The sequence below is a fragment of the Staphylococcus simulans genome (assembly GCF_003043455.1).
GTDB lineage: Bacteria > Bacillota > Bacilli > Staphylococcales > Staphylococcaceae > Staphylococcus > Staphylococcus simulans_A.
Map to the genome: position 1 here is coordinate 1 of NZ_PZGG01000001.1, position 97,123 is coordinate 97,123.

98 protein-coding genes and 1 riboswitch are annotated in these 97,123 nt (G+C 36.6%); of the genes, 61 read left to right on the top strand and 37 right to left on the bottom strand.

The window, feature by feature from the left end:
• Positions 1–3: 3 nt before the first annotated feature.
• The 3 genes from BU038_RS00005 to BU038_RS00015 form a co-directional block, all read right to left on the bottom strand.
• Positions 4–426 (bottom strand): GNAT family N-acetyltransferase, encoded by a 423-nt coding sequence (locus tag BU038_RS00005; RefSeq protein ID WP_107604255.1) that lies wholly within the window; start codon positions 424–426, stop codon positions 4–6.
• 96 nt (positions 427–522) lie between these two features.
• A complete protein-coding gene (locus BU038_RS00010) occupies positions 523–993 on the bottom strand; it encodes a DUF2538 family protein (protein WP_107604256.1) in 471 nt (156 codons plus the stop codon).
• Positions 994–1,011: 18 nt separating this feature from the next.
• Entirely contained in the window at positions 1,012–2,274 is a 1,263-nt protein-coding gene (locus BU038_RS00015; RefSeq protein WP_107604257.1) for an LCP family protein, read from the bottom strand.
• 407 nt (positions 2,275–2,681) lie between these two features.
• Between BU038_RS00015 and BU038_RS00020 the strand changes: the two genes are divergently transcribed.
• The 7 genes from BU038_RS00020 to lacG all read left to right on the top strand — a co-directional run bounded on the left by BU038_RS00020 (position 2,682) and on the right by lacG (position 11,497).
• Positions 2,682–4,334, top strand: coding sequence for a phospho-sugar mutase (locus tag BU038_RS00020; RefSeq protein WP_107604258.1), 1,653 nt, complete (start codon positions 2,682–2,684; stop codon positions 4,332–4,334).
• Positions 4,335–4,387: 53 nt separating this feature from the next.
• Positions 4,388–5,545, top strand: a complete 1,158-nt coding sequence (locus tag BU038_RS00025) for a serine hydrolase domain-containing protein (protein ID WP_107604259.1) — start codon at positions 4,388–4,390, stop codon at positions 5,543–5,545.
• Between the two features lie 82 nt (positions 5,546–5,627).
• Positions 5,628–6,791 (top strand): serine hydrolase domain-containing protein, encoded by a 1,164-nt coding sequence (locus BU038_RS00030; protein WP_107604260.1) that lies wholly within the window; start codon positions 5,628–5,630, stop codon positions 6,789–6,791.
• 185 nt (positions 6,792–6,976) lie between these two features.
• Positions 6,977–7,591, top strand: a complete 615-nt coding sequence (locus BU038_RS00035) for a PepSY domain-containing protein (RefSeq protein WP_107604261.1) — start codon at positions 6,977–6,979, stop codon at positions 7,589–7,591.
• Positions 7,592–7,915: 324 nt separating this feature from the next.
• Positions 7,916–8,245: a PTS lactose/cellobiose transporter subunit IIA gene (locus BU038_RS00040; RefSeq protein WP_002480473.1), complete on the top strand. Its 330-nt coding sequence runs from the start codon at positions 7,916–7,918 to the stop codon at positions 8,243–8,245.
• A 15-nt stretch (positions 8,246–8,260) separates the two neighbouring features.
• Positions 8,261–9,940 (top strand): PTS lactose transporter subunit IIBC, encoded by a 1,680-nt coding sequence (locus tag BU038_RS00045; RefSeq protein ID WP_107604262.1) that lies wholly within the window; start codon positions 8,261–8,263, stop codon positions 9,938–9,940.
• A gap of 150 nt (positions 9,941–10,090) precedes the next feature.
• Positions 10,091–11,497, top strand: coding sequence for a 6-phospho-beta-galactosidase (gene lacG / locus BU038_RS00050; RefSeq protein WP_107604263.1), 1,407 nt, complete (start codon positions 10,091–10,093; stop codon positions 11,495–11,497).
• A 78-nt stretch (positions 11,498–11,575) separates the two neighbouring features.
• Here the strand turns inward: lacG and arsC are convergent, their stop codons facing one another.
• The 14 genes from arsC to BU038_RS00120 all read right to left on the bottom strand — a co-directional run bounded on the left by arsC (position 11,576) and on the right by BU038_RS00120 (position 23,235).
• Positions 11,576–11,977 (bottom strand): arsenate reductase (thioredoxin), encoded by a 402-nt coding sequence (gene arsC / locus BU038_RS00055; protein WP_107604264.1) that lies wholly within the window; start codon positions 11,975–11,977, stop codon positions 11,576–11,578.
• Between the two features lie 15 nt (positions 11,978–11,992).
• Complete coding sequence (arsB, locus tag BU038_RS00060) at positions 11,993–13,282, bottom strand: arsenite efflux transporter membrane subunit ArsB (protein ID WP_107604265.1); 1,290 nt, start codon at positions 13,280–13,282, stop codon at positions 11,993–11,995.
• Positions 13,279–13,599, bottom strand: a complete 321-nt coding sequence (locus BU038_RS00065) for an ArsR/SmtB family transcription factor (RefSeq protein ID WP_107604266.1) — start codon at positions 13,597–13,599, stop codon at positions 13,279–13,281. Before BU038_RS00065 ends, arsB begins: the two co-directional genes overlap by 4 nt.
• Positions 13,600–13,710: 111 nt before the next feature.
• Positions 13,711–14,646 (bottom strand): tagatose-bisphosphate aldolase, encoded by a 936-nt coding sequence (gene lacD / locus BU038_RS00070; RefSeq protein ID WP_107604267.1) that lies wholly within the window; start codon positions 14,644–14,646, stop codon positions 13,711–13,713.
• Positions 14,643–15,590: a 1-phosphofructokinase family hexose kinase gene (locus BU038_RS00075; protein ID WP_107604268.1), complete on the bottom strand. Its 948-nt coding sequence runs from the start codon at positions 15,588–15,590 to the stop codon at positions 14,643–14,645. The genes lacD and BU038_RS00075 overlap by 4 nt, the downstream gene beginning before the upstream one ends.
• Positions 15,590–16,105, bottom strand: a complete 516-nt coding sequence (gene lacB, locus BU038_RS00080) for a galactose-6-phosphate isomerase subunit LacB (RefSeq protein ID WP_107604269.1) — start codon at positions 16,103–16,105, stop codon at positions 15,590–15,592. The genes BU038_RS00075 and lacB overlap by 1 nt, the downstream gene beginning before the upstream one ends.
• 17 nt (positions 16,106–16,122) lie before the next feature.
• On the bottom strand, positions 16,123–16,554 hold the full coding sequence (locus BU038_RS00085; RefSeq protein ID WP_002480482.1) for an RpiB/LacA/LacB family sugar-phosphate isomerase: 432 nt from the start codon (positions 16,552–16,554) through the stop codon (positions 16,123–16,125).
• Between the two features lie 204 nt (positions 16,555–16,758).
• Positions 16,759–17,508 (bottom strand): DeoR/GlpR family DNA-binding transcription regulator, encoded by a 750-nt coding sequence (locus BU038_RS00090; RefSeq protein WP_107604270.1) that lies wholly within the window; start codon positions 17,506–17,508, stop codon positions 16,759–16,761.
• Between the two features lie 81 nt (positions 17,509–17,589).
• Positions 17,590–18,498 (bottom strand): ribonucleoside hydrolase RihC, encoded by a 909-nt coding sequence (gene rihC, locus BU038_RS00095; protein ID WP_107604271.1) that lies wholly within the window; start codon positions 18,496–18,498, stop codon positions 17,590–17,592.
• A 142-nt stretch (positions 18,499–18,640) separates the two neighbouring features.
• Positions 18,641–18,931, bottom strand: coding sequence for a cytochrome aa3 quinol oxidase subunit IV (qoxD, locus tag BU038_RS00100; RefSeq protein WP_070848692.1), 291 nt, complete (start codon positions 18,929–18,931; stop codon positions 18,641–18,643).
• A complete protein-coding gene (qoxC, locus tag BU038_RS00105; protein ID WP_070864332.1) occupies positions 18,928–19,530 on the bottom strand; it encodes a cytochrome aa3 quinol oxidase subunit III in 603 nt (200 codons plus the stop codon). The genes qoxD and qoxC overlap by 4 nt, the downstream gene beginning before the upstream one ends.
• Complete coding sequence (qoxB, locus tag BU038_RS00110; protein ID WP_107604272.1) at positions 19,523–21,505, bottom strand: cytochrome aa3 quinol oxidase subunit I; 1,983 nt, start codon at positions 21,503–21,505, stop codon at positions 19,523–19,525. The genes qoxC and qoxB overlap by 8 nt, the downstream gene beginning before the upstream one ends.
• Entirely contained in the window at positions 21,505–22,617 is a 1,113-nt protein-coding gene (gene qoxA / locus BU038_RS00115) for a cytochrome aa3 quinol oxidase subunit II (RefSeq protein ID WP_107604273.1), read from the bottom strand. Before qoxA ends, qoxB begins: the two co-directional genes overlap by 1 nt.
• Positions 22,618–22,917: 300 nt before the next feature.
• Positions 22,918–23,235: a DUF5011 domain-containing protein gene (locus BU038_RS00120; RefSeq protein ID WP_107604274.1), complete on the bottom strand. Its 318-nt coding sequence runs from the start codon at positions 23,233–23,235 to the stop codon at positions 22,918–22,920.
• A gap of 541 nt (positions 23,236–23,776) precedes the next feature.
• Here BU038_RS00120 and BU038_RS00125 point away from each other — a divergent pair.
• Together BU038_RS00125 and BU038_RS00130 are read left to right on the top strand one after the other, a co-directional pair.
• Positions 23,777–24,925: a globin domain-containing protein gene (locus BU038_RS00125; protein WP_107604275.1), complete on the top strand. Its 1,149-nt coding sequence runs from the start codon at positions 23,777–23,779 to the stop codon at positions 24,923–24,925.
• Positions 24,926–25,082: 157 nt separating this feature from the next.
• The gene (locus tag BU038_RS00130) at positions 25,083–26,159 is read left to right on the top strand and encodes a M42 family metallopeptidase (protein WP_107604276.1); all 1,077 of its coding nucleotides are present in this window, start codon (positions 25,083–25,085) and stop codon (positions 26,157–26,159) included.
• A 135-nt stretch (positions 26,160–26,294) separates the two neighbouring features.
• Here the strand turns inward: BU038_RS00130 and folD are convergent, their stop codons facing one another.
• Complete coding sequence (gene folD, locus BU038_RS00135) at positions 26,295–27,155, bottom strand: bifunctional methylenetetrahydrofolate dehydrogenase/methenyltetrahydrofolate cyclohydrolase FolD (protein WP_107604277.1); 861 nt, start codon at positions 27,153–27,155, stop codon at positions 26,295–26,297.
• Positions 27,156–27,363: 208 nt separating this feature from the next.
• Between folD and purE the strand changes: the two genes are divergently transcribed.
• From purE to purD, 11 genes are read left to right on the top strand one after another with little or no spacing between them, the layout of a single operon-like run.
• Entirely contained in the window at positions 27,364–27,846 is a 483-nt protein-coding gene (gene purE / locus BU038_RS00140) for a 5-(carboxyamino)imidazole ribonucleotide mutase (protein ID WP_107604278.1), read from the top strand.
• Positions 27,833–28,960 carry a 5-(carboxyamino)imidazole ribonucleotide synthase gene (gene purK / locus BU038_RS00145; protein ID WP_107604279.1) on the top strand — a complete coding sequence of 376 codons (1,128 nt, stop codon included), beginning with the start codon at positions 27,833–27,835 and terminating at the stop codon, positions 28,958–28,960. Before purE ends, purK begins: the two co-directional genes overlap by 14 nt.
• Positions 28,960–29,664, top strand: coding sequence for a phosphoribosylaminoimidazolesuccinocarboxamide synthase (gene purC, locus BU038_RS00150; RefSeq protein WP_107604280.1), 705 nt, complete (start codon positions 28,960–28,962; stop codon positions 29,662–29,664). Before purK ends, purC begins: the two co-directional genes overlap by 1 nt.
• Positions 29,664–29,924: a phosphoribosylformylglycinamidine synthase subunit PurS gene (gene purS / locus BU038_RS00155; protein ID WP_002480497.1), complete on the top strand. Its 261-nt coding sequence runs from the start codon at positions 29,664–29,666 to the stop codon at positions 29,922–29,924. The genes purC and purS overlap by 1 nt, the downstream gene beginning before the upstream one ends.
• Positions 29,924–30,595, top strand: a complete 672-nt coding sequence (gene purQ, locus BU038_RS00160; RefSeq protein ID WP_107604281.1) for a phosphoribosylformylglycinamidine synthase subunit PurQ — start codon at positions 29,924–29,926, stop codon at positions 30,593–30,595. The genes purS and purQ overlap by 1 nt, the downstream gene beginning before the upstream one ends.
• Positions 30,588–32,777: a phosphoribosylformylglycinamidine synthase subunit PurL gene (purL, locus tag BU038_RS00165; protein ID WP_107604282.1), complete on the top strand. Its 2,190-nt coding sequence runs from the start codon at positions 30,588–30,590 to the stop codon at positions 32,775–32,777. The genes purQ and purL overlap by 8 nt, the downstream gene beginning before the upstream one ends.
• Positions 32,756–34,177: an amidophosphoribosyltransferase gene (gene purF, locus BU038_RS00170; RefSeq protein ID WP_107604283.1), complete on the top strand. Its 1,422-nt coding sequence runs from the start codon at positions 32,756–32,758 to the stop codon at positions 34,175–34,177. Before purL ends, purF begins: the two co-directional genes overlap by 22 nt.
• 4 nt (positions 34,178–34,181) lie before the next feature.
• A complete protein-coding gene (gene purM / locus BU038_RS00175; RefSeq protein WP_107604284.1) occupies positions 34,182–35,222 on the top strand; it encodes a phosphoribosylformylglycinamidine cyclo-ligase in 1,041 nt (346 codons plus the stop codon).
• Positions 35,219–35,785: a phosphoribosylglycinamide formyltransferase gene (gene purN, locus BU038_RS00180; protein ID WP_107604285.1), complete on the top strand. Its 567-nt coding sequence runs from the start codon at positions 35,219–35,221 to the stop codon at positions 35,783–35,785. The genes purM and purN overlap by 4 nt, the downstream gene beginning before the upstream one ends.
• 17 nt (positions 35,786–35,802) lie before the next feature.
• Positions 35,803–37,281, top strand: coding sequence for a bifunctional phosphoribosylaminoimidazolecarboxamide formyltransferase/IMP cyclohydrolase (gene purH, locus BU038_RS00185; protein WP_107604286.1), 1,479 nt, complete (start codon positions 35,803–35,805; stop codon positions 37,279–37,281).
• Positions 37,282–37,305: 24 nt separating this feature from the next.
• On the top strand, positions 37,306–38,553 hold the full coding sequence (purD, locus tag BU038_RS00190) for a phosphoribosylamine--glycine ligase (RefSeq protein WP_107604287.1): 1,248 nt from the start codon (positions 37,306–37,308) through the stop codon (positions 38,551–38,553).
• A gap of 161 nt (positions 38,554–38,714) precedes the next feature.
• Here purD and BU038_RS00195 read toward each other — a convergent pair whose 3' ends face one another.
• From BU038_RS00195 to BU038_RS00210, 4 genes are all read right to left on the bottom strand, one after another.
• A complete protein-coding gene (locus tag BU038_RS00195) occupies positions 38,715–38,939 on the bottom strand; it encodes a hypothetical protein (RefSeq protein ID WP_107604288.1) in 225 nt (74 codons plus the stop codon).
• Positions 38,940–39,174: 235 nt separating this feature from the next.
• Positions 39,175–39,969, bottom strand: a complete 795-nt coding sequence (locus BU038_RS00200; protein ID WP_107604289.1) for an energy-coupling factor transporter transmembrane component T family protein — start codon at positions 39,967–39,969, stop codon at positions 39,175–39,177.
• Entirely contained in the window at positions 39,962–41,371 is a 1,410-nt protein-coding gene (locus BU038_RS00205; RefSeq protein ID WP_107604290.1) for an ABC transporter ATP-binding protein, read from the bottom strand. The genes BU038_RS00200 and BU038_RS00205 overlap by 8 nt, the downstream gene beginning before the upstream one ends.
• 12 nt (positions 41,372–41,383) lie before the next feature.
• Positions 41,384–41,959: an ECF transporter S component gene (locus BU038_RS00210; RefSeq protein ID WP_002480508.1), complete on the bottom strand. Its 576-nt coding sequence runs from the start codon at positions 41,957–41,959 to the stop codon at positions 41,384–41,386.
• Between the two features lie 104 nt (positions 41,960–42,063).
• Positions 42,064–42,166: riboswitch (TPP riboswitch) on the bottom strand.
• 234 nt (positions 42,167–42,400) lie between these two features.
• Here BU038_RS00210 and auxA point away from each other — a divergent pair.
• The 5 genes from auxA (at position 42,401) to ptsP (ending at position 47,728) form a co-directional block, all read left to right on the top strand.
• Positions 42,401–43,714, top strand: coding sequence for a lipoteichoic acid stability factor AuxA (auxA, locus tag BU038_RS00215; protein WP_107604291.1), 1,314 nt, complete (start codon positions 42,401–42,403; stop codon positions 43,712–43,714).
• Positions 43,715–43,824: 110 nt separating this feature from the next.
• Positions 43,825–45,039, top strand: a complete 1,215-nt coding sequence (locus BU038_RS00220) for a class I SAM-dependent rRNA methyltransferase (RefSeq protein ID WP_107604292.1) — start codon at positions 43,825–43,827, stop codon at positions 45,037–45,039.
• Positions 45,029–45,571: a DUF697 domain-containing protein gene (locus tag BU038_RS00225; protein WP_107604293.1), complete on the top strand. Its 543-nt coding sequence runs from the start codon at positions 45,029–45,031 to the stop codon at positions 45,569–45,571. The genes BU038_RS00220 and BU038_RS00225 overlap by 11 nt, the downstream gene beginning before the upstream one ends.
• 167 nt (positions 45,572–45,738) lie before the next feature.
• Complete coding sequence (locus BU038_RS00230) at positions 45,739–46,005, top strand: phosphocarrier protein HPr (RefSeq protein WP_002480512.1); 267 nt, start codon at positions 45,739–45,741, stop codon at positions 46,003–46,005.
• 1 nt (position 46,006) lies between these two features.
• Complete coding sequence (ptsP, locus tag BU038_RS00235) at positions 46,007–47,728, top strand: phosphoenolpyruvate--protein phosphotransferase (RefSeq protein ID WP_107604294.1); 1,722 nt, start codon at positions 46,007–46,009, stop codon at positions 47,726–47,728.
• Between the two features lie 335 nt (positions 47,729–48,063).
• Here the strand turns inward: ptsP and BU038_RS00240 are convergent, their stop codons facing one another.
• A complete protein-coding gene (locus tag BU038_RS00240; RefSeq protein WP_107604295.1) occupies positions 48,064–48,300 on the bottom strand; it encodes a glutaredoxin family protein in 237 nt (78 codons plus the stop codon).
• 191 nt (positions 48,301–48,491) lie between these two features.
• Between BU038_RS00240 and BU038_RS00245 the strand changes: the two genes are divergently transcribed.
• The 3 genes from BU038_RS00245 to BU038_RS00255 all read left to right on the top strand — a co-directional run bounded on the left by BU038_RS00245 (position 48,492) and on the right by BU038_RS00255 (position 51,636).
• A complete protein-coding gene (locus tag BU038_RS00245) occupies positions 48,492–49,847 on the top strand; it encodes a cytochrome ubiquinol oxidase subunit I (RefSeq protein ID WP_107604296.1) in 1,356 nt (451 codons plus the stop codon).
• Entirely contained in the window at positions 49,844–50,881 is a 1,038-nt protein-coding gene (locus BU038_RS00250; protein ID WP_107604297.1) for a cytochrome d ubiquinol oxidase subunit II, read from the top strand. The genes BU038_RS00245 and BU038_RS00250 overlap by 4 nt, the downstream gene beginning before the upstream one ends.
• A gap of 95 nt (positions 50,882–50,976) precedes the next feature.
• Positions 50,977–51,636, top strand: coding sequence for a potassium channel family protein (locus BU038_RS00255; protein WP_002480517.1), 660 nt, complete (start codon positions 50,977–50,979; stop codon positions 51,634–51,636).
• Between the two features lie 75 nt (positions 51,637–51,711).
• On the opposite strand, the gene rnjA is transcribed toward BU038_RS00255, so the two are convergent.
• Positions 51,712–53,637, bottom strand: a complete 1,926-nt coding sequence (rnjA, locus tag BU038_RS00260) for a ribonuclease J1 (protein ID WP_107604298.1) — start codon at positions 53,635–53,637, stop codon at positions 51,712–51,714.
• Positions 53,637–53,852, bottom strand: coding sequence for a DNA-dependent RNA polymerase subunit epsilon (locus BU038_RS00265; RefSeq protein ID WP_002480519.1), 216 nt, complete (start codon positions 53,850–53,852; stop codon positions 53,637–53,639). The genes rnjA and BU038_RS00265 overlap by 1 nt, the downstream gene beginning before the upstream one ends.
• Positions 53,853–54,233: 381 nt before the next feature.
• Between BU038_RS00265 and BU038_RS00270 the strand changes: the two genes are divergently transcribed.
• Positions 54,234–54,506, top strand: coding sequence for a hypothetical protein (locus BU038_RS00270; RefSeq protein WP_107604299.1), 273 nt, complete (start codon positions 54,234–54,236; stop codon positions 54,504–54,506).
• A gap of 58 nt (positions 54,507–54,564) precedes the next feature.
• Here BU038_RS00270 and def read toward each other — a convergent pair whose 3' ends face one another.
• Positions 54,565–55,125 (bottom strand): peptide deformylase, encoded by a 561-nt coding sequence (gene def, locus BU038_RS00275; protein WP_107604300.1) that lies wholly within the window; start codon positions 55,123–55,125, stop codon positions 54,565–54,567.
• Between the two features lie 124 nt (positions 55,126–55,249).
• On the opposite strand from def, the gene BU038_RS00280 reads away from it, so the two are divergent.
• From BU038_RS00280 to BU038_RS00340, 13 genes are all read left to right on the top strand, one after another.
• The gene (locus BU038_RS00280) at positions 55,250–55,882 is read left to right on the top strand and encodes a YkyA family protein (protein ID WP_107604301.1); all 633 of its coding nucleotides are present in this window, start codon (positions 55,250–55,252) and stop codon (positions 55,880–55,882) included.
• A 169-nt stretch (positions 55,883–56,051) separates the two neighbouring features.
• The gene (gene pdhA, locus BU038_RS00285) at positions 56,052–57,164 is read left to right on the top strand and encodes a pyruvate dehydrogenase (acetyl-transferring) E1 component subunit alpha (RefSeq protein ID WP_107604302.1); all 1,113 of its coding nucleotides are present in this window, start codon (positions 56,052–56,054) and stop codon (positions 57,162–57,164) included.
• Positions 57,165–57,167: 3 nt separating this feature from the next.
• Positions 57,168–58,145 carry an alpha-ketoacid dehydrogenase subunit beta gene (locus BU038_RS00290; protein WP_107604303.1) on the top strand — a complete coding sequence of 326 codons (978 nt, stop codon included), beginning with the start codon at positions 57,168–57,170 and terminating at the stop codon, positions 58,143–58,145.
• Between the two features lie 343 nt (positions 58,146–58,488).
• Positions 58,489–59,808, top strand: coding sequence for a dihydrolipoamide acetyltransferase family protein (locus tag BU038_RS00295; protein WP_107604304.1), 1,320 nt, complete (start codon positions 58,489–58,491; stop codon positions 59,806–59,808).
• Positions 59,809–59,811: 3 nt separating this feature from the next.
• Positions 59,812–61,218: a dihydrolipoyl dehydrogenase gene (lpdA, locus tag BU038_RS00300; RefSeq protein ID WP_002480526.1), complete on the top strand. Its 1,407-nt coding sequence runs from the start codon at positions 59,812–59,814 to the stop codon at positions 61,216–61,218.
• A 117-nt stretch (positions 61,219–61,335) separates the two neighbouring features.
• Positions 61,336–61,611, top strand: a complete 276-nt coding sequence (locus BU038_RS00305) for a UPF0223 family protein (RefSeq protein WP_107604305.1) — start codon at positions 61,336–61,338, stop codon at positions 61,609–61,611.
• A gap of 123 nt (positions 61,612–61,734) precedes the next feature.
• Positions 61,735–62,274: a helix-turn-helix domain-containing protein gene (locus tag BU038_RS00310; protein WP_107604306.1), complete on the top strand. Its 540-nt coding sequence runs from the start codon at positions 61,735–61,737 to the stop codon at positions 62,272–62,274.
• Between the two features lie 13 nt (positions 62,275–62,287).
• Entirely contained in the window at positions 62,288–63,367 is a 1,080-nt protein-coding gene (locus BU038_RS00315) for an ABC transporter ATP-binding protein (protein ID WP_107604307.1), read from the top strand.
• Positions 63,368–63,370: 3 nt separating this feature from the next.
• The gene (locus BU038_RS00320; RefSeq protein WP_107604308.1) at positions 63,371–64,177 is read left to right on the top strand and encodes an ABC transporter permease; all 807 of its coding nucleotides are present in this window, start codon (positions 63,371–63,373) and stop codon (positions 64,175–64,177) included.
• A complete protein-coding gene (locus BU038_RS00325; protein WP_107604309.1) occupies positions 64,174–64,986 on the top strand; it encodes an ABC transporter permease in 813 nt (270 codons plus the stop codon). The genes BU038_RS00320 and BU038_RS00325 overlap by 4 nt, the downstream gene beginning before the upstream one ends.
• Complete coding sequence (locus tag BU038_RS00330; RefSeq protein ID WP_107604310.1) at positions 64,983–66,056, top strand: ABC transporter substrate-binding protein; 1,074 nt, start codon at positions 64,983–64,985, stop codon at positions 66,054–66,056. Before BU038_RS00325 ends, BU038_RS00330 begins: the two co-directional genes overlap by 4 nt.
• Positions 66,057–66,092: 36 nt before the next feature.
• On the top strand, positions 66,093–67,235 hold the full coding sequence (auxB, locus tag BU038_RS00335) for a lipoteichoic acid stability factor AuxB (RefSeq protein WP_107604311.1): 1,143 nt from the start codon (positions 66,093–66,095) through the stop codon (positions 67,233–67,235).
• Between the two features lie 239 nt (positions 67,236–67,474).
• Entirely contained in the window at positions 67,475–68,101 is a 627-nt protein-coding gene (locus BU038_RS00340) for a DUF4064 domain-containing protein (protein WP_107604312.1), read from the top strand.
• A gap of 81 nt (positions 68,102–68,182) precedes the next feature.
• Here BU038_RS00340 and BU038_RS00345 read toward each other — a convergent pair whose 3' ends face one another.
• Both BU038_RS00345 and BU038_RS00350 read right to left on the bottom strand, forming a co-directional pair.
• Complete coding sequence (locus BU038_RS00345; protein WP_199219672.1) at positions 68,183–69,529, bottom strand: Nramp family divalent metal transporter; 1,347 nt, start codon at positions 69,527–69,529, stop codon at positions 68,183–68,185.
• Between the two features lie 220 nt (positions 69,530–69,749).
• Positions 69,750–70,361 (bottom strand): YktB family protein, encoded by a 612-nt coding sequence (locus tag BU038_RS00350; RefSeq protein ID WP_107604313.1) that lies wholly within the window; start codon positions 70,359–70,361, stop codon positions 69,750–69,752.
• Positions 70,362–70,477: 116 nt separating this feature from the next.
• On the opposite strand from BU038_RS00350, the gene BU038_RS00355 reads away from it, so the two are divergent.
• Positions 70,478–71,296, top strand: coding sequence for an inositol monophosphatase family protein (locus BU038_RS00355; protein WP_107604314.1), 819 nt, complete (start codon positions 70,478–70,480; stop codon positions 71,294–71,296).
• A 163-nt stretch (positions 71,297–71,459) separates the two neighbouring features.
• Here BU038_RS00355 and BU038_RS00360 read toward each other — a convergent pair whose 3' ends face one another.
• A complete protein-coding gene (locus BU038_RS00360) occupies positions 71,460–71,651 on the bottom strand; it encodes a DUF5325 family protein (RefSeq protein ID WP_002480538.1) in 192 nt (63 codons plus the stop codon).
• Positions 71,652–71,745: 94 nt separating this feature from the next.
• Between BU038_RS00360 and typA the strand changes: the two genes are divergently transcribed.
• The gene (gene typA, locus BU038_RS00365; protein WP_107604315.1) at positions 71,746–73,593 is read left to right on the top strand and encodes a translational GTPase TypA; all 1,848 of its coding nucleotides are present in this window, start codon (positions 71,746–71,748) and stop codon (positions 73,591–73,593) included.
• Between the two features lie 87 nt (positions 73,594–73,680).
• Here the strand turns inward: typA and BU038_RS00370 are convergent, their stop codons facing one another.
• Positions 73,681–73,884: a DUF2197 domain-containing protein gene (locus BU038_RS00370; protein ID WP_107604316.1), complete on the bottom strand. Its 204-nt coding sequence runs from the start codon at positions 73,882–73,884 to the stop codon at positions 73,681–73,683.
• 1 nt (position 73,885) lies between these two features.
• Entirely contained in the window at positions 73,886–74,368 is a 483-nt protein-coding gene (locus BU038_RS00375) for a hypothetical protein (RefSeq protein WP_107604317.1), read from the bottom strand.
• A gap of 136 nt (positions 74,369–74,504) precedes the next feature.
• On the opposite strand from BU038_RS00375, the gene BU038_RS00380 reads away from it, so the two are divergent.
• The 3 genes from BU038_RS00380 (at position 74,505) to BU038_RS00390 (ending at position 80,081) form a co-directional block, all read left to right on the top strand.
• The gene (locus BU038_RS00380; protein ID WP_002480542.1) at positions 74,505–74,780 is read left to right on the top strand and encodes a YlaN family protein; all 276 of its coding nucleotides are present in this window, start codon (positions 74,505–74,507) and stop codon (positions 74,778–74,780) included.
• A gap of 236 nt (positions 74,781–75,016) precedes the next feature.
• Positions 75,017–76,237, top strand: a complete 1,221-nt coding sequence (gene ftsW, locus BU038_RS00385) for a cell division peptidoglycan polymerase FtsW (RefSeq protein WP_107604318.1) — start codon at positions 75,017–75,019, stop codon at positions 76,235–76,237.
• Between the two features lie 394 nt (positions 76,238–76,631).
• Complete coding sequence (locus BU038_RS00390; protein WP_107604319.1) at positions 76,632–80,081, top strand: pyruvate carboxylase; 3,450 nt, start codon at positions 76,632–76,634, stop codon at positions 80,079–80,081.
• 160 nt (positions 80,082–80,241) lie between these two features.
• On the opposite strand, the gene BU038_RS00395 is transcribed toward BU038_RS00390, so the two are convergent.
• A complete protein-coding gene (locus tag BU038_RS00395; RefSeq protein WP_107604320.1) occupies positions 80,242–81,168 on the bottom strand; it encodes a COX15/CtaA family protein in 927 nt (308 codons plus the stop codon).
• A 320-nt stretch (positions 81,169–81,488) separates the two neighbouring features.
• Here BU038_RS00395 and cyoE point away from each other — a divergent pair, with 320 nt between their 5' ends.
• The 4 genes from cyoE to BU038_RS00415 all read left to right on the top strand — a co-directional run bounded on the left by cyoE (position 81,489) and on the right by BU038_RS00415 (position 84,508).
• Entirely contained in the window at positions 81,489–82,400 is a 912-nt protein-coding gene (gene cyoE, locus BU038_RS00400) for a heme o synthase (protein WP_107604321.1), read from the top strand.
• Between the two features lie 25 nt (positions 82,401–82,425).
• A complete protein-coding gene (locus BU038_RS00405; RefSeq protein ID WP_002480547.1) occupies positions 82,426–82,887 on the top strand; it encodes a DUF420 domain-containing protein in 462 nt (153 codons plus the stop codon).
• 125 nt (positions 82,888–83,012) lie between these two features.
• Positions 83,013–84,053, top strand: a complete 1,041-nt coding sequence (locus BU038_RS00410) for a CAP domain-containing protein (RefSeq protein ID WP_107604322.1) — start codon at positions 83,013–83,015, stop codon at positions 84,051–84,053.
• A gap of 14 nt (positions 84,054–84,067) precedes the next feature.
• A complete protein-coding gene (locus BU038_RS00415) occupies positions 84,068–84,508 on the top strand; it encodes a YlbF family regulator (RefSeq protein WP_182675995.1) in 441 nt (146 codons plus the stop codon).
• Positions 84,509–84,607: 99 nt separating this feature from the next.
• Here the strand turns inward: BU038_RS00415 and BU038_RS00420 are convergent, their stop codons facing one another.
• Positions 84,608–85,534, bottom strand: a complete 927-nt coding sequence (locus BU038_RS00420) for a glycerophosphodiester phosphodiesterase (RefSeq protein ID WP_107604324.1) — start codon at positions 85,532–85,534, stop codon at positions 84,608–84,610.
• Positions 85,535–85,672: 138 nt separating this feature from the next.
• On the opposite strand from BU038_RS00420, the gene BU038_RS00425 reads away from it, so the two are divergent.
• Entirely contained in the window at positions 85,673–85,927 is a 255-nt protein-coding gene (locus BU038_RS00425) for a DUF2129 domain-containing protein (RefSeq protein WP_107604325.1), read from the top strand.
• Between the two features lie 52 nt (positions 85,928–85,979).
• On the opposite strand, the gene BU038_RS00430 is transcribed toward BU038_RS00425, so the two are convergent.
• On the bottom strand, positions 85,980–86,369 hold the full coding sequence (locus BU038_RS00430) for a DUF7147 family protein (protein WP_107604326.1): 390 nt from the start codon (positions 86,367–86,369) through the stop codon (positions 85,980–85,982).
• Between the two features lie 64 nt (positions 86,370–86,433).
• On the opposite strand from BU038_RS00430, the gene rsmD reads away from it, so the two are divergent.
• Together rsmD and coaD are read left to right on the top strand one after the other, a co-directional pair.
• Positions 86,434–86,985 carry a 16S rRNA (guanine(966)-N(2))-methyltransferase RsmD gene (gene rsmD, locus BU038_RS00435; protein ID WP_107604327.1) on the top strand — a complete coding sequence of 184 codons (552 nt, stop codon included), beginning with the start codon at positions 86,434–86,436 and terminating at the stop codon, positions 86,983–86,985.
• On the top strand, positions 86,978–87,463 hold the full coding sequence (gene coaD / locus BU038_RS00440; protein WP_002480554.1) for a pantetheine-phosphate adenylyltransferase: 486 nt from the start codon (positions 86,978–86,980) through the stop codon (positions 87,461–87,463). Before rsmD ends, coaD begins: the two co-directional genes overlap by 8 nt.
• 85 nt (positions 87,464–87,548) lie before the next feature.
• On the opposite strand, the gene BU038_RS00445 is transcribed toward coaD, so the two are convergent.
• The gene (locus tag BU038_RS00445; protein ID WP_107604328.1) at positions 87,549–88,499 is read right to left on the bottom strand and encodes an ornithine cyclodeaminase family protein; all 951 of its coding nucleotides are present in this window, start codon (positions 88,497–88,499) and stop codon (positions 87,549–87,551) included.
• Between the two features lie 14 nt (positions 88,500–88,513).
• Positions 88,514–89,656 carry a nucleotidyltransferase gene (locus BU038_RS00450; protein ID WP_107604329.1) on the bottom strand — a complete coding sequence of 381 codons (1,143 nt, stop codon included), beginning with the start codon at positions 89,654–89,656 and terminating at the stop codon, positions 88,514–88,516.
• 127 nt (positions 89,657–89,783) lie between these two features.
• Between BU038_RS00450 and BU038_RS00455 the strand changes: the two genes are divergently transcribed.
• The 5 genes from BU038_RS00455 (at position 89,784) to pheT (ending at position 95,246) form a co-directional block, all read left to right on the top strand.
• A complete protein-coding gene (locus tag BU038_RS00455) occupies positions 89,784–90,332 on the top strand; it encodes a YceD family protein (RefSeq protein WP_002480557.1) in 549 nt (182 codons plus the stop codon).
• A 91-nt stretch (positions 90,333–90,423) separates the two neighbouring features.
• Positions 90,424–90,597, top strand: a complete 174-nt coding sequence (rpmF, locus tag BU038_RS00465; RefSeq protein ID WP_107604330.1) for a 50S ribosomal protein L32 — start codon at positions 90,424–90,426, stop codon at positions 90,595–90,597.
• A gap of 104 nt (positions 90,598–90,701) precedes the next feature.
• The gene (locus tag BU038_RS00470) at positions 90,702–91,448 is read left to right on the top strand and encodes a TrmH family RNA methyltransferase (RefSeq protein ID WP_107604331.1); all 747 of its coding nucleotides are present in this window, start codon (positions 90,702–90,704) and stop codon (positions 91,446–91,448) included.
• Between the two features lie 334 nt (positions 91,449–91,782).
• On the top strand, positions 91,783–92,841 hold the full coding sequence (gene pheS / locus BU038_RS00475) for a phenylalanine--tRNA ligase subunit alpha (RefSeq protein ID WP_107604332.1): 1,059 nt from the start codon (positions 91,783–91,785) through the stop codon (positions 92,839–92,841).
• A complete protein-coding gene (pheT, locus tag BU038_RS00480) occupies positions 92,841–95,246 on the top strand; it encodes a phenylalanine--tRNA ligase subunit beta (RefSeq protein WP_107604333.1) in 2,406 nt (801 codons plus the stop codon). The genes pheS and pheT overlap by 1 nt, the downstream gene beginning before the upstream one ends.
• Positions 95,247–95,363: 117 nt before the next feature.
• Here the strand turns inward: pheT and rnhC are convergent, their stop codons facing one another.
• The gene (gene rnhC, locus BU038_RS00485; protein ID WP_107604334.1) at positions 95,364–96,317 is read right to left on the bottom strand and encodes a ribonuclease HIII; all 954 of its coding nucleotides are present in this window, start codon (positions 96,315–96,317) and stop codon (positions 95,364–95,366) included.
• Between the two features lie 270 nt (positions 96,318–96,587).
• Between rnhC and zapA the strand changes: the two genes are divergently transcribed.
• Positions 96,588–96,854 (top strand): cell division protein ZapA, encoded by a 267-nt coding sequence (gene zapA, locus BU038_RS00490; RefSeq protein WP_002480563.1) that lies wholly within the window; start codon positions 96,588–96,590, stop codon positions 96,852–96,854.
• Between the two features lie 9 nt (positions 96,855–96,863).
• The coding region (locus BU038_RS00495; protein WP_142402584.1) for a CvpA family protein at positions 96,864–97,123 on the top strand (260 nt) is incomplete at its 3' end.

Below are 97,123 nucleotides of genomic sequence, written 5' to 3' on the forward strand. Positions count from 1 at the left end.
GAATTATAACGCTTTCGACATGGTTACATGTTCAATATTTTCCTCTAGAAATACGTCGCCCTCGGCTTTATAACCTAATGATTCATAAAAAGCTTGTGCTTGTATTTGACCATTTAAAACAGCTTTTGAAAATCCATCATTTTTCGCAATTGTTTCAATATATTTCATTAAATCGCGACCGATCCCTTGTTTTCTGTAATCTTTCAAAACTGCTACACGTTCCATTTTTGCAACACCATTGTAATCTCTGTATCGTGCTGTGGCAATAGGGCGGTGGTTATCATCATATCCGATAATATGTTTAGATACATCTTCAAATTCATCCAATTCATTTTCTAATGGTACATTTTGTTCATGCACAAAGACTTCTATTCTTACATCAAAGACATCCTGCATTTCTTTTTTGCTTTTTGCGATTTTAAACATATTCATCATCCTCATATTTATTTTTTAGATACGGTATAAGCGTACAAAAAAATCGTTACAGATGCATGTATTCATGCGCTGTAACGATTAATTAATTTATTGAGCATATTTACGTACGATGGCTGTATATTGCCAGAATATACGCATTTGCGCAATGTTCCAGTTATTCATTCCCATAGTGAAGCCTGATGGTTTAAAGATATTAACGTCAGTCACTTCAAGTGCTGCCGCAATTAAATATTGAATGGGAACACTGATGTTTTTCATGGTTTCAGTAATTCCGTTTTCATCATAAACCCAAGAGAAGGGTAGTTCAGATTCGAACACATCGACACGATCAAATATTTCAGGTAGGGCAACGATATAACAAGCACCATCGATAAATGGATTTTCAACACTATCTTTATAGTAAAGCAGTAACGCTTCATAATTCTCCCTATGCGCATGGTTCACATAGAAGAATTCATTTCTGAAATGTGCCATATCTTTACTGTGGATGATTTGTTGCTCTAAAATACCGAACATTCCATTGATATTATTTAATTTCTCATAGGTTTTACGTGGCATACGTTATCGCTCCTCTTTCTAATAAAAGTCTTGACCAGAAGGCGCTTGTTGCTGCGCTGGGTTATTATTCATATTCGGATTTTGATTGTTTCCAGGGTTTTGATTTTGATTAAAGCCGTTATTTTGATTTTGTTGGTTATTCCATTGTTCATTACCCGAATTATCATATTGTTGATTATTATTGGATTGTTCATCTTGAGATTGGTCATCATTTTCTTCATCTTCAGTTGTATCTTTTTGATTATCTCTTAATAAACTATCATCAATCGGTGTTAATGGTATCAATTCGCCATATTGTTTGATAACACGTTCGTTTAAGAATTCATCCTTATCTTTGATTTTAGATAAACCTAAATCTGAACGCAGTAAGTTTGCATATTTCTTAATACTCTTGATATCCGGATTGTAATAATAGATACCGTTAAGCAACTCGTTATCTCCTTCGATTTGAGCTGTTTTAATATCTAAATCAGCTGGAAGGTAAGTCGTAAGTAATTTTTGGATATCTTTGTTTGAAAGGTTATGTTTTGAGTTTTTACCTACAATCTTAATTAAGTTATCAAGTTTGTTTACTTTATCTAACTTTTGCGCTTTTGTTGCGAGGATTTTAATTAAATCCATTTGACGTTGTCCGCGTTTTAAATCGGAATCATGATATCTTGTTCTGGCTACAGCAAGAGCTTGATCCCCGTTCAGTTTATGATAGCCCTTTTTAACTTTAATACGGCCATCATCACCAGTATTAGGCTCGTTTAAATTATATGGAACATCATAGTAAATACCGCCAAGTTCATCAACGGCTTGTACGAAAGCATCCATATCTATACGTACATAGCAATCGACAGGTACATTTAATGTAGCTTCTACTGCATCCATTGAAGCATTCGGTCCACCAAATGCATGGGCATGTGTGATTTTATCAAAATAGCCGACTTTAGGAATATAGCTGATAGTGTCTCGTGGAATACTTAACATTCTGACCTGTTTCTTATCAGGATTGAATGTTGAAAGAATCATTGCGTCTGTGCGTGACTTCTCAGTGGCTTGACCGCCTTCTCGTCTGCCTTTATTATCATCTATTCCTAAAAAAAGTATGGAAATCGGCTCCTTTGCAGGATTGACTTTACCATCACGTAAATTCGATACTCTATTGGAATTATCGCTGAACGATGAATCGATTGCGCTTCTAGAAGTTTTATATAACATCACTGCGAATATAATAGGAATAATGACCAGGACGAGTGAAAGAAGTATTAAAAAATACTTGAAAATTTTATTCATTAGTCTTGCTCCCGGTTTCAATTTTAAGATGTAGCAATCCTAAAAATAGGCAGCTGATGCACACCTCATGGATTGCCGATAAATTTGCTCATTATAACCATATATTTTAATACTAATATGGCTAAATTACAAACTTTGTATCCCACTTATTATTTCACATTCAAGCCTAATAAAAAAGTAAATACAGTAATTTTTTTGGAGCTTTGGTATTTAATCAAAGTAACGTATAGAGTCAACTACAATGTTGACATTTAATTATTACGATATTGTGAGAATATTTAGTCCAGAGATGTATGTCAATCTGAAAAACATAAGTTATAATAAAACTATTGAAGTGAAGTAATAATATCTATTATTGAGGGCTATTGACTTATAGTAGGTTTTAAATTTTAGAGAGGAGCTTAAGTATGAAATTGAATTGGGAAAATAAGATAGAAGAAAGTTTAGTTTCAGAGTTTTATAATGAGCAAACCGAAAGCGTTAAGACTGAAGGATTTACTGATACGCTCGCATTCGGTACTGCTGGTATTAGAGGATTAATTGGTTTAGGACCAGGCCGTTTAAATGCGTTCACAGTACGTAAAGTTGCGGTAGGCTTAGCCAAATATTTGAGTGAACATAAACCTGAATCATTAGTAGTGATTCATTTTGATACACGTTTCTTGTCGGAAGAATTTGCACACGAAATCGCTGCAGTGTTAGCACAATACGATGTGAAAGCTGTAGTAGGCAAACGCTATAATTCTACACCAGAATTATCATTTGCGGTACGTTATTTAGAAGCAGACGCAGGGGTCATGATTACAGCGAGTCACAATCCAAAAGAATATAACGGTATTAAAATTTATGGTGCAGACGGCGGCCAATTGTTGCCTCAACCTTCTGAGATGTTAAGCAGTTATATCAATCAAATTGAAGATCCATTAGATATTGAAGGTGGAGATTTTGAAGAAGGGTTGAACAAAGGCTTGATTACATACTTATCAGAAGATGTCACAGAAGCTTATAAAGCAGAAGTAATTAAATTAGTCGGTTCAATTCCAACACAAACTGAAAAAATTGCGCTCACAAGTTTACATGGTACAAGTTTGCCGATTTTATCGGAAATCTTTGAAAAATTAAATTACAGTAATTTTGTTATTGAAAAAGAACAATCACAACCAGATGGCAGCTTCCCAACTGTTGCTTATGCTAATCCTGAAGAAGAACAAGCATTTACGTATAGTTTACGTTTAGCTGATCAAGAAGATGCACAATTAATTTTAGCGACAGATCCAGATGCTGACCGTTTCGGCATGATTGAACGCTATAATGACGGCACACATCGCTATTTCAACGGAAATGAAATCGGATTGATCTTATTAAAATTACGCTATGATCAATTAACAGCAGAAGGTACAAACCAACCACTATACATGGTGAAATCTATCGTCAGCAGTGCAGCAAGTGATCGCTTAGCACAAGCGTTAGACTTAGAAAGCAACACAGTTTTAACAGGATTCAAATTCATCTCTGAAATCCTTCAAAATAAACAAGATACAAATGAACAACTAGTATTAGGTTATGAAGAAAGTCATGGATATCTTGCAGCACCATTCTCAAGAGATAAAGATGCAATTCAAATGATTCCGTTAGTCGTGAAATATAAAAACGAATTAGCACAACAAGGTAAAACGTTTAAAGATGTTTTAGATGAAGTTTATGCCTTAACAGGTGTTTTCAAAGACAAAACGATTTCACCTAAATTTGAAGGGGCAGCAGGCAGACAAAAAATTAGTGAATTACTGGAAGGTTTCAGAAAAGAACAGCCTAATACATTACTAGGGTTAAACGTAAAACAAATTGAAGATTATCAAACAAAGACAATTACAAATCTAGTCAACCACGAAACAGTGGAAACGAGTTTACCACAAAGCAACTTAATCCGCTTCATTTTAGATGAGGGCTTTATTGCGTTAAGACCTTCAGGTACAGAACCTAAAATTAAAGTGTACTTCTCATTAAATGTTGAAGATTTCGAAGCTGTTGTTACACAATTTGAACAAACATATTTAGATTAATTTAAAGTTAGATAAACAAACAAGAAAGACATATCAAAAAAAAGAGGAAATGAATGAACAGAAAAATAAGAAATGGCATGATTTTTGTCATTGTAGTTACGTTGTTAGTCGGTGTATTTTCGTTTTATTTAAATTGGAAGCATCATCAAAGTTATACCCAGCATCAACTGCCGAAAATAAATGAAACCGCACAGTCAAAAGAAAAAGCAGATTATCATACTGTAATGAAAGATAACGCAGTGGATCCTAAAATTGATGCATATTTAAAAGATAAGGGTTTCAACGGTACAATAACGATCTTTCATAAAGGTCAACTAATTATGGATAAAGCATATGGTTATCAAAATTTTGAAGAACATAAGAAGAATACACCGAATTCTATGTATTTGATTGGTTCTTCTCAAAAATTTACCACAGGGTTATTGTTAAAGAAACTAGAGAGTGAAGGGAAGCTTAATATTAATGATCCGCTAGATAAATATTTACCTTGGTTTAAAACAGAGCACCCCCTTTATTTGAAGGATTTAATGTTGCATCGAAGCGGTTTGAAGAAGTTTACAGGCAGTAATACGGCTCACAGTAATGAAGATGTTGCGAGAGAGTTACAACGTGCAGGCATTCAGCCGGGTAAATATCATAAACATCAATATAATGATGGGAACTACATTATATTGTCTGATGTTATCCAAAAAGTGACACACAAGCCATTTGATCAATACTTTGATGAAACATTAAAAAATCCGAACCAATTATATAGAACTGCTTTCTATAACGAAACAGAATACCAGCCGTTTATGGCACAAGGTTACAATGCTGAAAAACAGCCGACCACTTTGAAATTTATGGATCATTATTACGGTGCAGGGAATTTGTTTATGTCAACGAGAGATATGGCAAAGCTGATTGCAAACTTGCAGGAGAATAAAATTTTATCTCCAAAAGATACACAAGGGTTGCTTTATGAAGTACACACATCGAACTACAATGAACCTTATCGTTATGGTTTTTATAGTTACGATAATGGTAACCGTGTCAATGGTATGTTTTTCGGACATCAAATGACCAGCTATTTTAACAAAGATTACATCGTGGTGATGGGAACGAACTATCAATATCCAAAATATGTTAACGAACACTATATGAAAGATATCTTTGTTAAACAATTACATCAACCAGATCCAACTAAAAAAACGCAGCGTCATTTGATTTAAACCATTTTTTAGTATCAATATTTGAATATAATAAAAAAGCAACTTATCATTTCAAAACGTGACATCAGTGAAGAGGACAACAATGAAGAGAAAACTAATAAAGATAATGATATTTATATTAATAGTCGCGCTGTTAGTCGGTGTGATGACTTACTATTTAAACTGGAAACATATTCAACAATATGGACACCATCATAACTTTTTAAAATCTAAAGAAAATCATCAAGCAGTTCAAGTCGGAAGTTATAAAACTGTAATAGACGAAAAGAATGTGCGATATAAAGCCATTGATGCGTATTTGAAAAAACAAAAATTTAATGGTGATATTGCGATATATTACCAAGGTAAACTCGTGATGGATAAAGGCTATGGTTATCAAGACTTTATCAATCGTAAAAAGACGAATCCTAATTCAATGTATTTGATTGGTTCAGCACAAAAGTTTATGACAGGTATGATGCTTAAAAAGTTAGAGACAAAAGGTAAACTGAACATCAATGATGAGGTGACTCAATATCTGCCTTGGTTTCAAACTAATGAACCTTTGATTTTGCGTGATTTCATGTTGCATCAAAGCGGTATACAAATGTTTCGTCCGAAAACAAATATCCATAGTATAGATGGGGCAGTACACATGTTGCAGGAACAAGGGTTGCAACCGAATATGTTTAGAAAGCATCAATATAATGATGCGAATTATATTGTGTTAGCGCGCGTGATTGAAGCGGTCACTAAAATGTCATATGCAGATTATTTCAATCAAAACTTTGCGCAACCATATGAATTGAATCAAACAGCCTTCTACAACAACACTGCTTATAAACCGTATATGGCTAAAGGCTATAATGAATTGAAAATACCAGAGCTTCCTGCGTACATGGATCAATATTATGGGGCAGGTAACTTGTATATGGCGCCACGAGACATGGGTAAATTTGTCTTAGCACTACAAAATTATAAGATGTTAAACGAAAACGCCACAAATCAACTGCTACATGAAATAAATACGAAAGAGTTTCCGCATGCATATCGTTATGGCTTTTACAGCTATGGGCAAAGTGCACGCGCGAATGGTATCTTTTATGGACAACAATTTACTTGTTACTTCAATAAAGATTATATATTAGTAATGGGTACCAATTATCAAAAACCAGTTGGTAAAAACGAAACATTTATGAAAAAGATTTTTATGGATTATCTGAAGCAACCAGATCCGACAAAAATAAAAAAACAAACAGTAGAATAAAAGTATGAAGTAATAGACTGTCTCACATATGATGAAGTGTATAGTGAGATAGTCTTTATTTGTTTCCAAAAGAATTGTCAAATAAAGAGAAAAGAATATATTTAAATGTATAATAACACAAAATATTGGGAATCATTTAAATAATTCATGGCCTAACGGGTATATAAATACAAGGAGGAATCGATATGCAGAAAAAAATGCTTTCTTTATTAGTCGTTTCCGGTTTAGTCCTTGCTGCATGCGGACAAGGTGGATCAAGCGATGAAAACAAAAATGATTCAGAACAAAAAGCCAATACTGAACAAAAACAAAAAGGTGATACTTCTGGTACAAGCGAGACTGGTAAAAACAGTAACGTTATTAAACTAGGAGATATTAAAACTCAACCTGAAGATGCAGTAAAAACTGCTAAGAAAGAGTATGATGGTGAATTAAAAGAAATCTCATTTGAAAAAGAACAAGGCAAATGGGCATATAAAATCGATTTACAAAAACAAGGTGAAGAAGGAGAAGTTATCATCAACAGTAAAGATGGTAAAGTCATGAATAAATCAACTGAAAAAGAAGATGATTATGACAAAGCAAAATCATTTAAATATGAAGACTTCAAACCTTATGATGAAATCATCAAAAAAGCGAAAGACAACTTCAATGGTGATATCCATGAATGGTCATTATCAAGAGATAGTGACGAAGGTAAATTCGTTTACGATGTAGACTTACAAAAAGGCAACTCTAAACAAGAGTTCAGCTTGGATGCGAAAACAGCTAAAATTTTAAAAAATGAAAAAGATGACTAATCATTAAATATGAAATGGACTACTTAGGTTATTGCCTAGGTAGTCTTTTTTTGTGTCAAAATGTAAGGGAATTCATTCAAATTCTTAAAGCGCTGTCAATTTCATGTAGATTATGTAACTTATTTGTCATAAATCGCTTGAAACAACTATAATTTTTAAAATTTGAATTGACTAGTACGAGTTAAAAAGTTACATTATTATTGTGAACAAAAACGAACAATAACGAACATAAAAGCTGCGATAATTTTTTATATGTTCACGTTGTATCGTTGGCGTTGATAATTGTAAATTACACATTTTAATTCAACCTAAGGGGGAAACACCATGAGCAACAAAGAAGAAAACATGATGATTGGTTTCACAATCGTTGCGATTGCAGGTGATGCACGTCGTGAAGTTATGGCAGCTTTAGCCGCTGCTAAAGAAAACGATTTCGAACAAGCTCGTCAACACATTGTTGAAGCCAACAACTTTATCACAGAAGCACATAAGGAACAAACGCAAATGTTAGCGAAAGAAGCAGCAGGAGAAGCATCTGATATTAGTTTTATCATGGTTCACGGTCAAGACCATTTGATGACTACAATGGCTTTGAGAGACGCAGCAAACTACATGATTGACTTATATGAACAACTCCGTGATTTAAAACACTAATAAGCAGGTGACAGCATGAATAAAATTATTAAAATGATTGAAAAAATGAAACCTTTCTTTGAAAAGATTGCATCTAACCCGTATTTAACTGCAATCCGTGATGGTTTCGTAGCTTTAATGCCAGTCGTTTTATTCTCATCTTTATTTATCTTGGTAGCATATGTACCAAACGTATGGGGATTCCACTGGCCTAAAAATATTGAAGACATCATCATGAAAGTTTATAACTTCACGATGGGTATGTTAGCCGTCTTCATGGCAGGTACTGTAACTAAATCACTTACCGACAACAGAAACTTGAAATTACCTAAAACGAACCAAATCAACGTAATTTCAACTTTCGTAGCTGCAGAAGCTTCGTTATTAATCTTAGCAGTTAAACCAATCAAAGATGGTATCAGCATTGAATTATTAGGTACTAAAGGATTAATCGCAGCATTCTTAGTCGCATTCATCGTGCCGAACATCTATAAATTCTGTATTGGTAGAAACATCACAATCAAAATGCCTCCGCAAGTTCCAGGTAACATTGCGCAAGCATTTAAAGACATGATTCCATTCGCACTTTCAGTAACATTCTTCTGGATCGTTGATATTGTCGTTCGTGCATTATCACACGGTAACACAGCAGAATTGGTAACTACTTTGTTATCTCCATTATTCAGAGCAGCAAACGGTTATTTAGGTTTTGCGATTATCTTTGGTTTCATGGCATTCTTCTGGTTTATCGGGGTTCACGGTCCTTCAGTAGTTGGTCCGGCAGTAATCGCGATTATGTACAACAACCAAGTAGAAAACTTACGTTTATTCAGAGCGGGTGAACATGCACATTACGCATTAACTCAATCAACTCAAGACTTCGTAGCATTAATTGGTGGTACAGGTGCAACTTTATTAGTACCTTACATCTTCATTTTCCTATGTAAGTCCCCTGAATTAAAAGCGGTGGGTAAAGCTTCGGTTATCCCGACTACATTCGCCGTTAACGAACCATTATTATTCGGTGCACCGATCATCTTGAACCCAGTGTTCATGGTTCCATTCATTATCACACCAATTTTAAACTCTTGGATTTTAAAATTCTTCGTAGATAATCTTGGAATGAACGGATTTATGCACTTCTTACCATGGCCAACACCAGGTCCAATCGGTATCTATATGGCGTCTAACTTCTCAGTATTATCATTATTATTAATCGCCATTATCTTAGTATTAGACTTTACAATTTGGTTCCCATTCATCAAAGCTTATGACAAATTAAAACTTGATGAAGAACGTGAAATCGAATTACAAAAAGCTGCAGCTGCTACAGCTGGCGGCGGTACTGCTGCACCAATTGAAGTTGAAGAAAATACTCCAGACTTCAATTCTCGTGAACATACTAACGTATTAGTAGTATGTGCCGGCGGTGGTACAAGTGGTATCTTAGCAAACAGCTTAAACAAATATGCGAAAGAAAATGACATTCCGTTAGAAGCAACAGCTCGTGCTTACGGTCAAGATATGGACTTAATCAAAGACATGGACATCGTTATCTTAGCACCACAAATGGATGCGATGAAAGATGAAATGAGAAAATATACTGATCAATACGGTGCTGTATTAGTACCAACAACTGGTAAACAATACATTGGCTTAACTCGTGATGGAGAAGGCGCAATGAAATTGATTTTCGAAAAAATCAACGAAAAATAAGCATTAATTTAAAGTAAGACACACACTTAGCCCCTTGTCGCACTTACACACGACATCTTAAGTATCTACACAAGCGGCAAGGGGCTCCATTTGTGTGTGATGTAACTAGTAATATTGAAGATATTAATTAACTAAAAAGGAGACAATTTAATGAGTAAATTACCTAAAGACTTTGTATTAGGTGCTGCAACTGCTGCATATCAAGTTGAAGGTTCAAGTACTGTAGATGGTAAAGGTCGTGTATTATGGGATGGTTTCTTAGAAAAACAAGGACGTTTTTCTCCAGACCCAGCAAGTGACTTTTACAATCGTTATGAAGAAGATATCAAATTAGCATCAGAATACGGTATCAAAGCAATTCGTATTTCAATTGCTTGGTCACGTATTATTCCTGATGGTACAGGTGAAGTAAACGAAAAAGGTTTGACATATTATCGCAAAGTATTCGAAACTTGCCATAAATATGGTATCGAACCTTTTGTTACACTTCACCACTTTGATACTCCAGAAACTTTATTTGAAAAAGGTGACTGGTTAAACAAAGATCAAATCGATGCATTCGAACGTTATGCTGAGCTTGTATTTGATGAATATCATGATGTTGTTAAATACTGGATCACAATCAACGAACCAATCGCGTATGTTCAAGGACAATATATTACAGGTGCTTTCCCTCCTGGTGAACAGTACAACACTTTAAAATGTTTACAAGCACAACATAACCAAATCGCTGCACATAGCCGTATTGTAAACTTATTTAAATCAAAAGGTTATGAAGGTGAAATTGGTTTAGTTCACGCATTAACACAATTCTACAGCATCGATGATCAACCATTAAACCAAATCGCTGCTTACAAACATGATATCTTTATGAATGGTTTCATGTTAGATGGAACATTCCTAGGTTACTATACTCCAGCTAAATTAACTGTAGTAAGAGAAATCTTAGGTGAAGAATTCGAACAATTAGATATTCGTGAAGAGGAATTAGAAGAAATTCGTAAAGCTGCACCACAACTTGACTTCTTAGGTATTAACTATTACCAAAGTAACTGGATCAAATACCATAATGAAGAAAGCTATATTCACCATAATGGTACAGGCGATAAAGGAACTTCTGTCTTCCGTGTTAAAGGTATCGGAGAAGTTGTTAAAAATGAAGCAATCCCTACAAATGACTGGGATTGGTACATCTATCCAGAAGGTCTGTATGACATGATGGAACGCATTAAAAACGACTATCCTAATTACAAAAAAATCTACGTTACTGAAAACGGCCTAGGCTATAAAGATGTACTTGAAGATAACGGTGAAGTACATGATGATGAACGTATTGAATATGTAAGACAACACATTGAAGCAATCGAACGTGCATACGCAGACGGTATCAACGTTAAAGGTTACTTCATCTGGTCACTACAAGATATGTTCAGCTGGTCAAACGGCTACAATAAACGTTATGGTTTATTCTATATCGATTTCGAAACTCAAAAACGTTATGTTAAAGACAGTGCGAAATGGTATAAACAATTATCAGACGACATTTATGGAAAGTAAATAAGTAAGGCAAAACACCTCAGGGATTCCTGAGGTGTTTTGTGTTACAACCATAAGTTTTTAAAAGTTGCTCGAAGTTTATCTTTTCGTATCTTTAAATTGTAAAATACGTTGACCAATTTGATCTCTGACTTGTTGGAAAACAGACCAATCTTTGCCGGCAGGGTCTTCAAAACCCCAATGTACTTTTTTGACATGACTCGGAACTGTAGGGCAGTGTGCATCTGCATGATCACATAACGTCACAACAAGTTTTGCTTTGTTTAATAAATCAATATCGATTTTATCAGAAGTTTGGTTGCTGATATCGATATCTACTTCTTTCATAGCTTTAACCGCAAGGGGATTCACACCATGTGCTTCGATTCCCCCAGATAAGACTGTCCATTCATCGCCAAGTATGACTTTTCCAAAACCTTCTGCCATTTGGCTACGACATGCATTGCCTGTACAAATAAAGTAAATAATAGGTTTATCCATATATTTTCCTCTTTTCTAATTAAGTAATATTGAGAGGTATAAACCGATAAGCGTGATAAACAAGACAGGAAGTGTAATTATCACACCCGTTTTAAAGTAAACACCCCAAGAAATTTTGACACCTTTTTGAGATAAAACGTGTAACCATAATAATGTTGCGAGTGAACCGATAGGAGTCATTTTGGGTCCCAAATCTGATCCGATGACATTCGCATAAATTAAACCTTCTTTAATAATGCCTGAAGCGTGCGCTTGGTTGATCGCTATCGCATCTATCATCACTGTAGGCATATTATTCATAATGGCTGATAACACAGCAGATAAGAAGCCCATGCCCATTATGCCGCTCAATAAACCATGTTGTGAGAAACTATCAATGATGTCTCCTAATAAAGCTGTAATGCCTACATTTTTAAGTCCGAAAACAACTAAATACATACCAAGTGAAAATAAGACAATATTCCAAGGTGCACCTTTAATAACTTGCTTAGTGTGAACAGCTTTAGAACCTTTCGCAAGTATTAAGAAAACGAATGCGACTAAACCTGCGATGAATGATACTGGAATATTGAAAGTTTCACTGATGATATAGCCTATTAGCAAGATTGATAGGACAACCCAAGCTATTTTAAATAGTTTATGGTCTTTTATCGCACTATGTGGTGATTTTAATGTTGTATCATCGAATTGTTTTGGAATTGCTTTTCTAAAGTAAAGATAAAGTACAATAATACTTGCCACAAGCGCAAAGAAGTTTGGAAGTATCATATGTTTCATATATTCAATGAATCCAATATTAAAGTAGTCAGCAGAGACGATATTTACTAAGTTACTGACAACCAAAGGTAGGGAAGTTGTATCAGCGATAAAACCGCTTGCGATAATGAATGGAAAAATCACACGTTGATTAAAGTTTAAATGACGTACCATCGCTAGGACGATAGGCGTTAATATTAATGCAGCACCATCATTTGCGAAAAGTGCCGCAACGACAGCACCTAACAACATAATGTAAATAAACATCTTGATTCCATTACCCTTTGATGCTTTTACCATATGTAGTGCAGCCCATTCAAAGAAGCCGATTTCGTCTAAGATTAAAGAAATAATAATTAATGCGACAAAGGTTAACGTCGCATTCCATACAATGTGCGTGACTTCTCCGACATCGCTTAATGTGACCACACCAGTGAGTAACGCAAGCACAGCACCTATAAGCGCTGTAATACCGATATCCAGCCCCTTAGGCTGCCATATCACAAAGATTAAGGTAAGTATAAAAATCGTAATGGCAAAAAAAGTCAATGTAGCTCTACTCCTTTATGAATTTTGTGACATGCACAACTCGGTTGAGATGCACCTATATCATGGAGTTGATCTAAGAGGGAATTATAGGTTTCTGTATTTAAATGATAGTAATGTTTATTACCAACTTGGCGTTTATGAACTAAATGATTGTCAATTAAAGCTTTCATATGATGACTTAGGGTAGGTTGAGTCACTTGAAAGTAAGTCAATAAATCATTAGCACATAGTTCACCGCAAGACAGTAAATTGAGTATTTCTAAGCGAATAGGGCTTGAAATCGCCTTTAAATATGTAGAGAGTGTTTGATAATCCATTGAATCATCCTTTCCTTAATAGATTATCAACTATATAGATAGTTGTCTATATAGAGATTATAAAAAAACCTAGCAACTTTTGGTTGCTAGGCAAGATAGTGATTCAATTTATTATTTAACTGGGTTAGCAGTTTCATCTAATACTTTGTTTAAGCTTTCGATGTTTGCTTTACCTTCAGTACGGAACCATTCTACAACTGCATCGTCGCCTTCTGCGAAGTGGTCAGTTGCACCTCTCCATGTAGCACGGCCACATAATACACCATTGAATGTAGAACCTGATTCTTTAGCGAAGTATAAAGTTTTTTGGAATAAGTCTGCAGATACACCTGCGCTTAAGTAGATGTAAGGTAAGTTAGTTGAAGCAGCTTGTTCTTTGAAAGCTTGAGCAGCTTCTTCTTTAGTGAATAATGCTTTTTCACCGAATCCTTCAACATAGTTCATGTTTACAGGAATTTCTACTTTTAATACGTCTACATTGAAACGAGGTTCAGAGTATTTTTTCATTGCGTCGTTTACTTTGTGTGCTTTTACTTTAGCATATTCTTCAGAACCGCTGTCAGCGTTGTTAGCGTCATAAGAAACGATTTCTAAGAATAATGGTAAACCTTCAGCTACACATTCAGCACCAACACGTTCAACGAAAGCTTCTTTTTGATCGTTGATTGCTTTGTCTTCGTCGATGTCAACGTAAACTAATAATTTAACAGCATCTGCGCCAGCTTCTTTTAAACGTTTAACAGACCATACGTTTAATAAGTCAGGTAAACGTCCTGGTTCTGAAGCATCATAACCAGTTTTTTCATAAGCTAATAATAAACCAGCGTTTTTAGCACGAACTTTAGTTGCTGGAAGACCATATTCAGGGTCTAATAAGATACTTGAAGCGTATGGAGTTAACTCTTCAGAAACATGTACTTTGAATTGTTCTAAATCTTCTGTTTTAGCATCTTCGCCTAATAAGCGTTTTAAAGCACCACGTTGGTCGATTGCTAATGCAGCGATGTAATTTTTGTCGTTTAATAAAGGTTTAATTGATTTTGTCATGATGAATGTTCCACCTTTTCAATAGTTATTTGATTACTGAATTTCTCAAAGTTATTTAAATCAATGTGGCCAGTTCGTGCTTCTAATGCATTTGAAATACCAGCAGCCATAGCGTATGTTGCTGAATCTTGGATAGAAGCATCTTTAGAGATACCATAGCTGAAACCAGCTAAACTGCTGTCTCCAGAACCTACTGGGTTAATCGCAACGACTTTAGGAATATCAACATTATAGACTTGTGCTTCATGACGTAGTAATGCACCATTTTTACCTAATGATAATAAGATATATGGAATGTGCGCTAAGCTTTCGTCTAATAATTGATTAGCTAAGTCGATGTTATCTGAATTGGTAATTGCTTTAATCTCTTCATCATTTGGTTTGATTAAAAGAGGAGGGCAATGTTTTGAATGATTAACAGTATAGTTTAATACTTGGCCTGAAGTATCTAAACAAACTGGTACATTCTGTTCTTTAGCGACTTCTAATAATTTGACGTAATAGTCTTCAGGGAAGCCTTTAGGTAAGCTGCCTGAAATTGTAATTAGGTCAAAGTTAGAAATAATCGTATTGAAGTGTTCTAAGAAGCGGATTTGAATTTCTTCTGGTTGCAATGCACCGCTTTCTAAAATTTCAGTTTGACTATTCTCGCTAGTAACGGCGATACATAAACGAGTTGAAGCTGGAGAAACAGTGAAATCATGTTGGATCTTTGTTTCATCTAAGTTGTTAGTTAACCACTCGCCAAATTTACCGCCGATAATTCCTGTACATGTAACATCAATTCCTAGTTCACTCGCAACACGTGCTACGTTGATGCCTTTACCGCCAGCTGATTTGTAATCTTCGGTTGCACGTTGAACTGAATTGATTTCGAAGTGTTCTAATGGGTAATTGATATCAATTGCAGGATTTAATGTAACGGTTAATAGTTTGAATGTCATTAGTCGTGATATTCTCCGTTATTCCATTTAGTTAGGAAATCATCGAACATTTCTGGAGTGTAATGAACATCTTCAGGTTTTAAAGTTTCATCCATAGCTTTGATGATTGCTTCTTTTTCTGGAGTTGGTTCATATTCTGTTTCTGCAAATGTATCAACGATGTTTTTGATTAAGTCAACACCTGTAACCATACCGCCAGCTGCGATGACATTACAGTTGTATTCGCTTCTTGCTAAACGTGCACTTGTTGCATCACGAACTAATGCAACACGAGTTCCAGGAACTTTAGTCGCACTTGCGCTGATACCTACACCAGTACCACATAATGCAACACCAAAGTCTACTTCACCTGTAGCTACTAAATGACCAATACGTGTACCGTAGATAGGATAGTGTGTACGTACGTAGTCATAAGTACCGACATCAATCACTTCATGTCCGTTATTTTTTAAATAAGTAGCAACTTCTGCTTTAATATTTGTAACAATATGGTCACAACCAATAGCAATTTTCATAATTTAATATCCTCCTATTAACATAAAGAATTCAACATATCTACTCTGATTTGGTGTCGTCCAGCGTCGTAGCCTGCTTTTAAGAATGCTTTTACGCAGTTTAATGCGTTTAATTTACCTACAACTTCGCTACCTAATACGATAACGTTTGTATTATTGTGTCTATGAGTCATTTTTGCTGATTGCTCATCTGAAACCGTTGCTGCAATAATATTTTTTTGTTTGTTAGCAAAGTTGAAAGGTGCAATACCATATTTGTCGATGACGATGGCTTTTGTACCTTCGTGCTCTTGGACATATTTAGTAACCTCAAGTGTAATTTCAGCAATGTTAGTTGCTTTACTGTTTACTGATAAGTCCTCGATTTCGTACTCAGCATCTGCTAAAGATTCTAAAATGAAATCTTTTAATTCTTTTGACTGTGAATCACTATGAATAACAATAGACATAATAAATCCTCCTGTTCGAAAATGTTTGATTTTGTTCTTATCTAGAATATACACTTCAAGGGGTAATTTGTCAATTTGATAGATTGTAAATATTAAGTAAATCTATTGATAAAAGGGAGTTTCTAAAGAAATGAGAGGGGATATTTCAATAATTAGACAAAAAGAAAACGCACACGTTTCGTGTGCGTTAATGTTCGTATTAAATTATAGAATATCAGTGTAGTTTTGATAATTTTCTCTAATAGTCTGTGGAATATCATTATCTGTAATAATCGCATCTAAATGATCGATTTGATAGAAAACAGAGAAAGCACGTGTATTGAATTTTGAGCTGTCTGAAACAAGATATTTCTTTGAGGATTGGTTCAAAATAATTTCATTTGCTTTGCCTTCTTCTTCGTTTGCGGTTGTCGCATCATTATCACTAATACCATTGACACCGATAAACGCTTTATCGATATGTAATGACTCTAACATTGTATTAGCGAGCCGTCCGATAAACGATCCGGTTTTCTTTCGATAACGACCTCCGATTAAAACAATATCCATGTTTTCTAAGGCTTCGTATTGTTGAAAAATATACAGTGAATTAGTAATGATATGTAGACGCATATCTTTAATGAAAGGGAAGATAGCTTCGTTTGTTGTGCTGGATCCGATGAATATCGTATCTTCATTTTGAATCAAACGGCTGGCTTTTTCTGCAATCATACGTTTTTTATCACTGTTCAGCTGTTGCTTTTCTTCATTCGCTAGCTCGTTATAAAAAGTATGAGGTAAGACGGCACCGCCATGAACTCGTACAAGCAAGGCTTTATGTTCAAGCTCTTTTAAATCACGGCGGATGGTCATTGCAGCGACGTCCATATCATTAGATAAATAACTGACACTGACACTTCCGTTTTCTTTCAATATAGATAGTATTTTTTGATGTCGCGCTTCTTTTAAATTCATTATATTTCACAACCTGTATATTTTTTCGATTTCGTCATTATTATAGCATAATAACTTATTAGGAATGTACCTAGTTTAGTATTATTTCGCATAAGAGAGTGCCTCAAAGAATAGTTGTTTAAAGCGGGTTTTATCTACAGCTAATACGACATTTACTGGCTTTTCTTGCACATTGTAATTCACGACAGTTGCACCGCGAGTGAATGTGCCATTTAATTCGATAGCAACAGCTGCATCTGCTGTTTTAAAGTGTTCTGGATGCAGTAGGTAAAGCATTGTATATGCATCGTAAACAGCAATGCCTGTATCGAATTCATCGCCGTGGTAATGGTTAAACATATGATACAACATATGTGTGGTTTGATTAATAGATTTTAACTCGTTAATAGCAGTACTTGATAAACTTGCACCTCTTGCAACATCAAGTCCAACCATAGTAATAGGGAGGCCTGCTTTAAAGACAATATCTGCAGCTTCTGGGTCACAGTAGATATTAAATTCAGCAGCAGGTGTGACATTACCACGTCCAGCACTGCCGCCCATTAAAACAATTGCTTTGATATTGGATTTAACTTCTGGATACGTTTTAAAAAGCAAAGCAATATTTGTTAAGGGACCAATAGGTACAAGGGTAATGGGGTCCTCAGATTCTAATATGGTTTCTCGCATAGCTTCTATAGCACGATTAGAGGCAAGTAATTCTGGTGAAGGTTCTGGAAGCTCATAACCACCCATACCTGTTTCACCATGTACGTGAGAAGCATCAATCGGTGCGTTGATCAAAGGTGCAGCTGCACCACGATGTACTGGGACATCACTGTCGAAGAATGCTTTAAGTTGTAAGGCGTTACGTGTTGTTTTATCTATATTGACATTACCATGTACGGTAGTAATCATTTTCACATCAATCTCAGGATGATTCAGCGCAATGCTGATAGCAGCTGCATCATCAATACCTGGATCAGTATCTATGATAATAGGGGTTGTCATATCTCTTTCTTCCTCCTTTTAATAATAAAATAAGCTACTTATATATTTTATAATCCTTCTGCAAAATAGTCTAAAATTATGTATAAAAAAACTGGCAGGGGAGAACCCCAGCCAGTTTTTGTGCACCATAGAAATAATGATATTACATATGAGCACTGTGTCCGCCGACCATAACCCAGTAAGAACCGATTACAGTAATTAGGGTAATGATAATGGCGAAGATAACTTTGAATAATTGTGTGCGTCCATCTTTACCTTCAGTTAAATGCATGAACATTAATAATTGAAGGGCAGCTTGGATGAAAGCAAATCCAAAGATAATTGTAATCTTAGCATTAAGTGCTAAAGATGTGTAAATCGTCACGTATACTGCTAATAGTGTCAAGACAATTGAGGCAATAAAGCCAACTGTATGTTTTGCTATTGTATTCATCCGCTATACACCATCCCTATCAAGTATACTGCAGTAAAGATGAAGACCCAAACAACATCTAAGAAGTGCCAGTATAAACTTACGATAAATAATTTTGGCGCATTGTCTTTATTAAGTCCACGCATTGCAACTTGGATTAATAGACAAATCACCCAACCGATACCCAACGAAACGTGGACACCGTGTGTTCCTAACAAGATGAAGAAACTTGACCAGTAAGAACCGATTTGTGGTGTTACACCTTGGTGTGCATAGTGTGCGAACTCGTAAATTTCTAAACCTACGAATAAGATACCAAGCAATACTGTGATAATCATCCAGATCATCATTAGTTTTTGCTTTTCTTTTCTCATGTAATAAATTGAAATACCACATGTATATGAACTGATTAATAACGCAAATGTCATTAATAATACTAAAGGCATTTCGAATAAATCAGTTGTTAACTTACCAGCGTAATCACCGCCGTGTTGCATGATAAGCAACGTCGCAAATAGTGTACCGAATAAAGAGAATTCAGCTGTTAGGAAGATCCAGAAGCCAAACTTGTTCAAATTACCTTCATGCGATTGCGCATCAATTGTTTTTGTATCATGCATGACTTTCAGCCTCCCGTTCTTTTTCACGAGCTTCACGAAGTTTTGCTTCAGTAGCAGCTACTTCAGAAGCTGGGATATAGTAACCATGGTCGACTTGGAAACTTCTGTAAATCATTGTACCTAATGTACCGATTAAGCAGATAATCGCTGGTACGATAGTTTCGAATGTTAAGAAGAAGCAACCAACAGTTAAGAAGATAGCCATGAAGAAACCAACTGGTGTGTTGTTCGGCATGTGGATATCTTTATAATTATGGTTGTCTAAGTAATGACGACCTTGTTTTTTCATATCTACAAATGTGTCTAAATCATCCCAGTCTGGAGTGATTGCGAAGTTGTACACTGGTGGAATTGATGAAGCAGTACTCCACTCAAGTGAACGTCCGATACCCCATGAGTCGCCTGAAGCGATACGTGGTGATTTAAGGTGACTGTAAACAATGTTAGCTACTAAGAATAAGAAGCCGATTGACATTAATAGTGCACCGATTGTAGAAATTACGTTTAACATGAACCAACCATCTGATGGCATGTAAGTGTATAAACGACGTGGCATACCGTCTAAACCAAGAATGAATTGTGGCATGAAACAAACGTTGAATCCGATTACGAATAACCAGAAGAATGGTTTGTTCAAGCGTTCATTCAATTTGTAACCCATCATCTTAGGATACCAGAAGATAAGTGCTGCTAAACAAGCGAACACAACACCACAAACTAATGTGTAGTGGAAGTGGGCTACTAAGAAGTACGTATTATGGTACTGATAGTCTGTTGAAGCCATTGCTAACATTACCCCTGTTACCCCACCGATTGTGAACGTTGGGATGAACGCTAATGAGAATAGCATTGGCGATTCGAATGAAATTCGACCTTGGTATAGCGTAGCTAACCAGTTGAATATTTTAACACCGGTAGGCACAGCGATTAACATTGTTGAGATTGAGAAGAATGAGTTGATTAAAGGACCATTACCCATAGTGAAGAAATGGTGAACCCATACTAAGAAACTCAAGAATGCGATTGCTGATGTTGCCCAGATCATACTCTTATGACCGAATAAGTGTTTACGTGCGAACGTTGAAATAACGTCTGAGAAAATACCGAATGCTGGAAGGACAACGATATAAACCTCAGGGTGCCCCCAAACCCAGAAGAAGTTAGCCCAAAGCATTGGCATACCACCATTAGCAACTGTGAAGAATTGAGTACCGAAGATACGGTCAATTGTCATCAATGCTAATGTAACTGTGAATACAGGGAATACTAGGATAATGATCAATGCTGTAACGAAAGTTGTTACTGTGAACATTGGCATTTCCATAAATTTCATAGTTGGTGTTTTCATTCGTAAAATTGTTACGAAGAAGTTAATACCTGTCATTAATGTACCGATACCTGAAAGCTGAATTGCTAATAGGTAATAGTTAACACCAGGACCTGGACTGAACTCACCAGCAAGTGGTGCATAGTTTGTCCAACCTGCAGCAGGTGAGCCACCAATGATGAATGACATGTTGAATAGTAACATTGCTCCGAAGAATAACCAGAAGCTAATGTTGTTCATTACAGGGAATGCAACGTCGCGTGCACCAATTTGTAGAGGTACAACTACGTTCCATAAACCGAAAATGAATGGCATTGCCATGAAGATGATCATGATAACACCGTGTGTTGTAAAGATTTCGTTATAGTGGTTTGATTCCAAGAACGGGTTGTTTGGAATTGTTAATTGCGTACGAATTAAAATTGCATCAATACCACCACGGACGAACATTAATACAGCACAAATCAGATACATTAATCCGATTTTCTTGTGGTCAATTGTTGTAAACCACTCTCTGTAAAGATATTTCCATAACTTAAAGTACGTGATTACTGCGATTACCCCGATAACTAGGAATGGCGCACCAATTTGAGCCATTGTGATCATCCAGTTACCTTGAACGAGTAATTCATGCCATGGGAAATTCATTAATGTTCACCTCCATGATTTTTCTTGTTAAGCTCTTCAGCTTTTTCATCTTTCGCGCCTTTTTGAGCTTTTTCCATTTCGTCCATATTATGAGATTCTTCTTTCTTGAATTCATTATTATATGGTTTGTCGTTAGGTAAGATCATAGCATCCATACCGTGTCTCTTATACATAGCGTTTGTAATTTGAGATTTACGAGCAGGATATTTTGAATCTGGTTTGCTTAATACGCCTTCAGTTACATCATAGAAGTTTGGATCTTTTGGAGTGTAATGGAAACGTTTATAAGCGTAGAAGATGTATTCAGGGTCAGCAGCTGGATCTACGAAGTCCATGTGAGTACCACTGAATGTCAACTCTTCATTCTTAGTTGTAGGTAGTAATTGTTTATCGAAAGTATCTTGAGAAAGTTTAGGTTCTTTCTTAGCTTTTTCTACCCATTTGTTGAATTCTGAGTTGCTTACTGCATGTACTGGGAATGTTTGACGAGCGAAACCTTCACCGTTGAAGTTTGAGTTACGTCCACGGAACGTACCTTCTTGGTCAGCTTCTAATGTCCATTCCATTGTCATTGCAGTCATAGCGTATTTTTGACCGCCAAGTTGTGGAATCCAGAAACTTGTCATTGTATCCATAGATTGTAACTTGAATACAATTGGGCGATCTTTTGGAATCGTAATGTGATTCACTGTTTCAATTTTTTGCTCTGGATAAGCAAAGAACCATTTGAAACCTGCACTTGTTGCATAAACGACGACAGGGTCTTTGTCTTTTGCAGGCGGTGCATCGTACTCATAAAGTGTTTTGACTGTTGGAATAGCCAAAGCAAGTAAGATGATAAATGGTACGGTGAACCAAATAGTTTCTAATAAAGCACTGTGATGTACTTTACCTGATTGTGTTGTATTTGTGTATCGGTATTTATAAGCGAATACTGCGAATAGGACAAATACAACCGCAACAATAACAAGCATAAAGATGATTGAATAAATAATCAGCCATTTTAAACTGCTTGCCATTGGCCCTTTTGGGTTAAGTACTTCCATATGTTCACAACCACTGAGTAAAATCAGTGAGCCGAACAATAGAAGCAAAGACTTAATTTTTGACACTTTATTGACCTCCTAATACTACAATTGTAGGGCTTAACAATAATTTTAGTTTATTATGCAATATTTACAAGTGGGTATCAGCAAATTTTTTAAACAAAAATAAAGAAAGCCTTACAGACACTAGGCCTGACGGGCTTTCACAGATTTGTTAAATTTATGTGTCCATTTTGTGAATACTGACAAAAATGACAGAAAGCACAAAAAAGGGCGCTTTAGTTGAGAACGCTTATCAATTAAGGGATTGAAAGCGCTAGCGCCAAAAAACAAAATAATTATTTTAAAATTGATTTTATCGACAAGTTACTTGACTTCTATGTAGCGTTCAGAAATATCTTTCGCTCCATCTGAATCAATGACTTGATATTCGACTTTATATTTACCGATTTTATTAGTATCAACATGACCATTTACGATAATCTGATCTGTTAAATCTCCGTCTTCTTTATCATAAGCACTGATTCCATTAAGTAAATTGTAATTTTCGCCTTTTTGAATAATCGCATCTTCAACACCTTTAAGTTTCGGTATAGAATTATCTGTAGCTTCAGCATTCAAATTAGGTGTGACTAATGTAGCTGAAACACCAAGTGCTGAAAGTGACTGTAATAGTTTGTTCATTGTTTAGACCTCCGTATTCAATGGCTAATCATTAAAGCGTTATATTAGGTAATTCAATCACGCATAGTCGCGATTAAAATTTGTATTAGACTCAATATATCGTGTTTCACTCTTTATTACATCCTACTAGGGACCTAATCTTTATCACAAGACTCATTTTACAGAATAATTATGAAAATCAGATTAAAATAACGTTAAGTTTTCTCATTTGTCAAATGTTTACTGAGAAAAAGCGGAAATATAATGAACTATATATAGGAGAGGATGTCAAATCTTTGTATAGCTTCAATAATGATGGGTTGTCTGCACTTTATTTCATTAGTTAAACGGGATCTTGAGTCCCGCGCGTGTAATAAAGAGGATTTGAACAAGAATTGTTGTAATGCGTTTTAATTTTGTCATATTGTCTATTTTAAATTGTGAAAAGAATATGAAGAAAGATAAATTAAAATTGTCTATTATGTGAACTAGATTCTTAATTGTTTTAATTTCGTCATATTCGTATTATGATGAAATTGAGTCGAAGAGGGAGTGAAGTTAAATGTTATCTGAAAAAGATATGGATATTATTAAACAAACAGTACCAGTTCTTCAAGAAAAAGGTGTGGAAATTACGTCATTCTTCTACAATAGAATGTTCAATGAACACCCAGAGTTACGCAACATGTTCAACCAAACTAACCAGAAAAAAGGTTTGCAATCCACAGCCTTAGCTCAAACAGTTTTAGCTGCAGCAGCAAATATTGAACAATTAGGTGCAATTATGCCTGTAGTTAAAGAGATTGCTTACAAACACGTTGCATTACAAGTACCTGAATCAGGTTACAAAATTGTTGGTGAAAACTTAATCGCAGCAATTATGCACGTATTAGATTTAAAAGAGGAAGATCCAGTGATTCAAGCTTGGATTAACGCATACTGGGAAATTGCAGATGTATTCATTCAAGTAGAGAAAAACATGTATGCTGAAATGTTATGGGATGGTTTCCAACCATTCACTGTTACAAACATTGAAAATGTCGCTTCAGATATTAAAGCATTTACAGTTTCATCAGATAAATATGATTTACGCAACTTTGAAGCAGGTCAATATATTACAGTTGATGTTTCAAGCGATAAATTACCATATAGAGCAAAACGTCACTATTCAATCGTTGGCGGAGACGAAGACACATTAACTTTTGCAGTTAAACGTGATGTTTCTGAAGATAGTGAAGGTGAAGTTTCAACAATCTTGCATGACGAAGTTAAAGATGGAGATGATATCAACTTAACTGCGCCAGTTGGTGCATTCAGATTGCATAACACTGATAAAGACCAATTATTCTTAGCGTCAGGTATCGGTGTGACACCGTTAGTATCAATGTATGAAAAAGCAATTGAAGTCGGCGCGCCGAACATTCAATTCATTCACAATACAACTGATGTAAATGATGTACCATTTGCACAACGTTTATCTAACGATGCTGCAGAGAATGATAATGTCACTTATGAAATTCATGATCGCAAATCAAATGGTTATATCACACAAGAAGATTTAAAACCATACGTTACAGAAGATACTGAAGTATATGTATGTGGCGGTATTTCATTCTTGAAATCAATCGTCAATGAGTTATATGAATTAGGTTTAGACAAATCTCAAATCCATTTCGAAACATTCATTCCACGTTTAAGTGTAGACGTTTAATTGTTACTCAAAAATTAATCTGTATTAGAGAAGAAGCTGTGCTTTCCGAACTTTCGGAAGGGACAGCTTCTTTTTGTTTGGTTTATATCCGAGGGTAAAAAGTGTTCACGTACATTGAATATTGATATGATTAAAAGAAAAGAAGGGGGACATATTCATGGACAAAACAGTTAAACTACTAAAGGATTTAACAGACGTGAACGGAATTGCCGGTCACGAATACAAAGTAAAACAACTTATGAAAGATTACTTAGAACCTGTTTCAGATGAACTGGTTGAAGATAACTTAGGTGGCATCTTCGGTAAGAAAAAAGCAGGCAACGGTTCTAAAACTTTAATGGTTGCAGGACATTTAGATGAAGTAGGTTTTATGGTTACAAAAATCGACGACAAAGGTTATTTGAAATTTACGCCAGTCGGTGGTTGGTGGAACCAAGTGATGTTATCTCAAAAAGTAACTGTAACGACTGATGAAGATAAAGAAATCAGAGGCATCATAGGTTCTAAACCGCCACATGTCTTAACACCTGAACAACGTAAAACACCAATTGATATTAAAGATATGTTTATCGATGTTGGTGTAGCTTCAAAAGAGGAAGCAGAAAAACTCGGCATTGATATTGGAGATATGGTAACACCATACTCAGAGTTCGAAGTATTAGGTGATGAGAACTACTTAACAGCGAAAGCATTTGATAACCGCTTCGGCTGTGCACTTGCGGTCGACACTTTAAACAACCTTAAAGACGACGCAATCAACGTTAACCTAGTTTCAGGTGCAACAGTCCAAGAAGAAGTCGGCTTACGTGGTGCGAAAGTTGCGGCGAATAAAATCAAACCAGATCTAGCTATCGCTGTAGATGTTGGTATTGCTTACGATACACCAGGTATGGGCGGCGGTGACCATGATGCTGAACTTGGCAAAGGACCATTAGTTGTTTTAATGGATGCAACAGCAATCGGCCATTCTGGATTCAGAAAGCATGTGAAAAAAGTAGCACAAGACAAAGGCATTGAAATCCAATGGGATACAACACCAGGCGGCGGTACAGATGCAGGCAGCATCCATTTAGCACACGAAGGTATCCCTTCAATTGTTGTGGGTGTTCCGCTTCGTTACATGCACTCAAATGTTTCAGTGTTGCATAAACAAGATTACTTAAATGCTGTAGAATTAGTGACAGAAATTGTTAAATCTTTAGACGACGAAACAATTGAACAAATCATTTGGTAAACCATTTTCAGAATGTCTATCTCACACAAGTGACCACAAAACAAAAAAGCGGTCGGTAATTGCTTTAACATTAAAGCAAGCCGACCGCTTTTTCTTTAGGTCCCCCTCAATGTACCTTTACTGAAAGGCAGAGTGTTATTTATCTAAACCTCTGCGCATTTTTTCAGCTAATAACGTATTGTTTAATACCATTGTAATTGTCATTGGACCAACACCGCCTGGAACAGGTGTGATAGCGCCAGCAATTTCTTTTACTTCGTCGTATTCAACGTCACCTTTAAGTTTGCCGTTTTCATCTGGTGTGTTACCCACATCAATGACAACTGCGCCTTCTTTAACGTCGTCTTTTGTAACTAAACCTGGACGACCTACAGCACTGACAATAACATCAGCATTTTTAAGATGTTTGCTCATGTCTTTTGAACGAGAGTGTAAAATTGTAACTGTCGCATTTTGTTGAAGTAATAGTTTTGAAACAGGTTGGCCGACGATATGAGAACGTCCAATGACAACTGCTTCTTTACCTTCTAAATCAATATCTGCATTTTTCAATAATTCCATAATACCTAGTGGTGTACAAGGTACGAATGTTTGTTCATCAATATACAATTTACCGATGTTTGCTGGGTTGAAACCGTCAACGTCTTTTTCAGGGTTGATTGTTTCTAGTACTTTTTGTTCGCTGACTTGTTCTGGAAGAGGTACTTGAACTAAGATACCGCTGACCGTGTCATCGTTGTTTAAACGTTCTAATTCATTTAATACTTCTTCTTCTGAAGCTGTTTCTTCTAAATGAACAATTTCAGAAATCATGCCGATTTTTTCAGCAGCTTTCTTTTTTGATCTTACATAGCTCATGCTTGCGCCATCGTTACCTACAAGAATAACTGATAGTTTCGGCGTATAGCCCTCTTTTTTTAACGCTTCAACTTGATCTTGCAATCCTTGACGATAATCTTTAGCAATTTGTTTGCCATCTAAAATTTTTGCAACCATGTGTAAATTCCTCCTAATAATTTTTCGAACTTTCATAGATGTTTTGAAGTGTAAAACAACAATATAACATTAAAATCCGGAATTTTAATTGAATTTCCGTGAGAAAGTTCGATTTTTGATTGAAAAAGCATGACTTGATTTGTTATGCTATATCTGTAATATACAACTTACTAGATTAAAATTTCAAATAATTGAAAGGGTGTTCAATTTGAAAGTGGCAGTTATTATGGGCAGCTCGTCTGACTGGGATATGATGTCAGAAAGTTGTCAGATGTTAGATCAATTTGGAATCCCGTACGATAAGAAAGTTGTTTCAGCACATCGTACACCAAAACTGATGTTTGATTTTGCGACAGAAGCAAGATTGAACGGTTATGACGTTATTATTGCAGGCGCAGGCGGTGCAGCACACTTGCCGGGTATGGTTGCTTCAATGACGACATTACCAGTCATCGGCGTTCCGATTGAATCTAAGAGTTTGAAAGGTTTAGATTCATTACTTTCAATCGTCCAAATGCCTGGCGGTATTCCGGTTGCAACTACTGCAATTGGTAAAGCAGGTGCGAAAAATGCTGGAATCCTTGCAGCAAGAATCTTAAGTATTCAAAGCGATGAAGTGAGAGAAAAGTTAGAAGCTTATCAACAATCACTAGTAGATAAAGTAGGAGAGATGCAAAGTGAACTTCAGTAAATTAAAGTTTGGATCAACTGTCGGTATTATTGGCGGCGGACAACTTGGCAAAATGATGGCACAATCAGCTCAAAAAATGGGCTTTAGAGTCATCGTCTTAGATCCAGACAAAGAAGCACCGTGTCAATATGTAGCACATGAATTTATTAATGCAGCTTACGATGACCTAGATGCATTAAGACAACTTGGTGAAGCTTCTGATGTTGTAACATATGAATTTGAAAACATTGCTGCAGATCAATTAGAAACACTCACAAAAGAATTTAATGTTCCTCAAGGCTATCAAGCCATCCATTTATTGCAAGACCGTTTAACTGAAAAACAAACATTAGAATCAGCAGGTACGAAAATCGTTCCTTATGCACAAATTACGAATGCTGAAGATTTAGAACATGCTGTTGAAAAATTAGGTTATCCATTTATGGTGAAAACACGTTTCGGCGGTTATGACGGTAAAGGTCAAGTGCTTGTACGTTCAAAAGAAGATTTAGCAGAAGCTGAATCACTAATCGAAGTACAAGAATGTGTAGCAGAAAAATTCTTAGACCTTTATAAAGAAGTATCATTAACTGTAACAATCGGAAATGGCGGTCAAATCGTTTATTTCCCATTACAAGAAAACGAACACCGTCATCAAATCTTATTTAAAACAATCGTGCCTGCACGTTCTGATAAAGAGGCAGAAGCGCGTGCAGAAGTAGATAAGATTAAAGAAAAAGTGCATTTTGTGGGTACTTTTACAGTAGAGTTCTTTATTGATAAAGATAACAACTTATATGTAAACGAAATTGCACCAAGACCTCACAATTCTGGCCATTATTCTATTGAAGCTTGTGACTTCTCACAATTTGATACACACATCCTAGCAGTCACTGGCCAAAAATTACCAGAACGTATTGAAACTTTAAAACCAGCTGTCATGATGAACTTGCTTGGTAAGGATTTAGACTTACTTGAAGATGAGTTCGGTGATCATCCTGAATGGCATGTTCATATTTATGGCAAAGCATCTAGAAAACCAGCACGAAAAATGGGTCACATGACAGTTTTAACTGATGACATTGATAAAACTGAACAAGACATGTTGGCAACCTTTAGAGGAGGAGCAAAATAATGTCATTATTATACGAAGGTAAAGCAAAACGAATTTTCTCAACAGATGAAGACGGCGTATTACGCGTGGAATACAAAGATGAAGTGACTGCCGGCAACGGTGCGAAAAAAGACCATATCGATGGTAAAGGCCGCTTAAATAATAAAATCACTTCTATCTTGTTTGAACACCTTAAAGAAAAAGGCATCAATAGCCACTTTATCAAACAAACGTCTGAGACTGAACAACTTGTTCAATCTGTAGAAATCATTCCGTTAGAAGTGGTCGTACGTAATATTGCGGCAGGTTCTATCACAAGACGCTTAGGTTTTGAAAAAGGCCAAAAATTTGAAACACCACTTGTAGAATTCTTCTATAAAAATGATGATTTGAATGACCCGCTAGTAACAGATGACCATGTGAGATTATTGCACATTGCTACTACTGAAGAAATTGCACAATTGAAAGAAATGGTATTAGGAGTCAATGAAGCGTTAGTTGAATTACTTGATAGTATTAACTTACGTTTAATTGATTTCAAAGTAGAATTCGGCCGTACTAAAGATGGTCAAATTCTCTTAGCAGATGAAATTTCACCAGATACTTGCCGTATTTGGGAAAAAGACAGTGACACTAACTTTGACAAAGACGTATACCGTGAAGACCGCGGTTCAATTATCGAGACTTATCAAACTTTCTTAAATAAACTGGAGGATCTTAAATAATGAAAACTATCGAATTGCACATCACATTACAACCACAGGTATTAGATACACAAGGACAAGCACTTAACCGTGCTGTACATGACTTAGGCTATAACCAAGTGAATGATATCCGTGTAGGTAAATTACTTTACATGACAGTGGACGAAGCAACAGATGAAGCGGTTCATAATATCGTTACAACTTTAAGTGAAAAATTATTTGCGAACACAGTCATTGAAGAGTACAGCTATAAAGTAGTTGACGAAAAGGAGAATGCATAATGAAATTCGCAGTACTTGTATTCCCTGGATCAAACTGTGACAGAGATATGTTGAACGCAGCTTTGAAAACAGGCGTAGACGCAGAGTATGTTGATTATCGTGAGACATCATTAGAAGGATTTGACGGGGTATTAATCCCTGGCGGTTTCTCATTTGGTGACTACTTACGTTCAGGTGCGATGGCAAGTGTTGCACCAGTTATCAAAGAAGTGAAACGTTTTGCAGATGAAGGCAAACCCGTATTAGGTGTATGTAACGGATTCCAAATCTTAACAGAAATTGGTTTATTACCAGGTGCGTTATTACACAACAATTCACATTTATTTGTCAGCCGTAACGAAGCATTAGAAGTTGTGAATAACAACACACCATTCACAAAAGCATATGCTGAAGGTGAAACAGTTGTATATCCTGTTGCACATGGTGAAGGCAGCTATTACTGTACAAAAGACATGTACAAAGCATTAGAAGACAATAACCAAATTATCTTGAAATATAAAGATAATCCGAACGGTTCTTACCATGATATTGCTGGTATTGTTAACGAAAAAGGTAATGTGTGCGGCATGATGCCTCACCCAGAACGTGCATTAGAATCAATTTTAGGAACAGACGATGGCGTGAAATTATTTGAGTCAATGGTAAATAGTTGGAGGGAACAAAATGCCTAAGTTTATTGAACCAAGTATCGAAGAAATTAAATCAGAACATTTATACCGTGATATGGGATTAACAGACGCTGAATATGATAAAGTTGTCGAAATTTTAGGTCGTCAACCAAACTTTACTGAAATCGGTATTTTCTCTGTAATGTGGAGTGAACACTGTTCATACAAACACTCTAAACCATTCTTGAAACAATTCCCGACAACAGGCGAACATGTCTTAATGGGACCTGGTGAAGGTGCTGGTGTTGTTGATATCGGTGACAACCAAGCAGTTGTATTCAAAGTTGAGTCACATAACCACCCATCTGCGATTGAACCTTACCAAGGTGCAGCAACAGGTGTCGGCGGTATTATTCGTGACATCGTATCTATCGGTGCACGTCCGATCAACTTATTAAACAGCTTACGTTTCGGTGAACTAGATGAAATCCAAAACCGTACATTATTACGTGGTGTTGTAGCAGGTATCGGCGGATACGGTAACTGTATCGGTATCCCAACGACTGCCGGTGAAATCGAATTCGATGAACGTTACGACGGCAACCCATTAGTTAACGCAATGTGCGTGGGTATCATTGATCACGACAAAATCCAAAAAGGTACAGCTAAAGGTGCAGGTAACTCAGTTATCTATGTTGGTCTAAAAACAGGCCGTGACGGTATCCATGGTGCAACATTCGCATCTGAAGAATTAAGTGAAGAAAGTGAAAGCAAACGTCCATCAGTACAAATCGGTGACCCATTTGTAGGTAAAAAATTGATGGAAGCAACACTTGAAGCTATCACTTACCCAGAATTAGTCGGTATCCAAGATATGGGTGCTGCTGGTTTAACATCATCTTCTTCAGAAATGGCAGCTAAAGGCGGCAGTGGTTTACACATGCAATTAGAAAAAGTACCTGTGCGTGAAGAAGGTATCTCTCCTTACGAAATGATGCTTTCTGAAACACAAGAACGTATGTTGCTTGTAGTAGAAAAAGGTACAGAACAAAAATTCTTAGACTTATTCGACAGACGTGAGTTAGATAGTGCTGTAATCGGTGAAGTTACAGATACAGATCGTTTCGTATTAACTTATGAAGATGAAGTTTATGCAGACATTCCAGTACAACCGTTAGCAGACGAATCACCTGTATACATTCTAGAAGGTGAAGCAAAAGAATATAACACATCTAAAAATGACTACAGCAATGTAGATGTTAAAGATGTATTCCATAAATTATTAGCACATCCTACAATTACGTCTAAACGTTATTTATACGAACAATATGACCAACAAGTAGGTGCAAACACAGTCATCAAACCTGGTTTACAAGCATCTGTGGTACGTGTTGAAGGTACAAACAAAGCGATTGCTTCTACAATCGATGGGGAAGCACGTTATGTCTTCAACCAACCATATGAAGGCGGTAAAATGGTCGTTGCTGAAGCATACCGCAACTTAATTGCTGTAGGTGCAACACCATTAGCAATGACAGACTGCTTAAACTACGGTTCACCAGAGAAAAAAGAAATCTATCAACAATTAACTGACTCTACAAAAGGTATGGCAGAAGCATGTGAAGTTCTGAAAACACCAGTTGTTTCAGGTAACGTTTCACTTTATAACGAAACTAAAGGCACTTCAATTTTCCCAACACCTGTAGTAGGTATGGTCGGCTTAATTGAAGACATCGACTACTTAAATGATTTCCACCCACATGCTGGAGATAAATTATATGTTGTTGGTGAAACACGTGATGATTTCGGCGGCAGCCAAATTGAAAAATTATTATACAGTAAAGTTAATCATGAATCAGAAGCAATTGATTTATCAAATGAAGTTGAAAAAGGCGAACAAATCAAAGAAGCAATCAGAAGCGGCAAAGCGTCTCATGTACAAACTGTCGGTAAAGGCGGCTTATTGATTTCATTAGCTCGAATCAGTGCACACTACGGTTTAGGTGTAGATGCAACATTAGATGTAACAGATGCACAATTATTCAGTGAATCACAAGGTCGTTACATTGTTGCAGTAAAAGCAGGACAATCATTAGATATTCCTAATGCACAAGAAATCGGAACAATCACTGAGGATGGTAAGTTCAAAGTTACAAACGGTCAAACAACTGTAGAAGAAAACGTGTCGACGTTAAACGAAATTTGGGAAGGAGCAATTCCTCAATGTATGACATCCGCGGATTAAATGAAGAATGTGGAGTCTTTGGAATATGGAATCATCCCCATGCAGCAACTTTAACTTACATGGCGTTGCATAGCTTGCAACACCGTGGCCAAGAAGGTGCTGGTATCGTGTGCTCAAACGGCGAATCGCTGTTTGGGGCACGCGGCATGGGTTTATTAACTGAAGCCATTTCAGACGCGCAACTAGAATCTCTACAAGGATTCCAACATGCGATTGGGCATGTGCGTTACGCGACAACAGGTGCCAGTGAAATTGCCAATGTCCAACCTTTCTTATTCAAACATTCTAAAGGTGATTTAGGACTTGCACATAACGGTAACCTGACGAATGCTGTTCAAATTCGTAAGGCTTTAGAATCTGAAGGCAGCGTCTTCCAAACAACAAGCGATTCAGAAGTATTAGCGCATTTATTAATCAGAGGCAAATCTCCAAGTATTAAATCAAATCAAAAAGCAGCGTTGAATCAAGTTAAAGGTGCATTCAGCTGTGTCATGCTGAACACAAATCAACTTGCTGCGGTTAGAGATAATAATGGTGTACGTCCACTCATGTTAGGTGAAGTTGATGGTGCGTATTGTGTCGCAAGTGAAACATGTGCGTTCCAAGCAATCGGCGCAACATATATCCGTGACATCGAACCAGGTGAATTAATCACATTCAGCGGTGATCACGATATTGATTATGATACGTATACTAACCAAATCCACCATAATATGTGTTCAATGGAATACGTATACTTTGCACGTCCGGATTCAGAGTTCCATAAACACTCTATTTATAACGTGCGTAAAGCATTAGGTAAGAAATTAGCAAGTGAGATGGGTATTGACGCTGATATTGTTATCGGTGTACCGGATTCATCTTTACAAGCAGCAAAAGGTTTCTCTGAATACTCAGGTATTCCGAATGAACAAGGGTTATTGAAAAACCGTTATATCGGCCGTACGTTTATCACACCAGACCAAAGCGTCCGTGAAAAACAAGTGCGTATGAAACATGCGCCGATCAGAGACGTCATTGAAGGCAAACGTGTGATTGTCATTGATGACTCTATTGTGCGTGGTACGACAAGTAAATACATTGTGAAAGCATTAAAATCTGCAGGTGCGAAAGAAGTCCATATGGGTATTTCTTCACCACCATTAATCGATCCATGTTATTACGGTATCGATGTATCTACACATGCAGAATTAATGGCAGCCCAACATAGTGTCGAAGAAATCAGAGACATGATTGGTGCAGATTCACTCACGTATTTATCTGTAGAAGGCATGCATGAAGTATTTAAAGAATTTGACTCTAAAGGCGAGTGTGACGCTTGCTTTACAGGCAATTATCCAATTGAAATTGTAGATCATCAATTACCAGAAGTTAAAGAACTGAAAAGAAGAGGAGTGTAAAGCTGTGGCAGCAGATTCTTATAAAAATGCCGGTGTGGATATTCATGCTGGATATGAAGCAGTTGAGCGAATGAAAAGCCATGTGCAACGTACAATGCGTAAAGAAGTACTAGGTGGACTAGGAGGTTTCGGTGCAGCGTTTGATTTATCACAATTAAACATGCAAAAACCAGTCTTAGTTTCTGGTACAGACGGTGTTGGTACTAAGTTGAAACTTGCGATTGATCATGACAAACATGACACAATCGGTATCGATGCAGTGGCTATGTGTGTCAACGATATTTTAACAACAGGTGCAGAACCGCTTTATTTCCTTGACTATATCGCAACAAACAAAGTTGTGCCTGAAGTTATCGAACAAATTGTTAAAGGTGTCAGCGATGGTTGTGAAGAAACAAACACAGCTTTAATCGGCGGTGAAACTGCTGAAATGGGCGAAATGTATCATGAAGGTGAGTATGATTTAGCTGGTTTCGCAGTTGGTGCCGTTGAAAAAGATGAATATATCGATGGTTCAACAGTTAAACCAGGACAAGTCATTATTGGTTTAGCTTCTAGCGGTATCCACTCTAATGGTTACAGCTTAGTGCGTCATTTAATTAAAGAATCAGGCGTTGATTTAAATGCTGAATTCGATAATGGCCGTACGTACTTAGATACATTCTTAGAACCGACACGTTTATATGTTAAACCTGTCTTAGCTGTGAAAGAACAAGTGAAATTGCATGCGATGACACATATCACAGGCGGCGGTTTCTATGAGAATATCCCACGTGCTTTACCTGAAGGTGTCACTGCTGAAATTGACGTACAATCATTCAAGACGCCTAAAGTATTCGATTGGTTACAACAAGCAGGCAACATTGCAACTGAAGAAATGTACAATATCTTCAATATGGGTATTGGTTTCACATTAGTTGTAGATGAAGCGGATGCGGATAAAACATTAGAAATCTTAAAAGGTCAAAATGTTGAAGCGTTCAAAATCGGTAAAATTGTTGAAGGTAAAGAAGAACCTATCGAGTTAACGGGGGTTAAAGCGTGACTAAAGTAGCTATCTTTGCGTCAGGTTCTGGCAGCAACTTTGAAAATATTGCACAACGTGTTCAAGACGGCAGATTAGACAATATTGAAATTACAGCACTTTATGTCGATCACGACGACGCGTTCGCGATTGAACGTGCAGAGAAATTAAATATTCCAGTCCACGTAACACTTCCTAAAACATTTGATTCTAAAAGTGATTATGAACAACGCTTATTAGAGTTGTTGAAAGAAGAACAAGTGGAGTGGATTGTACTTGCAGGCTATATGCGTTTAATCGGTCCAGATTTATTGAATGCGTATGAAGGCCGTATTTTAAACATTCATCCAGCTTTATTACCGAAATACAAAGGTATTGATGCGATTGGTCAAGCTTTTGAAAGCGGCGATAAGGTCACAGGTTCTACTGTTCATTATGTGGACAGCGGAATGGATACAGGTGAAATCATTGAACAAAGTCAATGCGACATCTATCCAGATGATACAAAAGCACAACTAGAAGAACGTATTAAAAATTTAGAATATGAACTTTATCCTAGAGTCATCGCAAAAATTATTCGATAAGAGGGGCAATTTCTAACATGAAAAAAGTAATTTTAAGTGTATCAGACAAAACTGGCATTGTAGACTTCGCGAAGTCATTAGTTGAATTAGACTATGAGTTGTATTCTACAGGCGGCACAAAGCGTGCATTAGATGAAGCGGGCGTACCTGTGAAATCTGTTTCTGATTTAACGCAATTTGATGAAATTATGGATGGCCGTGTAAAAACTTTACACCCAGCTGTACATGGCGGTATTTTAGCTGATCGCGATAAACCTGAACATTTACAACAATTAAAAGAAAAAGGCATCGATCTTATCGACATGGTTGTCGTTAACCTTTATCCATTTAAAGAAACTGTCGCAAACCCTGACGTAACTGAAATGGATGCGATTGAAAATATCGATATCGGTGGACCGACAATGTTACGTGCAGCTGCGAAAAACTTCAAGCACGTGACAACTGTAGTAGATCCTGCTGACTATGACGCAGTCATTGAACACCTTAAAAACAACACATTAGATGAAGCATTCCGTAAATCATTGATGATTAAAGTATTTGAACATACAAATGATTATGATAATGCGATTGTGAACTTCTTCAAAGAAAACAAAGAACAATTACGTTATGGTGAAAACCCTCAACAAACAGCTTACTTTGTACGCACATCAGATGCGAACAATACAATTGCAGGCGCTAAACAATTACACGGGAAACAATTAAGCTTCAACAACATTAAAGATGCGGATGCAACATTAGCATTAGTTAAAAAGTTCGAAGAGCCAGCTGCAGTTGCAGTTAAACATATGAACCCATGTGGTGTAGGTGTAGGCGAATCTATCGAAGAAGCATACCAAAACGCATATGAAGCAGATAGTCAATCTATCTTCGGCGGTATTGTTGCGGTGAACCGTCCAGTTTCAAAAGAACTTGCTGAAAAATTACATTCAATCTTCTTAGAAGTGGTCATTGCACCTTCATTTACAGACGAAGCACTTGAAGTCTTAACACAAAAGAAAAATATTCGCTTATTAGAAGTAGATATGGCAGTAGACCACGATGAACAAGAATTCGTATCGGTATCTGGCGGCTACTTAGTTCAAGATAAAGATACAAAAACAATTTCACGTGATGACATGAAAGTTGTGACTAAAGTTGAACCGACAGAAGAACAATGGCAAGCAATGGAATTAGGTTGGAAAGTTGTTGCGGCTGTTAAAAGTAACGCAGTCATCTTAAGTAATGACCATCAAACTGTAGGTATCGGTGCGGGTCAAATGAACCGTGTTGGTTCTGCAGAAATCGCAATCGAACGTGCGATTGAAATCAATGACAATGTGGCATTAGTTTCAGATGGTTTCTTCCCAATGGATGACACAGTAGAATTAGCTGCTAAAGCAGGTATTAAAGCAATCATCCAACCAGGTGGTTCTATTAAAGACCAAGATTCTATTGATATGGCAGACAAACACGGCATTGCGATGGTAATGACCGGCGTACGTCACTTCAAACATTAATCATTCAGGAGGAAAATGCTCAAGATGAAAGTATTAGTAATCGGAGGCGGAGGACGTGAACATGTCCTTGCGCACAAATTAAATCAATCTGAACTTGTTGACCAAGTGTATGCAATTCCTGGAAACGCAGCAATGGAAACTGTCGCTGAAGTGCACGGTGAAATTGCTGAAACTGCACATGATGATATTGTAAAATTTGCGGTAGATCATGATGTTGAATGGGCAGTTATCGGTCCAGAACAACCTTTAACTGAAGGATTAGGTGACAAATTACGTGACGCAGGTGTGAAAGTATTCGGTCCCGGTGCGAAAGCAGCACAAATTGAAGGTTCTAAATCATTTGCGAAACGTATCATGGAAAAATATGATATTCCAACTGCTGAGTATGTAGAAGTGAATTCTAAATCTGAAGCTTTAAACTATGTAGAAGATTGTAAGATTCCTGTTGTCTTGAAAAAAGACGGACTTGCAGCAGGTAAAGGTGTAATCATTGCGATGACACGTGAAGAAGCGAAAGATGCAGTCGAAACACTTTATCCTGAAGAACAAGGTAAAATTGTATTCGAAGAATTCTTAGAAGGCGAAGAATACTCTGTGATGACGTTTGTGAATGGCGATTATGCGGTACCTTTCGATACAATCGCGCAAGACCATAAACGTGCATATGATGGCGATAAAGGACCAAATACAGGCGGTATGGGTGCCTATTGTCCAGTACCTCATATTTCAAAAGATGTACTTAAACGTACAAATGATGAAATTGCGCAACCGATTGCGAAAGCGATGCAAGAAGAAGGCTATCCATTCTTCGGTGTCCTTTACATCGGCGCAATCTTAACTGATGAAGGTCCGAAAGTTATCGAGTTTAATGCACGTTTCGGTGATCCTGAAGCACAAGTGCTTTTAACACGTATGGACAGCGACTTAATGCAACATATCTTAGACTTAGCAGCACGCAAACCGATTGAATACAAATGGAAAGACGAAGCTGTTGTAGGCGTGATGTTAGCGTCTAAAGGCTATCCTGGCTCATATGAAAAAGGTGTGAAAGTCAGCGGCTTTGATTTAGATGGCCAAACATTTGTCAGCGGTTTGAAAAAAGAAGGCGACGATTACGTCACTTCTGGCGGTCGTGTTATCTTAGTGATTGGTGAAGGCAAAACTGTTAAAGAAGCCAAAGCCAATGCTTATAAAAAAGCAGATGCCATTGACAGTGAAGGTTTATTCTACCGTCGTGACATCAGTGATAAAGCTATTAAACACGAAGCATAATTTAAAAGAATAGATTCATATAAAAACAGCCGTACATTGTGTATCGGCTGTTTTTGGTATGCAGAAAAATACATAGCTATATTACTGTGAAGTGGTGGATCTTCTACTCATCAATAGATAAGAGGTGTAGAAAATAAAAAAAGCAAGGAAGCAGAACTTCCTTACTCTTCTGGTATTGATTTTGCCATATCAATATAGGCTTGTTTATAGCCCGCAACATAGCGAGAACTACGTCTTTTGAATAATTGGTGGAAACGCCAAGAACGTTTACGTTTTTTAATGTAGTTGTTTAAACGGCGTTTTTTATTTTTGAGTTTTGACATGGTCTCAATTTCTTTGACGGCTTGTTGATAGCCTTTTTCGTATGCATCATTACGTTTTTTCATGAAATTTTGCCCCCAATCTTTCTGTGTGAATCTGATTATTTCAATTATAACATGTATATGACTTTTGACTTAATTAAACGATAATCTTTGTTAAATAAAAATAAGCAGTAAACGGTTGTATCGGTGACCGTTCACTGCTGGGAAAAATATGGATGAATGAAAATGTAAATATTGGTCGGGCTGCAGCTCGACAACCACAGCCCGATAAAAATTTTAAGAACTATAAATGCGTGTGTCAACCACGTACATCAGTAATTCCTGTAATTGGTAAATAATGAGCTAACATTACAGAAATAATTAATATCGCTGCGAATAATAAGATAAATAAGATGTCGCGATAACTAAATGGTGCGTAGTAATAATACGTTCTTTTGCCATCTTTAAATCCTTTTTTCTCCATCGCAACTGAAAGTTGATGTGCTTTTCGTATGTTTTGACTTAATAGTGGAATAATTAAATGTTTCACACGTTTAAAACCACGATAATTTGATTTATCCACCATACGATAGCGCATCTTCAATGATTTACGTAATTGAATGAATGAACTGATAATTAACGGTACCATTCGAATGGCAGCCATAAAGGCATAAGCCACTTTCGGTTTCACACGTAAATGCTGCATCAGGCTATAGAAGATTATCACGATTTGAGACGTAAAGGCCATCACAATACCGAAGAATGTGACGGTATCTGTACGCATAGATAAATGAAGACCTCTAACTAAACTTTCAGTGGTGATATGGATAAAGCCTAATTTGAATAGGGTATGTGTCCCATCACCATAGAAAATCATGAAGAGTGCTGAGATGATACTAAAGATCACAGTATAGAGTACGAATAGGGCAGTGACCTTCAATTTCATACCGCCGAAAATCAGTAAGAATAATAACATTAAAGCGGTTAGGTAGATCATCACATCAAAGTTGTGAATGAAAATCACAAAGAAGAATAAGAAAATACCTAAACCAAGTTTCGTAATAATATTTACTTCATCTACGAAGGTGAAATACTTTTTCCATGCTTCATACATTGGCTTCACCTTCCATTTCAAATAAAACATCTTCACATAACATGTGATCGCGTAATTCAATACGTCTTGTCGGATAACGTTCAATGATATGCGGGTCATGTGTGACCATAATAATCGTTTGACCTTGTGCGACACGTTGTTGGAAGAGATCTAGTAAATTAAAGGTATTGTGACTGTCTAAGCCGAATGTCGGTTCATCCAGTAAGATAATATCTGCACGCGAACTTAAAGCAGTCGCAACACTTAAACGGCGTTTTTGACCCATTGATAATTCGAATGGATGTTGATCACGAACCGCTTCTAAATTCAACAATTCTATCAGCTTTTCAGTTTCAGCTTTAGCACTATCCCCGCTGAAATTGATAAAGATTTCTTCATAGACAGAATTCGTAATAAATTGCAGTTCTGGGTTTTGATAAACCAAATACATATGTTGGGCCGCTTCTTTAATTTTATGAAGCGGTTGCCCATCATAAGACATCTCTCCGCGATATTTAATCAACTGCATCATAGACTCAAGCAATGTCGTTTTACCTGCACCGTTTTTACCTGTGATGGTAATCCATTCACCATCGCCTATTGTGAGTTCAGGTACTTGAATGAGTGTTTTCTTACCGCGGATAACTTCGCCATTTTCATATTTGAAGCGTGATGTTATGTCTTTATTCGGTAATAATTCAGCTTTAGGCGCATGGTCCCAAGCTTTAGGATGCCAAACTCCATATTCAGTCAATAAGTCTTCATGTTGATGTAAAATCACCTGAGGCGTATCATCCGCGATGATTTCCCCGTGATGATTCATTAAAATAACACGATCGACATGTTCCCAAATATGTTCCACTTTATGTTCTACAATTAAGACAGTTTGTTCTTGCCACATGTCTTTAATTTGATTCCATAAATCTTCAGTCGCATCCACATCTAACATAGCAGTCGGTTCATCTAAGAATAATGTATCAGCTTCTTGAAGTACCGTTTCAGCAATCGCAAGTTTTTGTTTCATGCCGCCGCTTAACTGTTGAACCGTTTGTTTCGGTCCGACATCTAAGTCTACCGATTCTAATGCTTGTTGAATTAAAGCATCCATTTCTTTTCTCGGCACTTGTTTATTTTCTAACACAAATGCGAGTTCTTCATAAACCTTCGGCATACAAAATTGTGTATCCGGGTCTTGGAAGATGACACCGCTATTTAAATCGACTTCCAATGCGTCATATTTCATCGGAAGTTCGATTAGGTTCGGCACAATGCCGCTTAATACATTGAGTAAGGTACTTTTACCGCAGCCTGAAGGGCCGAGTAATAAGACCTTTTGTTTATCAGGTATTTCTATATCTAAACCATCAAATATTTTATCTGGTGCATTTGGATATTTCAGTCGTAAATTTTGAGCAAGTAACACGTTTATGTCTCCTTACAAATTGTCATAATCCTTTTTGGAAGCGGGGCGGAATAATTTCGTAACCCCGGTCTGATCCAGAGCTTTGACAAGATAATATGGGAAAATCCCAGCAAGTACAATCCCGCTGATACAACGGAAGAATACATATAAGAATAAGTTCCATCCAGCAACTTCGCCTAAATAACCATAGTAGAAGTCGATAGGGAAAGTGACTAATGCGGCTGCTAAACCAGCAAGTACCGCTACCATTAATTTGCGTGATTTATAACGGAAAATCGCAAAAATAATTTCACACGCTAAACCTTGTAGTAAGCCGTAAACAATTGTTGCTATATCAAAGCGTCCCATCACAATTGTTTCCCCAGCACCAGCAGCAAATTCTGCTAATAGTGCAATACCGGCTTTCGGAATGATTAAGTAAGCAACGACAGCAGCTGCAAACCACATACCGTAAGATAATTCTTCTAAGTGTAAGCCAGTCACTTGCATGGCTTTATACACTAAGTTCCAAATGTTGTAAATGATAGCAAAGATGACTGCGATTAACACAGTTACTAAGATATCTGAAAGCTTAAGTCCTTTAGACATAATGTCAATTCCTCCTATAAAAACAAAAAAACACGCAAACTTGTCTAGCAAGCAGCGTGAAATAAGCATTAGAATATCCTGGTTCTACCCTGAAATTCTAAACCAGTTTATTCTTTACACTTTCCTACGCTAGTCTCAGCTAGATCAGGTTCGAAGGGTTTGAAGCTTTATGCTCCATCTCAGTTCGAAACACCCCTAGTGCATTTCTTTATTAGATTTATACTAAATGTATGCTTTTTCATAGGTTCTGTCAAGGTGGTTTTAGATTTAATCAAAAGAGAACGGGTATGGAAAAGACAAGTTCACATTAAGATTACGTTAAATTGTATATTGGGGATTGAGCATAGCGCTTGAGTCTAATATACTACCATAGAATGATTTACTTTAATTTTTAAAGACACAATGGAATTGTTCATATATAATAACTATGAGGTGAAAAACATGTCGTATATAAAGAAGCACGCTGAAATCATTTATAGTTTGATTATTGGCATTGTTTCACTTTTCATTGGAATCATTGTATTACTCAATCTATCATTTATCCATAAACTTGCTAAGGGAAGCAAGGTTGACATACATATTAATAATGTGTGGGATTTCATCAATGCTTTCTTTGTTGAAATAATACGGATTATGAGTCAATTTATTGGTCATTTCCCAGTAATCAGTGCCATCTTGATTATCTTGTTCGGTGTTGCATTGCTATGGATTGGCTATTTATTATTTATGACTACAAAATATGATTATGATATCTCAATTTTCTTCCTTATAATAGGAATCTTTTTCTTCCTCATCACAATTGTCTTTATGACACAAGTTTACGGTTTCTTTGCGATTGTTTTCGTGGTTCCGTTTATTGTGCATATCGGATACATTGTGTACAAGGATGAGTTGAACAGTGCGCATCAGAAAGAACATTATCTATGGATTATCTGTACGTACGGAATCAGTTATTTAATTTCTCAAATTTCGTTATACGGAAGAATCGAAAGCCATGAAATTGCGTTAATTGATATTTTAAGTGTCAACGCATTCTTCGTTGTCATGTGGTGTTTAGGTCAAATGTCTATTTGGAACTTCTTGTTCCTTAGAAGATCATTACCTTTAACTAAAGCGGAACTTGGCGAAGAAATGTTGTATTCACGTACAGACAAAAACGGAGCAATCAGCCAAACAAAAGAACAACTACGTGAAATTCAAGAGCGTACTCAAGAATTGACACATAGAACACGCAGAAGTATTGATTTAGAAAAAATCAGAAGAAAACGAGATAGTTTCAAAAAAGCAGTTAAAGATAAAGTCAATCTGACAGAAGACGATTTCCCAACTTGGATGCGTCGTCCGAAATGGATTAAACCAGGTATTGTGGAATTGATTTGCGGAGCGATTTTATTCCTATTTACGTTATTAGAATTAAACAACCGTAATGGTTTATTCATGTCAGGTGACTGGGAATTATCACAAACATCTTACGTGATAGAGTGGATTACACTCTTCTTGTTATTACTTGTGATTATCGCTTATATCATTACAACATTGACGCATTTCTTACGCGGTAAGTTATACTATGCACAGTTGTTTATGGTAAGTATTTTATTCTTTAAATTGCTGACAGAGTTTATCAATATTATGATTCACGGATTGTTATTATCCATTTTCATTACACCGATTTTATTTATTATGCTTGTGGCAGTTACGATTGCGTTTATTATTCAACTACGTACACCTGCTAAAGCAAAATCATACAAAAACTGAGGGACTTAGGTTTCCTCAGTTTTTTTATGGATTTAAGACGTTCTTTTTAGAAAGGAAGCGTCTGATACGTTAAGATAAAAGTAACTACACATAGAAGGCGGAATAATAATATGAAGACAGCAGTATTAAATAAAGGAAAAGAACAAAAGTATTTAAATCAATATCCTTTAGTGGATGAAGAAGATATTTATGAACATAGTCATTTAGAAGATGGTGATATTTTTCATATTGTGACTGACGATGGTCGTTACATTGCGACAGCGTATGTTGGACGTCAACATAAAGGTTTAGGTTGGGTGTTAAGTTATGATGCTGAAGCAGAAATCAATCAAGACTTTTTTAAAGAACTATTTGAAGCGGCATTAGATTATCGTCAATATTACTTTGACATTGATGGTACGAATGCATTCAGATTGTTTAATGCAGAAGGTGATGGTGTCGGTGGTTTAACAATCGATTACTATGATCGCCATTTATTAATCCAATGGTACTCAAAAGGGATTTATACGTTCAGAGCTGATATTTTAGAAGCTGTACAAGCTGTCTTTCCGTATACTTCAATTTTCGAGAAAACACGTTTTAAAGACAGTGAAGTAGCTAGTGGATTCGTAACAGGAGATGCACCTGAATTCCCAATTGTCATCGAAGAAAACTTTACGTTCTATAATATTGATTTAGACGATGGACCGATGACAGGAATTTTCTTAGACCAAAAAGAAGTTCGTAAAAAATTACGTGATGTTTATGCGCCTGAACGCAGTGTCTTGAATTTATTCAGTTATACTGGGGCATTCTCTGTCATTGCGGCACAAACAGCATCAGAAACAACAAGTGTTGACCTTGCGAATCGTTCTAGAGGTTTGACAGAGGAGAACTTTGGGGTAAATGGTATAGACCCGAAAACACAATATATTTATGTGATGGATACGTTTGACTTTTATCATTATGCGGCACGACATAATAAGGTTTATGACACGATTGTCATTGATCCGCCAAGTTTTGCGCGTAATAAAAAGAAAGTCTTTACGGTTCAAAAAGACTATCATAAGTTGATTGAAGAAGCTCTACCTATTTTAAGCGATGGAGGTACTTTGATTTTAAGCACAAATTCAAGTGCATTATCTTCTAAGGCGTTTAAAAATATGATTAAGAAAACGTTGGATGCGCAAGATGTAGATTTTGAAATTTTAGAAGCAATGGGGCTTCCAAAAGATTTCAAAACACATCCGCACTATAAACCATCGAAATATTTAAAAGTAGTCTTTGTTCGGGTATCAGAGAAAGTAGAAGAAGTAATAAATGAGGAGGACTATTATGGGGATTAGAGATAAATTTTTAAAAAAATCTACAGATAAAATTGGAAATAAAATGTTGAAAATTGATCCGGTGGTTGGTAAAGGACGTTTACCAAAAAATAAAAAGGATTTAGCGAAAAGACGTGAACGTGCTGAAGAATTAGTAAGAAAGAAAGCATTATTGTCATCTTCAGCAAGTGTTATTCCGATTCCGGGATTAGATTTCGGAGTCGATTTAAAGCTGATGAAAGATATTATAGAAGATATTAATAAAATTTACGGTTTAGATCATAAAGAGGTAAACCGTATGAGTGATGATGTAAAAGAGCGCGTATTAGTTGCTGCATCAATCCAAGGCAGTCAATTTATCGGACGTACTGTTTCAAAAGGTATTTTGAAAATGGTAGTGAAAGATGTGGCTAAACGTACAGCTGCGAAACAAACAAGATGGTTCCCAGTTGTCGGTCAAGCAATCGCTGCATCAATCAGTTATTATTTCATGAAAAAACTAGGTGACGAACACATCGATAAATGTGAAAACGTTGCCAAAAAAATAATGTAAAATCAAGTTGTCAATTAATTTGTGCATATTTTCACAAAAACGCTAAATTCATGGCCCTGTATGGGTTAAACAAATTGAATTTAGCGTCATATTTTGGTAATGTTAAGGTGTAATAATGTTCAGGTGAGTCACTCACCAATTAATGGATGCGAAGGAGAAAGATTATTATGGAACAACAATCATACACTATCATCGACGAAACAGGTATTCACGCTCGTCCAGCTACAATGCTTGTACAAACAGCTTCAAAATTTGATTCAGATATTCAACTTGAATACAACGGTAAAAAAGTCAACTTAAAATCAATTATGGGTGTTATGAGCTTAGGCGTAGGTAAAGATGCTGACATTACTATCTATGCTGACGGAAGCGACGAAGCTGATGCTATTCAAGCTATCACTGACGTTTTATCTAAAGAAGGTTTAACTAACTAATATGACTAAAAATATTAGAGGGATTGCGGCATCTGATGGTGTGGCAATCGCAAAAGCCTATCTATTAGTAGAACCTGATTTATCATTTGATAACGGAACAGTGACTGATACAGAGGCTGAAGTTGCTAAATTTAACGGCGCACTTAACACATCAAAAGTTGAATTGACTAAAATCAGAAATAATGCCGAACAACAATTAGGTGCAGATAAAGCGGCTATCTTCGATGCGCATTTATTAGTGCTTGAAGATCCAGAACTTATCCAACCTATTGAAGAAAAAATTAAAAATGAAAATGTTAATGCTGCTCAAGCGTTAACAGATGTTTCAAATCAATTTATCACAATATTTGAATCAATGGACAATGAATACATGGCAGAACGTGCAGCTGATATCCGCGACGTTTCTAAACGTGTATTAGCACACATCTTAGGTGTGGATTTACCAAATCCAAGTATCATTGATGAAAGTGTCGTTATTATCGGGAATGACTTGACACCTTCAGATACTGCACAATTGAACAAACAATTCGTGCAAGGATTTGTGACAAACATTGGAGGCAGAACATCTCACTCTGCAATTATGAGCCGTTCTTTAGAAATCCCAGCAGTCGTCGGTACTAAAACGATTACTGAGGAAGTTGAAGCAGGTGATATCATTATTGTAGATGGTATGACAGGCGATGTTATTGTTAATCCAAGTGACGAAGTTGTAGCGCAATACCAAGAAAAACGTGATAACTTCTTCAAAGATAAACAAGAATTACAAAAATTACGTGATGCTGAATCTGTTACAGAAGATGGTCATCATGTAGAATTAGCTGCAAACATCGGTACACCAAACGACTTACCTGGTGTAGTTGAAAATGGTGCAGAAGGTATCGGATTATATCGTACTGAGTTCCTATACATGGGTAGAGATCAAATGCCGACTGAAGACGAACAATTTGAGGCATACAAAGCAGTCCTTGAAGCAATGGACGGCAAACGTGTGGTTGTTCGTACATTAGATATCGGCGGAGACAAAGAATTACCTTATTTAGACTTACCTGAAGAAATGAACCCATTCTTAGGTTATCGTGCAATCCGCTTGTGCTTAGCACAACCAGAAATTTTCCGTCCGCAACTACGTGCGTTATTACGTGCTTCAGTTTACGGAAAATTAAACATTATGTTCCCAATGGTTGCGACAATTCAAGAATTCCGTGATGCGAAAGCATTATTAGAAGAAGAACGTCAAAACCTTAAAAACGAAGGTGTCGAAGTTTCAGATGATATTGAAGTTGGTATCATGGTTGAAATTCCATCAACAGCAGCACTTGCTGATGTTTTTGCGAAAGAAGTAGACTTCTTCAGTATCGGAACAAATGACTTAATTCAATATACAATGGCAGCTGACCGTATGTCAGAACGCGTGTCTTATTTATACCAACCTTATAACCCAGCTATTTTACGCTTAGTACAACGTGTTATTGAAGCGTCTCATGCTGAAGGTAAATGGACAGGTATGTGCGGCGAAATGGCCGGAGACCAAACTGCAATTCCATTATTGTTAGGTCTTGGATTAGATGAGTTCTCTATGAGTGCAACGTCAATCCTTAAAGCACGTCGTTTAATCAGAAACTTAAGCGAAGCGCAAATGAAAGACTTAGCAGCAAAAGCAGTGAACTGTGCAACTTCTGAAGAGGTTGTCGCATTAGTTGAAGACTATACGAAACATGCATAATCATTTATAAACATTAATAATAAAACCGTGATGAGATGAATGTCCAATTCATTATCATCACGGTTTTATTGGTGTGCAATTATTTATTGATTATTTGATTTTTATAACAACTTACAACGAATTTAATTGTGAGGTATATACTGTGTATTTTACGAATTTGTGACAAAGATTTAAATTTTGTATAAATATAATGAAAATCTTGATTAGAATAATTGTAAACTAGAATTTGAGCGCGTAACATATAAGCTACTGTGTCTATGAACGCAGGTTACAGCTTAATTGTTTGAACCATAAAGCATAATGGTAAAGTAAAAAAGAGTACATTCAATTTTAAGTCAATCTTTATCGATATCGAGTAATGTATTGATTTTATCTATATCAACTTGATACATAGGTGTGTCATCGATTAAGATAAATGGCGTTGAAAATGCATCAAAATCTATCATTTCATTGCGGTATTGCGAGTTTGAAATGTTTTTCTCAGTGTACGCAACTTGATGATGATCGAGATAATTTTTCACAAACTGACACGGTGGACAGTCGTTTTGTGTATAAATGACTACATTCGGCATGTTTCATCTTCCTTTTCTTTTCATTGATGTGTTTACTGTATTAAAGGAAGAATTAAAAATCAAGCCAACCGCCTATATTTGAATGTTACAAGATATATTGGATTTTGTTTAGACAATTTCCTCCACATTTCATCTAAGACGTTGCGGGCATTAGACAGTAACAAAAATATAGAGAAAAATAGGGTGATATTATGGAAGCAGTAGAACTGAGCAGATTTTTAACTGCCATGACCTTAGCTGTGCATATTATCTTCGCGACTATCGGTGTGGGGATGCCGCTTATGTTCGCAATTGCTGAATTTCTTGGGGTAAAGAGAAATGACGCAAAATATATTACACTAGCTAAGAGATGGGCCAAAGGTTATGCGGTAACCGTTGCGGTAGGGGTTGTAACAGGTACTATTATCGAGTTGCAGCTGTCATTACTTTGGCCGCAATTTATGAAGATTGCAGGACACGTAATTGCACTGCCATTATTCATGGAAGTCTTCGCATTCTTCTTTGAAGCGATTTTCTTAAGTATTTATTTCTACACTTGGGAAAGATTCAAAAGTAAATGGACACATTTAATTATGAGTATTCCAGTGGTATTAGGCGGTACTTTATCTGCCTTCTTCATCACTTCAGTAAACTCATTTATGAACACACCTGAAGGTTTCCAATTGAAAAACGGCAAAATGATACATGTTGATCCGGTTGCAGCGATGTTCAACTCATCATTTGGTGTTAGAGCCTTCCACGTGATTACGACAGCAATTATGACAATGGCCTTTATTTTAGCGGCGATTGCAGCATTTAAATTATTGAAAAACAAATTTGAAAAAGATAGAGAATATCATAAGAAAGCATTGAAACTGACTATGATTGTCGGTTTAGTCTTTACATTAGGATCAATGCTTGCTGGTGATATGTCAGCGAAGTTCTTACACAAAGAACAACCTGAAAAATTAGCAGCATATGAATGGCATTACGATACTGAGAAACGCGCAGATTTAGTTCTGTTTGGTGTACTAGATGAGAAAAATCAAGAAGTTCATGGTGCAATTAAGATACCAGCTTTATTAAGTTTCTTATCTGATAACAATATCAACACAGAAGTAGAAGGATTAAATGAATTCCCTAAAAATGAACAACCACCGTTAATCGTCCATTACTTCTTTGACTTAATGGTAACAAGCGGTATCTTCTGCTTTGTTGTTTCAGGTCTTTACGTCTTAACACGACTTGTTAAGAAATGGCGCAAATTCTCAACGCATAAAATATTACTATATGGCATATTATTGACAGGACCAGCAGCAATGCTTGCGATTGAGTTCGGTTGGTTCTTAACAGAAATGGGCCGCCAACCTTGGATTTTAAGAGGTTACATGAGAGTGTCTGAAGCAGCTACACATGCAGGCGGTTTACCAGGTGTTACCATCGCATTTGGTGTCGTTTACTTTATCATCTTATTCACAGCAACGTATGTATTAATACGTATGTTCAAGAATAACCCGCCATATAAAGATGTGGAAAAATTAGAAGAGAGCCGAGGTGAAGCATCATGAGTATTACAGCATTTGGAATGATTGTTTTGTATCTGTTCTTATTCTTGTATATCGTCATTGCTTCAATTGACTTTGGTGCAGGTATCTTCATTTTACAATCGAAATTAAGAGGTACTGAAAGCACATTAGTACCGATTATCGGTCGCTATCTGAATCCGATTTGGGAAGTTACGAACGTATTCTTAGTATTCTTCACAGTCGGGATTGTCGGATTCTTCCCGGATTTCGCGTACTATTACGGTTCAGTTCTGTTAGTGCCGGGATCTATCGCATTAATCTTACTTACGATTCGCGGTAGTTTCTATGCTTTCCAAAACTATGGACCAGATTCAAAATTCTCTTGGCTCGTCTTGCATAGTGTGTCTGGGTTATTCATCCCAGCAGCGTTAAGTATGGGGCTTGTCATCTCAGAAGGTGGTTATATTCATAAGACTGGCTCAGGTACAGGTGTCGATTTAAAATGGGCTGATTTATTCTTTAGTCCATTCGCGTGGGCGGTTGTATTCTTAGCTTTAGTTTCAGTGATGTATATTTCATCAGGATTCCTTGCATATTATGCACGTAAAGCAGAAAACATGAAAGCCTATAATATTATTCGTATGTGGTTTGTTTTCTGGGGTCCTCCTATGGCTTTAGTGTCATTATTTACTTTCATCACATTACGCAGTCAAAACAAGCAGCACTTCGATGCTGCGGTAAACCAATACTGGTGGCTGTTCTTAATCAGTATATTATGCTTGTTAGCAGCTTGGATTTTATCTATAATGAAAAAATCACCGGGAACAGCATTTATGTTAGTAGTTATCCAAATGGCAACAGCAGTTGCAGGTTATGGCTTAAGTAAATGGCCATATATTCTGTATCCATATATCAACGGAGACATTCATAAAACAGATGACCCGATGGCTTGGGCCTTAACGATTGCGGCAGTTGTCGGATTATTGATGCTTGTTCCATCACTGATTTTCTTAATGAGATTATTCATCTTCAACAAAGATTATGTTGAAGGTAAGAATGATGAAGGTTATTATTAATAATAAGTCTTAGGTGAGGCGAGGCATAATCATAGAATCTCTATGATTGAACAGAGCCTTGTCTCATCTTTATTTTTGCGGAGGTTGTAAGAGAAATGGAAAAAGAATTCGTTGTGATAGGATTAGGTCGTTTCGGCGGCAGTATAGTCCGAGAATTAAACGCGTTAGGCATGGACGTAATGGCAATCGATTTAAGTGAAGCCCGCGTAAATGAATATAGTGAAATCGCGACACATGCGGTAGTTGCGGATACGACAGATGAAGCGGTAATGAAAAGTTTAGGGATTCGTAACTTTGATCAAGTCATCGTGGCAATTGGTGAAAATATTCAAACGAGTACCTTAACGACTCTGATTCTTAAGGAATTAGGGGTTAAAAAAGTTATTGCAAAAGCTCAAAATGATTACCATGCGAAGATTTTAAATAAAATCGGTGCTGATTTAGTTGTCCATCCTGAACGAGATATGGGACGAAGAATTGCGCATAATATTGCGAGTGCCAGTGTCTTGGATTACTTGGAACTTGCGGATGAATATTCAATTGTTGAAGCCAAAGCGAATGAACGTATCGCAGGTCAAACTATTGTAGATTTAGATATCCGTGCAAACTTCGGTATCAACATTATTGCGATTAAACGAGATAAAGATGTTATTATTTCTCCAGATCCGAATATGAATATTGAACTAGGCGATATCTTGATTATGATTGGACACGACAACGACTTAAATCGCTTCGAGAAAAAACTTGTCCACTAACACAACCTTATACAAACCAAAAGCACATTCCGCGTGGAATGTGCTTTTCTTATAGATTACTTTATTTATAGAAGATTAGTCTTGTTTAGACTTTTCATCTTGTTGTTTTGGTTTAGTGTTGCCTTCTTTTTTATGGTGTGGTTTATGGTTTCTTGGTTTGCGTGTTTTCTGACCATTATTTGAAGGGCGTTTGTTTGTCGCATGTTTATGATTTTCTTTACTATTGCGTTGTTTTGATTCTTGGTTTTGATTTGGGTTTGGTTTTTTATTTGTACGTTTAGGTCTAGATGATTTAGGTTTCTTAGTAGGTGTGATTTGTTCACCATTTTCATTAACCTTCATAATCACTGGTAAAATCATTGGTTTACGTGCTGTTTTTTCAAACAAGTATGGTTGTAATGTCTCAATGATAGATGATTTGATTTGATGCCACTGAATGTCTTTGTTTTGGTTTAATTTAGAAATGACCTCAGTTTTGATTTTACGTTGTGCATCGTAAATCAAATGACCTGATTCACGCATATAAACGAAACCACGAGAAATGATGTCTGGACCTGAAAGCAATGTGTTTGTGTTGAAGTCGATACTTACAACGACAATGACTAAACCTTCTTCAGATAATAACTTACGGTCACGGATAACAACGTTACCGATATCACCGATACCGCTTCCGTCGACTAACACATCGCCAGAAGGGATACGTCCAGCTTTACGTGCTGAATCTCTTGTTAGTGCTAAGACATCACCATTATCGAAAATAAAGATGTTATCTTCATCTACACCGCATTCAACACCTGTTTGCGCATGTGCTTTCAACATACGGTATTCACCATGAATCGGCATGAAGTATTTCGGGCGGATTAAGCGTAACATTAATTGTTGATCACCTTGAGATCCGTGTCCTGACGTATGAATGTTTGAAATCTTGCTGTGAATGACATCAGCACCTGCACGATAAAGTGCATTGATTGTGCGGTTGATACTTTTCGTATTACCTGGGATAGGTGATGAACTGAAGACGACTGTATCTTCAGGAATAATTTTAATTTGTTTGTGTGTACCATTTGCAATACGTGATAACGCAGCCATTGGTTCACCTTGAGAACCTGTACATAAAATCAAGAGTTCATGTTTTGGAACAGAATTGATTTTGCTTGGTTCAATAAACGTTTCAGGTGGTGCTTTGATATAACCGAGTTCCATACCGATTTTAATGTTGTTTTCCATTGAACGGCCGAACACTAAAATCTTACGGTTATATTTAATCGCAGCTTCAACGGCTTGTTGAACACGGTAAATGTTTGATGCGAATGTCGCAAAGATAATTCTTCCAGTACATTTACGGAAAATCTTATCAACGTTTTGGCCGACTTCACGTTCGCTTAACGTAAAGTTAGGCACAAGTGAGTTCGTTGAATCAGATAAAAGGGCTAAGACGCCTTCTTCACCGAGTTTCGCCATTTTAGCGATATTTGCTGGTGTACCGACAGGTGTGAAATCAAATTTGAAGTCACCTGTGTGTACAATATTACCTTCAGGTGTTCCAACGATAACACCGTATGCTTCAGGAATACTGTGTGTTGTTAAATAGAATGAAACGTTGAAGTGTTTTGACTTGATGACGGTATCTTCTGTAATTTCATTCAATTCAGCTGTTCTTAATAAATGATGTTCTTCTAATTTGTTTCTGATTAACCCAAGTGCTAAAGGACCGCCATAAATCGGTACGTTAAGTTCTTTTAATAAGAAGGGCACACCGCCGATATGGTCTTCGTGTCCATGGGTAATAAATAGGCCGATAATTTTATCTTTGTTTTGAACAAGATATGAGTAATCTGGGATGACGTAATCGATACCTAATAGATTGTCGTCTGGGAATTTGATTCCCGCATCGATTAGGACGATTTCATCCTTATACTCCACTGCATACGTATTCTTACCGATCTCGCCGAGACCGCCGATTGCGTATACACCGACCTCATTATTTTTGAGTTGTTTCATTATTGGATATGCTCCACTTGATAGTCTGGAGATTTTTGTTCATATTCTAAATGTGCGCCCTCTAATTTAGTAATGAACTCGATATTGTAATTACGGTCTTTCAGATATTTTCTTACTTCTTCTTCTGAATTTCCTTCTACGTAAATCGTTTGTGTGTTCTCACGCACGATTACTTCTGCTCTGTCGTCTTGATAAAATACTTTGTAAATTGCCATAATATTTTGTTTCCTCCTAAAAATATGTTCAGTTGTTTTAATTTATTGTTCATACAAGCCTAGTTTATTCTTTGTCGTTTGTTTCATCATTGTGTTCTTTCTTAAAATAAATACAACATACCAGCTTAACTGCCCAGTATGTTTGCTAGGTTTGTTATAAATGACGTTCTAGTTAGTCATGCATGAAGTTGTCTTCATACATATACAGTTATTATTTATTTTACATGATGTAATTCAATAAATAAAGCGGTTTTACTTAGTAGCAAGGAAAGCAAGCAGAATGTCGATTTAAAAGAGGAACACAAAATAAGTGTGGTAAAATATATAAAAGAGAAAACAAGGCGGGTCTAATAATTCAGAGACTTAAAGTGGGTGAGGAAAATGAGTAAGGCTAAGAGAATCATTGAAGATGTAAAAAGAGAAAAAGAAAGAAGAGACAAACTGTTTCAAGGTATTTTGTTTGAGAAGCGTGGTAAAGAAATTGTGATGTTCTTTGAATATGAAGAAGTCGTCGATAATGTGTCTGACAATCATCACTTTATTCGACATAATCATGATCCAGAGTGGGTGGACAAAAGTATGTTACCTGAGCTTAAAGAGGGTTTAGAAGATTTGAATGTTACGTATCATTGTCGTAAAGATATCTTCATATAAGAAGGGAATAGCAGTATATAAAAAAAGAGGCCGCTTTGTGCGACCTCTCAATTTATGTTTATTCATCAAACAGACGGATAGCATCTTCGTGTGGTTGAAGCGGATTTTCTTTATCGATGTGGTCATAGAACATAATACCGTCTAAATGATCGATTTCATGTTGTACAACAATAGCAATATAGCCTTTAAGTCGTAAGTTGATATCATTACCATCAATGTCTTTTGCTTTGACTGTAATACGATGATGGCGATGCACAAGTCCTGGAATATCTTCATCTACACTTAAGCAACCTTCGCCTGTAGGCAGATAAGCTTCTTGTACACTGTAGCTGACGATTTTAGGATTAATCAACATTAATTCATAAGATTTGCCGTTACCATCATCTGGTAAGTGGACAGCAAGCATACGTTTAGAAATGTTAAGTTGCGGTGCAGCAATACCTACACCTGAACGTAAATTGTATTTACGAGCAATTTCATCATCTTGACTATTCACTAAGAATTCATGCATTTCTTTAATTTTATTACGATCTTCATCTGATAAAGGAAATTTCACTTCTTCGGCTTTTTTACGAAGTGTCGGATGTCCGTCTCTGATTATATCTTTCATAGTAATCATGTCATACACCGTCCTTATTATAAAATATAACAAAAAAGTTCCGGATAGAACAGAAAAGTATTTGCGAAATCGCTTAAAATTAATTAACATCATTATTGAAATCCCCAAGGAGGTAATTTGAAGCATGAAAATTAAAAGCACATTAGGTTTAGTGATTGCATCCTCTCTATTATTAGGTGCTTGTTCAACAGACAGCCATCAGATTAAAGAGTACAACAAGACACTGAAAGAAGCCGTACAAAAAGAAGACGAAGCCGTAAAAGTCGGTGAAAAACTAAATAAACTTACAAATGAGAAAAATGATTTAGCGAAGAAAATCAACGGTAAAGATACACAGAAAGTCGTAAAAACTTCTAAAGATATTGTAAGTAATGTAAATGAACGTAAAGAGGAATTTAAAAAAGAAGAAAAAGCATTCGATGCATCTGAGAAAAAGTTTGAAGAAGCTAAAAAGCGGACAAAGGATATTAGAAACGATAAAAGAAGATCAGGCATAGAAAAAACAAACAAAGCGTTTGAGAAAAACTACAAAGCGCATGATGAATATGCGAAAGCTTACAACAATAGTTTAGACAAAGAAAAAGATTTGTTTGAATACATTGTGAAAACAAATGGTGAAGCAGAACAATCACAAATTGATGAAAAAACAAAAGCAATTGATGATTCTTATAAAGATGTAAATGACAAAATTAAAAAATACAGTAAAACTCGTGACGAGCGCGGAAAACAAATGGAAGCGGCTCAACAAATCAAATAAACAACACTGATACAGTTTTAGTATTTAGACTAGTACAGGTCTTATAACTGTACTTAACACAAGTGATACAGAAGTTTTGTAATTCATTTAACAGTTATACAAAACTATGCTATACTAATTTATGGATGAAATGAATTTTCTATTATACGGGAAAGGTATGGTGAATTGAATGGCTCCGAAGTTACAAGCCCAATTCGACGCTGAGCAAGTATTGAAAGATACTGAAGCACAATTTAAGATGGTCCAAGTATTGGACGAAAATGGTAAAGTAGTGAATGAAGACTTAGTACCTGATTTAACTGATGAGCAATTAGTTGAATTAATGGAAAGAATGGTATGGACTCGTGTCCTAGACCAACGTTCTGTTTCTTTAAACAGACAAGGACGTTTAGGCTTCTACGCACCAACAGCTGGTCAAGAAGCTTCACAACTAGCTTCACAATATGCATTAGAGAAAGAAGACTGGATTCTTCCAGGTTACCGTGATGTTCCACAAATCATTTGGCACGGTTTACCACTTACAGAAGCATTCTTATTCTCAAGAGGACACTTTAAAGGAAACCAATTCCCTGAAGGTGTAAACGCATTCAGTCCTCAAATCATCATCGGTGCGCAGTACATTCAAACTGCCGGTGTTGCATTAGGTCTTAAAAAACGCGGTAAAAAAGCAGTAGCTATCACTTATACAGGTGACGGAGGTTCATCACAAGGTGACTTCTACGAAGGTATCAACTTTGCTTCGGCTTATAAAGTGCCGGCAATCTTTGTAATTCAAAACAACAACTATGCGATTTCGACACCAAGAAGCAAGCAAACAGCTGCAATCACATTAGCTCAAAAAGCAATCGCAGTAGGTATCCCTGGTATCCAAGTTGACGGTATGGACCCATTAGCTGTATATCAAGCAACTAAAGAAGCACGTGATCGTGCAGTTAACGGCGAAGGCCCAACATTAATTGAAACTATGACTTATCGTTATGGTCCACATACAATGGCAGGGGACGACCCAACACGTTACAGAACTTCAGACGAAGATTCTGATTGGGAGAAAAAAGACCCATTAGTTCGTTTCAGAGCATTCTTAGAAGCTAAAGGTTTATGGAATGAAGAAAAAGAAAACGAAGTAATCGAACGTGCTAAAGACGAAATCAAAACTGCAATTAAAGCAGCTGATAAAGTTGAAAAACAAACTGTTACTGACTTAATGGAAATCATGTACGAAGACATGCCTCAAAACTTAAGAGAACAGTATGAAATTTACAAAGAGAAGGAGTCGAAGTAAGCCATGGCACAAATGACAATGGTACAAGCGATTAACAACGCACTTAAAACTGAACTTCAAAACGACGAAAACGTTTTGCTTTTTGGTGAAGACGTTGGTCTTAACGGTGGCGTATTCCGTGTAACGGAAGGTCTGCAAAAAGAATTCGGTGAAGATCGTGTATTCGATACTCCGCTTGCTGAATCAGGTATCGGCGGTTTAGCACTTGGATTAACGGTAGAAGGTTACCGTCCAGTAATGGAAATCCAATTCTTAGGTTTCGTATTCGAAGTATTTGACGCTGTTGCAGGTCAAATTGCACGTACAAGATTCCGTTCAGGTAATACGAAAACTGCACCTGTTACAATCCGTGCGCCATTCGGCGGCGGTGTACACACACCAGAATTACACGCAGATAACTTAGAAGGTATCTTAGCGCAATCACCTGGATTAACAGTAGTTATCCCATCTAACCCATACGATGCAAAAGGTTTATTGATTTCTGCAATCAGAAGCAATGACCCAGTTGTATATTTAGAACACATGAAATTATACCGTTCATTCCGTGAAGAAGTTCCTGAAGAGGAATACACAATTGAACTTGGTAAAGCGAACGTTAAAAAAGAAGGCGATGATATTACAATTATCGCTTACGGTGCAATGGTTCAAGAATCATTAAAAGCAGCGGAAGAACTTGAAAAAGATGGTGTATCAGCGGAAGTTATCGACTTACGTACAGTACAACCGATCGATTTCGACACATTAGTAGCTTCAGTTGAAAAAACTGGCCGTGCAGTAGTAGTTCAAGAAGCACAACGTCAAGCTGGCGTAGGTGCACAAGTTGTAGCTGAACTATCTGAGCGTACAATCCTTTCATTAGAAGCTCCGATTGCACGTGTTGCAGCAGTAGATACTGTTTATCCGTTTACTGAAGCGGAAAATGTTTGGTTACCAAACAAAAACGATATCGTCGAATCTGCAAAAGCTACTTTAAACTTCTAATTGTTTAATAGAGCGTGAGTCGGCATATTTAATCGAAGTTATGGGTAAAGTTGAAGCAAGGCTTCAACTTGCCATAAGTCATACAACCAAATTTGCTCTTGCGATCTTATGTACTTTGCAAGGGCAAATGGTTTGTTATGAAGTAGTAAAAATAAATTGAAGATATATTTCGTTGAAACGAAATCAAGTTTTATGTCAAACTATAAACTAGAACATCAAATTGATTACATTTCAGTAGTTTAATCAAGGCTTATGTACAGACTTGAGTGAAGATGCTTTTGTTTTAATCAATTGTTTTGTGCTGGTTTATGTGACTTAAATTGACTTTTAGGAGGACAAGAACGTGGCATTTGAATTTAAATTACCCGATATTGGTGAAGGTATCCACGAAGGTGAAATTGTTAAGTGGTTTGTAAAAGCTGGAGACGAAATCCAAGAAGACGATATTCTATGTGAAGTACAAAACGACAAATCTGTTGTAGAAATCCCTTCTCCAGTTAACGGTACAATTGAAGAAGTTGTTGTAGAAGAAGGAACTGTAGCAGTAGTTGGCGACACAATTATCAAAATTGATTCTCCAGACGCTGAAGAAATGTCATTCAAAGGCGGACACAGTGATGATTCTGCTAAAGAAGAAGACAACGCAGGTCAAGAAGAAACTAAAGATCAAGCACAATCAGTTTCAGAACAAGATACTTCAAACGTAGCACCAGCTGCTGACGAAGAAGTAGACGAAAACAGAAGAGTTAAAGCAATGCCTTCTGTACGTAAATTTGCTCGTGAAAACGATGTGAATATCAAAGCAGTTCAAGGTTCTGGTAAAAACGGCCGTATCACTAAAGCTGACGTTGAAGCTTACTTAAGCGGAGATGCACCAAGTGCGGAAACTAGCGAAGCTCCAGCAACTGAAGCAGCAGCTTCACAAGAAACAGCTGCAGCACCAGTATCAGCTGAAGGTGAATACCCAGAAACTCGCGAAAAAATCCCTGCAATGCGTAAAGCGATTGCGAAAGCAATGGTTAACTCTAAACACACTGCGCCTCACGTAACATTAATGGACGAAGTGGAAGTTCAAGCATTATGGGATCACCGTAAGAAATTCAAAGAAATTGCTGCGGAACAAGGTACTAAATTAACATTCTTACCATATGTTGTTAAAGCATTAGTATCAGCACTTAAAAAATACCCAGCATTAAACACTGAATTTGATGATGCAAACGGTGAAGTAGTACACAAACACTACTGGAACATCGGTATCGCTGCAGATACAGACCGCGGTTTATTAGTACCGGTTGTTAAACATGCTGATCGTAAATCAATGTTCGAAATCTCTGATGAAATCAACGAACTTGCTGTTAAAGCACGTGACGGTAAATTGACTTCAGACGAAATGAAAGGTGCATCATGCACAATCAGTAACATCGGTTCAGCAGGCGGCCAATGGTTCACACCAGTAATCAACCACCCAGAAGTTGCTATCTTGGGTATCGGTCGTATTGCACAAAAACCTATTGTTAAGGATGGGGAAATTGTTGCAGCACCTGTATTAGCATTATCATTAAGCTTTGACCACAGACAAATTGACGGAGCTACTGGTCAAAACGCAATGAACCACATCAAACGTTTATTAAATAATCCAGAATTATTATTAATGGAGGGGTAAAACATGGTAGTTGGTGATTTTCCAATTGAAACAGATACTATTGTAATCGGAGCAGGTCCTGGCGGTTATGTTGCCGCAATCCGCGCAGCACAATTAGGTCAAAAAGTGACAATCGTTGAGAAAGGCGAATTAGGCGGTGTATGTCTTAACGTAGGATGTATCCCATCTAAAGCGTTATTACACGTATCACATGTATTCCAAGAGTCTAAAAACTCTGAAGATCTAGGTATCATCGCTAAAGACGTTGAACTTAAATTCGAAAAAGTTCAAGAGTTCAAAAAGTCTGTAGTTAACAAATTAACAGGCGGCGTTGAAGGTCTATTAAAAGGAAACAAAATTGAAATTGTCAAAGGTGAAGCTTACTTCCACGACAAAAACAGCTTACGTGTAATGGACGAAAAAAGTGCTCAAACTTACAACTTCAAACATGCGATTATCGCAACTGGTTCTAGACCAATTGAAATTCCTAATTTCAAATTCGGCGAACGCGTAATCGATTCAACTGGTGCGTTAAACTTACAAGAAGCACCTAAGAAATTAGTTGTTGTAGGTGGCGGTTACATCGGTTCTGAATTAGGTACAGCATTTGCGAACTTCGGTACTGAAGTTACTATCTTAGAAGGCGCTAAAGATATCTTAGGCGGTTTCGAAAAACAATTAACACAACCTGTTAAGAAAAAAATGAAAGAAAAAGGTATGGAAATTGTTACTGAAGCAATGGCTAAATCTGCTGAAGAAACAGAAAACGGCGTTAAAGTAACTTACGAAGCAAAAGGCGAAGAAAAAACAATCGACGCTGATTACGTATTAGTTACAGTAGGTCGTCGTCCAAACACTGATGAAATGGGTCTTGAAGAATTAGGTCTTAAATTCGCAGACCGCGGTTTATTAGAAGTAGACGAACAAAGCCGTACATCACTTGATAACATCTATGCTATCGGTGATATCGTTCCTGGTTTACCACTTGCTCACAAAGCAAGCTATGAAGGTAAAGTAGCAGCTGAAGCAATCTCTGGTGAAAAATCAGCAGTAGATTACATCGGTATGCCTGCAGTATGCTTCACTGAACCAGAAATCGCTACAGTAGGTCTTTCTGAAGCACAAGCGAAAGAAGAAGGTTTAGAATATAAAGCTTCTAAATTCCCTTATGCAGCAAACGGCCGTGCGTTATCATTAAACGACACTACTGGTTTCGTTAAATTGATTACACTTAAAGAAGATGACACATTAGTAGGTGCACAAATTGTTGGTGCAGGTGCTTCTGACATCATCTCTGAATTAGGTTTAGCAATTGAAGCTGGTATGAATGCTGAAGATATCGCATTAACAGTACATGCTCACCCAACATTAGGTGAAATGAGCATGGAAGCAGCTGAAAAAGCACTTGGATTACCAATCCACACTATGTAATAACACCCAACATTAGAATAAGCATATAAACTGAAACCGTCGGGCTTTTAAGCTCGGCGGTTTTTTCATCATACATGTTATAATATGGCTGAAATCAAATAGATAGGAGGAATATATATGGAATATCAATATCCTATTGATGTCGATTGGTCTCAAGAAGAAATGGTCGATGTGATTCATTTCTTCAATCGCGTTGAAGATTACTATGAGCGTGAAGTGGATAGAGAAGACTTTATGAATGCATATCGCAACTTTAAAAAGGTCGTTCCAGGCAAAGCAGATGAGAAGAATATCTTAGATGATTTTGAGAAAGGCAGCGGCTACAATAGCTATCGTGCGATCAAACGTATCAAAAATGAAACTGAAACGAAAAAATTTAGTGCAAATGATTAAAATTATATTGTAAATCAGGTACAGTTCTGTTATTTTTAGTAAGCGTTAAACTTAAAGTTTACTAATACTAAACAGAACTGTGCTTTTTTTATGTCATTTTTAAGCAAGAGAGCGAGGTCATTCATGAATATCGGACTGAAGTTACGCAATTTGCGTAAAATCAAACAACTGACACAAGAAGAACTGGCAGAGCGGACGGATTTATCAAAAGGTTATATTTCACAAATCGAAAGCGGACAATCATCACCTAGTATGGAAACCTTTCTACAATTATTAGAAGTACTCGGGACATCACCAGAGACTTTCTTTAAAGAAAAAGAAGCAGAGAAGGTGTTATATCCAAAAGATGAACACACAGTTTATGACGAATATGATGAAGGTTACATTTTGACTTGGCCAATTGCACGTTCGAATGAATTTGAGATGGAACCGTTATTCATTCAATTACATCCGCACACTGCTTATAAAAATTTTAAACCTTCTGATTCAGATACATTTATCTATTGTTTAGAAGGAGAACTGACACTAACACTCGGAGAACACGTTTATCATGCCAAACCAGGAGACGCTCTTTACTTTAAAGCGCATGACAAACACCAGTTATCTAATCAAACTGATACAGAAACAAAAGCCATGATGGTGGTTACTGCATCGTACTTATAGGAGGAAACAAGACATGTCGATATTATCGTTATTAGGAGTGAATAAACAATACGATGGCAAAACCATCTTAGACGAGATTTCTATTGATTTCGAAGAAGGAAAGTTTTATACGTTACTAGGTCCTTCAGGATGTGGTAAAACAACTATTTTAAAAATCATCGCAGGCTTTGAACAAGCAGATTCAGGTGATGTATTATATGGCAATCACAATATCAATGGCATCCCAGCCAATAAACGTCAAGTAAACACGGTCTTTCAAGATTATGCGTTATTTCCACATTTAAATGTATATGAAAATATTGCCTTTGGCTTGAAGTTAAAGAAACTTTCAAATCAAGAGATTAAAACGAAAGTTGCTGAAGCATTGAAACTTGTGAAATTAGAAGGTTATGAACAACGTACGATTGATGAAATGAGCGGCGGACAAAAACAACGTGTGGCTATTGCGCGTGCGATTGTCAATGAACCTAAAATTTTATTATTAGATGAGTCGTTATCTGCTTTAGATTTAAAATTACGTACAGAAATGCAGTATGAGTTACGTGCACTTCAAAAACGTTTAGGCATCACATTTATATTCGTCACACATGACCAAGAAGAAGCACTGGCGTTAAGTGATTACATCGCGGTCATTAAAGCAGGAAAAATCCAACAATTTGATACACCGATCAATATTTATGATGAGCCGGTCAATCGCTTTGTGGCAGACTTTATTGGTGAATCTAATATTATTGAAGGTACGATGGTACGAGATCGCTTAGTTAATATTTATGACAAAGAAATTGAATGTGTGGATATGGGCATCCCAGAAGGTACTAAAATCGAAGTTGTGATTCGACCTGAGGATATTTCGATTACAGATCAAACCCAAGGACTGTTTAAAGCAGAAGTAAAGTCTACTTTGTTTAGAGGTGTGCACTATGAAGTCACTTGTGAAGACCAAGAAGGATATGAATGGATGATTCAAACTACTAAGAAAGCACTAGTAGGAGATATTGTCGGTCTGTATTTTGAACCTGATGCGATTCATATCATGGTGCCAGGTGAAACAGAAGCGGAATTTGATAAACGTATTGAAAGTTATGAGGACTAAAAGATGACAAAATTAAATAAATACTTAATGGTGCCTTATATGATTTGGATGATAGGTTTTATCATTATTCCAGTAATTTTATTAGTGTACTTTTCATTCTTAGATAATCAAGGCCACTTCAGTTTGACGAACTACCAACAGATTTTAAGTATGCGTTATGTCAAAATGATGGGGATTTCTATTTTGTATGCGGCCATTATTACATTAGTAACTTTAATTATCAGTTATCCAGCCGCATATTTTATTCGCCAATCTGTACATCAAAACATGTGGATTTTAATATTAATTATTCCGACGTGGATTAATTTACTTCTCAAGACGTATGCATTTATCGGGATTTTGAGTCATGATGGTATTATCAATCAAATATTAAATGTGATGCATCTTCCTCGTATGGAATTATTATTTACAGCGTCTGCGTTTATTATCGTTGCGAGTTATATTTATATTCCATTTATGATTTTGCCGATTTTCAATAGCATGAAGACCATTCCTGAGAATTTAATTCAAGCGTCTACAGACCTCGGCGCAAACCGCTGGACGACATTTTTGAAAGTGATTTTGCCTTTGACGAAAGAAGGTGTGCTCTCTGGAATTCAAGTCACGTTTATTCCAGCGTTGTCACTATTCATGATTACACGTTTAATTGCGGGTAACAAAGTGATCAACATCGGTACATCTATTGAAGAACAATTCTTAGTGATTCAAAACTATGGCATGGGTTCAACTATTGCGATTGTTTTAATCTTATTTATGGCGTTCGTGTTAGTCATCACGAAATCAGGCAACGAAGGAGGACGCAGATCATGACATGGTATGGCAAAGTCTATCTTTGGTTATTAGTAATTGGTTTATATGTGCCGATTGTCTTTTTAATGGTGTATTCCTTTAATTCAGGCGGTAATATGATTCATTTTGAAGGCTTTACTTTAGAACATTACCAAAGTTTATTCCAAGATGAGCGTTTAATGGCTATTTTATTTAATACGATTGCGGTGGCGTTATTAGCTGCGGCAGTATCGACTGTAATTGGTACATTCGGTGCCATTGCGTTATATCATTTGCGTCAGAAACGTTTGAAATTGACATTTATGACGCTGAATAATGTATTATTAGTCTCTTCTGATGTAGTAATCGGGGCATCATTCCTGATTATGTTTACTGCTATTGGACATTTTACTGGCATGGGTCTTGGTTTTTGGACAGTCTTAATTTCACACATTGCGTTCTGTATTCCGATTGTAGTCATTATTGTGCTGCCGCAACTTTATGATATGAATCAAAATATGTTTGTGGCTGCGAGAGATTTAGGCGCAACAGAATGGCAGATTTTAAACCGTGTGATGATTCCAAACTTGATGCCTGCGATTATGGCTGGTTTCTTTATGGCACTGACATACTCTTTAGATGACTTTACAGTGAGTTTCTTTGTGACAGGTAATGGCTTTAGCGTGTTATCTGTAGAAATTTATGCGATGGCGCGTAAAGGTATCAGTATGGAAATCAATGCGATTTCAACATTAATTTTTGGTGTTATTATTGTGGGTATTATCGGATACTACATGATTCAGCGTTATACGAAACGCCGCTTGTCCTTGAAACGAGGTGTACTGCGATGAAACGATTTTTACAACTCATTATCGGTGCACTAGTGATAGGTGTGATTTGTTTAGGTATCAGTAAATGGTATGGCAGTGAAGCACATCAAGCTTCAGGTAAGAAACTTTATGTATATAACTGGGGTGAATACATTGACCCAGAGTTAATCGATAAGTTTGAGAAAGAAACTGGCATACAAGTGATTTATGAAACATTTGATTCAAATGAAGCGATGGAAGCGAAAATCCGCAATGGCGGTACGCATTATGATGTAGCATTCCCAAGTGAATATACCGTTCAAAAGATGAAAAAGGATGATTTGTTAGTTCCATTAGATCATAGTAAACTGCCGAACATGAAATATTTGGATAAAAATTACATGAATATGGATTATGATAAACATAATCGTTATTCTATACCTTACTTCTTCGGCACAGTGGGTATACTTTATAATAAAGACGCCTATCCTCATGATGATTTTTCAAGTTGGAGAAGTTTATATAATCCGAAGTTTAAAAATGATATCATATTAGTGGATGGTGCGAGGGAAGTGATGGGCTTAAGTTTGAATAAACTCGGCTACAGCTTAAATGAAACGAATCCGAAACGTTTAGATGAAGCAGAAGCGGATTTAGCGCATTTAGCCCCTCAAGTCAAAGGGATTGTCGGTGATGAAGTAACGATGATGTTAGAGCAACATGAAGCGAATATCGCGGTCGTATGGAGCGGTACTGCAGCACCGATTGTCCAAGAGAATCCTGAATTTGACTATGTCGTCCCAAAAGAAGGCTCTAACTTGTGGTTCGATACGATGGTAATCCCAAAGACAGCACAAAATCAAGAAGGTGCTTATCAGTTTATTAATTTCTTGTTAGACCCTAAAAATAGTAAACAAAATACTGAGTGGGTCGGGTATGCGACGCCGAATGAAGCGGCTAAAAAGCAATTACCGAAAGAAATTAGAAATGATCAAAGGTTTTATCCTTCAAAAGAAACACAAAGCAGGCTTGAAGTCTATAAAGATTTGGGTAAAGATGTTTTAAATGATTATAATGAGCATTTTTTGAATTTCAAAATGTCATTACAATAATAATTTGATTAGTAAGTAGAGTAGGGAGTGTTAATGATGTCTGAAGAACCACAATATACACAAATAAAACGTCCAGTCAGCAGAGTGGCAGAAAAAGTCTTAGGCTGGCTGAACTGGATTGGATTATTGTTATTAACAGTAATTACTATGTTTATTGCGCTTGTGTCATTCAGCAACAATACATCAATTCAAAATCTTGAACAGTCAATCAACAATAATGATTTAGCACAACAAGTGCTCGCAAATAACAGTTTAAATACAACACAATTTGTGATTTGGCTTCAAAATGGTATTTGGGCTGTCATTGTTTATTTAATTGTCTGTTTATTAATTTCATTCTTAGCACTCATTTCCATGAATATCCGAGTGTTATCTGGAATTCTCTTCTTAGTTGCATCTATCATTACATTGCCTTTAGTGTTACTACTCGCAACAATCGTCATACCGGTGCTCTTCTTTATCGTCGCAATTATGATGTTTGCGCGTAAAGATAGAATAGAAACAGTTCCACGTTATGGCGGTGGTTATGTACCATATGAAGGCGGTTATGATGATTATGATAGATATGACCGTGAACCTGTCAAACGTCCATATGGTTATCCAGAAGACGAGAGAGAACCACGTTATGAACCTTCATATGAAAAACGTGATGAATATGATGACGAAGAAGATGATGTGAAACAATATGTACCGAAAAAAGACAGAGTACAAGAGACACATCAAACGGAAGATTCAGAAGAACCTGTACAGTCTGAAGAACCTATCACAAGACGTGAAGATGAAAGTGAACCTGAATTCTTATCACGTCAGGCTAAATATAAACAAAAATCAGAAGAGGAAGTCAGAGAACAACAAGAACAAGAAGCCTACGAACGTGAACAAGCGCGTATGCAAGAACCTTCTGATGAGCCTGAAGAAGTGAAATATCGTGATATTGAACCACGTAAAGGTGAAACAGCTGAAGAGAAAGCAGCACGTAAACGTGAGAAAAAAGAAAGAAAACGTCGTGCAAAAGAAGCGCGCAAGAATCGTCCAAGTGCAGTGAACCAGCGACGCATGAACTTTGAAGAACGTCGATCATTCAATCAAGGAAAAACACCGACAACGCAAGAAACTAAAGAAGATGATGTGAAGTCAACTGAAGATACACAAGCGCAAGATTCAGATAAAAAATCATAACTTTAATAAACCGAAAGCAACGACAATCATTGCTTTCGGTTTTTATTTTTGTAAAAAAACAAAAAAATTTCTATTACATAGTTGAAATAAATGAAAAATAAATAGTTTTGTGCATAAAACGAGTACTTTAAGGGTAGTTACGATTATAAGACCCGTTAAGCGGCCTTAAAAAAGCGGATGAAGTCAGCGAAGAAAAAAATGCGGCTCTTCAATTTCGCTTAATCAGGAGGGTATTTACAATGAATAGAAAAGTAGAAAGAATCATTGGATGGATCGGTGTAGGTCTGACAGTGCTCTACATGTTGCTGTTCTTAATCGGTACATTCATGAAGGATGGCATGTTGTCTGACATTCTGTTGAAACAAGGGGATTCCAGTATGTCACCTGAATTCTTGCATCAAACAATGGTCTTCACAACTATCGGTTTATTAGTTGTCGCAATTATCGCAGCAGTTGGTCTTGTATTAAGTAAGAAAAACCGCATTGCTGCAGGTATTATCTTAATTGTTGCGGCATTAGTTGGTTTATACTTCTCAAACTTTATCGCATCTATCTTGTTCTTTATTGTAGCGATTATGTTATTTGTCAGAAGAAGCCAAGCTAAACGTGAAGCAAACAAAGAGTATGACAGAAAACATGGCTATTTCGAAGACATTACGCGTGATAATGAAAACATGAACAAGAATGAAAAAGTCAAACCTGAAGGTAAACAGGTTCAAGACAAAGCGGAACATGACAAATTTGATACAGAAGCAAATCATGAAGCGCATTATGAAGAAAACTCAGATGAAAGCGAATTGGCAAGACAACGTAGAAGGGACGATCATGAACGCCCACGCAGACATGATTTAGACGATTTTAAATAATACTATTAAAAAGCAGCTGCAATCCGTAAAGGGGAAACTTACTGGATGGCAGCTGCTTTATTTTTATTATGTTTCTTTTGTTTATAGTTCTTGGAAAGTTTGGATGATTAAATGGATGTTTAATCCGCTTAGGATTACGATTAACGACCATGAAATAATGTTAATCCATAATTTGTTTTTAAATGGTCCCATCAAGTCTTTGTTGTTTGTCGCAAGTTGAAGCGGAATCAAAGTAAACGGCAATGCTATACTTAAGAATACTTGTGAAAAGACTAAGAGTTGTTCCATCATGCTTTCATTCCCATGGAAGATAATTAAACACACAATCACTGGAATAATAGCGATAGAACGTGTGATTAATCGGTTGACCCAGTTAGGTAATCTCAAGTTGATAAAACCTTCCATCACGATTTGACCGGCTAGGGTACCTGTAATCGTGGAGTTTTGACCTGATGCAAGTAATGCGACTGCGAATAATGTACTCATGAGTCCACCAAGGGAAGCGCCGAGCAACGGTTGTTGTTCTAAAGCTTGGTATAAATCATAGAAGCCGCCAAGATTATCTGCGTTGCCAGTACCAAAGAATAACCCGGCACCAAGCACTAGTAATAAACAGTTAATCACAAATGCGATGGTCAATTGAATGTTGGAATCAATTGTCGCATATTTAATAGCTTGTGCTTTAGATGCTTCATCTTTACGATTATATGTTCTTGATTGAACGATGGATGAGTGTAAATAAAGGTTATGCGGCATGATTGTTGCGCCAACAATACCTAGAGCAATATATAAGGCACCTTGTTGTGTAACGATGTGACTGCTAGGTATAAAACCATTTAATACACTGACAACATCTGGTGAAGCAATATAAACTTCAAAAATGAAGATTGCGAGTACAGTAAAGATTAACGTACCGACGATGGCTTCAATTTTTCTGAAACCGAATTTCATAATGAATAATAAGATAAAGACATCAAGTACAGTGATGATTGCACCGACAAGCAATGGAATTCCGAATAATAGATCAAGCGCAATGGCACTGCCGATAACTTCTGCGATATCAGTGGCAATAATTGCAAGTTCAGCTATGATCCAGAATATAAATGCTAAAGGTTTGTTTAAAAAGCGTTTTGTGACTTGTGCTAAGTCATGACCTGATGCAATACCGAGTCTGACTGTCATACTTTGAAGCAACATGGCAGACAAACTTGAAATTAATATAACGAAAAGCAGAATATAACCGTATTTGGCTCCGCCTTGCATGGAGGTAATCCAGTTACCAGGATCCATATAACCTACCGCAACCAGTAAACCCGGTCCTAAGAAAGAAAGGAATTTCTGCTTGATACTGCTGTTTGAATTGAAACTGACAGTATTGTTGATCTCGTCTAAGCTGTCATTATTATAATTGACCTGTCTTTTAGTCAAGAAGGTCACCCCCACTTCTCTATGTTCTAACAATGGTTTAATAATAAAGTAAAAATAAAATTAGGTCAACCTAATAAAACTGTTTTTTACGTTTATAATTGCAAACAACGAGAAATGGATAAAAAAGAAAAGCTGATTTAAACAAAGTAGTAAAAGGCTAACTTTGTCTAAATCAGCACGATAATTCTGAATGAATAGTTAAATGCTCGGTATTATGCTATTATGGATAGAACTTTAACAATTGCTCAAACGTATCTTCTAGATAGTTGAGGAATGCTTGATCTGACTTTAATTCAGGAGCATCTGGTGTAAGGGTGCGTGCAATAAAGAATTCACCTTTTTTAAGTTGTTTTGCACGTGATAATGCTTGTTCTAAATCTTCAGTAGACAAGTCTTGGATTAATGGTTTATCCATTTTGACATGGTCAACACAAATACGGTAGTCTGCAGGCAAATTTTCAATATCTTTGAAGTGATTTTCAAAGACTTCAATGTAATGTGCTTTATTTTTTGCTTCATGCATAACTCCGAACATCACGAAAACTTGTGTTTCGTATAAACCGATTTGGAAATGCGGCAACATTTTATAACCGCGTTTATTGGTAGAGAAAGCGACCCAAGTATCTTTCGGCGGATTCACTGTACGACGTGCATGTTTTGCGATATGCATAAAGAATTCATCTGCCGTATGGGTGGATAAGAAATCAGCAAAGTGTTCACCCAACTGATGTAATTTTGGTCTGATGTGTTGTTCGATTTCAGACATACGTGCTTCTAATCCAGGTACTTCAAAGACTTTAAAGTCGTTAGAAGAAAAAGTATAGTTAGACATGACAAAGCCTCCTGTTGGTTATGATTGAAGATATTGTAGCATAATTTTAGCTTGATTTAGAGTAAATGAAATTCTGAAATGATTTAGTTATAATATGATTGAAGGGGTGTTCGTAAATGGCAGTATATGATTTTGCAAAAGGACTTGTAATAGAAGCGGGTAATAATATCCGTAAAATGATGCAGCAAGATATCAATATTGAAACGAAATCTAATCCCAATGATTTGGTGACAAATGTTGATAAAGCAACGGAAGATTTTATTTACAATAATATTATGGAGAATTATCCAGATCATCAATTTATTGGTGAAGAAGGACATGGCAGACCGATGTCTGAAGTTGAACAAAAAGGGATTGTTTGGGTTATAGATCCGATTGATGGCACATTGAATTTTGTGCATCAAAAAGAAAATTTTGCGATTTCTATCGGTATTTATAATGATGGTGAGCCTTATGCAGGATTTGTTTATGATGTCATGAATGATTTGCTCTATCATGCAAAAGCAGGAGAGGGTGCGTTTGTAAACGAACATCCAATGAAATCGCTTGAGAATTCAGATTTAAATAAAAGTTTGATTGGAATTAATCCAAATTGGTTAACAAAGCCTGTGATTGGTGTTATATTCAGAAAGGTAGTAGATGAAGCGAGAAGTTGTCGCGCATATGGTTCTGCAGCCTTAGAAATGATTCATGTTGCGCAAGGAAAATTAGGTGCGTATCTAACACCGAGATTGCAACCTTGGGATTATGCCGGTGCGTTAATTATTTTAAATGAAGTAGGCGGTAAAGGTACGGATTTATTAGGTAATCCGCTTTCACTTAATCAACCGCATTCAGTATTAGTCGGTAATTCATCAATTCATGAAGAAATTTTAACGAAACACATATTGCCAGAAAAAGAAACTTTTGAAACTTTACACAAAAGATATCGATAAAAATAAAAGGTCGGGACCATCGAAGCTGTTTAAACAAGTAATTGTTCAAAAGCATCTAGGTACCCAACCTTTTTCTTTTGACTGAAATATATGTGTATTCTTTCTCCTGCAGGGTACTGCAAGGAGTGGAACCCTTTGTGTTAAAAATTCATGTAATGATTGGTCAGAACCAATCGTTTTCGCGATATTTTTTCTTAGTTGTAAAGCCGGCACCAAAAATCGCAATTAGGATAATGGCTGTAATCGCCATAAACCAATAATTTTGAGCACCTAAGCTAAAACTGAACAGCACTAAGAAAATGACTGCTAGAACAGAATAAAGCCAAAAAATAGCTTTTGATTTTTTTTTCTGCATTCAAACCCCACCTTATTATTCTTTGCTCAATAATATGATATAATAAAAAAGTTGCAAATTGAAGTGGGAATTTACTCAAGAAAGGAAATTTAGTATGACAAATTTAAGAGAAGACGTACGTAACATTGCTATTATTGCTCACGTTGACCATGGTAAAACAACATTAGTTGACGAATTATTAAAACAATCTGGTATTTTCCGTGAGAATGAGCATGTTGATGAACGTGCAATGGATTCTAATGATATTGAAAGAGAACGTGGTATTACAATCTTAGCGAAAAATACCGCAGTTAATTATAAAGGCACTAGAATTAATATTTTAGACACACCAGGACACGCTGACTTCGGCGGTGAAGTGGAACGTATCATGAAAATGGTAGACGGTGTTGTATTAGTTGTTGATGCCTACGAAGGTACAATGCCTCAAACACGTTTCGTGTTGAAAAAAGCGTTAGAACAAAACTTGAAACCTGTAGTGGTTGTAAATAAAATCGATAAACCTGCAGCACGTCCTGAAGCGGTTGTAGATGAAGTCTTAGACTTATTTATCGAATTAGATGCAAATGATGACCAATTAGAATTCCCAGTTGTATATGCATCAGCTGTTAATGGTACAGCAAGTTTAGACCCAGATAAACAAGATGAAAACATGCAATCATTGTATGAAACAATCTTAGACTATGTACCAGCACCAGTAGATAACCGCGATGAACCTTTACAATTCCAAATCGCGTTACTTGATTACAATGACTATGTAGGCCGTATCGGTATCGGTCGTGTATTCCGCGGTACAATCAAAGTCGGGGATCAAGTATCATTATTAAAACTAGACGGCAGTGTTAAAAACTTCCGTGTCAGCAAATTATTCGGTTTCTTCGGTTTAAAACGTGAAGAAATTGAAGAAGCACATGCTGGGGATTTAATTGCAGTATCAGGTATGGAAGACATCAACGTAGGGGAAACAGTGACACCACACGATCACCAAGAAGCGTTACCTGTCTTACGTATTGATGAACCAACACTAGAAATGACTTTCCGTGTAAACAACTCACCATTCGCAGGTCGTGAAGGTACGTATGTGACTGCACGTCAAATTCAAGACCGTTTAGATCAACAACTTGAAACAGACGTATCATTAAAAGTTACACCAACTGACCAACCAGATGCTTGGGTGATCGCAGGTCGTGGTGAATTACACTTATCTATCTTAATTGAGAATATGCGCCGTGAAGGCTTTGAATTACAAGTATCTAAACCACAAGTAATTCTTAAAGAAATCGATGGCGTGTTATGCGAACCATTCGAACGTGTTCAATGTGAAGTACCTCAAGAAAACGCAGGTTCAGTTATCGAATCACTTGGACAACGTAAAGGTGAAATGTTAGACATGGTGACTACAGATAACGGTTTAACACGTTTAGTATTCATGGTTCCTGCACGTGGTATGATCGGTTACACAACTGAATTCATGTCAATGACAAGTGGTTATGGTATCATCAACCACACATTCGAAGAATTCCGTCCACGTATTAAAGGTCGTATCGGCGGACGTCGTAATGGTGTATTAGTTTCTATGGACCAAGGTAAAGCAAGCCAATACGCAATTATTGGTTTAGAAGACCGTGGTACAAACTTCATGGAACCAGGTACAGAAGTTTACGAAGGTATGATTGTTGGTGAAAATAACCGTGATAATGACTTAACAGTTAACATCACTAAAACTAAAAACCAAACCAACGTACGTTCAGCTACGAAAGACCAAACTGAAACAATGAAACGTCCACGTATCTTAACACTTGAAGAAGCGTTAGAATTTATCGATGACGATGAATTGTTAGAGGTTACACCTGAAAGTATCCGTATGAGAAAGAAAATTTTAAATAAATCTCAACGTGAAAAAGAAGCAAAACGTATCAAACAATTAATGGCTGAAGATGAGTAATTGTAAGCCTTGAGATAATGAAGAAGTCTGAATCGTAAAGATTCGGGCTTCTTTTTTATGGAGTAAGGACGAAAAAAAGACCATGAATCAATCATCATGGTCTTCTGTTAATATATTGAATTTTTCTTGTACTTTATAAAAGTTATTACGTTGTTTAGGAACATCTAAACGACTTCTGCAATCTTCACACATAAATGTGCGCATAGGATGATTGCGTAGCTGTTTGGCTTCCAATGTATTTTCATCCATGAGTACTTCCGTATCACAAATGATACACTGTACTTTTATCAAATTATACCACCTCGATATACGTCACATGTTTGAATTCATGTGAATACCCTTCTTCAGGTATGTACACGAAGCTGTCTACACCATTGTCATCATATAAACGTTTACCTTCATCTGCGAATTTAAAGAACAGATAAGGCAATAAGCTTAACGGCACCTCGATTGAATCTTCATCGTTTGAAAGACGAATTGCTGTGGCATCGTCATTTGGTTCAGCATTCTTGAAGAAAGGTGTCATGTTAATCACAAATGTGTCTTCAATCATGGCACGTTTTTTATATTTGATTTCAGAGTTCAGGGTTGGAGGATTAGTTTGTCCTTCCAAAATCGCGCGATTCCATTCACGGTTATTTTGGAATTCGACAGGTTTTGTTCCTTCAAAGACGCCTGCTTCTAAATCTTCGATTTTTACTTTACGATCGTCAAAAATCCAAGTCGTACTATCTAAAGTAATTGGAAATTTAACTTTACCCTTAATTTGTATCATGTTATGCGCTCCCCTTTATAATATCTGAGTCTATGATAACATAGAATAGAGTTACTGATTCGAAATTTACTTGCAATTTAGTTTTGAGTAGGCTAAAATTTTTAATATGACAAACAAATGATAGGGGGAGTATGTCATGACGAAATCGAACACAATCAATAACGCGGCATATGACCAATTAAATAAAGATGCAGATCGCATTCTGCAATTAATTAAAGTACAAATGGACAATTTAACATTGCCGCAATGTCCTTTGTATGAAGAAGTATTAGATACACAAATGTTTGGTTTACAAAAAGAAGTAGACTTTGCAGCAAACTTAGGCTTGATCGATATCGAACAAGGTAAAGAAATCATGTTGCGTCTTGAAAAAGAATTGTCTAAACTTCATGAAGCATTCACAAACGTTTAATTTCACAGCATCAGATTAAACCGCACAAAGTGGCTGCAGTTCTGTCAGAAGTTGATAGAATGTGCAGTCATTTTTTTATTTCTTTCAAGTATACAGAAATGCTTGCAACACGACTTCAAAATGTGGTTTTATAAAGATATCGTCAAAGTAAAAACAGAATTTAAGACGTTTAAGTCTTATACAAACTCTAAATTTATTTGAAGCTATTTCAAATATGAGAATTGGATGATTTATAAATGAATAACATAAAATCTTTCTTTCGGTATGTAGGAAAGTATGCAAAATATATCGATTATCCGTTAGTCATTACATATATAATGCTGTGTTTTATCGGTTTGATTATGGTATACAGTGCCAGTATGGTTCCAGCAACTAAGGGAACGTTAACAGGGGGTACACCTGTGTCTGGTACGTACTTCTATACGAGACAATTAATGTATGTTGTAATGAGTTTTGTTATTGTCTTCTTTATGGCATTCTTTATGAATGTTAAATTTTTACAGCAAACACGAGTGCAACAAATTATGATGGCAGGTATTTTCCTGTTACTCTTCTTTACATTATTGATTGGTAAGAATATCAACGGTTCGAAAAGTTGGATCAACTTAGGCTTTATGAACTTACAAGCTTCTGAGTTGTTGAAAATCGCTATTATACTTTATTTGCCGTTTATGATTAATAAAAAGCGTGAACGTGTACTCGCGAATCCCAAATTAATTTTGAACCCGCTCTTATTTATTATCGTATGTATCGGCATGGTCTTTTTACAACGTGATGTTGGACAAACGATGTTAATTATCATTATTTTTATGTCCATTATGCTTTATGCAGGTATTTGGATTAAACCATTACTCAAATGGGGCGGTCTCGCAATTATTGGCGGAAGTATTGCATTAGTTATCGCTGCCGCATTTGGATTATTACCAGCTTACTTAGTTGCACGTTTTAGAATTATGACTGATCCATTCCACTTTGAATCTGGTACAGGTTACCATATTTCGAACTCCTTAATGGCGATTGGGAATGGCGGCTTATTTGGTAAAGGTATCGGCAATAGTGTATTAAAACTTGGTTATCTGCCAGAACCGCATACTGACTTTATTTTTGCGGTGATATGTGAAGAGCTTGGTTTAATCGGCGGCCTATTTGTCATTGGCTTATTGTTCTTTATTGTTTATAGAGCATTCCAATTGGCTTCTGAAACAAGTTCTTATTTCTATAAGCTTGTCTGTGTTGGTATCGCAAGTTATATCGGCAGTCAAACTTTCGTCAACTTAGGTGGTATTTCAGCGTTAATTCCGTTAACAGGGGTGCCATTACCATTTATTAGTTTCGGTGGTTCATCCATGATTAGTTTAAGTATTGCCTTAGGTTTACTCTTAATTACTGCGAAACAAATCAAAATGGATAAACAAAAAGCAAAACAAAAACATATTGATATTCCTAGAAGATATTAAAGGAGAAGGCTGAGAGAAAACTCTCAGTCTTTTTTAGTTCTAAATGAAGCCTTTCTTGAAATACAAACATTTTTGTATAGAGTGGTAAGAAATGTTAAGAATAATGATTAAGCTAAAATGATTGCTTTTAGAAATAGGTATAAATAAAGTTTATGATGTGTTATAAGAAAATATGATATAATACGGATATGCTTATATAAGTCCTATCTATACTGACACAGTCTAACATGCTTTAGAAATATGTTTGTAAGTTACCTAAACTGTATAGATCGGCATGAAGTTTACATATCAGAACAGATACATCTACTAACATTAATGTTCGTGTTTTGGTATACTATTATCTACAACAAAGGTTTAGAAAATTCTAATAATTGATTTTTTGGGGGTTGATCACTTGAAGAAGATTAATAAGTTAATGGTAGCAAACCGCGGTGAAATCGCAATTCGTATTTTCCGTGCAGCCACTGAATTAGATATTACAACAGTCGCAATTTATTCAAATGAAGACAAGGGTTCATTACATAGAAACAAAGCAGATGAATCTTATTTAGTCGGAGAGGATTTAGGTCCAGCTGACAGTTATTTAAATATTGAACGTATTATTGAAGTTGCGAAAAATGCGAATGTTGATGCGATTCATCCAGGTTACGGATTCTTAAGTGAAAATGAAACCTTCGCGAAACGCTGTGAAGAAGAAGGGATTATCTTTATCGGTCCTAAGCTTAAACATTTAGATATGTTCGGTGATAAAGTGAAAGCCCGTGCCACAGCAATTGAAGCTGGTTTGCCAGTTATTCCAGGTACAGACGGACCGATTGAGGATTATCATAAAGCGGCAGATTTTGCGAAAGAAGCAGGTTATCCGTTAATGATTAAAGCCACAAGCGGTGGCGGTGGTAAAGGTATGCGTATTGTGAATGAGGAATCTGAACTTGAAGAAGCCTTTACACGTGCGAAATCTGAAGCGCAAAAATCATTCGGTAACAGTGAAGTTTATATTGAAAAATACATTAATGAACCGAAACATATTGAAGTACAAATCATGGGGGATGAACACGGTAATATCGTTCATCTTTATGAAAGAGATTGTTCTGTACAACGTCGTCACCAAAAAGTGGTTGAAGTTGCACCATCAGTAGGTATGGATGAAGGTTTACGTCAACGTATTTGTGACGCAGCATTACAATTAATGAATAATGTAGGTTATGTCAACGCGGGTACAGTTGAATTCTTAGTTTCTGGCGATGAGTTCTTCTTTATTGAAGTCAACCCACGTGTCCAAGTAGAACATACAATCACTGAAATGATTACAGGAATTGATATTGTGAAAACACAAATTCTTGTGGCAGATGGAGAAGCATTATTTGATGATGAAATCGGTATTCCGCATCAAGATGATATCCATACGTTAGGCTATGCGATTCAATGTCGTATTACAACAGAAGATCCGACAAACGACTTTATGCCAGATACTGGTCACATTATCGCTTATCGCTCTAGCGGTGGCTTTGGTGTACGTTTAGATGCTGGAGACGGCTTCCAAGGTGCAGAAATTTCACCATATTATGATTCATTATTAGTGAAATTGTCTACGCATGCGTTAACGTTTAAACAAACAATTGAAAAAATGGACCGTTCATTACGTGAAATGCGTATTCGTGGTGTAAAAACGAATATCCCATTCTTAATTAACGTAATTCGTAATAAACAGTTCCAAGAAGGCGACTATACAACTAAATTCATCGAAGAAACACCAGAATTATTCGAAATTAATCCAACACAAGACCGTGGTACAAAAACATTAGAATATATCGGTAATGTGACAATCAACGGTTTCCCAAGTGTTGAAAAACGTCAAAAGCCTGATTTTGAACGTCCTCATGTAGAACGTGTACCAAGATCAGAAATCAAACAATTAAGAGGTACAAAACAGCTCTTAGATGAACAAGGGCCTAAAGCTGTAGCGGACTGGTTATTAAAACAAGAAGATGTGTTGATTACAGATACAACATTCCGTGACGCGCATCAATCTTTACTTGCGACACGTGTGCGTACGAAAGATATGTTAGCTATCGCATCACAAACAGCAGAAATCTTACAAGATGCGTTCTCCCTTGAAATGTGGGGCGGTGCGACATTTGATGTTGCTTATAACTTCTTGAAAGAAAATCCATGGGAACGTTTAGAACAAATGCGTAAAGCGATTCCTAATATTTTATTCCAAATGTTATTACGTGCGTCAAACGCAGTAGGTTATAAAAACTACCCAGATAATGTGATTAAGAAATTCGTAAAAGAAAGTGCTGAAGCGGGTGTTGATGTCTTCCGTATCTTCGACTCATTGAACTGGTTAGACCAAATGAAAGTGGCAAATGAAGCGGTTCAAGAAGCGGGTAAAATCTCTGAAGGTACAATTTGTTATACAGGGGATATTTTAGATCCGCAACGTTCTAATATTTATACATTAGATTATTATGTGAATCTTGCGAAAGAATTGGAAAAAGAAGGTTTCCATATTCTTGCGATTAAAGACATGGCTGGTTTGTTAAAACCTAAAGCTGCGTATGAATTAATCGGCGAATTAAAAGCAGCAGTTGATTTACCAATCCACTTGCATACACATGATACAAGCGGTAATGGTATCTTAACGTATAAACAAGCGGCAGATGCAGGCGTGGACGTTATTGATACAGCGGTATCATCAATGAGTGGTTTAACAAGTCAACCAAGTGCGAACTCATTGTATTATGCCTTAAATGGCTTTGGTCGTGATGCCCGTACAGATATCAATGGGCTTGAACGTTTAGGTCAATATTGGGATACAGTGCGTCATTACTACAGTGACTTCGAAAGTGATTTCAAATCACCGAATACAGAAATTTATCAATATGAAATGCCTGGTGGCCAATACTCTAACTTGAACCAACAAGCGAAAAGTTTAGGCTTAGGCAATAGATTCCATGAAGTTAAAGATATGTATCGTCGTGTAAACTTCTTATTTGGAGACATTGTTAAAGTAACACCGTCTTCAAAAGTAGTCGGCGATATGGCGTTATACATGGTACAAAATGATTTAACAGAAGAAGATGTCTTGAAAGATGGTTATAAACTCGACTTCCCTGAATCAGTCGTATCATTCTTTAAAGGTGAAATCGGTCAACCAACAGACGGTTTCAATAAAGAACTTCAAAAAGTGGTATTGAAAGGTCAAACACCTTTAACTGAACGTCCAGGTGAATACCTTGAAGATATAGACTTTGAAGCATTACGTGAAGAACTTCAAGCGAAACAAGAAAAACCTGTCACTGAACAAGATTTAATCAGTTATGCGATTTATCCTAAAGTGTACGAACAGTATATTGCGACAAAAGAACAATTTGGCAATGTATCACTATTAGATACACCGACATTCTTCTTTGGTATGCGTACAGGTGAAACAGTAGAAGTTGAAATTGATAAAGGTAAAACATTGATTATCACATTAGAAGCGATTACTGAACCAGATGATAAAGGTGTCAGAACAATCTTCTTCATCATGAATGGACAAACACGTCAAATTAAAATTCAAGATGAAAATGTGAAAACAAATGCGACAGTTAAACCAAAAGCAGATAAATCAAATCCTAACCATATCGGTGCGCAAATGCCTGGTACAGTATCAGAAGTTAAAGTTGCGGTAGGTGATCATGTAGAAAGCGGACAAGCACTCTTGATTACAGAAGCAATGAAAATGGAGACAACTGTACAAGCACCATTCAATGGTACAGTGAAACAGGTCACTGTCACAAATGGTGAAGGTATTCAAACAGGCGATTTATTAGTGGAATTAGAAAAAGATGAATAATTAATAACAATACCGGAAGCTGAAAATAGATTCAGTTTCCGGTATTTCTATTCTTGAGAAGCCTATTCATATTAAAAATGGTTGAGAAGCTTGAATGAAGAAATAAAAAAAGACAAAAAATAACCGCTGAACAGTGATTTCTGTTCAACGGTTATTTGTATTAATAAGCGTTATTTTTAACTTTTTCAACACGTTTTGTACGAAGCATTAATAAGATGAAGTAGGCGATTAAACCGAATTCAAATGTGATAATTAATGCGTGTAATAAAGCGATGAATAAGTTCACGCTTGTGAAGATTGATAAAGCACCTGTGATAATTTGCAGTACGATTAATAGTAGTGCTGCTGTATAACCGTAACGAATTGTACGGTTTTCGTGATAATGTCTGATAGCATAGTTAAATGCAAGGAAGACACTGATTGTAGCGATAAGTGCTAATAATCTATGCATGAATTGTACCCAGTCTTGTTCTGTATGTGGAATCAAGTCTGCAAATGGTAATGGCCATGAACCGTATGATAATGATGAATCTGTATGACGTACTAGAGCACCTGTGTAAATGCCGACATATAAACAAATCGCCATCGTCCAAGTATAGATTCTAAGTTTTGGATCGATGTGTACTTTGTTCGCTTCGTATTTTTTATCTACATCGAAGATAATTAATGTCAATACGAAAACAGATGAGAAGCTGATTAATGAAATACCAAAGTGCAATGCGAGTACGTAATCATTTTGTTGCCAAAGCACTGCCGCAGCTCCGACTAATGCTTGGATAAGTAAGAAACCGACACTGATAATTGCCAGTGGTTTAACTTCTTTAATATACCCGATGTTCTTCCATGCTGTGATGACCAACCATAATACAACGATTAATGATAAAGCTGATGTTGCTCTGTGACTGAGCTCGATAATTGTACTAATAGGCAGGTTTTGCGGTAATAAAGCACCATGACATAACGGCCATGATGATCCGCAACCATCGGCTGAACCTGTTTTTGTAACAAGTGCGCCACCTAATTGAACCCATGCCATAATAACTGTTGCGAGAACAGCTAACCATTTAAGGTTACGTTTCTTAAACAATTTAAAACACCCCACTGATTAATTGACATAGATAAAGGCAGAGGAAAGGAGGGATTTGAACGAACAAGTATGTCAGCCGAATCCGAATTCCATGCCTCAAGCCTATTTGTCATTTGATAAATTGTAAATATTTATAAACATTATATCAATAATGGCTATAAATTTTAATAGCATGTGGATTGAAAATGTGTCACAAAAATGACGATTTTTTGAAAACTAGCGTTGTCGCTAAAGTGTCACAAATTTGTCTTATTTAGCCTAGTCAACTATTACTTTTTGCTATATCATTGTATTATATGAATATTTTAAGGAGGGGCATTATGGATAAAGGACATACTTTGTCGCAAGCTTCTGGTCGTGTAACCCTTAAAGAACTGAAAGCAATTATTAAAATGGGGCTCGTTCAAGGGAACTTAATTCCTGCCTTCACAGGGGCATGGCTAGCGATTGTATTAACGAATCACTCCTTCCTATCATCTATACCGCAAATTCTGTTAATGATGATCGGTTCAACGCTCATCATGGGGGGCGCATGTGCACTCAATAACTATTATGACCAAGATATTGACAGCATTATGCCAAGCAAACAATCAAGACCGACAGTCAATAACAGAATTTCAAATAAAAATTTATTGATTTTAAGCTTCGGAATGATGGTTTTAGGTGAAATATTATTATTTATCCTTAACATACCATCAGGTGTCATTGGTTTAATGGGCATTATCGGCTACGTATCATTTTATTCAATTTGGTCTAAACGCCACACAACTTGGAATACTGTTGTTGGGAGTTTCCCAGGTGCAGTACCGCCATTAATCGGCTGGACAGCAATTGAAGGCCAACTGAGTTTAACAGCAATCGCGTTGTTCTTAGTGGTATTTTGTTGGCAACCGATCCATTTCTATGCCTTAGCTATTAAACGTCAAGACGAATATTCTTTAGCTAAAGTTCCTATGTTACCATCTGTTAGAGGTTTTAACCGTACACGTGTAGGTATGATTTTATGGTTAATCGCATTATTGCCTTTACCATTATTATTTACTAATTTAGGTACGGTATTCGTTGTATTGGCAACACTTCTGAACTTAGGTTGGATGTATCTTGGCTTAACAAGCTTCAAGAAGAACTTCAATCAAAAGAAATGGGCTACGTTAATGTTTGTTTACTCACTGAACTATTTAGTGCTATTCTTTGCATTAGCAGTCGTAATTTCTTTAATCAATATGATTTAAATAAATTGAAGATAGGATGAGATTTATGAGTCTACCTATATTGCCGACGATAAGTACAAGCTGTATTCAAATTTGTGCGGCGTTAGTTATTGTTGGATGGTACTTGATTAAAAAACGTAAAATTGAAGCGCATAAGAAAGTAATGTTGACAGCAGCGTTCTTCGCATTAACATTCTTTATTATTTATGCGAGTAGAACATTCTTTATCGGGAACACTGCTTTCGGTGGACCTGCATGGTTAAAAGGATATTACCATTTCTTCTTGATTTTCCACATCGCGTTATCAACAGTGGGTGGATTAATGGGATTATTCCAAATCATCACAGCGTTTAAAGACAAATTTAATCTTCACCGCAAGGTTGGACCTTGGGCAGCGATTATTTGGATTTTTACAGCTTTCACAGGTATTATCGTATACATCTTGTTATATGTTATGTACCCAGGTGGAGAAACAACTTCATTATTTAAAGCAACTTTCGGCTTTTAAAATGTAAAACATCGACTGATGACGTTAAATGTTGTCAGTCGATGTTTTTATATAAAGACTATCCTTGCGAGTGTGCGTGTGAAACGTGTACAATGATAATTACTTAACATTGAGGTGGGCGGAGAATGAGGAATTTAATTATTAAAGTTATAGGCGTTTTGCTTCTTATAACTTTTCTTATCTATTTATTTTATTCGCCACGGCTGAAATTTGATGTGTTAGAAAATCCCAACAAGAAAACACCGACAAAAATTGAACAAACACAGAAAAAAGGGCCGGAGACTGAAAACCCAAAACCTAAGTCAGGGATTGGAACGTGGGTCAATAATGACATTAGCGGTTTGACGAAGAAATTTGGTCAAGCTGATCGTGTCTATGCATACGCAAATGACTATAAAAACTATGTCTTTAGAGCGCAAAATCAATATTATATTGTGACGGCTAAAAATAATATCATTAAATCAGTCTACGCGACAGGAACAAAAGCGGATATTGAACCAATCAATATCTCTGAAGATGCTTCAAGTATTTTTGAGAACACCAGTATTAATCCAGAACCCCGTATTAAAGCTGACGGGAAGTCTTATGATATAGAACTTTCTGATGAAGATATGAAAACGCAAATGTTGATTAAATATGGTGACGTTTACGCACAAGTGTATATCGATCAACAAACTAACAAAGTAGTCGGTGTCAGATTCTTAGATGCAGATGCACTGCTTATGTTTAATCCATATCAAATGACACAGACATCAAACGAGAAAACGGTCGAAAATAAACATAAAGATGTCCCATATGAACAAAACGTAAACCAATTGATGACGCTTTATGAAGTCACAAATCAAATCAGAGGTTTAAAAGGACTTAAACCATTCAAAGTAAATAATGATTTAAGTCACATTGCTTCAGTAAACTTATATGAAAGCACAAATAATAAAAATGTCGAATTTACTGAAGGTGCTTTGAAACAACAATTAGATGATCGAAATATAAAATTTGAAGTTGTAGGTCAAAACGTCGGTTATGATTTTAATGATGTGCCGACACTCTTGCATAGTTGGCTGAATTCAGATATTCACCGTTCTCGTTTATTAAATACACAGTATACTGAGATGGGCGGAGATGTCATGGATGGCTACTATACATTAATATTTATTGGAGACTGATGGAAGGTGACAATATGATTAATTCTGAAGTCATTGATGTTTTAGATGGTGTAGATGAAGTCAGTGAAATGATTTTAAACTCAGAGATTTATCAAGAATATATAACAGCACGTCAAGCAATGAACGAAGATGAAACAGCACAAACACATTATCAAACGTTTATGAAATACAAAGAACGCTATGATGAAGTGATGCGCTTCGGTAAATACCATCCAGATTACCAAACAGTGACACGTGCGACACGTAAAAGTAAGCGTGCATATGATATGGTTCCATCTGTGATGGCTTATAAACAAAAAGAAACAGAACTTCAAAATTTAGTGGATGAAGTGATCACTATTATCGCAACTTCTATTTCGGATAATGTAAAAATTGAAGTTGGAAATCCATTCTTTAGAACAGATATGCACGGATGCAGTACTGGCGGCACATGCCAATGTCAAATCCATGCTTAATAAAAAACAATAAGCAACACCCGCTACTATCGGTATGATGACCAAAGTAGCGGGTGTTGCTTTGTATATTAATAATTATAATTTGAGTGATCAATCATATTAATGTTGAACTTGATTTTGACGATATTGGAACGCAAGGTCAGGTCGGTCAGTGACAATAGTATGTGTACCTTTGTTGAAGAGGTCACTCATTAAATCAATACTGTTGACACCATAATAACCTGGAACGATATTACGTGAATTCAACCAATTGATTAAACGTTTTGAAGTAAGTGGTACACCATGATAACTTGTCGGCATTTGGAAAGTGTTGGCTTGTGCTTCAAACATATTGCCGAAGCCGCTGAAGAATTTAACGATGCCTACAGTTACTTCTTCTTGACTCGCGCCGACTGCGACAGTACCTAAAGCTAATTCAGAAAATCTTGCGATTTGTTCCTGATAGAAGCTCGTCACTAATACACGATCTTGTGCATTGTGACGTACAATAGATTTGTATAATAGCTCTGGAGCAATCGTACCTTCATAAGAGTCTGGGCTGTCTTTTAAATCTACATTGATTAATGTGTCAGGATATAATTCTAATAATTCATCAAAGGTTAAGATTTTCGCATCTGGATGATTGCGATAAGGTGTATCGTTATTGATATCTTTAAAATGATAACCTGCATCAAGCTTTTGTAGCTCTTCTAATCGATGCTCACGCACTTTGCCTGAACCGTTTGTAGTACGGTCGACTGTCGCATCATGAAAGACAATCAATTGTTCATCGCTAGTTACACGTACATCAGTTTCGAAACCATCTACTTCATATGATGAAGCAGTATCAAACGCAAGTTTTGTTTGTTCTGGACGTAAAGCCATACCGCCGCGATGTGCGAAAATATAATGAGGTTTACGTGTGAAGAATGCTGGGATGGGTTGAGGTTCTGGTTGTCCTTTAAATTTTGACAATAAGATAAGTCCGCTGAATATACCGGCAGCACCTGCTACACTGTTTCTGATAAGTCTACTTATTTTTACCATGGAATTTCCTCCTTGTATTCTATGAAGCTAACCAAAAGTTATATCTAAGAAGCGTGAGGGCTTAGTGATACAAGGGTTTGGTTATTTCAAATTTAGTTCAGTCGTGATACTATAGATTAAAGTAATGGAGTGATCAAAATGACAGAAATCATACCTAGAACCAGTTTAATTATATACCTTAAACATATGAAGCATGAACGTCATATTAGAAAATACGGTCATATTATTAATAGTAATCGTAACCGTAAATATGTCATCATGTATATCAATGAAAATGATGCCGATCATATTGTCAACCGACTCATGAAATTAAAGTATGTGCGTCACATTGAAGGTTCTCCTTATAAATATTTAAAGAAAACGTATGAAAAAGAAAAATACGAAATCAATTAATAGTTACACTACTGTATCAACAAATATAACCCTTATGACAGGGCATTAAACGTTATTGTAATGGCGGTATCCAATGATATAAGCGTAAGACACCGACTAAATAATTGAAATAGAGTTCTAAATCATGAAAATCGTCTGTAGATTTTACATCTAATTCACTTAACGGTAATTGATAATCTTCAGCGAAGCCGCGAATCATTTCTGATTTTTTATTATCCTCTGGATGAGGATAAGGGAAGGCGTTCAACATGATATACATGGCTTGGAAATAATTGCCTTCAGTCGGCTTCATAATGATTGCCGCAGAACTTAAACCTTTGTCTGAATTTGGACTGTTAAAGAATACAATGCGATTAATACGTTCATGATTGTATTGAATGAGTGTTTTGAACTCAAATAAATCGGTGAGTCCTTCACCGAGTACAATAAAAGATTGTTTCATTTTGGGAATAGCCTCCTTATTACCCAAATTATATTATAGATTAAGAGGGGAAGTGAAGTATTAGATGAGAGTGATATCAGGCCAACATAAAAGTAAACCTCTAGAAAGTCTGGAAGGGCGCAATACACGTCCGACAACAGATAAAGTTAAAGAAAGTATCTTCAATACCTTGCATGATGTATCAGGTATTGGTTTGGATTTGTTTGCGGGAAGCGGTGCTTTAGGCATAGAAGCTTTGTCTCGTGGTATGGACGAGATGATTTTTGTGGATCAAAACTTTAAAGCGGTTAAAGTGATTAAAGCTAATTTAAACAGCCTAGATTTGATGAAGCAGTCAGAAGTCTATAAAAACAATGCCGACCGTGCTTTGAAAGCATTATCAAAACGTGACATTCAATTTGATATAATCTTCTTAGACCCGCCGTATAATAAAGGGTTGATTGATAAAGCATTAGCGCAAATCGAAGAGTTTAACTTATTGAAGAAAAGTGGTATCATCGTTTGTGAGTTTAACCATAAAGAAAACATTGATACGCACTCTTTTGAAGTGATTAAACGTTATCATTATGGCTTAACGGATACTATGTTATTAGAAAAAGGAGAACATGATGGCTGAAACAAAAGCAGTAATACCAGGTAGTTTCGATCCAATTACATATGGGCATTTGGATATTATTGAACGTGTAGCACACCGTTTTGATGAAATCCATATCTGTGTATTGAAAAACCGTAATAAGTCAGGGACTTTTACTGTGGAAGAACGCATCGCTTTAATTGAAGAATCTGTCGCAAATATCCCGAACGTACAAGTGCACCAATTCAATGGTCTGCTTGTAGATTTTTGTGATAAAATCGGCGCAAAAACCATTATTCGTGGACTACGTGCAGTCAGCGACTTTGAATACGAACTGCGTTTAACATCTATGAACAAGAAGTTGAATAGTGATGTCGAAACATTATATATGATGACAAGCACGAACTATTCATTCATCAGTTCTAGCGTAGTTAAAGAAGTAGCGCAATATAAAGCAGATATTTCTGAGTTTGTACCGCCTCCTGTAGAAAAAGCATTAAAAGAAAAATTCGGAAACTAATAAAACACGTTTCAACGTCTATTTGTATCATACAAAAGGTGTTGAAACGTGTTTTTTGTTTAATATTAAATGTTTTATTTTTGGGTTAGTGATCTAATTTTTCATACGCACCGATAGCGACAGCTAAATCAAAGTAAGCGGCACCAACACATTTAAAAACAGTAATCGCATCATTGTCCTTACGGTATGAAGTGCCTTGTTGTGAAAGTGTTTTGAGTTCATCACTGATATCATCGAAGGTAAAGGTTTGGTTTTGATTCGCTTCAATTAATTCTCCAGACTCTTCTTTGGCGCCTTCAAGATCATCTACGACGACACTTTCTGCTTGCGTGAAAATATTTGCGTCTAGTTCTTTCATATCCGGTTGGTAAGAACCGATACCGTTGATATGTGTACCTGGTTGAACATCTTCAGCGTCAAAGACAGGTTGTGTTGAAGGTGTTTGGCAATTAATAATATCTGCTTGTTTGACCAATTCTGATACATCATCTAAAACTTGTACATTTAAATCTGGATAATCATTTAAAATACGTGTTTTAAAGTCTTGTGCTTTTTTAGTTGTGCGGTTATAAAGCAAGACGGTATCAATAGAGCGGACCTCGATATTGCCTAAGAATTGTTCGTAAGCCATACCGCCTGTACCAATCACCCCTAAAGTCGACGCATCTTCGCGACTCATATACTTAGTCGCAATACCGCTCAGTGCACCAGTTCTTAGACGTGTGAGATAACTGCCATCTAACATGGCTTTGGTTTCGCCATTTTTAAGATTGGTAATCACGATTTGTGCTTGTGTTGTTGGTAAATTGTGTTTTGGATTCTCTGGTGTAATAGATGTAATTTTAATCGTGCCGAGTTGTTTGGCTAAGTCAACACAAGGCATATATAACATAGATTTTGCACCATCACCTGTAGGAATCACGGTACGTGGTGCAGTTTTGATTTGATCGAGATTATTAAAACTCTGTTCAATTGCGGTAATCGCATCTTTCATATGATAATGTTCTTTTACTTCTGTTTCTGAATATACTTGCATGTTGATTTACCCCCTTATTGTGACTGTACCCTAATTACAGGTGTATTGAAATCGTCAGCGGTTTGACCAGACAGAGTATTATAGATTTCAGTTGCTTTGATTTCAGGTTCAAAGTATCGGGCAGTTGCTTTGTTGACATTAGTGATATATTGACGTTCTGGAAAATCTTTCTTCAATTGTTTTAAATACGCTTGTCCTTTTTCGTTCATACCCAAGATACGTACAGCATCAATTTCGTTTTGTTTATTCGCTTGTTTAAAGTTTAACAAGCAGTTCATTAACATACGTTGAATACGGGTATACGTATAGCGCTTAGTTTTAAGCAGCTGCATTAATTGTTCAAAGTTGTGTGCAGATGGAATTTTTTCTTTTAAACGGTACTCAAATCCTTCGCTGATTGTATGCATTTCGCGTAGTTCTTCAAGAGAGGCACGTAATAATGTAAATTTCAGATAAGGGAACACTGCATCTAAAGTTAACTGCGGTGATGTATATAAATGCTTAACTGCTTCAGGCACAACAGTTTCAAAGCTAGTATCATTGTTTTTTAGCGCCTTTCTAATAGCGCTGCCGCTTGCGAAAGATTGGTTATCTATCATTTGATTATGATGGTTTGTTTGATGACGTTTCAGTGTCAAAGGTGTGATGTGAGCTGCATAATTGTGTATTGCTTGTACATAAGAGAGACCTAAGATATTATTAGGTGTCTGCAGTAAAGCGGGTTCATCTAATATTTCATGAATGATTCTAGGGTAACTTTTCCCTTCGTGCAGCTTTGTTTGAAATTCTGGGTGTTCTTCGATATGGTTGAGTTGCATGGCAACATGTTCGAAATCTTTGATGCTGCCGGATTCACTACCGAACACGAGTGCATCACAATTCAGATAGTCAGCAACTTTGACACCCATTTCTGCGAAGTATTCTCCAGCAGATAACGCTGCATAAGCAGGAAGCTCGACGACAAGGTCGCAAGCAGAGAGTGCCAATTGTGTGCGTAAAAATTTATTGTAGATTGCGGGCTCTCCGCGCATCACAAATTGACCGCTCATAATAGCAACAGTAAGATCTGCATCAGCGATTTGACGTGCTTGTTCTGCATGGTAGACATGCCCGTTATGGAAGGGGTTATACTCTGTAATCAGTGCAGCGCATTTCATTTGCAATCCGTCCTTTCAGAATTCATTATGATTATTGTATCAAAAAGTCAAGATGTTAAGAAAAAATCTTGACAACTTAACGCTAGAAAGTTAAAATAAATTTTGTGCTTGTTAGAGGTGAAGCCATATGAAATGGTCAATAACGCAATTAAGAAAATATCAAGGTCAGCCTTTTGAATTTGATCAAACAGTAAATTATAATCATTTAATTGATAAATTAGGACTTATAGATTTATCTGATATCCGAGTGAAGGGCAAACTTGATGTCAAATCAAATGAAGTTGTCGCTGATATCCACTTAACTGGTGCGTACACGATGGAAGATGCGCGTACATTGAAACCGGTGGAAGTGCCGATTGATGTCGAAACAACAGAAATATTTGATTTAGAAGGTCATGAGTTTAGTGATAGTGAAGAGGATGATGAACATTATCATCTTGCTACAAACGGAATGATTGATTTACGTGATATCGCAGAAGAGCTTGTCATCATAGAAAAGCCTATCCGAGCAGTGGCTGAAGACAGCAGTTTAGAAGACATGCTGCAGAGCGGTCAAGGTTGGGAAGTTATTGACGAAGACGAATTAGAAGAAAGTGAACAAGCAGAAGAAATCTCTTCTAAGAAAGTCGATCCAAGGCTTCAAAAATTGCAACAATTTTATGATGAAAAGCAATAGAAGTTGATGTACAATAGATAGTATTGTTATTAACATCTTAATCGCACAGTAACAAAGATTTTTGTGTTTGAAATTTAAGGAGGATTAAATCATGGCAGTACCAAAAAGAAGAACATCTAAAACTAGAAAAAATAAACGTCGTACTCACTTTAAATTATCAGTACCAGGTATGACTGAATGCCCTAACTGTGGTGAATACAAATTATCTCACCGCGTTTGTAAAAACTGTGGTTCTTACAACGGTGAAGAAGTCGTTACAAAATAATTGATGAATCATGAGACCCATCGTCTATAACGGTAGGTCTCATTTTTTGTTTATGAGAAACAACATGATAAAATAAGGAAAAATCGTAAATGAGGTAACCAACTATGGAACAAATTACGTCACCGCAAAATGCGAAGGTAAAACAAGCAAATAAATTAAAAAAGAAAAAAGAACGAGATAAAACAGGATTGTTGTTGGTAGAAGGGACACATTTGATTGAAGAAGCGGTTCAAAGCCAGTTAACAGTGAAACAACTTTTTGTTGTTGAACCTGAACGTTTTGATACACAATTAATCGAAGCTGCTGAAGAAGCGTTTCACATTAACTTTAAAGTAGCAGAAAGTTTATCTGGAACTGTGACACCTCAAGGTATCTTTGCGGTCATTGAAAAACCAGAGGTTGCTTCACGTATCGCAGAGGCTAAACAAGTATTGCTGCTTGATCGTATCCAAGACCCAGGTAATCTTGGTACTTTGATTCGTACAGCCGATGCTGCCGCATTAGACTTGATTGTCTTGTCGCCAGGGACTGCAGATGCGTATCAAGATAAAGTATTGCGTTCAAGTCAAGGCAGTGTTTTCCACTTGCCGATTGTCACGCAACCGATTGAAGAATTTATCAATCAATTTGATGGACCAGTATACGGCACTGCATTAGAAGATGCGGTGAATTTTAATGAAGAGGCGTCACAAGAAACGTTTGCACTATTGCTTGGTAACGAAGGCCAGGGTGTCGATCCAGAATTATTAAGTCATACGACGAAACGTTTAACGATCCCGATGTACGGGGCAGCTGAAAGTCTGAATGTAGCGATTGCAGGCAGTATTTTAATCTATAAATTAAAAGGTTGACCGGTCGGAAGGGATTACTTATAATTAAATGTGATTCAGAGTTTGAGCGGATGACTCAAACAAATAAATTAATACTTTGCCTATAAAAAGACGTAAATTATCATAAGCAGACTGTCTAGGGAGAATAACCGTGACTGAAAGTTATTCCAGAATGCGATAATTTTTTTCACCTTTTTGGCAACTTAAAGAAATTTAAGTCGGTTCATCACCGTTATCTATGATAAATCAAGTGTATGCGTATGCATAAATTTGGGTGGTACCACGGAAGACTTCGTCCCATATCTCAGGGATAGAAGTCTTTTTTTATTGGCAATATTATTTAGGAGGGGCAGATATGATTCAAACTGAAGAAATGAATCAGCTTAAATCAGAAGCTTTGACCGATGTGTCACAAGCGTCAGATGAGAAAGCGTTACAAGATGTTAAAGTTAAATACTTAGGTAAAAAAGGTTCTGTTTCAGGTTTAATGAAACAAATGAAAGATTTATCAAATGAAGAAAAACCAAAATTCGGTCAAGCAGTAAACGAAGTGCGTCAAGCGATTGAACAAGCGATTGCTGAACGTAAAAAAGTGCTTGAACAAGAACGTTTAAATAAACAATTAGAAGAAGAAACAATTGATGTGACTTTACCAAGTCGTCAAATCAAACAAGGTGCAGCACATCCATTAACACGTACGATTCAAGAAATTGAAGATTTATTCTTAGGTTTAGGTTATGAAATTGTGAATGGTTATGAAGTAGAACAAGATTACTATAACTTCGAAGCATTAAACTTACCGAAATCACACCCAGCACGTGATATGCAAGATACGTTCTATATCACAGAAGAAACGTTGATGCGTACACATACATCACCTGTACAAGCACGTACACTTGAAAAGCGTAACGGCCAAGGGCCTGTTAAAATTATTTGTCCTGGTAAAGTATATCGTCGTGACTCAGATGATGCGACACACAGTCACCAATTTACACAAATTGAAGGTTTAGTTGTGGCAGAGAATATTAAAATGAGCGACTTAAAAGGTACGCTTGAACTTGTGGCGAAAAAACTATTCGGTGAAGAACGTGAAATTCGTTTACGTCCAAGTTATTTCCCATTCACTGAACCTTCAGTAGAAGTTGACGTCTCTTGTTTCAAATGTGGCGGTAAAGGCTGTAACGTATGTAAAGGTTCAGGCTGGATTGAAATCTTAGGTGCCGGTATGGTACACCCGAATGTTTTAGAAATGGCTGGTTTTGATTCTTCTAAATACACTGGTTTCGCATTCGGTATGGGTCCTGACCGTATCGCAATGTTGAAATACGGTATTGAAGATATCCGTTATTTCTACACAAATGATGTTCGTTTCTTAGATCAATTCAAAGCTGTTGAAGATAGAGGTGAAGCATAATGTTTGTATCAAAAGAATGGTTAGAATCTTTAGTTGCGGTTAATGAGCCGATTCAATCATTAGCTGAACGTATCACACGTACAGGGATTGAAGTCGATGACATCATTGATTACACAGCTGAAATTAAAAAATTAGTCGTAGGTTATGTGGAAAGTAAAACACAACATCCGAACGCAGATAAATTAAATATTTGTAAAGTAGATATCGGTGAAGAAGAACCCGTACAAATCGTATGTGGTGCACCGAATGTCGATGCTGGGCAATACGTGATTGTCGCAACTGTCGGCGGTCGCTTACCTGGCGGTATTAAGATCAAACGTGCGAAATTACGTGGTGAAGTGTCTGAAGGTATGATTTGTTCACTTCAAGAAATCGGGGTCCAAAGTAATGTGGTACCTAAAACATTTGAAGAGGGGATTTATAACTTCCCGAATGAAGTGAAACCAGGCACAGATGCGTTAGAAGCATTATACTTAAATGATCAAGTGATGGAATTCGACTTAACGCCGAACCGTGCAGATGCATTAAGTATGGTAGGTGCTGCGTATGAAACATCAGCACTTTATGGTGCACCGTTAACATTACCAGAAACACAACCTGATACAACTGGAACTTCAGCTTCTGAAGAAATTTCAGTGTCAGTTGAAAATCCAGATAAAACACCATATTACAGTGCACGTGTCGTTAAAAATGTGAAAATTGGTCCATCTCCAATGTGGATGCAAGCACGTTTAATGAAAGCGGGCATTCGTCCGATTAATAACGTCGTTGATATTTCAAACTATGTGTTATTAGAATATGGCCAACCTCTGCATATGTTTGACCAAGATCATATCGGCTCTAACAAAATTGTCGTACGTCAAGCACAAGAAGGCGAAACAATGACAACATTAGATGATACAGAACGTGAATTATTAGCGTCAGATATCGTCATCACAAACGGTAAAGAACCGATTGCGCTTGGTGGTGTGATGGGCGGAGACTTCTCTGAAGTCACTGAACAAACTCAAAATGTCGTGGTTGAAGGTGCAATTTTCGATCCTGTAAGTATTCGTCATACTTCACGTCGCTTAAATTTACGCAGTGAATCATCAAGTCGTTTCGAAAAAGGCATTGCGACTGAATTTGTAGACCAAGCTGTAGACCGTGCTTGTTACTTATTAGAACATTACGCACAAGGTGAAGTCTTATCAGATCGTGTCGCATCAGGTGACTTAGGTGAATTTATTACACCGATTGAAATTACAGTTGATAAAATCAATAACACAATCGGTTCAGAAATGACAGTTGAAGCGATTGTAAAATCACTAAGTCAACTCGGTTTTAAAACTGAAAATAACGACGGCAACTTAACAGTTTATGTTCCTTCACGTCGTAGAGATGTCAAAATTAAAGAAGACTTAATTGAAGAAGTGGCACGTATTTATGGTTACGATGAAATTCCATCAACATTACCAGTTTTCGAACAAGTTACAAGTGGTCAATTGACAGACCGTCAATCTAAAACACGTATTTTAAAACGTACATTAGAAGGTGCAGGTTTAAGTGAAGCGATTACGTATTCATTAGTCGACCGCGCACGTGGTAAAGCATTCTCAGTGAGTGACAAACCAAACATTGAATTGTTAATGCCGATGAGTGAAGCGCACGCGGTGTTACGTCAAAGTTTATTACCTCATTTAATCGATGCGGTTGCTTATAACGTGGCACGTAAAAATACAAATGTCTTCTTATATGAAATCGGTCGTGTCTTCTTTGCGAATGGTAAAGGAGAATTGCCGGATGAAGTTGAATACTTAAGCGGTATTTTAACTGGTGAATATAGCGGCAATCAATGGCAAGGTAAGAAAGAATTAACAGACTTCTATCTTGCGAAAGGTGTCTTAGATGCGATTGCGGAAAAATTAGATATTACATTTGATTATGAAGCAACGCAAATGGATGGTTTACACCCAGGACGTACAGCGAATGTTTTATTAAACGGTGAGATTATCGGCTTTATCGGTGAATTACACCCACAATTAGCTGAAGAAAATGACTTGAAACAACGTACGTATGTCTTTGAATTAAACTACGATAAATTGATGAACGTTTCAGTGGGTTACATCAATTATGAACAAATTCCTAAGTATCCTGGTGTAACTAGAGATATCGCATTAGAAGTAGATACAATAGTTTCAGCTGCTGAACTTGTTAGTACAATCAAAGCACATGGCGGTAAAATCTTCCAAGATGCGCAAGTCTTTGATGTCTACGAAGGCGAACATATGGAAGAAGGTAAAAAATCCGTTGCGATCCGTATCTCTTATTTAGATACAGAAAACACATTAACAGATGAACAAGTGACAGCGGTTCATGATGAAATCGTCAACGCTTTAACTGCAGAAGGTGCAGTCATTCGTTAGTTTGATTACCTAATAATCTTACGATATAAAAAACAAGCTCTTTCTACACAAATAATGTGCAGAAGGAGCTTGTTTCATTTTATTTATATATAAAGTGTAAGCAATCTGTTAAGGTGTTCAGTTGTTAAATTGTTTTTTACGATAGAGGTCTAAGGCTTTCTCTCTGTTTTTAAAGTCAGCTTTTGAAATACTGTCTAATGTCTCTGTACCGTATTGATCAATTAAACCAGCCGCAAATAAATCTACTGCTTTACTTGCTCCTTTTGGAATGATTTTGTTTATTTTTTTGCCCATGTGATCCATATGTTTAACAAAAGCAAAACGAGAAATGATACTTGCAGCTGCGATAGCTAAAGATTTAGATTCACCTTTTGTTTCGAAACAAGTTTTGTCTGGATAAGGCATAGTTGTAAGTGCATAATTTTGATAAACACCGCGTACCGCAAATTGGTCAATTACAATATAATCTAAAGGATAGTTTTGTGCTTCGACGCGATTTACCACGTTTTCAATCGCATGATTATGCAAGACAGCTTTCATTTTAACTTGTGACCAGCCGAGTTGTTTTTGTTCGTTATATCTTTTATTATCTAATGTTTGTAATGAGTGGGGAAGGAATGTCACTAATTGCTCAGCTAATTCGACAATTTTTTTATCTGATAATTTCTTAGAATCATCGACACCTAGTGTTTTGAGTACTTCTGCATGTTCTTTTGATACGTAAGCCGCACAAACGGTAAGCGGACCGAAGTAATCACCGCTGCCTGCTTCATCACTGCCGATACAATTTGATGTGTTAAATGGGTAATCATTGGAATTGATGATTGTTGTTTTCTTTTTCTTTGAAGGTGCCTTAGATGTTTGAGCAGCGTTACCTAGTAATTGTTGTGAGACTGCTTCTGCTTGAGCACCTTGAAACATGACTTTGTTGGAATTATAAATATGAATTGTTGTACCTTGGACTTTTGCGCGTGCGCGTGAGCCTTCGGGAAGATTCGTTGTGTCTGCGTTGATTTTGCTAAGTAATTGTTGAATTTGTTCATCTGATAATTTTAATACGACGTTCGCCATAGGGATGCTCCTTACTTGTAGTAGTATTCTTATTCTACTATATGTGGCTGGCGCAATAAAAGGTTATATATTACAGTCTGTTTACATAACATTGCCAAAAAGCGAACACTACTTACATATTAAATGGCACTCGTGTATAATGGTTCGTGATGAATAAATAGAGTGGTTTTCAACAAATCAGAGTGAAAATCAGTTACGATTAATATAAGAGATACACTCATCAGTTGTCGTGGTGAATGAGTGAAAATAAGCAAGATTGGAGTTATCAAATTGGGCGAATTTAAAAATAGAATCAATGTTACGATTAATAATAAAAATTATACAATAGTCGGCGAAGATAATCCTGAGCATATTCGATATGTTGCGCACTTAGTAGATGAAAAAATTCAAGAATTAGGACGTAAGAGTGCGGGGTTAGATACCACACGTAAAGCAGTATTGACTGCGGTTAACATTATGCATGAAAAGGTGTTATTAGAAGAAGAAAACCGTCGTTTGACACAAGAGTTGAATCGTTTAAAGCATGACGAACAGTAGGGTCTGCCTATGCTGCTAAATTTTTTCATCTTTTTTGTCTTTATTTTGATTGCCGCTATGGGGTTTCGCAGAGGATTTTGGTGGAGTCTGCTTCATTTTATAAGTACAGTCGCTGCTTTTATCTTTGCGGCATTATGGTACGGACCGATTGCGAAGCAGTTAGAATTATATGTTCCGTTTCCTAAAACCAAGGCAGCACAAACACATTATTTTATTCAATATGATGATATTCATCTGCGTTTTGAAAGTATTGTCGCGTTTATCATGAT

Excerpts from the sequence above, each read along its gene's own strand:
- BU038_RS00005 (WP_107604255.1), bottom strand. The coding sequence starts at position 426 with ATGTTTAAAATCGCAAAAAGCAAAAAAGAAATGCAGGATGTCTTTGAT.
- BU038_RS00010 (WP_107604256.1), bottom strand. The coding sequence starts at position 993 with ATGCCACGTAAAACCTATGAGAAATTAAATAATATCAATGGAATGTTC.
- BU038_RS00015 (WP_107604257.1), bottom strand. The coding sequence starts at position 2,274 with ATGAATAAAATTTTCAAGTATTTTTTAATACTTCTTTCACTCGTCCTG.
- BU038_RS00020 (WP_107604258.1), top strand. The coding sequence starts at position 2,682 with ATGAAATTGAATTGGGAAAATAAGATAGAAGAAAGTTTAGTTTCAGAG.
- BU038_RS00025 (WP_107604259.1), top strand. The coding sequence starts at position 4,388 with ATGAACAGAAAAATAAGAAATGGCATGATTTTTGTCATTGTAGTTACG.
- BU038_RS00030 (WP_107604260.1), top strand. The coding sequence starts at position 5,628 with ATGAAGAGAAAACTAATAAAGATAATGATATTTATATTAATAGTCGCG.
- BU038_RS00035 (WP_107604261.1), top strand. The coding sequence starts at position 6,977 with ATGCAGAAAAAAATGCTTTCTTTATTAGTCGTTTCCGGTTTAGTCCTT.
- BU038_RS00040 (WP_002480473.1), top strand. The coding sequence starts at position 7,916 with ATGAGCAACAAAGAAGAAAACATGATGATTGGTTTCACAATCGTTGCG.
- BU038_RS00045 (WP_107604262.1), top strand. The coding sequence starts at position 8,261 with ATGAATAAAATTATTAAAATGATTGAAAAAATGAAACCTTTCTTTGAA.
- lacG (WP_107604263.1), top strand. The coding sequence starts at position 10,091 with ATGAGTAAATTACCTAAAGACTTTGTATTAGGTGCTGCAACTGCTGCA.
- arsC (WP_107604264.1), bottom strand. The coding sequence starts at position 11,977 with ATGGATAAACCTATTATTTACTTTATTTGTACAGGCAATGCATGTCGT.
- BU038_RS00065 (WP_107604266.1), bottom strand. The coding sequence starts at position 13,599 with ATGGATTATCAAACACTCTCTACATATTTAAAGGCGATTTCAAGCCCT.
- lacD (WP_107604267.1), bottom strand. The coding sequence starts at position 14,646 with ATGACAAAATCAATTAAACCTTTATTAAACGACAAAAATTACATCGCT.
- BU038_RS00075 (WP_107604268.1), bottom strand. The coding sequence starts at position 15,590 with ATGACATTCAAACTATTAACCGTTACATTAAATCCTGCAATTGATATC.
- lacB (WP_107604269.1), bottom strand. The coding sequence starts at position 16,105 with ATGAAAATTGCTATTGGTTGTGACCATATTGTTACAAATATTAAAGCA.
- BU038_RS00085 (WP_002480482.1), bottom strand. The coding sequence starts at position 16,554 with ATGTCTATTGTTATTCATAGTGATTCACAGTCAAAAGAATTAAAAGAT.
- BU038_RS00090 (WP_107604270.1), bottom strand. The coding sequence starts at position 17,508 with ATGAATTTAAAAGAAGCGCGACATCAAAAAATACTATCTATATTGAAA.
- rihC (WP_107604271.1), bottom strand. The coding sequence starts at position 18,498 with ATGACAACCCCTATTATCATAGATACTGATCCAGGTATTGATGATGCA.
- qoxD (WP_070848692.1), bottom strand. The coding sequence starts at position 18,931 with ATGAATACAATAGCAAAACATACAGTTGGCTTTATTGCCTCAATTGTC.
- qoxC (WP_070864332.1), bottom strand. The coding sequence starts at position 19,530 with ATGCATGATACAAAAACAATTGATGCGCAATCGCATGAAGGTAATTTG.
- qoxB (WP_107604272.1), bottom strand. The coding sequence starts at position 21,505 with ATGAATTTCCCATGGCATGAATTACTCGTTCAAGGTAACTGGATGATC.
- BU038_RS00120 (WP_107604274.1), bottom strand. The coding sequence starts at position 23,235 with ATGAACAAACTATTACAGTCACTTTCAGCACTTGGTGTTTCAGCTACA.
- BU038_RS00125 (WP_107604275.1), top strand. The coding sequence starts at position 23,777 with ATGTTATCTGAAAAAGATATGGATATTATTAAACAAACAGTACCAGTT.
- BU038_RS00130 (WP_107604276.1), top strand. The coding sequence starts at position 25,083 with ATGGACAAAACAGTTAAACTACTAAAGGATTTAACAGACGTGAACGGA.
- folD (WP_107604277.1), bottom strand. The coding sequence starts at position 27,155 with ATGGTTGCAAAAATTTTAGATGGCAAACAAATTGCTAAAGATTATCGT.
- purC (WP_107604280.1), top strand. The coding sequence starts at position 28,960 with ATGTCATTATTATACGAAGGTAAAGCAAAACGAATTTTCTCAACAGAT.
- purS (WP_002480497.1), top strand. The coding sequence starts at position 29,664 with ATGAAAACTATCGAATTGCACATCACATTACAACCACAGGTATTAGAT.
- purQ (WP_107604281.1), top strand. The coding sequence starts at position 29,924 with ATGAAATTCGCAGTACTTGTATTCCCTGGATCAAACTGTGACAGAGAT.
- purL (WP_107604282.1), top strand. The coding sequence starts at position 30,588 with ATGCCTAAGTTTATTGAACCAAGTATCGAAGAAATTAAATCAGAACAT.
- purF (WP_107604283.1), top strand. The coding sequence starts at position 32,756 with ATGTATGACATCCGCGGATTAAATGAAGAATGTGGAGTCTTTGGAATA.
- purH (WP_107604286.1), top strand. The coding sequence starts at position 35,803 with ATGAAAAAAGTAATTTTAAGTGTATCAGACAAAACTGGCATTGTAGAC.
- purD (WP_107604287.1), top strand. The coding sequence starts at position 37,306 with ATGAAAGTATTAGTAATCGGAGGCGGAGGACGTGAACATGTCCTTGCG.
- BU038_RS00195 (WP_107604288.1), bottom strand. The coding sequence starts at position 38,939 with ATGAAAAAACGTAATGATGCATACGAAAAAGGCTATCAACAAGCCGTC.
- BU038_RS00200 (WP_107604289.1), bottom strand. The coding sequence starts at position 39,969 with ATGTATGAAGCATGGAAAAAGTATTTCACCTTCGTAGATGAAGTAAAT.
- BU038_RS00210 (WP_002480508.1), bottom strand. The coding sequence starts at position 41,959 with ATGTCTAAAGGACTTAAGCTTTCAGATATCTTAGTAACTGTGTTAATC.
- auxA (WP_107604291.1), top strand. The coding sequence starts at position 42,401 with ATGTCGTATATAAAGAAGCACGCTGAAATCATTTATAGTTTGATTATT.
- BU038_RS00220 (WP_107604292.1), top strand. The coding sequence starts at position 43,825 with ATGAAGACAGCAGTATTAAATAAAGGAAAAGAACAAAAGTATTTAAAT.
- BU038_RS00225 (WP_107604293.1), top strand. The coding sequence starts at position 45,029 with ATGGGGATTAGAGATAAATTTTTAAAAAAATCTACAGATAAAATTGGA.
- BU038_RS00230 (WP_002480512.1), top strand. The coding sequence starts at position 45,739 with ATGGAACAACAATCATACACTATCATCGACGAAACAGGTATTCACGCT.
- ptsP (WP_107604294.1), top strand. The coding sequence starts at position 46,007 with ATGACTAAAAATATTAGAGGGATTGCGGCATCTGATGGTGTGGCAATC.
- BU038_RS00240 (WP_107604295.1), bottom strand. The coding sequence starts at position 48,300 with ATGCCGAATGTAGTCATTTATACACAAAACGACTGTCCACCGTGTCAG.
- BU038_RS00245 (WP_107604296.1), top strand. The coding sequence starts at position 48,492 with ATGGAAGCAGTAGAACTGAGCAGATTTTTAACTGCCATGACCTTAGCT.
- BU038_RS00250 (WP_107604297.1), top strand. The coding sequence starts at position 49,844 with ATGAGTATTACAGCATTTGGAATGATTGTTTTGTATCTGTTCTTATTC.
- BU038_RS00255 (WP_002480517.1), top strand. The coding sequence starts at position 50,977 with ATGGAAAAAGAATTCGTTGTGATAGGATTAGGTCGTTTCGGCGGCAGT.
- rnjA (WP_107604298.1), bottom strand. The coding sequence starts at position 53,637 with ATGAAACAACTCAAAAATAATGAGGTCGGTGTATACGCAATCGGCGGT.
- BU038_RS00265 (WP_002480519.1), bottom strand. The coding sequence starts at position 53,852 with ATGGCAATTTACAAAGTATTTTATCAAGACGACAGAGCAGAAGTAATC.
- BU038_RS00270 (WP_107604299.1), top strand. The coding sequence starts at position 54,234 with ATGAGTAAGGCTAAGAGAATCATTGAAGATGTAAAAAGAGAAAAAGAA.
- def (WP_107604300.1), bottom strand. The coding sequence starts at position 55,125 with ATGATTACTATGAAAGATATAATCAGAGACGGACATCCGACACTTCGT.
- BU038_RS00280 (WP_107604301.1), top strand. The coding sequence starts at position 55,250 with ATGAAAATTAAAAGCACATTAGGTTTAGTGATTGCATCCTCTCTATTA.
- pdhA (WP_107604302.1), top strand. The coding sequence starts at position 56,052 with ATGGCTCCGAAGTTACAAGCCCAATTCGACGCTGAGCAAGTATTGAAA.
- BU038_RS00290 (WP_107604303.1), top strand. The coding sequence starts at position 57,168 with ATGGCACAAATGACAATGGTACAAGCGATTAACAACGCACTTAAAACT.
- lpdA (WP_002480526.1), top strand. The coding sequence starts at position 59,812 with ATGGTAGTTGGTGATTTTCCAATTGAAACAGATACTATTGTAATCGGA.
- BU038_RS00305 (WP_107604305.1), top strand. The coding sequence starts at position 61,336 with ATGGAATATCAATATCCTATTGATGTCGATTGGTCTCAAGAAGAAATG.
- BU038_RS00310 (WP_107604306.1), top strand. The coding sequence starts at position 61,735 with ATGAATATCGGACTGAAGTTACGCAATTTGCGTAAAATCAAACAACTG.
- BU038_RS00315 (WP_107604307.1), top strand. The coding sequence starts at position 62,288 with ATGTCGATATTATCGTTATTAGGAGTGAATAAACAATACGATGGCAAA.
- BU038_RS00320 (WP_107604308.1), top strand. The coding sequence starts at position 63,371 with ATGACAAAATTAAATAAATACTTAATGGTGCCTTATATGATTTGGATG.
- BU038_RS00325 (WP_107604309.1), top strand. The coding sequence starts at position 64,174 with ATGACATGGTATGGCAAAGTCTATCTTTGGTTATTAGTAATTGGTTTA.
- BU038_RS00330 (WP_107604310.1), top strand. The coding sequence starts at position 64,983 with ATGAAACGATTTTTACAACTCATTATCGGTGCACTAGTGATAGGTGTG.
- auxB (WP_107604311.1), top strand. The coding sequence starts at position 66,093 with ATGTCTGAAGAACCACAATATACACAAATAAAACGTCCAGTCAGCAGA.
- BU038_RS00340 (WP_107604312.1), top strand. The coding sequence starts at position 67,475 with ATGAATAGAAAAGTAGAAAGAATCATTGGATGGATCGGTGTAGGTCTG.
- BU038_RS00350 (WP_107604313.1), bottom strand. The coding sequence starts at position 70,361 with ATGTCTAACTATACTTTTTCTTCTAACGACTTTAAAGTCTTTGAAGTA.
- BU038_RS00355 (WP_107604314.1), top strand. The coding sequence starts at position 70,478 with ATGGCAGTATATGATTTTGCAAAAGGACTTGTAATAGAAGCGGGTAAT.
- BU038_RS00360 (WP_002480538.1), bottom strand. The coding sequence starts at position 71,651 with ATGCAGAAAAAAAAATCAAAAGCTATTTTTTGGCTTTATTCTGTTCTA.
- typA (WP_107604315.1), top strand. The coding sequence starts at position 71,746 with ATGACAAATTTAAGAGAAGACGTACGTAACATTGCTATTATTGCTCAC.
- BU038_RS00375 (WP_107604317.1), bottom strand. The coding sequence starts at position 74,368 with ATGATACAAATTAAGGGTAAAGTTAAATTTCCAATTACTTTAGATAGT.
- BU038_RS00380 (WP_002480542.1), top strand. The coding sequence starts at position 74,505 with ATGACGAAATCGAACACAATCAATAACGCGGCATATGACCAATTAAAT.
- ftsW (WP_107604318.1), top strand. The coding sequence starts at position 75,017 with ATGAATAACATAAAATCTTTCTTTCGGTATGTAGGAAAGTATGCAAAA.
- cyoE (WP_107604321.1), top strand. The coding sequence starts at position 81,489 with ATGGATAAAGGACATACTTTGTCGCAAGCTTCTGGTCGTGTAACCCTT.
- BU038_RS00405 (WP_002480547.1), top strand. The coding sequence starts at position 82,426 with ATGAGTCTACCTATATTGCCGACGATAAGTACAAGCTGTATTCAAATT.
- BU038_RS00410 (WP_107604322.1), top strand. The coding sequence starts at position 83,013 with ATGAGGAATTTAATTATTAAAGTTATAGGCGTTTTGCTTCTTATAACT.
- BU038_RS00415 (WP_182675995.1), top strand. The coding sequence starts at position 84,068 with ATGATTAATTCTGAAGTCATTGATGTTTTAGATGGTGTAGATGAAGTC.
- BU038_RS00420 (WP_107604324.1), bottom strand. The coding sequence starts at position 85,534 with ATGGTAAAAATAAGTAGACTTATCAGAAACAGTGTAGCAGGTGCTGCC.
- BU038_RS00425 (WP_107604325.1), top strand. The coding sequence starts at position 85,673 with ATGACAGAAATCATACCTAGAACCAGTTTAATTATATACCTTAAACAT.
- BU038_RS00430 (WP_107604326.1), bottom strand. The coding sequence starts at position 86,369 with ATGAAACAATCTTTTATTGTACTCGGTGAAGGACTCACCGATTTATTT.
- rsmD (WP_107604327.1), top strand. The coding sequence starts at position 86,434 with ATGAGAGTGATATCAGGCCAACATAAAAGTAAACCTCTAGAAAGTCTG.
- coaD (WP_002480554.1), top strand. The coding sequence starts at position 86,978 with ATGGCTGAAACAAAAGCAGTAATACCAGGTAGTTTCGATCCAATTACA.
- BU038_RS00445 (WP_107604328.1), bottom strand. The coding sequence starts at position 88,499 with ATGCAAGTATATTCAGAAACAGAAGTAAAAGAACATTATCATATGAAA.
- BU038_RS00450 (WP_107604329.1), bottom strand. The coding sequence starts at position 89,656 with ATGAAATGCGCTGCACTGATTACAGAGTATAACCCCTTCCATAACGGG.
- BU038_RS00455 (WP_002480557.1), top strand. The coding sequence starts at position 89,784 with ATGAAATGGTCAATAACGCAATTAAGAAAATATCAAGGTCAGCCTTTT.
- rpmF (WP_107604330.1), top strand. The coding sequence starts at position 90,424 with ATGGCAGTACCAAAAAGAAGAACATCTAAAACTAGAAAAAATAAACGT.
- BU038_RS00470 (WP_107604331.1), top strand. The coding sequence starts at position 90,702 with ATGGAACAAATTACGTCACCGCAAAATGCGAAGGTAAAACAAGCAAAT.
- pheS (WP_107604332.1), top strand. The coding sequence starts at position 91,783 with ATGATTCAAACTGAAGAAATGAATCAGCTTAAATCAGAAGCTTTGACC.
- pheT (WP_107604333.1), top strand. The coding sequence starts at position 92,841 with ATGTTTGTATCAAAAGAATGGTTAGAATCTTTAGTTGCGGTTAATGAG.
- rnhC (WP_107604334.1), bottom strand. The coding sequence starts at position 96,317 with ATGGCGAACGTCGTATTAAAATTATCAGATGAACAAATTCAACAATTA.